Consider the following 112,576-nt stretch of genomic DNA (forward strand, 5'->3'; position numbering starts at 1 on the left):
CCGGGCGCGAACGCCGTCACCGCCAGCTCGCCGGCAGGTCGATGATGTGATTCGGGCAGTCCTCCTGGGCCGCGAGGGACATGGTGTCGCGGGCGCGTTGCGCCGACATCGTGGCGCGCAACTGCATGAACGCGTATTCGGCGGGCCCGAGCCCCTGCTCGGCGGCGGCCGGATCGTCCATCAACCGGCAGGCCTGCTGCTCCTCGGGGCTGTCGGCGCGCGCGGCACCCGCCCCGAATACCGAGCCGGCCATCAGGGCGCCGGCCGTGACTGCCGCGATCATCCTCATTGCATGCCTCCCGCCGAAGCATAAGGAGCATAAGGGGATGCGCGGCGGGTCATCCGGCCACCGCCAGCGCGTCGTGGCACACCCGGACCGGGTCGGCGACCTCGGCGATGCCGGCGGCGGCTCGTTGCGCCGCGGCCCGGTAGCGGGGCGACGCCAGCACCTCGTTGACCGCGGCCACCAGCGCGTCGGCGGTCAGCGGCCGAACCAGCCGCGCGCTGCCCTGGCGGACCATCCGGTTGGCGATCTCCCACTGGTCGCCGCCGCCGGGCACCGCGACCAGCGGCACGCCCGCCAGCAGCGTCTTGGCCACCATTCCGTGCCCGCCGCCGCAGATCACCACGTCGGCGTGCGTCAGCAATTCGGCCTGGCTGCCGAGCCCGACGACCGCCCACGGCGGCACCGTCAGCTCCGCTCCGCCCAGCCGCGAGACCACCACCCGCGCCCCCGCCGGCAGCGTGTCCCCCGGTATCAGGCGGGCCAGCGCCACCTCGGCCAGGCCTTCGGTGCCGGTCAGCGCGGTCGACGGCGCGACCACCACCACGGGCCCGGACCCCGCCGGGATTTCCAGCGCCCGGTCGGTCGGCTCGAAGTGCAGCGGGCCCACCAGCACCGCCTCCGGCGGCCAGTCCGGGCGGGGCACCTCGCAGGCGGGCAGCGTGGCGATCAGCCGTCGTAGCGGCCCGGCGTCGTCGGCCGGCAGCCCGATCTCGGTGCGCACCGCCGCGCGTTGCCGCAGACCGGCCCGCCAGGAACGCGCGGTGAGCGCGCGCATCGCCGCGTCGCGCAGCCGGCCCCGGATCCCGGTTCCCGGCGCCAGCCCGCTGCCGATCGGCGGCAGGCCTTTCGACGGCAGATACAGCGGATGCGGATTGAGTTCGATCCACGGGATCCCCAACAGCTCGGCGGCCATACCGCCGCCCGCGGTGATGACGTCGGAGACCACCAGGTCGGGCGCCAGGTCGCGCAGCGCGGGCACATTGAGCACGGCCATCCGCGCGGCGCGCCGGTGGATCCTGGCCCCGGCGTCGACGTCGTCGTCTGTGGCCACCAGCCCGTCCAGCGGGACGGCGTCGATGCCGGCGCCGCGGGCGGTGTCGATCCATTCGGCGCCGGTGAACAGCGTGGGCTCGTCGCCCGCCTCGGCGAAACGCCGGCACAGCGCGATCGCCGGGAACGAATGCCCGGGATCCGGCCCGGCGACCACGGCGACTCGCATCGGCCTTACCCTGCCACAGCGCCCGGCCGCCGCACTCGCCTACGCTGGCAAGATGACCGAGCTGACTGGGACGACCGTGGCGAACACCCGCACGGTCGAGGGATTCCTGAACGCGCTGCAGGACGCCGATTACGAGGCCGCCGACGCCGCGCTGGCCGACGACCTCGTCTACGAAAACGTCGGCCTGCCCACCATCCATGGCCGCGCCAGGGCCATGAAGCTGTTTCGCCAGATGGAGGGCCGCGCCGCCTTCGAGGTGAAGATCCACCGCATCGCGGCCGACGGCGGCGCGGTGCTCACCGAACGCACCGACGCGCTGATCTTCGGGCCCCTGCGGCTGCAGTTCTGGGTGTGCGGCGTGTTCGAGGTCCATAACGGGCGAATCACGTTGTGGCGGGACTACTTCGACTTCTTCGACATGCTCAAGGCCACCGCCCGCGGCCTGGGGGCGCTGGTGCTGCCGTCGCTGAGAGCGTCGTTCTGAGCGATGCGATGACGAACCGGGACGCCAACCGCACGCGGCCGAATTTCGTGCAGTTCGTCCGCTATTGCTGCGGTGGCCGGCTGCCGGACTCGATGCGCGACTGGGTGCGCAACGATCTGGCCGGCAAGGGTGCGAGCGCGCGGATGATGCGCCGCGTGGCGGTACCGGCGGTGGTGGTGCTGGCCCCGTTCTGGTTGATCCCGACGACGCTCGACGTGCATCTGAGCATGACGCTGCCGATTCTCATTCCGTTCGTGTACTTTTCGCACGCGCTCAACAAGGTGTGGCGCCGGCACATGCTGGCGGTGCACGATCTGGATCCCGAATTGGTCGACGAGCTGGCCCGCAAGCGCGACGCCCGCATGCATCAGTCGTACATCGAGCGCTACGGCCCGCGCCCGGAAGACTAGCTCGCGCCGCGCAGTCCGCCGAGTTCGTCGAACGCCTGCGCCCAACCGACCAGGCGGTCCGTGGCCCCGGCCAGCTCGGTGCGGTACCGCTGCGACTCGGCGAGCCCGTCACCGTTAGCCGAGGACACCAATTGCGCTGCGGCGGTGACCATTTCGTTGTATTGACGGACGCCGGCGCTCAGTTGCGCGGTGAACGCGTTGATGGTCGGCACCAGATACGACCGCGACTCTTCGCTGGCCTGAGCCGCCCGCTCCATCGACACCACCTGCGCGGCGGTGGACGCCATGGCCGCGGAGGTTTTGGTGGCGGCCGCGGTCAGGTCGCGGATCTCGGCCGTCGGCAACATCGCGCCCCGCTCCAGCACGGCCACCAACGAGAAGAATCCGCGTTCGGAGGCGCCCAGCGCGTACATCGCGGGGCGCGCCGCCGAACCCGGCGGCGGCAGCCGGCGCGCGTTCGTGGTCCGGGGCACCGGCAGCGGCTCGGACCGCAGCCAGCGGTAGCGCAGCAGCAACAGGGTGGCCGGGATGGCCATGACGACCGCGACGCCGCCGGTGATCTCCAGCAGCAACGCGAACCATCCCCAGGCGGCGAGCAGCATCGTCACCACCGCCCAGAACAGGCACCCCGCCCCGAATATCAGGCCCCACCGCAGTGCGCGGCGGCGGCGACGCAGCTGCCGCGCGCGTGGATCCGCGGCCGCGCTGATCTTGCGGGCCACCAGGTCGGAAAGGTCGGCGGCGGTGGCCAATCCGCGGTGCAGCAACGCGCGCAACAGGCCGGGGCGCGGCGCGTTCACCGCCATGACACCGGGCTACTGACCAAGTGGCTTCTCGCTGACCGCGCCGCCGGCGCTCTCCGCGGGCGCGGGGGTGGCGGGAGTGGACCCCGCCGCGGGCGTGCCCCCGGTCGGCAGCGCCTCGCCGCGCATGGACGCGCGGATCTGCTCGAGCCGGGAATGGCCGGCCATCTGCACGCCGGCCTGTTCGACCTCGAGCATCCGGCCCTGGACCGAGCCCTGCGCCAGCTCGGCGGCCCCGATCGCGTTGGCGTACCGGCGTTCGATCTTGTCGCGCACCTCGTCGAGGCTGGGGACGTTGCCCGGGGCGGCCAGATCGCTCATCGACTGCAGTGAGGCGCTGACCTGTTCCTGCATCTTGGCCTGCTCGAGCTGGCTGAGCAGTTTGGTGCGCTCGGCGATCTTCTGCTGCAGCACCATGGCGTTCTGTTCGACCGCCTTCTTGGCTTGTCCGGCCGCGTTCAGCGCCTGATCGTGCAGGGTCTTGAGGTCTTCGACGCTTTGCTCGGCGGTGACCAGCTGGGCGGCGAACGCCTCGGCGGCGTTGTTGTATTCGGTGGCCTTGGCGGCGTCCCCGGCGGCGGTGGCCTGGTCGGCCAGAGTGAGGGCCTGACGCACGTTGACCTGGAGTTTTTCCACGTCGGCCAGCTGACGGTTGAGCCGCATCTCGAGTTGGCGCTGGTTGCCGATGACCTGCGCGGCCTGCTGCGTCAGCGCCTGGTGCGTGCGTTGCGCTTCCTCGATGGCCTGCTGGATCTGGACCTTGGGGTCTGCGTGCTCGTCGATCTTCGCGTTGAATAGCGCCGTGAGGTACTTCCACGCCTTGACGAACGGATTGGCCATGAGTTAGCTCCACCTTCGCTTCTTGAGGGGCCGGATGGTTCCGGATCGACCCTGACGGGCCCTGCGCCTGACGCTCAATTTAATGGGTTGGTGCCGATCGCCCCACCCCTTGGGCGGGATCGGTCCACGGGCGCTCAGGCCAGCGCCAGCGATGCCACCGGCGGAATGACGACCTTGGTGCTGACGTCGATGCTGGTGCCCGTGGCCGCCTCGGCGGGCGCGCCGACGGCGGCGCGCTCGTGGGCCCTTTCCTGGCCGGCCATCCGTTCACCGGCGTCGGTGAGAACCGACGACAACGGGACGTCCAGCGCGTCGCAGATCGCGTTGAGCAACTCGCTCGACGGCTCCTTGCGGCCGCGTTCCACCTCGGACAGATAGCCGAGGCTCACCCGCGCCGAATCGGACACCTCACGCAGCGTCCGGCCCTGTGTCGTGCGGGTCTCGCGCAGCACATCGCCGATGACCTCGCGCACCAATGGCGGCATCCCGCCCTCCTTCGTCCAGTCGGCCCTGCGCGGCACGTACTCAGCTTGCCTCCGGCAGGTGCTCATTAAGGTGAACGCCGCCGACGGTGGTCTGGTTCCCGCTCGGCGCCCCGGAATCAACCGTTCGTGCGGCGCACTTCCCGGACGGTCGACACCACGTAGTCGATCCCGGTGATCACCGTCAGCACGATCGCCGCGCCCATCACCACGGCCGCGGCCACCCGGAACGGTCCCGGCGTTCCTGCCCAAGGCAGGACGAACAATCCGATGGCCAGCACCTGCACGACGGTCTTGAGCTTGCCGCCCCAGCTGGCCGGGATGACTCCGCGGCGGATCACGGCCAGCCGCAGCACGGTGACCCCGAATTCGCGAACCAGGATCACCACGGTGACCCACCACGGCAGCTCGCCGAGCATCGACAGCCCGATCAGCGCCGATCCCACCAGCGTCTTGTCGGCGATCGGGTCGACGAACGCGCCGAATTCGGTTGCCATACCGTAGTTGCGGGCGAGCAGCCCGTCCAGCCGATCGGTGATGCAGGCCACCGCGAAGATGAGGAAGGCCACCACCCGCAAGCCGGCCTGCTGGCCGTCGCCGGCGAACAGGGCGAGCAGGAAGACGGGGACCAGCACCAGCCGCAGCAGCGTCAGCGTATTGGCGAGATTGGCGATATTCGCGCGGCCTACCACCGGACCCGTCTGCGGCTGCCCCGACACCGCAACAGAATAACGGTTGACCAGCGCGGCCGTCCCGGATGCCGATACTGTTAGCCGTGAGCAGAAGTCCACAGGGCTACCGGCCGCTGGTTCGGCGAGCGCGAACGCCCGATGTTCCCGCCATCAAGCAACTGGTCGACACATACGCGGGAAAGATCCTGCTCGAAAAGAACCTCGTGACGCTCTACGAGTCGGTTCAGGAGTTCTGGGTGGCCGAGCACGAGGGCCGCGTGGTCGGTTGCGGGGCGCTGCACGTGCTGTGGGCCGACCTCGGCGAGGTGCGGACCGTCGCGGTCAACCCGGCGATGACCGGCCACGGCATCGGCCACGCGATCGTCGACCGGCTGCTGGAAGTCGCCCGCGAGTTGGCGCTCAAGCGGCTGTTCGTGTTGACGTTCGAGACCGACTTCTTCGCGCGGCGCGGGTTCACCGAGATCGAGGGCACGCCGGTCACCGCCGAGGTGTTCGAGGAGATGTGCCGCTCCTACGACATCGGTGTGGCCGAGTTCTTGGACCTGAGCTACGTCAAGCCGAACATCCTGGGCAACTCCCGGATGCTGCTGGTGCTGTAACACCGCGAGCAGACACAGAATCGCACTGCGCGGGCCGCCCGCGCGCGATTCTGCGTCTGCTCGCGCTAGTCGGTGTCGGGGTCGCCGCCGTCGGCGTCGGCGCCGCCCCGGATCAACGCCAGCGTTCCGGCCAGCTCGTCGGGCTTGATCAGCACCTCACGCGCCTTGGACCCCTCGGAGGGCCCGACGATGCCGCGGGTCTCCATCAGGTCCATCAGCCGGCCGGCCTTGGCGAAGCCGACGCGCAGCTTGCGCTGCAGCATCGAGGTGGAGCCGAACTGGCTGGACACCACCAGCTCGACGGCCTGCAGGAAGACGTCCATGTCGTCGCCGATGTCCGGGTCGACGTCCGTGCGTTCCCCGGTGGGCTTGGCGTTGGTGACGCCCTCGGTGTACTCGGGTTCGGCCTGGTCCTTGCAGGCGGTGACGACGGCCTGGATCTCCTCGTCGGTGATGAACGCGCCCTGCAACCGGATCGGCTTGCCCGCCCCCATCGGCAGGAACAGGCCGTCGCCCATGCCGATCAGCTTCTCCGCGCCGGCCTGGTCCAGGATCACCCGGGAATCGGTGAGCGACGACGTGGCGAACGCCAGCCGCGACGGCACGTTGGTCTTGATGAGCCCGGTGACCACGTCCACCGACGGACGTTGGGTGGCCAGCACCAGGTGAATGCCTGCGGCGCGGGCCTTTTGGGTGATCCGCACGATGGCGTCCTCGACGTCGCGGGGCGCGGTCATCATCAGGTCGGCCAGCTCGTCGACGATCGCCACCACGTACGGGTAGGGCCGGTACTCGCGCTGGCTGCCCAGTGGCGCGGTGATGGCCCCGGAGCGCACCTTCTCGTTGAAGTCGTCGATGTGGCGCACCCGCGACGCCTGCATGTCCTGGTAGCGCTGCTCCATCTCCTCGACCAGCCACGCCAGCGCGGCCGCCGCCTTCTTGGGCTGCGTGATGATCGGGGTGATCAGATGCGGAATGCCCTCGTACGGCGTGAGTTCCACCATCTTCGGGTCGATCAGGATCATCCTGACCTCTTCCGGGGTGGCCCGGGCCAGCAGCGAGATCAGCATCGAGTTGACGAAGCTGGACTTACCGGATCCGGTGGAGCCGGCGACCAGCAGGTGCGGCATCTTGGCCAGGTTGGCCGAGATGAAGTCGCCCTCGATGTCCTTGCCCAGCCCGATCACCAGCGGGTGGTGGTCGCGCCGCGTCGACGGCGCGGTGAGCACGTCGGCCAGCCGCACCATTTCCCGATCGGTGTTGGGCACCTCGATGCCCACGGCGGACTTGCCGGGAATCGGGGCCAGCATGCGCACGCTTTCGGTGGCCACCGCGTAGGCGATGTTCTTCTGCAGCGCGGTGATTTTCTCGACCTTGACGCCCGGGCCCAGCTCGACCTCGTAACGGGTGACGGTCGGTCCGCGGGTGCAACCGGTCACCGCCGCGTCCACCTTGAACTGGGTCAGCACCTCGGTGATGGCGTCGGCCATGACGTTGTTGGCGGCGCTGCGCTTCTTGGGCGGGTCCCCGGCCACCAGCAGGCTCAGCGACGGCAGCGTGTAGGGCCCCTCGACGACGCGGTCCAGCTCGATGGTGTCCTGCTTGCCCGATCGTCCGCGCTTGCGGCCCCGCGTCGCGCCGGATTCTGCGCCGGGTTGTACGGCCGGTTCGGGGACCGTGGGGATGTCGTCCTGCAGCGCGGCCTGGGCGTCGTCGTCCGGCGACCACGGCGCCGGCTGGTCGTCCGGCTCCGGGGATGCGTCCTCGTAGTAATCGTCGTGCGCGGGTTCGGCGTCGTCCTCGTCGAACTCGTCGGCGTAGTCGTAGGGCTCGTCGCCGTAGACCTCGTCGACGAACCGGGTGTGGAACAGGTTGCGCATCACCACGGGCAGCTCCCGGATGGTGGTGCCCGTCAACAGCAACAGGCCGAACATGAAGCCGATGAACAGCAGCGGCGCGGCGATCCAGGGGGTGAGCCCGTCCGAGAGCGGCCCGCCGATGGCGAAGCCGATGAATCCCGCCGCGCGCCGGCGCGGTTCCGGATCGCCCGGCGAGCCCGACCACAGGTGACGCAGGCCCAGCACCGACAGGGTGATCAGGCTGGCGCCGAGGATCAGCCTGGGGCGCACGTCGGGGTTGGGCTCGGTCCGCATCAGGGTCACCCCCACCGCGGCGGTGACGACGGGCAGCGCCAGTACGCCGGCGCCGATGAAGGTCCGCAGGACGGTGTCGACCCACGCACCGACCGGCCCGGCGGCGTGGAACCACGAGCTCGCGGCGACCACCACGGAAAAGCCCAGTAAAAGCAGGGCGATGCCGTCGCGGCGGTGGCCGGGGTCGATGTCGCGGGCCCGCCCGATCGACCGGGCGGCGCCCCCCGTCCCGCGCGCGGCCATCAGCCAGGTGGCGCGCAGGGCGCGGCCGCAGGTCAGCCCGATTCCGACCAGTGGCGAGTGATTCCGGCGCCGGACGGGCCTGCTGGGCTTCCTGCGGGGCGCCGCTGGTCGCGCGCCGCGGGACCCGCCGGCGCGCGAACGGGCCTTTGACCTGCTCGTTCGGCTTCCGGAGCGGGCGGCGGTCTTACTGGGCATGACGGCAAGGGTAGTCGCACCGACATCATCTACACCACCCGCCACACTGGTAACGGTTCGGCTTGTGCGGCATGTGGCGGATCGGGTCCCCGGGGGCGTGAGTAGGGTGACATTTCGGTGACAGAAGTCGTGCTCGTCACCCAAACCCGGAGCGCCCAGGAGGCCATCAATGCCCGTTGTCGTCGTCGCCACCATGACCGTCAAACCGGAATCGGTCGACACCGTTCGCGACATCCTCACCCGCGCGGTCGAAGAGGTGCACGACGAGCCGGGCTGTCAGCTGTATTCGCTGCATCATTCGGGCGAGACCTTCGTCTTCATCGAGCAATGGGCCGACGAGGAGGCGCTCAAGGCGCACAGCACCGCCCCGGCGATCGGCAAGATGTTCAGCGCGGCCGGGGAACACCTCGACGGCGCCCCCGACATCAAGATGTTGCAGACGATCTCGGCGGGCGATCCGGCCAAGGGACAGTTGCGTCCCTGATGGCCCCGTCGGCCGAAGGCCCGCTGAAAGGGAAGGTCGCCTTCATCACCGGCGCCGCGCGCGGCCAGGGGCGCGCGCACGCCGTGCGACTGGCCGCCGACGGCGCCGACATCATCGCCGTCGATCTGTGCGACCAGATCGCCAGCGTCCCCTACTCGCTGGCCACGCCGGAGGACCTGGCGGCCACCGTGAAGCTCGTGGAGGACACGGGCGCGCGCATCGTGGCCTCCCGTGCCGACGTCCGCGACCGCGAATCCCTGTCGGCGGCACTGCAAGCGGGTCTCGACGCGTTCGGCCGCCTCGACATCGTGGTGGCCAACGCGGGGATCGCTCCCATGCAATCCGGTGACGACGGCTGGCACGACGTCATCGACGTCAACCTCACCGGCGTGTACCACACGATCAAGGTCGCGATACCCACCATGGTCAAGCAGGGCACCGGCGGCTCGATCGTGTTGATCAGCTCCAGCGCCGGGCTGGCCGGCGTCGGCAGCCCGGACGCCGGTTCGGTGGGCTACGCAGCCGCCAAGCACGGGGTCGTCGGGTTGATGCGGATATACGCGAATCTGCTTGCCGGGCAGATGATTCGGGTCAACTCGATTCATCCGTCCGGTGTCGAGACGCCGATGATCAACAACGAGTTCACCCGGGAATGGCTGGCGAAGATGGCCGCCGCGACGGACACGCCGGGCGCCATGGGCAACGCCATGCCGGTGGAGGTGCTCGACGCCGAGGACATCGCCAACGCGGTGGCCTGGCTGGTGTCCGATCAGGCCCGCTACATCACGGGGGTCACCTTGCCGGTCGACGCGGGCTTCTTGAACAAGTAGCGGCCATGGCGCGAAATCCGGTAGCCCAGACGGCGTTCGGCCCCATGGTGTTGGCGGCCGTCGAGCAAAACGAGCCGCCCGGGCGCCGCCTGGTGGACGACGATTTCGCCGAGCTGTTCCTGCCCCGCCCGCTGCGGTGGCTGGTCGGCGCGACGCGGTACGCGCCGGTTCGTCGCCTGATGATCCGCGGCTCGGAGTTCACCGGCCCGGGGCTGTGGGCGAACCTGGCCTGCCGCAAGCGTTTTATCGCCGACAAGCTCGCCGAGTCGCTCGACGACATCGACGCCGTCGTCATCCTGGGGGCGGGGCTGGACACCCGCGCCTATCTGCTGACGCGGCGGGTCCGCATCCCGGTGTTCGAGGTCGACCTGCCGGTCAACATCGCCCGCAAGTTCAAGACGGTCCGCCGGGTGCTCGGTGAGCCGCCGCTGTCGGTGCGGTTGGTGGCGTTGAACCTCGAGCACGACGACCTGCTCACCGCGCTCGCCGAGCACGGTTATCGCACCGACTACCGGGTCTTCTTCATCTGCGAGGGCGTCACGCAGTACCTAACCGAGGCGACCGTCCGCCGCACGCTGGAGGGGCTGCGCGCGGCGGCGCCCGGCAGCCGTTTGGTGTTCACCTACGTCCGTAGGGATTTCATCGACGGCACGAACCTGTATGGCACCCGCACGCTGTACCGCAACGTCCGTCAGCGCCGGCAGCTGTGGCATTTCGGCTTGCAGCCCGACGACGTCGCCGCGTTCGTCGCCGAGTACGGCTGGCGGCTGGTGGAGCAAGCCGGGCCCGACGAACTCGCGCAGCGTTATGTCGCGCCCACCGGGCGCAAACTCAAGGCGTCGCAACTGGAGTGGTCGGCCTACGCGGAGAAGATCTAACTGGTCAGACCTCGATGACGGTCGGCACGATCATCGGCTGGCGGCGATAGGTTTCGCCCACCCACTTGCCGATGGTGCGCCGGACGCCCTGGGCGATGCGGCTCGGGTCGGTGATGTTCTCGGCCGCAAGCGCTTCCAGCTCCGCCTCGACCCTGCGCACGGCCGGCTCGAGCGCCTTGGGGTCTTCGGAGAATCCGCGCGAATGCAGGTGCGGTGGGGCCACCGGGCGCCCGGTGCCGCGCTGGACCACGACGGTCACCGCGACGAACCCCGACGACAGGATGAGGCGCTCACCCAGCGTGATGTCGCCGACGTCGCCGTTGATCAGGCCGTCGACGAACATCTTGCCGACCGGCACCGCCCCGGCTATCGCGGCCTTGCCCGCGACCAGGTCGACGCTGACCCCATTCTCGGCGAGCAGGATTGCCTCCTCCGGCACCCCGGTGCGGGCCGCCAGCTTGGAGTTGGCGCGCAGCATCCGCCACGTCCCGTGCACGGGCATGACGTGGCGGGGCCGAATCCCGTTGTACAGGAACAACAGTTCACCGGCGTAGGCGTGGCCCGAAACGTGAACGCGCGCTTGGGCGTTGGTGACGACACGGGCCCCGATCTTGGCGAGTTCGTCGATGACGCCGTAGACGGCCTCCTCGTTGCCCGGGATCAGCGACGACGCCAGCACCACGAGGTCACCCGCGGTCAGCGTGATGCTGCGGTGCTCACCGCGCGACATCCGCGACAACGCCGACATCGGCTCGCCCTGGGTGCCGGTGGTGATCAGCACCACCTGCTCGGGCGGCATCATCTCGGCGGCGCCGATGTCGATCACGTCGGAATCCGCCACCCGCAGAAAGCCGAGCTCTCGGGCGATGCCCATGTTGCGCACCATGGAGCGGCCGACGAACGACACCCGCCGGCCCAATGCCACTGCGGCGTCGATGATTTGCTGGACGCGGTCCACGTTGGAGGCGAAGCACGCCACGATGACGCGTCCGTCGGCGCCGCGGATCAGGCGGTGCAGCGTCGGACCTACTTCGCTTTCCGACGGCCCGACGCCGGGCAGCTCGGAGTTGGTCGAATCACACAGGAACAGGTCCACCCCGGCGTCACCGAGGCGGGACATGCCGGGGAGGTCGGTCGGCCGGCCGTCCAGCGGAAGCTGGTCGAGTTTGATGTCGCCGGTGTGCAAAACCGTTCCCGCGCCGGTGTGCACGGCGATCGCCAGCGCGTCGGGAATGGAGTGGTTGACGGCGAAGTATTGGCATTCGAATGCGCCGTGGGTGCTTTTCTGGCCCTCGGCCACCTCGACGAACACCGGTTTGAGGCGGTGCTCGCGGCACTTCGCGGCGACCAGCGCGAGCGTGAATCTCGAACCGACGACCGGGATGTCGGGCCGCAGCTTGAGCAGGAACGGAATGCCGCCGATGTGGTCCTCGTGGGCGTGGGTGAGCACCAGCGCCTCGATGTCGTCGAGGCGGTCTTCGATATGGCGCAAATCCGGGAGGATCAGGTCGACCCCGGGCTCGTCGTGGGTGGGGAACATCACCCCGCAGTCGATGATCAGCAGCCGGCCCAGGTGTTCGAAAACCGTCATGTTGCGGCCGATTTCGCTGATACCGCCCAGGGCTGTGACCCGCAACCCTCCGTTGGCCAATGGGCCTGGCGGGGCGAGGTCTACATCCACTTCTCGGACGCTCCTTGGGTCACCTGAGCACCGAGGCCGCACGCATGTCGGCGGCCAATGCGTCGATTTGCTCTGGCGTGGCGGGCATTTGGGGCAGCCGGGGATCGCCGACCTCGATGCCCTGCAGGCGCAGACCCGCCTTGGACAACGTCACCCCACCCAGGCGCCCCATCGCGTCGCACAGCGGGGCGAGGTTGGAGTTGATCTTGCGAGCGGTGGCGATATCACCAGAATTGAAGGCGGACAACATTTCCCGAAGTTGATTGGCCGCCACGTGGGAGATCACGCTGATGAAGCCGGTGGCGCCCATCGCCAGCCACGGCAGGTTCAGCGCATCGTCGCCGGAGTAGTAGGCCAGGCCGGTCTCGGCGATGATCTGGCCGCCGCTGTGCAGGTCGGCCTTGGCGTCTTTGATGCCGACGATATTCGGGTGCGCCGAGAGTGCGCGGATCGTCTCGGGCTGGATCGGGATCACCGAGCGGGGCGGGATGTCGTAGAGCACCACCGGCAGTTCGGTCGCGTCGGCGACGGTGGTGAAATGCGCGATCAGCCCGCTCTGGGGTGGCTTCGAGTAGTAGGGCGTGACCACCAGCAGCCCGTGCGCGCCTTCGGCCGCGCAGGCCTTGGCCAGCCGGACGCTGTGCGCGGTGTCGTAGGTGCCCGCGCCGGCGATGACGCGGGCCCGGTCGCCCACCGCCTCCAGCACGACGCGCAGCAGTTCTCGCTTCTCGTCGTCGGTGGTGGTCGGCGACTCGCCGGTGGTGCCGGAGACCACCAGTCCGTCGCAGCCGGCGTCGATCAGGTGGTTGGCCAATTGCGCGGCGGTGGCGGTGTCGAGGGAGCCGTCGGGGCGAAACGGTGTCACCATCGCGGTCAGCACGGTTCCCAACCGCGCTGGGGCGTCGAATCCGACCGTGCTCACGGTGTTCAGGTTACCTGGCGCCAGCAAGGTATTTCGCACCCGCACGAGCGCGCGTTGCCGCGACGGACGTCGGCTCAGCGGTCGCGGGAGTCACGGCCGGGCGGATGGTAGACACGTGCCCGCCTAGCAGCGACAACGCCCCACGGCCGAGTGACGGCAGTGACAGCCGGGGTCAGGCTTCGGTCGCCAACGGGCTGGTCGCGACCTCGGTCCCATCGGCCAGCGTGGAGATCTCGAAGTCGGCGAACACCGCGGGCGCCGCGCTCGCCAGTTGACGCAGGCATTCGATGGCCAGCCGCCGGATTTCCACGTCGGCGTGCTCGCTGGCGCGCATGGCGATGAAGTGCCGCCAGGCCCGGTAGTTGCCGGTGACGACGATGCGGGTTTCGGTGGCGTTGGGCAGCACGGCGCGGGCGGCCTGGCGCGCCTGCTTGCGCCGCAGGATGGCGTTCGGCTGGTCGGCGAATTTTGCCTCCAGCCTGCTCAGCAACTCGGTGTAGGTAGCGCGGCTGGCGTCGGCGGCCGCGGCCAGGATCTGCTGCAGTTCGGGATCGTCTTCCAGGCCGGGCGGCACGACGACGTGCGACTCCGTCTCCGGGACGTAGCGCTGCGACAGCTGCGAGTAGGAGAAGTGCCGGTGCCGGATCAGCTCGTGCGTGCACGAGCGCGACAGGCCGGTGATGTAGAACGACACGCTCGCGTGCTCGAGCACCGAAAAGTGTCCGACGTCGATGATGTGCTTGATGTAGCCGGCGTTGGTCGCCGTCTTGGGGTTGGGCTTCGACCAGCTCTGATAGCAGGCCCGGCCGGCGAACTCCACCAGCGCGGGGCCACCGTCGGCATCGGTGCTCCACGGCACGTCCGGGGGCGCCAAGAACTCGGTCTTGGCGATCAGTTGCACGCGCAGCGGCGCGATCTCGGCCACGGCGCTCACCTTAAGGCGTGCCGGGCGCATCGGTATCGGAGGCCGGGCATCAGCGGACCGCCCGCAGGTCGGCGGCCAGGTCTCCCCGGCTGGAAACGCTGAACCCGCCCAGGCCCAGCCAGGACGCCATGGACTCGAGTTCGCCGGCCAGCGCCGCGGCGACGCGGGCTTTGGGGGCTTCGGGTTCGGCGAACGCGCCGACGACGCGCAGCGAGTCGGCGGACCGGTCGGCCTTGAGGTCGACCCGCGCCACCAACTGCCCGTCCATCAGCAGCGGCCACACGTAGTACCCGTACTGTCGTTTGGCGGCCGGCGTGTAAATCTCTATGCGGTAATGGAATTCGAAGAGCCGCTCGACCCGCGGCCGGAAGAAGATCAGCGGGTCGAACGGGCAGAGGAGCGCGGTGCCGCGGTCGACGCGGGGCACCGTCCGGCCCGCGCGCAGGTAGGCCGGGGCGGACCAGCCGTCGGCGTCGACCCGCTCGATGTCACCGGCGGCCAACAGCTCCGCGATCGCAGGCTTGACCTGGGCCGCGGACAGCCGAAAATAGTCGCGGATGTCGGCCTCGGTGCCCACGCCCAGGGCGGTGGCCGCCCGCAGCGTCAGTTCGCGGATCGCCTCGTCGTCGTCGACCTGGCGGGCCAGCACCGCGGCCGGCAGCACCCGCTCCACCAGGTCGTAATGGCGGGCGAAGCCCACCCGGGTGGCCGTGGTGAGCACCCCGGAGGAGAACAGCGCCTCGGCCACCCACTTGGTGTCGCTGCGGCTGCCCCACCAGCTTCCGCGTGGCCCGCGCGGCTCGGCGGCCAGATGCGCTTCGATTTGGCCGGCCGTGCTGGGGCCGAGTTCGGCGACGGCGGCCACCACCTCCTCGGCCAGCCGCGGATTGGCCTTGACGATATGGGTTCCCCACCGGCCATGGGTGTACTGGCGCATCCGCCAGCGCAGCAGCGGCCAGTCCTCGACGGCCATCAGCGCGGCCTCATGCGCCCAATATTCGGCCAGCAGCCGCGACGAACGCGGGCCCCAGGCCGCGCGGTCGAGCACGTCGCGGTCGTAGGGGCCGAGCCGGCTGAACACCGGGGCGTAGTGGGCGCGCACCGCCACCGACACCGAATCCAGTTGCAGCACTTGGATCCTGGAGATCAGCCGCTTCAGATGCGCCCGGGTGATCTCGCCGCCCGGCCGGGGCTCGTTAAATCCTTGGGCCGCAACGGCAATCCGCCGGGCTTGAGCGGCGGACAGCCTGCGGGTCGACACGGCGCTGAGAATACCGCCCCGGCCGCGCCCGTCGGCGCAGGCGCAAGCTCAGCCCGCACGGACCTTGCCGTCCACCGGCGTCAGGGCGCCGTCCTCGGCCGGGTTCTTCTGTTCTTGGTAGGCCGACTCGAGCGCGGCCGGAACCCCGTCGAGGTCGCGGTAGACGCCCATCAGCTGCTCGAGGATCTCGATTCGCCGCGCGGTCGCCTCGTCGACCGCACGCCGGGCGTTGTCACGGTAGTGGTCGGCCCCCTGCTTCGCGTCCCCGAGGAGCCGCTCGCACTCCCGCTCGGCTTTTTGACGCGCCTCGTCGATCGCCGCTTGGGTCTCGGCGCGCATGCCCGCCAGTTCGGCCTCGAGCTTTTCTTTGGTCTGTTCGTACTCGGTTTCGAGCGCCTTCTGCTGCGCGGCCATGTCCGCGAGCACCTCGTCGCGCTTGCGCTCGGCGGCTTCGGCTTCGGCCTCGGCCGCCGCGATCAACGCGTCCGCCTCGGCGCGCGCCTCGGCCTGCATCTCGGCGACCTCGTCGACCGCGCGCCGCAGCATTTTCGCCATCCGCTTCTGCATGGCGTGCGGCGAGGGTGAGGTGTCGGTGAGGACGGCGACTTCCTTGCGCAGCGCGGCGGTTTGCTCGCCGGATTCCTGCAGCCGGGCCCGCAGGCTCTCGACATCGTCAAGCAGCAGCTGCTGTTTGGTGGCCAGCATCTCGATGTGGGCATCGACCGCGGCCGCGTCGTAGCCCATGAACTTTCGCGAGAACGTCTTCACGGGTTCGGTTATCACTGCCAATTCCCCCTTTTCACCAAACGGCTGGTAGAACCTGTGCGACCGACCCCCGAGTCCGAGTATGTCAGGTCAGGGCCGAGCGCGAGCGGGTGCGCAGACTCAGCGACGGTAGCTGTGGAAGCGGTACCGCAGCCCGGAGCGGCTGGCCTGCCACTCCCCCGCCTCGCCCACCCAGGTTTCGTCCAGGGCGGGCGACAGCGCGTCGTCGTCGTCGCGGCGCAGGTCGACCTCGATCTCGGTGACCTCGCAGCGAGTGGCGTACGGCAACGCGGCCAGATACACCTGCCCACCGCCGATTACCCACACCGCGGGCTCGCCCTCGGCCTGGGCGAACGCCGCGTCCAGCGAGCCGACCACCTGAGCGCCGTGGGCGGCGAAGCCGTTCTCGCGGGACAGCACGACGTTGCGCCGGCCGGGCAGCGGCCGCACCTTGGCCGGTAACGAGTCCCATGTCCGCCGGCCCATCACCACGGTGTGCCCAATGGTCACCTCTTTGAACCGGGCGAGATCTTCCGGCACGTTCCACGGGATGCCGCCATCGCGCCCGATGACGCCGGAGGTCGACTGGGCCCACACCAGGCCCACGGTGGCACGCGTCATACCGCGACGGGGGCTTTGATGGCCGGGTGCGGATCGTAATTGCGCACGACGACGTCGTCGTAGGTGTAGTCGAAGATCGAATCACGTTTGCCCAGAACGAGTTCCGGGTAAGGCCGCGGCTCGCGGCTCAGTTGCAGCCGGACCTGCTCGACGTGGTTGTCGTAGATGTGGCAGTCCCCGCCCGTCCACACGAATTCGCCGACCGACAGACCGGACTGCGCGGCCATCATGTGTGTCAGCAGCGCGTAGCTGGCGATGTTGAACGGCACGCCCAGAAACAGGTCGGCGCTGCGCTGGTAGAGCTGGCAGCTCAGCCGCCCGTCGGCCACGTAGAACTGGAAGAAGGCGTGACAGGGCGGCAACGCCATCTGCGGGATTTCGCCGACGTTCCAGGCGGACACGATGATGCGCCGCGAGTCGGGGTCGGTGCGCAGTAAATCCAGGGCCGCGCTGATCTGGTCGACGTGCTCGCCCGACGGTGTCGGCCAGGACCGCCATTGCACGCCGTAGATCGGTCCGAGATCGCCTGTGTCACTTGCCCATTCGTCCCAAATGGTGACACCGTGCTCGTGCAGCCAGGCGACGTTGGAATCGCCGCGCAGGAACCACAGCAACTCATACACCACCGACTTGAGGTGCACCTTTTTGGTGGTGAGCAGCGGGAAGCCCGCCGACAGGTCATAGCGCAGCTGCTGACCGAACAGGCTTCGGGTTCCGGTGCCGGTGCGGTCGGATTTTTCCGTTCCCGCGTCGAGCACCAGGCGGAGCAGGTCCTCGTAGGGCGTCGGGATTGGCACGCGGTCAGCTTAGCGGCGATCGCAAGCGCGGCGAAGCCGGGCGCGGCGGGTCGACGCCGATTTATCCAGCGGCGATCGCGAGCGCGGCGAAGCCGGGCGCGGCGGGTCGGCGCCGATTTATCCAGCGGCGATCGCAAGCGCGGCGAAGCCGGACGCGGCGGGTCGACGCCGATGTTTAGGCGTCTAGGCGAGCGGAGTAGAACGGGTGCCATGCCGAATATCACCGACGTGGTCACCACCCCCGATGGCACCTGCACGGTGCACCTGTTCACCCCCGACGGGCCGGAATCCCAAGTCCCGTGGCCCGGTGTGGTCATGTATCCCGACGCCGGCGGCGTGCGGGACACGTTTGAGCAGATGGCCGCCAAGCTGGCCGGATTCGGCTATGCCGTGCTGCTCCCGGACGTCTACTACCGCACCCCGGGATGGGCGCCGTTCGACATGGCGACGGTCTTCAGCGACCAGTCGGAACGGGGACGCTTGTTTTCGATGATCGGCAGCGTCACCCCGGACCGGATGGCCGCCGACGCCACCGCGTTCTTCGACTACCTGTCCGCCCGCCCCGAGGTGTCCGGCGAGCGCTTCGGCGTGTGCGGCTATTGCATGGGCGGGCGGACGTCGCTCATGGTCGCCGGCCGGGTGCCCGACCGGGTGGCCGCGGCGGCGTCGTTCCACGGGGGCGGCCTGGTAACCGATTCCGACGACAGCCCGCACCTGCTGGCCGACCGGATGACCGCGACGGTGTACGTGGGCGGCGCCCAGAACGACGCGTCGTTCACCGCCGATCACGCCGAACAGCTCGACAAGGCGCTGACGGCGGCCGGCGTCGAGCACACCATCGAGTGGTATTCGGCGGGCCACGGGTTCGCCGTCCCGGACAACGCGCCGTATGACCCCGCGGCCGCCGAGCGGCATTGGACCGCGATGACGGAGGTGTTCGCCGCGGCGTTACCGCGCTGAGGGTTGCCCGGCGCGCTGTCTAGCTTGGCGGCAGGTTCACCAACTCGGCGAGCCGGGCGCGGTGACGGTAGCCGGTGCCGAACGCCAGCTGGTCGCTCTTGGCCCGCTTGAGGTAGAGGTGCGCGGGATACTCCCAGGTCATCCCGATGCCGCCGTGCAGCTGGATGCATTCCTCGGCGGCGTGCACGGCGACATCGCCGCAGTAGGCCTGCGCGATGGCGGCCGCCGCGGCCGCGTCGTCGTCGGCGCGAGCGCAGGTGTCGGCCGCATAGCGGGCCGCGGCCGTCGCCGCCCCCACGTCGAACCACAGGTCCGCCAGCCGGTGCTTGATCGCCTGGTAGGAGCCGATGGTGCGGCCGAACTGCCGGCGTTGCCGGACGTAGTCCAGCGTGGTGTCGAAACACCATTGGGCGACTCCGAGTTGCTCGGACGCCAGCAGGGCCGCCCCGGTGAGGACGGCGTCGGCGACCGGCCCGTCGCCCGCCCCGACCCGGGACGACGGCGTTTTCGAAAACGACACGGCGGCAAGGGGTCTGGTCATATCCAGCGCGAGCAGCGGCGACACCCGCACGCCCGCTGCGGCGGGGTCGACGGTGTGCAGCTCGAGCCCGTCCGGCCCGCCGACCGGCACCACCAGCACGTCGGCCTCGCCGGCGCCGGCCACGGGCGTGACCGATCCGCTGAGGCCGTCGGGCCCGCCGCTCACCCCGGTGACCGCGTCGCCGGGCGTTGCCGTCAGCGGCACCACCAGCGCCGCCGTCAGCTCGCCCTGGGCGAGCGCCGAGACGGTCTGGGTGTCCCCGGCCCGCATGAGCGCGACCGTGGCGAGGACCGCGCTGGACAAGAACGGCACCGGTGCGACCGCGCGGCCGATCTCCTCCATGACCACCGCGGCCTCGCGGACGCCGGCGCCGGCGCCGCCGAGCGATTCGGGAACCAGCAGGCCGGCCACGCCCAGCTCGGTGGCCAGCGTCCGCCACACGCCCGAGAAGTCTTGGGATTGCGCGTCATACGCGCCGGCCACCGACTCGGGCGGGCAACGCTCGGCGAACAGCTGACGGACGCCGGCCCGCAGCGCCTCTTCGGTGTCCGAGTAGAGCAGGTCGCCGGTCGGCACGCGCTGGGGGCTCATCGGGGCAGGTTCTTCCACGCGACGTCCTTGTCGACCCGATGTTCGCCCGGCAGCCCGAGAATCCGCTCGGAGATGGTGTTGCGCAGGATTTCTGACGTGCCGCCCTCGATCGAATTGCCGCGCGCCCGCAGGTAGCGGTAGCCGGGCCCGCGGCCGACCAGGTCGACCGTCTCGGGCCTGCGCATGGTCCAGTCGTCGTAATGCAGGCCGGATTCGCCGTGCAGCTCGATCTCGAAGCCCGAAATCGCTTGCGCCAGCGTGGCGAACGCCACCTTCATGCCGGCCCCCTCCGGGCCCGGCTGACCGGTGGCGGCCTGCTGCCGCAGCCGTTCACCGGCGAGCCGAAAGACCTCCGCCTCCACCCACAACCGCATCAGCTGGTCGTGCATGGCGGGGTCGCGCAGCGCCGGCTCGTCGCGCCAGGCGTCGGCGACCTTGCCGATGTGACCGCCCTCGCACGGCAGCCCGGCGCGGGAACCGATGGCGACGCGTTCGTTGTTCAGCGTGGTGGTCGCGACCCGCCAGCCGCCGCCCTCCGGGCCCAGCCGATTCGCGTCGGGCACCCGGACGTCGGTGAGGAAGACCTCGTTGAATTCGGCCTCTCCGGTGATCTGGCGCAACGGCCGGATCTCGACACCGGGCTGCGTCATGTCGCACAGAAAGTAGGTCAGGCCGGCGTGTTTGGGCACGGCCGGATCGGTGCGGGCAACCAGGATGGCCATCTGCGCGTGCTGCGCCTGCGACGTCCACACCTTCTGCCCGTTGACAATCCAGTCGTCACCGTCGCGGACCGCCCGGGTGGACACCCCGGCGAGGTCCGATCCGGCTCCCGGCTCGCTGAACAGCTGGCAGTAGATCTGCTCGCCGGTGAACAACGGGCGCAGGAACTTTCGCTTCTGCTCGTCGGTGCCGAACGCCGCGATGGTCGGCGCGGCCATGCCCATCCCGATGTAGTTCTTCGGGGTGCCGCCCACCGGCGCGCCGGCCGCGGCCAGCCGGGCATCGACGCGCTCCTGGGCGGTGCGCGGCAGATCCAGCCCGCCGAAACCCTGCGGCAGGTGCACCCAGGCCAGGCCCGCATCGTATTGCGCGCCAAGGAATTCCCGCGGGTCGCCGGCCGTCGGATCGTGCTCGTCCAGCAGTGCCTGCACGCGCGCGTCCAGCTCGGCCGCGTCGATGGCGCTCATTGCCCGCCGCCGGGTGCGGACCGGAATCCCTGTGCGGCGCCCAGCAGCAGACCACCGTCGATGACCATGGTTTCGCCGGTGATCCAGCTCGCCGCGTCGGAAACCAGAAAGGCGACCGCCGCGGCCACGTCGATCGGTTCGCCGATGCGCCCGAGTGCGATCGACGACGCCAGCGGATCCTCGTGGTCCTTCCACAGCGCCTCGGCCAGCCTGGTGCGCACCACGCCGGGGCAGATCGCGTTGACCCGCACACGCGGCGAAAGTTCCAGCGCCAATTGCTTGGTGACGTGGATCAGCGCGGCCTTGGTGGCGTTGTACATGCCCATCGCCGGCGACTGGTGCATGCCGCCGATGGAGGCGGTGTTGACGATCGCCCCGCCATGCTCGCCCATCCACGACTTGACGACGAGCGAGGTCCACAGCAGGGGGGCCCACAGGTTGACGTCGAAGATCTTGGTGAAACGGGCGTGGTCCTGGTCGATCAGCGGACCGTAGGCGGGGTTGGTTCCGGCGTTGTTGACCAGGATGTCGACGCTGCCGAAGCGCTCGAGCGTCATGTCCACGCAGCGCCGGGCCGCCTCCTCGTCGACCGCATGCGCCGCGACGCCGACGGCCTGGGCACCGACCTGCGCGGCGGCCTCGTCGGCGGCCTCCTGCTTGCGGGCGGTCAGCACCACGTTGGCGCCCGCGGCCGCCAGCTGCTGAGCGATCGACAGGCCGATTCCGCGTGACGCGCCAGTGATGATTGCGGTACGGCCGGTCAGATCTTGTGAGGTCATGTCGTGGGCCTTCCGTTGTTTGCCACCGAATTTTATTCGCGATGTTTTGGACACGTGTGGAGGTGGTATGCCAGGCGCATGCTATCGAAATTGACACTCATGAAACCGCTGGTTGTTGCCGGGGCTGTGGCTGCGGCTATCGCCGCCGCACCCGCGGCCGTCGCTGACGTTTCCGTCGCCGGACCAGCTGCCAATTCCCCCGCTCCGACCCACGTCACCTTCAAGCAGGACCCGGGCGGCGGCGGCTGCGACGCCAACGGAAACTGCGGCTCGGGAGGCCAGTTCGAGGGTCCCGGCGGCGGGCCCGGCGGCCAGGGCTGTGTCCCGGGTGTGGGCTGCGGCTCCGGTGGCCAGTTCGCCGGCCCGGGCGGCGTGCCCGGCGGCACCGGCTGCCTGCCCGGCGTCGGCTGCGGCTCCGGCCACGGATAATCGCTCGACCCGGTCAGCCTCCCGAGAGCCTGGTGATCCAGGCCCGGGAGGCTGACGGGTCTATCACGTCGTCCAGCTCGAACGTGGTGGCCGCGCGCAACGCCTTGCCGTGCTCGTACGCGGCGGCCACGAGGCGATCGAAGAGATCTTGCCGCTCGGCGGGGTCGTCGACCGCCGCCAGCTCCTTGCTGTAGCCAAGCCGCACGGCGCCTTCCAGGCCCATGCCGCCGATCTCGCCGGTCGGCCAGGCGACGGTGAACTGGGGCGCGCGGAAGGAACCGCCGGCCATCGCCATCGCGCCAAGCCCATACCCCTTGCGCAAGATGATCATGCCCAGCGGCACCGTCAGCCGCGCGCCGAGCACGAACATCCGGCCGAAGCGGCGAACCGCCGCCTGGGTCTCCGCGTCGGGTCCCACCATGAAGCCGGGGGTGTCGCAGAGCGAAATCACCGGCAGCCCAAACGATTCGCACAGGGCGAGGAAGTCGCCGGTCTTGTCGGCCGCCTCGGCATCGATCGCGCCGCCCAGGTGATGCGTGCTGTTGGCGATCAGCCCGTACGGCACGCCTTCGACGCGCACCAGCGCGGTGACGATGCCCACACCGTAGTCGGGCCGCAGCTCCAGCACGGATCCGACGTCGACGATCGCCTCGATCGCCCGGTGGACGTCGTAGGCACGTAACCGGTTCTGCGGCACCACATGCCGGGCCAGCCGGGGATCGGGCGCCTCCCACTCGTCCAGCCTGCCCTGAAAGTAGGACAGGTACTGCTTGGCCAGCGCCACCGCGTGGGCCTCGTCGCGGGCGACCAGGCTGACCACGCCGTTGCGGCGCTGCACACCGATCGGCCCGATCGCCTCCGGTGGGTACACGCCCAGCCCGCCGCCCTCGATCATCGCCGGCCCGCCCATCCCGATGTTGGCGTCCGGTGTCGCGATGATCACATCACAGACCCCGGCCAGCGCGGCGTTGCCGGCAAAGCACCGGCCGGACACGATCGATACCAACGGCACTTCGCCGCGCAACCCGGCCAGCATCCGGAAGGTCGGCACGTCCAGCCCGGCGGCGCCGCCGACGTCGGTGTCGCCCGGCCGGCCCCCTCCGCCCTCGGCAAACAGCACCACGGGCAGTCGCTTTCGCGCCGCCAGATCAAAGGCGCGGTCGGTCTTGGCGTGGTTGCGCATGCCCTGCGTGCCGGCCAGCACGGTGTAGTCATAGGACACCACGACGGCCTCGGCGGCGGCCCGCCCGAACCGGTCCGCGCCGACGGTCGCCAGGCCGGCCACCAGGCCGTCGGCCGGGGTGTTGGCGATCAAGTCGGATTCCGAGCGGCGGCTGCGCTGCGCCGCGATGGCCAACCCGCCGTATTCGACGAAGCTGCCGGGATCGACCAGATCGGCGATGTTCTCCCGCGCGGTGCGGCGCCCCTGCCGGTGCCGCTTGGCGACCGCGGCCGGACGGCCCTCGTCCAGCGTGAGCGCGTGACGCTGCGTCACCTCGTCGAGGTCGGCGCGCGATCGGTCAAGATCTGTTGCGGCCGTGGACGATTCGCCATCGCCGCCCGCCTCGGTGCGGGTGAACACCAGCAGCGGGTCCCCGGTCCCGACGACCTGCCCGGGCGTCACCAGAATCCGAACGGTCCGCAGCGCGTCCGGCGCGGCGAGCACGTGCTGCATCTTCATCGCCTCGAGGACCACCAGTTGGCTTCCGGCGGCGTACTCGGCCCCTTCGGATGCCACCTCGACCACCGTGCCGGCCAGCTGCGCGCGCAGGGCGTCCTCGCCGGGATAGAGCTCGACCGCCGCCACCTCGGGACCGCGCTGGTGAGACGACGCGGCCGCCGCGAACTCGGGAAGCCTCTCGTCGAGGAAACCGGCGCTCACCCAACCGGATTGGATCCGGTCCGCGGTCAGCAGCTCGCGGAGAAATCCGATGTTGGTGTGGATGCCCTCGATGCCGAACTCGGACAGCGCGGCGCCGGCTTTGCGCACCGCCGCCGGCCACGACGCGCCGCGCACATGGACGATGACCTTGGCCAGCAGCGAGTCGTACTGGGGGCTCACGGCCAGCCCCGGCCGGCCATACGTGTCGACCCGCACGCCCGGGCCGCTCGGCGGGGTGAAGGCCGTCAGCGTGCCCGCCGACGGCACCACGGAAAAGTCGGGCCCGAACGTCTCCATGTTGACCCTGAGCTGAATCGCGATACCGCGCTGGGCGGCCGGCTCGCCGATGACTTCGAGCCCGTCGGAAGCGATCCCGGCCGGCAACCCCAGCCGGTAGAAGGACGCGCCGCCGGCGATCGCCAGCTGGACGGCCACCAGGTCGAGGCCGGCGGTTTCCTCGGTGACGGTGTGCTCCACCTGGATTCGCGGGTTGACTTCGAGGAAGACGAAATCCTCGCCGGTGACCAGGAATTCCACCGTGGCCAGCCCACGCATGCCCACCCGCGCGCACAACCGCACCGCCGCGTGGTGCAACGCCCGGCGCAGGGCATCCGAAAGCCCTTGGGCGGGAGCTATTTCGACCAGCTTCTGGTAGCGGCGCTGGATGCTGCAGTCGCGATCACCGACCGCCAGCGCATGCGTCTGGTGACCCGCCGGCGCGGCCACGACCTGCACCTCGATGTGGCGGGCATCGTCGAGGAGCGCCTCGGCGAACAGCGCCGGATCACCGAAACCCAGCTGCGCCTCGGCCGCACAACGCTGGTAGGCATCGTCGATCTGATCGGCGCTGTGCACCTTGCGCATTCCCCGCCCGCCGCCGCCGGCGAGGGCCTTGAGCATGATGCCGCCCTCCTGCGCGGCGAAGAATGCCTTGACGTCCTCGACGCTGCTCGCCCCCTCGGTCGCGGGCAGCACCGGCACCCCGGCGGCGATCGCGGCGCCGCGGGCGGCGGTCTTGTTGCCGAGCAACCCGAGCACCCCGGGGTCGGGGCCCACGAAGGTGAAGCCGCCGGCCGCGCACGCGTGGGCGAATTCGGCGTTCTCGCTGAGGAATCCGTAGCCGGGGTGGATGAGGTCCGCGCCGGAGCCCTTCGCCACCGCCAGCAGGGCGGACTGGTCCAGGTAGGCCTGCGGGCCGCTGCCGGGCAGCCCGATCGCTTCGTCGGCGGCGTGCACGTGCGGGCCCTGCGCGTCGTCGCCGGCATAGACCGCGATCGTTCGCATGCCCAGTTCGGTTGCGGTGCGGATGATTCGAAGTGCGATCTCGCCGCGGTTGGCGACCAGCAGGCTCGCGCTCATCGCAGCGGATCCCCCCACCGCACCTGTTCGCGGAGCCTGGTTTTGAGCAGCTTGCCACCGGCATTGCGCGGCAGCGCGGTATCGACCACCGTGACGTATTGCGGCACTTTGAAGTCGGCCAGCCGGCTGCGACAGTGGTCGAGCACGGCCGGGACGTCGATCTCGTCGCCACCGCCGAACAGCACTGCCCCCACCTTCTCCCCCATCACGTCGTCGGCGACCCCGAGCACGCAGGCGTCCGCGACGCCGGGCGCCGCCAGCAGCACGGCCTCGACCTCGACGCTGGAGACGTTCTCGCCCCCGCGGTTGATGATGTCCTTGAGCCGATCGATGAGGTGCACCCTGCCCGCGTCGTCGACGCGCACCACGTCGCCGGTGTGCAGCCAACCGTCGGCAAAGGTCGTCGCCGTGGCTTCGGGCCGGTTCCAGTAGCCGGCGGTGACGTTGGCGCCCCGGGTCACCAGCTCACCCACGCCGGGCTCGGCCCCGAACGGGATCACCCCGAGGTCCACCGACGGGACCGCATACCCGACCGAGTCGGCGTGCTCGATGGCGTCGCCGTCGGGCAGCACCGTCATCAGCGATGCCGTCTCCGTCATGCCGTAGCCGTTGAACACGGCGGCGTGGGGGAACGCGTTCTTCACCGACCGCACCAGCGACGGGGCGATCGGGGCCCCGCCGTAACCCACCCACCGGATCCCCGAAACGTCGGTTCCGGCAAACCCCTTGTGCCGCAACAACAGTGAGTAGACCGCCGGCACCGTCACCATGACCGAAACGCGCTCGGCGCCCAGCGCGGCGATCAACGCGTCGAGGTTCAGGGTGGGCATGATCAACGACGCTCCCCCGAGCCGGGCGGCGGCCAAAAGCTGTGAATTGCAACCCGTCACGTGGAACAGCGGAACCGAGATGAGCGTCCGCATTCCCTCACCGAGGTCTCGCGGCTGTTGCAGACAGCGGATCGCGTTCTCGGTGTTGGTCAAAAACGCCTCGTGGGTGGTCGGCACCCCTTTGGGGTGGCCGGTGGTGCCCGACGTGTAGAACAGGGCGGCCACGTCGGCGCGGCCGAGTTGCTCGGTGACGGACGGCGGCCCGTCGGGCAACGCGGAATCCGGCGCCAGGTCGCGCTGCGCACCCGAGTCGGCCAGGACGAAGTCGACCTCCGGTTGGGCGGAGCGCGTATTGACCGCCACCGCAACGCCGCCCGCCATCACGATGCCCCAGAACGCCAGCACCCAGTCGATCCCCGCGGGGTAGCGCACCGCGACCCGGTCGCCCCGCTTGATGCCTTCCGCCCGCAGCCCGCCGGCGACCCGCGCGGCGCGGTCCCAGAGTTGCCGGTACGTCAGCCGGCCACCGCCCAGCTCGACCACGGCCTCGCTGTCCGGACGGGTGTCGACGTGTGCGGCGAGCATGTCCAGCAGGGTGGCGGGCAGCTCGTCGTAGCGCGGAATGCCGTCGCGGCCGCGGGACACGCCGACCGTCGGGAACGGATTGTGGTCGCGCGCGATTTCGATCACTGGAGGCATACCCGGTCCTTACTATCCGGTGTCCTATCGTGATAGCGGTGACGAACGATTCCGCCATCATGCCCGAGGCGTTTTTCACTGTAGACGGCGACTCCTATGTTCCGGGCACGATGACGCAGGGGCCGTGGGGCGCGGCCATGGGCGGCCAGATCGTCGGCGGCCTGTTGGGTTGGGGCATAGAGCAATCCGGCGTCGACCCCGACCTGCAGCCCGCCCGGTTCACGGTCGACCTGTTGCGCCCGGCCCTGATGCTGCCGGTGCAGATCCGGACGTCGGTGGCGCGGGAGGGGCGGCGCATCAAGCTGGTCGACGGCGAGCTGGTCCAAAACGGCACGGTCGTCGCGCGGGCCAGCGCGCTGTTTTTGCGTCGCGGCGATCATCCGGACGGCCGGGTGTGGTCCTTTCCGGTCGAGATGCCGCCGCTTCCGACGTCGTCGGACGGCTTCCCGGAGGGCATGCCGTTTCTCATCTGGGGGTATGGCGCCACCCGCGACGGCAGCCCCGGCATCGCCGCCGGCGAGTGGGAGCAGTCCGACTCCCAGAAGTTCGCGTGGGCCAGGGTCTTTCGGCCGATGGTCCACGGCCACCCACTGACCCCGTTCACCCGCCTGGCGTTCGTCGGTGACATCACGAGTTCGCTGACCCATTGGGGCACCGGCGGATTGCGCTACATCAACGCCGACTACACCGTCACCGCGAGCCGGTTGCCCGACGGCGAATTCCTCGGCCTGGCCGCCCAGAGCCACTACGGCACGGCCGGGGTCGCCACCGGGGCGGCCACCCTGTTCGACCGGCACGGCCCGATCGGCACCAGCTCGGCGCTGGCCCTGGCGCAGCCGGCCGACGCGTTCAAGCCGACCTACGCGTAATCCATCAACTGGGCCGCGACCGTCGCGCCGAGCTCCCAGCACGCCTGCAGCTGCTCCTTGCCCGGCTTGCCCGAAACCACCACCGTCTCAGCGGCTTTGGACCAGCCCAGCCCGGTCGTGATGGTGTCGACGGCGCGCTCGGCGCCCTCGGTGCCCTCGTTGCCGTGCAGGTACAGCCCGAACGGTCGCCCGCGGGTGGAGTCGAGCAGCTGGTAGTAGGAGCAGTCAAACGCGTGCTTGAGCGCGCCGGAGATGTAGCCGAGATTGGCCGGGGTGCCCAGCAGGTAGCCGTCGGCCGCCAGCATCTCGGCCGGCGAGACCGTCAGCGCCGGGCGGCGCAGCACCTCCACGCCCTCGATCTCGGGGTCGGTCGCGCCGGAGACGACCGCCTCGAACATCTCGTGCGTGTGCGGCGACGGGGTGTGGTGCACGATCAGCAGCGTCTTACTCATGGTCGCCCTGCAGGTTCACCGCCGTCTTCATGGCTTCGCGGGCGCGGCGGCGATCCCCCGCGTAGTCGTAGGCGCGGGCCAGCCGGTACCAGCGCCGCCAGTCGTCGGGGTGGTCTTCCACTTCGGTGCGCACGGTGGCGAACAGCGCGTCGGCCGCGTCTCGCTCGATGCGGCCCGAGGGGCGGCGCGGCAGCGCGCTGGTGTCCAGTTCCATTCCGTCGGCGGCGATCAGGCGCGCGAGCCGCTGGTGCGCGAACCCGGCCCGCAGGGTCGCGACCATCGCCCACAGGCCGATGACGGGCATGACCAACACCGCCAGCCCGAGGCCGACGGCGGCGGGCCGCCCGGAGGCGATCATCGCGACGGCCACCCGCCCCAGCAGCGCGAAGTACACCAACAGCGCGACGCACATGAAGGCGACGAGCAGTTGGGTGCGCAGCGCTTTGGTCATTGCAGGTTGAGCAGGGGCTCCAGGCCCACCGTCAGTCCGGGGTGCTCGGTGATGCGCCGCACCGCCAGCAGCACGCCCGGCACGAACGAGGTCCGGTCCAAGCTGTCGTGGCGGATGCTCAGCGTCTCGCCCTCGGTGCCGAACAGGATCTCCTGGTGAGCGACCAGCCCGGCCAGGCGCACCGAGTGCACCGGGATTCCGTCCACGTCGGCACCCCGTGCGCCCGGCAGGCTGGTGCTGGTGGCATCGGGGTTGGGCGGCAAGCCTTTTCGCGACTCGGCGATCAGTTTGGCGGTGCGCGTCGCGGTGCCCGACGGGGCGTCGGCCTTGTGCGGGTGATGCAGCTCGATCACCTCGGCCGAGTCGAAGAAGGGCGCCGCCTGCCTGGCGAAGTGCATCGAGAGCACCGCCCCGATGGCGAAGTTCGGCGCGATCAGCACCGACGTTTTCGGGTTCTCGGCAAGCCAGGCCCGCACCTGCTGCAGCCGCTCGGCGGTGAAGCCCGTGGTGCCGACGACGGCATGAATCCCGTTGCCGATGAGGAACTCCAGGTTGCCCATCACCACGTCGGGGTGGGTGAAGTCGATGACCGCCTCGGTGCCGCCGTCGGTCAGCAGGTTCAACGGGTCACCGGCGTCCACCTCGGCGGACAGCGTCAGATCCTCGGCAGCCTGCACGGCGGCCACCATCGTCGATCCGACTTTTCCCTTGGCTCCCAGCACTCCCACTCGCATGGCCTTCACCCTAGACCGGAGGGAGTTGTCCACAGTTCGGCGTCTATCCACAGATACGGCGTTGTGCGTTTCGCCGGACGGTGGCCGCCGATAAAATTCGAACATGTATTCGATCGAGGGGTCGCCCGAGGTGTCCGCCGCCCTGGACGCGCTCGACGCCGCCGCCGCAGCGATCCGCGGGCTGAACTTCGACCGGTTGGACCCCGCCGTGCGGCTGCGCTTGCTCGAGCGGATGGAGGCCTCGCGCCGGCGGCAGATCGCGGTGAGCCACGACGTGATCGCCGGCCTGGTGAGGGAGGATCCCGCCGCCCTCGGTGGCCCGGTGCACAAGGTGATCGCGGACTGGTTGCGGATCAGCTGCGCCGAGGCGTCCCGTCGGCTTCACGACGCCACCCAGCTGTCGCCGCGGCTGACCCTCACCGGCCAGGAGTTGCCGCCCGAGTTGCCGGCCACCGCCGTGGCGTGGAGCGACGGCCTGCTCGACGGCCAGCACCTGCGGGTGATTCAGGCGTTTGTCCGCGATCTTCCGGCGTCCACGCCCGTGGCCAAGGTGGAAACCGCCGAACGATTCCTGGCGAATGAAGCCGCGAAAGTACGGCCCGATCAGCTGCAGAAGCTCGCACACCGGTACGCGCTGTCGATCAATCCCGACGGGAAATTCTCCGACGCCGACCGCGCGCGTCAGCGCGGCTTCACCTGGTGTGGTCAGAGCCCCGACGGGATGAGCGTCGGAAAACTGGTCGCATCCCCGGAGCTGCGTGCCAATCTCGATGCGTGGATGTCCCACTTCGCGGCGCCCGGAATGTGCAACCCGGACGATGAAACGCCTTGTGTCGGAGGCGAACCCGATGACGAGCGCGCGCGTCGAGATCCGCGCAGCCATGCCCAACGCCAGCACGACGCGCTCAACGCCCTGGTGCGCGGCCAGTTGGGCGATCCGAAACTCGGCCAGCACAACGGCTTGCCGGTGGCCGTGATCGTGGCGACTACGCTGCAGGAGCTGACGTCGGGCACCGGGCGCGCCGTGACCGGTGGCGGGACGCTGCTGCCGATGCGCGACGTGATCCGGATGGGCAGCCACGCCTACCACTATCTCGTCGTGTTCGACGAGCATTCAAGCCGCCCACTGTATCTCGGCCGGTCGCGGCGCATCGCCTCGCCGGATCAGCGCGTCGTCCTCTACGCGCACGACCGCGGCTGCACGCATCCCGGCTGCGACGCGCCCGGCTATTGGTGCGAGGTGCATCACCTGAACGAATGGGCGGCCGGCGGCACGACCGATGCCGACAACCTCACCTTCGCCTGCGCGCCGCACCACAAGCTGGTCGAAAAGGGCTGGCGGACAAGGAAGAATGCCAGCGGGGACACCGAGTGGATACCGCCGCCGCGGTTGGACCGCGGGGTCCGCACCAACGACTATCACCACCCCGAGCGCGGCATCGGCGACCGCGCCGGCCCCTGACTTCACCTACGTGACGAACCGCCCGGCGAAGCCGCGCAGCGGCAGGTCGGCGCTGGTGATCAGCCCCGGCGGCGCCGCGATCACCGACTTGATCGCGGCGAGGGCCGGCATGCCGGTGACGGTCATGCCGATCGAGGCGAAGCTGTCCGGGTTGGACAGGTCCACGCCGGGCTTGGGAAAGATCATGTGCTTGTTGTAAATGCACGGATCACCCTTGATCTGGGTGATGTAGCAGCCCTTGATGTTCCAGCTGGGGTCGGTGTGCGGGGTCATCTGCCATTCCAGGTGCGTCTCGACCCGCGGCACGCCGTCGACCATGCCCTGGTACTTGATGTAGTTGCCGCCCAGCGATCCCTTGGGCAGGGTGTACCAGCCCAGGTCGACGTCCTTGGTGCAGGCGCCCAGCTCGTAGCTGAACTTGACCTCGTCGAGCGGCAGGTCGAAGCAATCGGCCATCATGTACACGCTGTCGGCGAAGACCCGGGTGTATTTCTCGAGCTTCGCGGGGATTTCCGGATCGTCGACCGGCTGGCCGTAGCCCACCTCGATCCAGGTGTCCTTCGAGTGGTGGCACGACACGTCGACGGACTCGATGGTGGTGATGTTCTCGATGTCGGCGACGTCGGCCGAGCACACGACGCCCAGGATCTGATTGAGCCCGGGGTTCATTCCGGTGCCGTAGAACGTCGCACCGCCCTTCTCACACGCCTCGGCGAGCAGCCGGCTCACCGGTTTGCCCGACGGGTGCGGGTGATTGGTGTCGCGATGCCAGCCGGTGATCCAGTCCGCGGTGGTGACGATGTCGATGCCCGCCTCGAGCACCTGTAAGTAGAGGTCCTCGTCGGGGAACACTCCGTGGAAGGTCAGCACGTCCGGCTTGGCGGCGATGATCTCCTCGACGGTCCCGGTGAACTTCACCCCATTGGCCCCCACGCCGGCGAACTCCCCGGTGTCCTTGCCCACCTTCTCCGGCGAATAGGCATGCACGCCAATAAGTTCGAGATCGGGCTGGGCGGCGATCCTTTTGATCATCTCCGAGCCGACGTTTCCGCTTCCGACCTGAAAGACGCGGATCGGTGTTGCACTCATCTGGTTAAGCCTTCCTGCGATACGAACGCGTCGGGATAGAACTGCTTGGCCCACTGGCGAATTGCCGTGAATCCCTCGTACTCGTCGGTGGCCAGTGCGGGTGGATCCGAATACCGTTGGTGCTGCCAGATTTCGATGTCCTGGGTGAACTGGCGGATCACTTCCCGCCCGAATTCGGCCGCCTTGCGTTCGGCGCGGTCCGAGTCGTCGCCCACCGCGCGGCCGATATACACCATGAACCGGACGTCGGAGGTGCGCTCGTCCACCGGGGTGATCGCGGAGATGGTGCGGTTGTCGATCATCCCCCAGCTCTTGGTCACCGCGATTCCCAAGCCGCCGTTGATGGCCTGCACGCCGCTATTGACGTCCTCGATCTTCTGCCCGTCGTCACCCTCGAAGGTGATGGTGAAATCGACATACGACACCGGCTCGGCGAAGTCGTGGCGGGTGAACACCGGCACGATAGGGGTGTTGTGCACGTACTTGAAGTGCGCGAAGTCCACCCCGTTCTCCAGCACGTACTGCGGGTGCATCTCCAGCGTCTCGCGGTAGAGCCGCTGCTGCGGGTAGTAATCGTCGGCGCTGCTGCCGTCGTCGAAGCCGGCGAACACATCCGGCGGGTCGAAGTACGGTTCGCGGCGTTCGAGGTCGTGCCAGATGTAGACCGACGCGTTCCGTTCCACCACCGGGTAGGTGCGCATGCGCCGGCCGCGGTTGGGGCGGTCCTGGTACGGGATGCAGACGTTGCGGCCCTCTTGGCTCCACTGCCAGCCGTGGAACGGGCACTGCAGCACCTCGCCGACGACCTTGCCGCCGTATCCCAGGTGCGCGCCGAGGTGCTCGCAGTAGGCGTTCATCACCGTGAGCTGGCCCGATTCCGCGCGCCAGGCGACCATTTCCTGGTCGAAGTACTTCATCTTGTGCACGTCGCCGACGCCGATCTCGTCGGACCAGGCGACCTGGAACCAACCGGTCGGCTTCATCGACAACGGCGGCTTAGCCATCGCGTCCTGCCATATGACTGCCCTCCCTCGGGTTACGAATATAGGCCGCAACACCAAAATATCAAAGTACCCTCTATGAAACTACTCATCCCGCCCGGCCGGAGTGGATAAGATCGCCCAATGACACGCGCACGCAGCGGAGCCGGGATCGCGGGCCGCCGCCCGAACCGGCGCGGACATGCGACTCGCGAAAGCATGCTCGAGGCCGCGCTGCGCTCCCTGGCCTCCGGCGAGCCGGGCTCGGTGTCGGCCAACCGCATCGCCAAGGACATCGGCGCCACCTGGGGCGCGGTGCAGTACCAGTTCGGCGACACCGACGGGTTCTGGGCCGCGGTGCTGCACCGCACCGCCGAGCGGCGCGCCGTGACGTTCTCGACGCTGTCGGCCCCGATCTCGACGGAGGCGCCGCTGCGGGAACGCGTCGGCGCCATCATCGACACCCTCTACACCGGCCTGGCGTCGGCGGATTCGCGCGCGATCGAGAACCTGCGCGCCGCGTTGCCGCGCGATCCCGGCGAGCTCGAACGCCTGTATCCGCGCACGGCGGCCGAGCTGTTTTCCTGGGGCAAGAGCTGGCTGGAGACCTGCCAGCAGGCGTTCGCCGGTTTGGCCGTCGACCCGGACCGGGTCCGCGAGGTGGCCGCCCTGATTCCCGGCGCGATGCGCGGCCTGGTGTCGGAACGCCAGCTGGGCTCCTACGCCGACCTCGACATGGCGCGCCGGGGCCTGACCAACGCGTTGGCCGCCTACCTGGAGCCCTCCCGGCCGTAACCGGCTCAGGCGTCGATGACGACGCGCCCGCCGTCGGCCCGCGAGACGCACACCAGCATGCCGTCGTCGCCGGGCGCGGCACGCCCGCGGTGATCCACCTGTCCGGCAAGCACTTTGACCCGGCACGTGCCGCAGAATCCCTGCCGGCACGAATAGGGGGTCGTCGGGTCGCGGTCGAGCATGACGTCCAGCGCCGTGCGATTGGCCGGCACCGCGAGCACCTGGCGTGAGCGCGCGAGCTCGAGTTCGAACGGAACCCCGTCGACGATCGGCGCCGGGCTGAACCGCTCGTAATGCAATGGCGCGCCGGCATGTTGGTCGCGGGCGACCCGGACGGCTTCGAGCATGGCGCTCGGTCCGCATACGTAGACGGCGGTGGACGGGCCGGCGCCGGCCAGCAGCTCCGCCACGGTCGGGAAGCGGCCGTGCTCGTCGTCGGCCCACACCGTCACCCGTTCCGGGGCCACCGACACCACCTCGTCGAGCAGCGGCATGTATTCGCGGCTGCGCCCGGTATAGATTGCGCGCCAATCGATCCCGCGCTGTGCGGCGGCGCGGATCATCGGCAGGATGGGCGTCACCCCGATGCCGCCGATGACGAACAACACGTCGCGCTCGGCCGTGCCGAGATAGAACGCATTGCGCGGGCCTTCGAACTCACACGTGTCGCCCACGCCGAAAGCCTCGTGCATCTCGATGGATCCGCCGCCGCCGTCGGCGATCCGGCGCACCGCGATGCGGTAATCGGTGCGCCGCCCGGGAGGACCGCACAGCGAGTACTGCCGGCGCCGGCCCGAGGGCAACAGGACGTCGATGTGCCCGCCGGGCGTCCAGGAGGGAAGCAGGCCGCCGTCGGGGTCGGCCAACGTCAGCGCGACGACGTCGGGCGCGACGAGCTCGCGTTTGGTCACGACCGCGGTCAGCGTGCGCTGCACCGGCTTCACCCGCGACGGCTGCCACCGCGACACCGAGGCGAATCCCTCGAACACCGCACGGATGCCCCACAGCAGCGACCCGAAGCGGTCGTGGTCGCGCCGGCCGTACAGGTCGGCGGGCCGGCTGGCCCAGATGCTTTCCGGCACCGGTCCCCCTACGTCTGCCGAATGTCCAAGCGCGCGAACAGCCGAACCGCCCCCGGGCTGATGCGCCGCATCGCGTAGCCGATCCTGGATTCGGCGGCGATCGGCAGCACGGCCGGACCGGTCTTGATGGCCTTCACGATCGCCTTGGCGGTCGCCTCGGGGGTGAAGTTGCGGCGCCGGTAGGCGGCGTCGGCCTTGCCCCGCGCCCGCTCCTGCTGCTCGGCGCTCATCCCGGCGTAGATCGTGCTCTTGGCGATGTTGGTGTTGACGAAGCCCGGGCACACGGCGGTGACGGTGATGCCCTCGTCGGCGAAGTCGGCGCGCATTGACTCGCTGAGCGCCAGCACGGCCGCCTTGGTGGTGCTGTAGGCGACCATCGATTTCGACGGCAGGTAGGCCGCCGCCGAGGCCACGTTGATGATCGTGCCGCCCTCGCCGCGCTCGACCATCTGCGCGCCGAACGCCCGGCTGCCGGAGATGACGCCGTGAACGTTGACGCCCATGATGTCTTCCCAATTCGCGGAGCTGGTCTCCAAAAACCGGCCCGCCATTCCGATGCCGGCGTTGTTCACCAGGATGTCGACCACCCCGTGCTCGTTGCGCACTTGTGCCGCAAGCTCGTTCATCGCGTCCTCGTCGCTGACGTCGACCTGGTAGACCGCGGCTTCGGCGCACGCGGCGCGCACGGCGTCGGCGGTTTCCTTGGCGGCGGCCCGATCACGGTCGGCGAGGATGATCTTGCGGGCGCCGCACCGGGCCAGCTCCACGGCGGTGGCCCGGCCGATTCCGGCGCCGGCGCCGGTGACCAGGGCGAGCTTGCCGCGCACGTCGCGTCGTTCGCCGCGCGCCTCGGCCACGACGGGCCCACCGGCGACGGCCCGGTCGACCCATTCGGCGGTCAGCCGGGCGACGACGTCGGGGCGCGACGTCACGACCCAGTGCCCGCCCTCGATCGCGATCACCCTGGCGCCGTGGGGAATTGCTCCGGTGAAGCGCTGCAGCGCGGGTGTGACGAAGACGTCCCGCCGCGGAACCAGGGTCTGCACGGCGACCGTCGTCGTCGGGAGTTGCGGACCCGGCGCCAGCATGGGCGCGGGCATGTTCTGCCGGTACAGGTTGAGCCCGTGGACATAGTCGGTGACCGACCGCATGGTCTCGTGGCGCTGGCTGCGGGTGCTCGAGCGGCCGATGCGTTCAAGGGCCTCAATGACTTTCACGCCGATCCTCGAGCGAAACGACAGTTCGGGCACTCCCGGGCACAAGAAGAAACCGATGTAGCCCGACGAGATCAGCTGCCTGGCGACTTGGGCCACGGCCCGGGGCGTGCGCGCGGACCGCAGAAACGCCCCGGCGTACTGCAGGTGCGGGCCCGAGATCGACGTGAACGACGCCACCTTGCCCATCACCGAGTCGTCGGTGACCGCCGCCCACGCCTGGATCGAACCCCAGTCATGGCCCAGCAGGTGCACCCGCCCGACGCCCAGGCTGTCGATCACCGCGTCGATGTCGGAGACGAGTTGTGCGAAGTCGTAGCCGGAACATTGTGTGGGAGAAGAGGATTCACCGGCGCCGCGCACGTCGTAGGCGACGAAGTTGTAGGGCTTACCGGCCAACTCCCGGGCCACGCCGTCCCAGACGTGGTGGTTGTCCGGAAAACCGTGAATCGCCAGGATGGTTGGGCGCGCCGGGTCGATGTCGGTGTAGCGGTGCACGGCCAGTGTGACGCCGTCGCTGGCGGTGAGGCTCGACGTGGTGCCCATCGGTCAGTGCGACGCCCGCGCGGCGGGTGAGACGGCTAGGTAGTCGACGGCCTGCCCCAGCCCGCCGAGCTGCGAGGGGTGAAAGCCCGGCCGGTAGTAGTTCCCGATCGCTCGCACGAATCGCAGCGGCCCGGGCACCAATCCGCGGCGGGCCGCGGCGAAGTAGTCGCGCCAGCGGGGCTTGGTGCGCGGCGGCAGATAGGGATCCAGCGAGTACAGGAACCGCACCCCGCGGATCCACAACAGCAGCATGGCGGGCGACACGACCAGCTGGGCGCGGACCTGCCGCCAGTAGCCGGCCCGCAGATGCTTCATGGTGTCGAAGGCGACCGCCTTGTGCTCGACCTCCTCGGCGCCGTGCCAGCGCAGCATGTCCAGCATCACCGGATCGGTGCCGATCGCGTCGTGGGCCGGCGAGTTCAGGATCCACTCGCCGAGGATGGCGGTGTAGTGCTCGATGGCGGAGACCACAGACACCTGCTCGAGCAGCCAGCTCTGCCGGCGGCGCTCGCTCCAGTGGGGCCGCGGCCCCAGCAGCGTGTCGAACAGCCACTTGATCTGGCCGGTGTAGGGGGTCAGGTCGATGCCCCGCGCGGCGAAGTGGGCGAGCACGTCGGCGTGCGCCTGGGAATGCACCGCCTCCTGCCCGATGAACCCCTGGACGTCCAGCCGCAGCTGATCGTCTTTGATCAGCGGCAGGGCCTTCTTGAACACGTCGACGAAGAACTCCTCGCCGGCGGGCAGCAGCAAATGCAGCACGTTGAGAACGTGGGTGGAGAACGGCTCACCGGGCACGTAGTGGAACGGCAACGTCGCCCAATCGAAGTGCACGTCGCGCGCCTCGAGGACCAGCCGTTCGTGGTCGAGCGACGCGTCGTGCGGACCCGCCGCCTGGTCGTCGATGGTCAGCATTATTGCCCCCTACCTCGGCGTTTCCGACGCCGCGAGCTGCCATTATAGTTGCGCGACCAAGTATGCGGAACCACCGGTACCGGGTTTTGTCCGGCCGGTGTCTGTGGCGTCCTCAGGGCGCGACCGGGCGCAGGTCGTAGGATCCCGGATCGGTGTTGACCAGCATCGCGCGATGTTCGGCCGGCGTGAAAGGCCACACCTCGGGCACGCCGTCCTTGTTGAGGTACCAGCTGTCACAGCCGGTGGTCCACACGGTGTTCGGCATCGCGGCGCGCAGCCCCGCGTTGTAGCGCTCGGTCGCCGAGGGCGTCGGCTCGACGGTGTCGAATTCCCCTCGGCGCCAACGCTGGATCCACCCCAGGACGTGCTCGGCCTGCGATTCGGCGACGGTCGTCAGCGCCAGGTTGCCCACCGGGCTGTGCGGCCCCAGCATCATGAAGAAGTTGGGAAAGCCCGGCATCGCGACGGTCTGGTACGCCCGCGGCCCGTCGCGCCAGACGTCGTCGGCGGCGATCCCGTCGCGGCCGGTCAGCCGCATCGGCCGGAAGAAGGCGTGGGTGTCGAATCCGGTGGCGAGCACGATGATGTCCACGTCGTGCAGGACGCCGTCGTCGGTCACGATGCCGCCCCGCTCCACGTGGTCGATGCCGGCGGTGACCAGGTCGACGTCGTCGCGCTGCATCGCGCGGTAGAAGCCGCCCGACATCACCAGCCGTTTGCACATCGGCGTGTAATCGGGGGTCAGCGCCCGGCGCAGCTCGGGGTCGCGGACCTCGCGGAGGCTGGCGCGGCACAGCGCCCCCATGATCTTTCGGCGCACGCCGGGCTTGGTCAGCCCCACCGCGAAGAGGTCGAACACCTCGCTGTAGCCGCGGTACGCCATCCGGTCCAGCCACGGAAACCTGTTGCGGGTGAGGCCGGTGAACCTGGTGTAGCGGGGGTTGGGCAGCTTGAGCACCCACTGGGCCGTGCGCTGAAACAGCATGACCCTGCCCGCCACGCCGGCCAGGCCGCAGACGAGTTGCACGCCCGTCGACCCGTTGCCGACGATCGCGATCCGGAGCCCGGCCAGCTCGACGGAATGGTCCCAGCGCGCCGAGTGAAAGACGTGGCCGCCGAAGTCGTCCAGGCCGGCGATCGACGGCATCCGGGGATGATGCAACACGCCGGTGGCCGTGATCAGGAAGTCCGCCGCGCACTGTTCGCCGGCGGCGGTGCGCAATGACCAGCGGCCGTTCTCGAAACGGGCATCGGTGATTTCGGTGCCGAACCGGATGCGGTCCCGCAGGCCGAACCGGTCCGCGATATTCCGGAAGTAGTCCTGGATTTCGCCGCCGGGCGAGAACAGGTGCGTCCAGTGCGGGTTGGTGGCGAACGTGTACTGATAGACCCGTGACGGTATGTCGCAGGTCAGGCCCGGATAGGTGTTGTCCCGCCAGGTGCCGCCCACCTCGTCGGCCTTCTCGAAGATGGTCACATCGGTAATACCGCTGCGCAGCAACGCAATTGCGACGCACAACCCGGACATGCCGGCCCCGACGACGGCTACGGCGGGATCGCGTCGCGTCATGGCAGAACTCCCGCGGCTCTTGGGCTACTCGGTTTCGGCGCGCTGTTTGAGGCGCTGCAGGGTGAGCCGGATGTGCTCGGTGTTGGCGGCCGTCCGATCGCTCACGCCGGTGGCCTTGCCGGCGACCTTGCGGAACCACCCGGGCCTGCGGTCCCAGGTGCTTTCGGTGACCTCGCATCCCCCGTCGGCCGCGACGATGTCGTACTGCCAGCGCGCGATCGGAAGGATGGTGTGGGTCACGTCGAAGGCGAAGCGGCGGCCCGGTTCCGCGTCGGTGACGGTGCATTTGGTGCTCCAGCGCCGGCCGCCGTTCTCGTTGTGGCCGGTGAAGACCGCGCCGGGCCGCACGGCGTCACCCTTGCGCCATTCCATCGCCACCGCCTCCTCGGCCAGCGAAGCCAGGGTGGGCAGATCGGTGATGAGCCGGTACACCGCGTCGGGGCGGGCATCGATCTGCACGGTGGCCGAAACGCACGGGTCGGTCATCCGCCGATCATAGCCAGCACGCGATGCGATGCACATCGATTGCGGCCCCTGTGAACTTTCTTCACACTTGAGAGGGAATGCGCGAACGAGGGGCGATCATGCGAGTCGGCGTACCGACCGAGACCAAGACGAACGAGTTTCGCGTGGCCATCACCCCCGCCGGTGTCGCCGAGTTGATCCGCCGCGGCCATGACGTGCTCGTCCAGTCCGGGGCAGGCGAGGGATCCTCGATCACCGACTCCGAGTTCAAGGCGGCGGGCGCCCAACTCGCCGATACCGCCGAACAGGTTTGGGGCGACGCCGACCTGCTGCTCAAGGTGAAAGAACCCGTGCCGGGCGAGTATGAGCTGTTGCGGCGCAACCAGATTCTGTTCACCTATCTGCATCTGGCCGCGTCGCGTGCGTGCACCGACGCGTTGTTGGCGTCCGGAACGACGTCGATCGCCTACGAGACCGTCCAAACCGGCGACGGCACACTGCCGTTGCTGGCGCCGATGAGCGAGGTGGCCGGCCGGCTGTCCGCTCAGGTGGGGGCGTATCACCTGATGCGCACCCACGGCGGGCGCGGCGTGCTGATGGGCGGCGTGCCGGGCGTCAAGCCGGCCGACGTCGTGGTGATCGGGGCGGGCACGGCCGGTTACAACGCGGCCCGCGTCGCCGGCGGCATGGGGGCGATGGTCTCGGTGCTCGACGTCAACATCAACAAGCTTCGGTTGCTCGACGCCGAGTTCGGCGGACAGGTCCGCACCCGCTACTCGTCGGCCTACGACCTGGAGGGCACCGTCAAACGCGCCGACCTGGTGATCGGCGCCGTGCTGCGGCCCGGCGCGAAGGCCCCCAGCCTGGTCTCGAATTCCCTTGTCGCGCAGATGAAACCGGGCGCGGTACTGGTGGACATCTCCATCGACCAGGGTGGCTGCTTCGAGGACTCGCGGCCAACCACACACGACGACCCGACCTTCGTCGTGCACGACACGGTCTTCTACTGCGTGGCCAACATGCCCAGCGCGGTGCCCAAGACGTCGACGGTGGCGCTGACGAACGCGACGATGCCCTATGTGCTCGCGCTCGCCGACCGCGGCTGGCGCGCGGCGTGCCACTCGGATCACGCTCTGGGCAAAGGTCTTTCGACGCACGACGGCGCGTTGCTGTCCGAACAGGTGGCCACCGATCTCGGCCTGCCGTTCACCGACCCCGCCGAGGTGCTGGGTTAGCCCGTGGCCGCGAGGCCGGCGATGATGTCGGCCGCGGGGCCGGCGGTGGCGTGCTTGAATGCCGCCCCGGCCCACAGCGGTATCCCGTTCGGGTCCTCGATGGCGGCGGCGGCTTCCCGGATGGGCGATGTCATCTGGTTGACCTCGGGGTAGCCCAGCGGCGCCACGTGGTCGAGCATGCGGGTGAAGTCGTTTTCCAGGCCGCGCGCATACCGGCCCGAGAATGCCCGTGTCAAAACGGTGGTCGCGAACAGCGGGTTTTTCAGGGCGGTGCGATGCGCGGGGTTGGTGCCGGCCTCGTCGGCGAGCAGCAGCGCGGTGCCGACCTGCGCGGCCACCGCTCCCCTGCGCAGGGCGGCCCCGACCTCGTCGGCGGTGCCCAGCCCGCCCGCGGCGATGATCGGGACGTCGTGGGCGTGACGGATGCGATCGATGAGCTGGTGCAGCGACTCGTTGGCGGGTTCCATGTCGGGCGCGAACGTGCCGCGATGCCCGCCGGCGGCGGGGCCCTGGACCACCAGGCTGTCCGCGCCGGCCGCGACGGCCACCCCGGCCTCGTAGGCCGAGGTCACCGTGACCATCACCAGCAGGCCCAGCGCGCCGAGGCGCCGGATCACGTCGGGCGGCGGGACACCGAACGTGAACGACACCAGCTCGGGACGGACGTCGGCCACCACCTCGAGCTTCTGTTCCCAGCCGTCGTCGTCGCCGTAATGCGGGTGACCGACCTCCACCTGGTAGTGGTCGGCGATCTCTTCGAGTTCCGCCGCGTAGTAGTCCAGGGCCACCCAGTCGGCCACACTGGGCTGGGGCACAAACAGATTCACCCCCAGCGGGCCGGTGGTGGCCTTGCGCGCGGCGGCGATGTCGTCGGCGAACTGCTCGGCGCTGAGGTACCCGCCGGCGACGAAGCCGAGCCCGCCGGCGTTGGACACCGCCGCGGCCAACGCGGGAGTTCCGGGCCCGCCGGCCATCGGGGCACCCACGATGGGCACCACGATGTCCCAGAAGCCCAGTACCATTCGGCTAGTCCGCCGACGGCGAGCGCCGAGGGGGCGCGAGTGAGGAGGCGGACATTCGAGCTAGCCTACCATCGCCCGAAGTTGTTGGGGCAGTGACCGTTTGGCCGCATAGGGGCCGAGAACCGCGGCGCCGTAGCGCTGCCCGAGCAGCTTGCGGGCGACGGCGTTGACCTCCTCGACGGTCACCTGGTCGATTTGGCGCAGGGTGTGCTCGATGCTGCGGTGTTTGCCGTAGTTGAGCTCGCTGCGGCCCAGGCGGCTCATCCGCGAGCCGGAGTCTTCCAGGCCGAGGACCAGGCCGCCGCGCAGCGAGCCCTTGGCGATCCGGCATTCCGACTCGGTGATGCCGTCGCGGGCCACGGAGTCGAGGACCGTGCTGGTGACGGCCATGACCTCGGCGAAGCGTTCGGGCTGGCAGGCCGCGTACACGGACAGCGCGCCGCTGTCGGCGAAGATGTCCACCGTCGAGTACACCGAGTAGGCCAGCCCGCGCAGCTCCCGGACCTCTTGGAACAGCCGAGAGCTCAGGCCGCCGCCCAGCGCGGTGTTGAGCACCGACAGCGCCCAGCGGTGCTGCCAGCCGCGGCCGGGCGTGCGCACACCCAGCGACACGTGTGTCTGCTCGGCGTCCCGATTGCCCAGCGTCAACCCGGGGCGGCCGGTGACGCGCCCCGCGCCCTTGCGCGGCGCGATGGGTCCGCGGCCGCGGACCAGGCGCGGGCCGAAGTGCTTGCGCACCAGCGCGACCACCTCGCCGTGGTCGACGTTGCCGGCCACCGCCACCACCATGCGTTCGGGCGTGTAGCGCCGGACGTGAAACGAGTGCAGCTGGCTGCGCGTCATCGACGACACCGACTGCGCGGTGCCGATGACGGGCCGGCCCACCGGGTGGTCGCCGAACAGCGCGCCCAGGAACATGTCCCCGAGCGCGTCCTCGGGGTCGTCGTCGCGCATCGCGATCTCCTCGAGGACCACGTCGCGTTCCAGTTCGACATCCTCGGCGGCGCAGCGGCCGTTGAGCACCACGTCGGCGACCAGGTCAACGGCCAGCGCCAGGTCGGTGTCGAGCACATGCGCGTAGTAGCAGGTGTGCTCCTTGGCGGTGAACGCGTTCAGCTCCCCCCCGACGGCGTCCATCGCCTGGGCGATGTCCACCGCGGTACGGCTGGGGGTCGACTTGAACAGCAGGTGCTCGAGGAAGTGGGCCGCGCCGGCGACGGTGGCACCCTCGTCGCGCGAGCCGACGCCGACCCACACCCCGACCGAGGCGGACCGCACCGCGGGCAGGTACTCGGTGACCACCCGCAAGCCGCCGGGCAGCGTGGTGCGGCGCAGTGCGGCTTGCGGTTCGGTGTCCGCCGCGGCCGTGTGGTTGCCCCGCCGCAGCGCGGGGTCAGCTGCTCGCTTTGCCGAATCAGCTCGTGGCATCGGCAGGGGCGGCCGCCGGGGCATCGGCGGGGGCCGAGGCGTCGTCCTCCACCAGCACCAGCGAAATCTTGCCGCGCTTGTCGATGTCGGCGATTTCGACGCGCAGCTTGTCGCCGACGTTCACCACGTCCTCGACCTTCGCGATGCGCTTGCCCTTGCCGAGCTTGGAGATGTGCACCAGGCCGTCGCGACCGGGCAGCAGCGACACGAACGCACCGAAATCCGTTGTCTTGACCACGGTTCCGAGGAAACGTTCGCCGACCGTCGGCAGCTGCGGGTTCGCGATGGCGTTGATCCGGTCGATCGCGGCCTGCGCCGAGGGCCCGTCGGTGGCGCCGACGAACACGGTGCCGTCGTCCTCGATGGAGATCTGCGCGCCGGTCTCCTCGGTGATGCCGTTGATGACCTTGCCCTTGGGGCCGATGACCTCACCGATCTTGTCCACCGGAACCTTGATGGTGGTGACCCGCGGGGCGTACGGGCTCATCTCGTCGGGCGCGTCGATGGCCTCGGCCATGACCTCGAGGATCGTCACGCGCGCATCCTTGGCCTGGCCCAGCGCGCCCGCCAGGACCTGCGACGGGATGCCGTCGAGCTTGGTGTCCAGCTGCAGCGCGGTGACGAAGTCCTTGGTGCCGGCGCACTTGAAGTCCATGTCGCCGAACGCGTCCTCGGCGCCGAGGATGTCGGTCAGCGTGACGAACCGGCGCTCGGTGCGCCCGTCGATCTCGACGTCGTCGGAAACCAGGCCCATCGCGATGCCGGCCACCGGCGCCTTCAGCGGCACACCGGCGTTCAGCAGCGACAGGGTGGACGCACAGACCGAGCCCATCGAGGTGGAGCCGTTGGAACCCAGCGCCTCGGAGACCTGGCGGATGGCGTACGGGAACTCCTCGACGCCCGGCAGCACCGGGATCAGGGCCCGCTCGGCGAGCGCGCCATGCCCGATCTCACGCCGCTTGGGCGAACCCACGCGGCCGGTCTCGCCGGTGGAGAACGGCGGGAAGTTGTAGTGGTGCATGTAGCGTTTCGAGGTTTCCGGCCCCAACGAGTCGATCTGCTGGGCCATCTTGACCATGTCGAGCGTGGTGACCCCCAGGATCTGGGTCTCACCGCGCTGGAACAGCGCGCTGCCGTGCGCGCGGGGCACCACGGCGACCTCGGCAGACAGGGCGCGGATGTCGGTGATGCCGCGGCCGTCGATGCGGAAGTGGTCGGTGAGGATGCGCTGGCGCACCAGTTTCTTGGTCAGCGAGCGGAACGCGGCGCTGACCTCTTTCTCGCGGCCCTCGTACGTCTCGGCTAGGCGCGCGAGCACCTCGGCCTTGAGCTCGTCGGTGCGCGCGTCGCGCTCGGCCTTACCGCCGATGGTCAGCGCCTTGGCCAGCTCGTCGGTGGCCACCGAGGCGACCGAGTAGTAGACGTCTTCCTGGTAGTCCGGGAACGTCGGGAACTCGCCGACCGGCTTGGCGGCCGACCCGGCCAGCTCCTCCTGCGCGGTGCACAGGGCGGCGATGAACGGCTTGGCGGCCTCGAGTCCTTCGGCCACAACGGTTTCCGTCGGCGCCTGGGCGCCGCCCTCGACGAGCTCGATGACGTTCTCGGTGGCCTCGGCCTCGACCATCATGATCGCGACGTCACCATCCACCTTGCGGCCCGCCACCACCATGTCGAACACGGCCCGCTCGAGTTGCTCGACGGTCGGGAACGCCACCCACTGGCCGTCGATCAGCGCGACCCGCACGCCCCCGATCGGACCCGAGAACGGCAGCCCGCTCAGCTGGGTGGAGGCCGACGCGGCGTTGATCGCCAGCACGTCGTACAGGTCGTTGGGGTCCAGGCTCATGACCGTGACCACGACCTGGATCTCGTTGCGCAACCCGGAGACGAACGACGGGCGCAGCGGCCGGTCGATGAGCCGGCAGGTCAGGATCGCGTCCGTGGAGGGACGGCCCTCGCGACGGAAGAACGAACCGGGGATGCGACCGGCGGCATACATCCGCTCCTCGACGTCGACGGTCAGCGGGAAGAAGTCGAAGTGCTCCTTGGGGCTCTTGCTGGCGGTGGTCGCCGACAACAGCATGTTTTCGTCATCCAGGTACGCGACCACGGACCCGGCGGCCTGCTGGGCCAGCCGGCCGGTCTCGAAACGGATGGTGCGGGTGCCGAAGCTCCCGTTGTCGATGGTGGCGGTCGCCTCGAACACGCCCTCTTCAATTTCAGCGACAGACATGGACGTCCGTACGGCCTCTCTTATTCGGCTGTTTCGCGTAGTCACGCGCAACCTGGAGAGGGTCCGCAGGACCCGTGCGGGCCTGCGAGTCACCCTGGGAGCTAATCCCGAAGAGCCAGTCTGAATGCGGCTACGGCCATCGATCGAAGCGGCCGAGAAGCCCCAGATCCGGAGAGCCCGGCAGCCACTACCGAAGACCGCCCGATGCAGACTGGGCTGCTCCCTCGAAGGTGCGTAGTGACACGCTGGAACGGCGCACGCGGATCTGCGTGACCGCACCGTTGCTCGGGCCGAACCGGCCCAGAACGTCCTTACTCTACACGGGCGACCCCGCCCCGCCAGCATCGCGCGGGATCAGGCGGGCGTCATCGGCCCGTCGTTGAGGGCGTCAGCGACGCAGGCCGAGGCGCTCGACCAGCGAGCGGTACCGCGCCACGTCGATCTGGGCGACGTACTTGAGCAGCCGGCGCCGGCGCCCGACCAGCAGCAGCAGCCCGCGCCGCGAGTGGTGGTCGTGCTTGTGCACCTTCAGGTGCTCGGTCAGGTCGGCGATCCGCTTGGTCAGCAGCGCGACCTGGGCCTCCGGGGACCCGGTGTCGGTGTCATGCAGGCCGTAGGTGCCCAGGATTTCTTTTTTCTGCTCGGCAGTCAGCGCCACGAACTATCTCCATCAATCGGTCCGCGAAAGGTAAATGGTGCAGGCGCGGCCACCGCGAACCGCAGCACGCGCCGATGTCGTCCGGCAGTTTAGCAGCGCTGGGACCGCCGGGCACAAACGCGGCGGCTCATCAACCCGAGGACAGCAGCGCCCGCGCCCGGTCGGTGTCCTTGCCCATCGCGACGACGAGTTCGTCGATGGAGTCGAACTTGTGCTGTCCGCGGATGCGGGCGACGAAATCGAGGGCGACGTACTGTCCGTACAGGTCGGCGTCGGTGTCCAGGACGAACGCCTCGACGGTGCGGGTGCGTCCGGAGAAGGTGGGGTTGGTGCCGACGGACACCGCCGCCTGATAGCGCTCGCCGGGGACGATCTCCCCGGGGGCCCCCGCCCCGCGACCGTGGCCGAGCAGGGTGAACCACGCCGCGTACACGCCGTCGGCCGGGATGGCCGAATACATCGGCGGCGCCACGTTCGCGGTCGGGAAGCCCAGTTCGGCGCCGCGGCCGTGACCCCGCACCACCACGCCCTCGACCCGGTGCGGGCGGCCCAACGCTTCGGTGGCCGCGACCACGTCGCCGGCGTCCACGCAGGACCGGATGTAGGTGGACGAGAACGTGACGGTCTCGTTGCTGTGGTGTTCGGACAGCAGCGACATCGACTCCACGGCGAACCCGAAGCGATCGCCGGCGCGCCGCAGGGTCTCGACGTTGCCGGTCGCCTTCTTGCCGAAGGTGAAGTTCTCCCCCACGACGACCTCGACCACGTGCAGGTTCTCCACCAGCAGCTCGTGCACGTAGCGGTCCGGCGTGAGCTTCATGAAATCGGTGGTGAACGGCATCACCAGGAAGACGTCGATGCCCAGCTCCTCGACCAGCTCGGCGCGCCGCGTCAGCGTCGTCAACTGCGCCGGATGGCTGCCGGGATAGACCACTTCCATCGGGTGCGGGTCGAACGTCATCAACACCGTCGGCACGCTGCGCGCCCGCCCCGCCTTCACCGCGTGCGCGATCAGCTCCGCGTGGCCGCGATGCACGCCATCGAACACACCGATGGTGAGCACACACCTGCCCCAGTCCGTGGGAATCTCGTCTTGGCCGCGCCACCGCTGCACGACCGCAAGCCTACGGCGCCGAGTGCCCGGCCGGGAGATCCGGAGGGCGCAACACCCGCCGGGGTGGCGGGGAACACGCCGGATCCGGACGGGGTTGCCTAAACTTTGTCGTTGTGAGGGCTGACGAAGAGCGTGGCGGTCTCACCGCGGTCGGCCAGGACTACCTCAAGGCGATCTGGAATGCCCAGGAGTGGTCCCCCGACAAGGTCAGCACCAAGATGCTGGCCGAGAAGATCGGGGTGTCGGCCAGCACGGCCTCGGAGTCGATCCGCAAACTCGCCGAGCAGGGCCTCGTCGACCACGAGAAGTACGGCGCGGTGACCTTGACCGCGGCCGGGCGGCGGGCGGCGCTCGAGATGGTGCGCCGGCACCGGCTGCTGGAGACCTTCCTGGTCAACGAGCTCGGCTACGCCTGGGACGAGGTGCACGACGAGGCCGAGGTGCTCGAGCACGCGGTGTCGGATCGCCTCGTGGCCCGCATCGACGCCAAGCTGGGATTCCCGCAGCGCGACCCGCACGGCGACCCCATCCCGGCCTCCGACGGGCAGGTGCCCACCCCGCCGGCGCGCCAGCTGTGGGCGTGCGGCGACGGGGACGCCGGGACGGTGGCCCGGATCTCCGACGCCGACCCCGAGATGCTGCGCTACTTCACCGACGTCGGCATCAACCTCGACTCCCGGCTGCGGGTCCTGACCCGCCGCGAATTCGCCGGCATGATCTCGGTGGCGATCGAATCCGGCGACGGCGCCGAGACGACCGTCGACCTGGGCAGCCCGGCGGCGCGGGCGATCTGGGTGACGGCCTGAGGGTTTCGGGTTCGCGAACGTAACGTGGCTGCGATGATCGGCGACGATCTTCGCAGTGCGGTTACGCTCGCGAAGCTCAGTCGGCCAGTAATCCCTTGGCGATGTGGGTGACCTGCACCTCGTTGCTCCCGGCGTAGATCATCAGCGACTTGGCGTCGCGGGCCAGCTGCTCCACCCGGTACTCGGCCATGTAGCCGTTGCCGCCGAACAGTTGCACGGCCTCCATCGCCACCTCGGTCGCCGCCTCCGACGAGTACAGCTTGATCGCCGACGCCTCGGCCAGCGTCAGCGGTTTACCGGCCTGTTGGCGCTCGATGGTGTGAAAGACCATGTTCTGCACGTTCATTCGCGCGATTTCCATCTTGGCCAGCTTGAGTTGGATCAGCTGGAACTGCCCGATGTTCTTGCCCCACAGCGTGCGACTCTTGGCGTAATCGATGCACAGCCGGTGGCATTCGTCGATGATGCCCAAGGCCATCATCGCGATCCCGATCCGCTCGGCGGCGAAGTTGGCGCGGGCGCTGTCGCGGCCGTCGCCGTCGGTGTGCTGTTCCCTCTCGCCGAGCAGCCGGTCCGGGCTCAGCCGCACGTTGTCGAAGAACAGCTCGCCGGTCGGCGAGGACATCATGCCCATCTTCTTGAACGGCTTGCCCTGCGTCAGGCCCGGCATGCCCGCATCGAGCACGAAAACCAGCACCGACCGGTTGCGCTTGTCGACCTTCTTGTCCGGGGAGCCGTCGCCCTCGTCGAGCTTCGCGTACACGACCAGGACATCGGCGTAGGGCCCGTTGGTGATGAACGTCTTCTGCCCGTTGAGGATGTAATCCGCGCCGTCGCGTTTGACGTAGGTCTTCATGCCGCCGAACGCGTCCGAGCCCGAGTCCGGCTCGGTGATCGCCCACGCCGCAATCTTTTCCAGCGTCATCAGCTCGGGCAGCCAGCGCTCCTTCTGGGCCAGCGTGCCGCGGCTCATGATGGTCGCCGCACCCAGACCGAGGCTCACCGAGGCGGTGCTCAGCAACCCGATGCTGACCCGGGCGATCTCGGAGACCAGCACCGCGATCATCGATCCCTGGGCGCCACCGCCGAAACCGCCTGCGTCGTCCGGCTTTTCGTCGGGCTCCTCAGCCGCGGGCCTGCCGTCGAGCTTGGAACGTTCGGAGTCCAGCATCTTCTTGACCGACTCGGCGGCCATCGCGTCGAGGCCGAACTGGCTGAACAGCTTGCGCGCGATCGGATAGGGCGACATTGCGCCGCTTTCCAATTCGTCGAGGTGCGGCCGGATCTCCTTGTCGACGAACTGCCGAACGGCATCCCGGACCATCAGGTCGGTGTCGGACCACTCGATCATGATGTCCTTAGCGTTCGGCGCGCTGATAGGCGGTGACGACGGCGGCGCCGCCCAGCCCGATGTTGTGTTGCAGTGCGGCGCTGACGCCCTCGACCTGACGTTTGTCGGCCGTGCCCCGCAGCTGCCAGGTCAGTTCCGCGCACTGCGCCAGCCCGGTCGCGCCCAGCGGGTGGCCCTTGGAGATCAGGCCGCCCGAGGGGTTGACCACCCAGCGACCGCCGTAGGTGGTGTCGCCGTTGTCGATCAGCTTGGGCGCCTCGCCCGGCCCGCACAGGCCCAGGGCTTCGTAGAGCAGCAGCTCGTTGGCCGAGAAGCAGTCGTGCAGCTCGATCACCTGGAAGTCTTGCGGACCCAGCCCGGACTGGTCGTAGACCTGTTGTGCGGCTTGCACATTCATGTCATAGCCGATGAGGTTCTTGGCGCTTCCGTCGAACGTCGAGGCGAAGTCGGTGGTCATGGCCTGTCCGACGATCTCGACGGCCTGGCCCGCCAGCCCGTGGCTGTCGACGAAGCTTTCCGAGGCCAGGATCGCGGCGCCCGACCCGTCGGAGGTCGGCGAACACTGCAGCTTGGTCAGCGGGTCGGAGATCATCCGCGCCGCCAGGACGTCTTCCAGCGTGTAGGACTCCTGGAACTGGGCGAACGGGTTGTTCACGGAGTGCTTGTGATTCTTGTAGCCGATCTTGGCGAAATGCTCTGCGGTGGAGCCGTATTGCTTCATGTGCTCGCGGCCGGCGGCGCCGAACATCCACGGCGCGACGGGCATCGCGAACTCGTCGATCTCGGCCATCGCCTTGACGTGTTTGGCCATCGGCGATTCGCGGTCCTGGGCCCCGCCGCCCAGCGAACCGGGCTGCATCTTCTCGAAACCCAGAGCGATCGCGCAGTCGACGATGCCACCGCGGATCGCCTGCGCGGCCAGGAAAAGCGCCGTCGAGCCGGTGGAGCAGTTGTTGTTGACGTTGACGACCGGGATGCCGGTCATGCCGAGCTCATAGAGCGCGCGCTGCCCGGACGTCGAATCACCGGCGACGTAGCCGACGTAGCCCTGCTGCACCTCGTGGTAGGCGATGCCGGCGTCCGCCAAGGCGTTGGTTCCCGATTCGCGCGCCATGTCCGGGTAGTCCCAGCCCTCGCGGCGACCGGGCTTCTCGAATTTCGTCATCCCGACGCCGACGACATAAACCTTGTTAGAGATCTTGTTAGACATCATCGTCCCTTCCGCAGCGTGGGCCGCCTAGACCATCAGTGTGCAACGTGGCCCAACCAACCGCTCGGCCGGGACCCGCTAGAGCGTCGCCGGGCGGATCACCACCACCGACTTGGTCCGCGCACCCTCGTCGCGCAGCAGCGCCATCACCCGGCCGTCGGGGTCACACGCGGCGTAGACGCCGTCGATGCCGGCCGGCGGCAGGGACCGGCCGTTGGCGGCGGCGTCGGCCTCATCGGCGGAAAGGTCGCGGCGCGGGAAGATCAGCAGGCAGGCCTCGTCCAGGCTGTAGCTCAGCCGCGGGCGTTCCGCCAGCTCGTCGAGCGCATGCGCCTGGTCCAGCCCGAAGCGCCCGACGCGGGTGCGCCGCAACGCCGTCAGGTGGCCGCCCACCCCCAGCGCGGCGCCCAGATCGCGGGCCAGCGCTCGAATGTAGGTTCCCGACGAGCAGTCGACCTCGACGTCAACGTCGGTGACGTCCAGGCCCTGCGGTCCGGGGCGGACGCCGCGCACCTCGAACCGGTCGATGCGCACCGGGCGGGCCTCGAGCTCGACGGCCTGGCCCTCGCGGGCCAACCGGTAGGCGCGCTTGCCGCCCACCTTGATCGCGCTGACGGTCGACGGCACCTGCGCGATGTCACCGCGCAGGCCACCGACGGCGGCCTCGATCGCCTCGCTGGCCAGGTCCCCCGCCGCGACGCTGTGCAGTAATTCGCCCTTGGCGTCGTCGGTCGACGTGCTCTGGCCCAGGCGGATGGTGGCCGCGTACGACTTCGACGAAGCCGTCAGCAGGCCGAGGATCTTGGTGGCCCGCTCGACGCCGATCACCAGCACGCCGGTGGCCATCGGGTCCAAGGTCCCCGCATGCCCCACCCGGCGGGTGGAAAAGATCCGGCGGCAGCGGCCCACCACGTCGTGGCTGGTCATTCCGGCCGGCTTGTCGACGACGACGATGCCCGCACCGCTCATAACACGATGGCGGTCAACACCAGCCCGCGCTCGACCGACCAACGGCCCGCCAGCTCCGTCAACGGTGGACCGGACAGCGCCGTCGGATCGATCAGGATCCGCGACACGAACCCGCCCGTCGCCGCGCCCGGCCCGTCGGACTCGAACGTGATGTGGGCGTCCTCGAAGCCCAGCCACCTCTTGGTCAGCGGGAACCACGCCTTGTACGTTGCCTCCTTGGCGCAGAACAGGATTCGGTCCCAATGCAGTTCGCCCGACAGGTTGGCGGGGATCTCGGTGCGTTCGGCCGGCAGGCTGATCGCGTTGAGCACGCCGTCGGGCAGCACGTCGTGCGGCTCGGCGTCGATGCCCACCGAGCGCAGCGCGCCGGTGCGGCCCACCACCGCGCCGCGGTAGCCGGCGCAATGGGTGAGGCTGCCGACCACGCCGTCGGGCCAGCAGGGTTCTCCCTTCTCACCCTTGAGGATCGGCACCGGCGGCAGGCCGAGCTCGCCCAGCGCGATCCGGGCGCAGTGCCGGACGGTGATGAACTCGTTGCGCCGCTTGGCCACCGATTTCGCGATCAACGGCTCCTCTTCGGGCAGCGGGACGAGATCGGGCGGATCGGAATACGTCTCCGAGTAGGCCAGGCCATCCGTGGCCGGCAAGACGGAGGACACCAGCGTGTGCTCCCCCGTCATCGTGATTGCCGCTGCCGCAACCGTTCCCGGAACTGCGTGGCCTGCTGCCGCATCTCGGGGGTGATCTCGAAGTGGCCGCCGAAGTCGTTGAGGTCGCCCGGCGAGTACTGGGGATCCGGCAGCACCTGGCGCAGCCAGCTCGGCGGCTTGCGGCGCCGCCATTCCCGCGGATAGCCCACGGAAACCTCCTCGAAGCGCACGTCGTCGTACCAGGTGGTGCGCGGGATGTGCAGGTGACCGTAGACCGAACAGACCGCGTTGTAGCGGGTGTGCCAGTCGGCGGTCTTGGTGGTTCCGCACCACAGCGAGAACTCCGGGTAGAACAACGCGTCGCAGGGATCGCGGACCAACGGGAAATGGTTGACCAGGACGGTCGGTGTCATCCAGTCCAGCTGTTCGAGGCGGGCGCGGGTGATCTCCAGGCGCTCGCGGCACCAGGCCTCGCGGGTGGGGTACGGCTCCGAGGAGAGCAGGAACTCGTCGGTGGCCACAACGTTGCGGTCGCGCGCGATGGTCAGGCCCTCGGCTTTGCTCGTGGCCCCCTGCGGCAAGAAGCTGTAGTCGTAGAGCAGGAACATCGGCACGATCGTGGCCGGGCCGCCGCGCTCGGTCCAGACCGGGAACGGGTGCTCGGGCGTGATCACGCCCATCTCGTCGCACATGTTGACCAGGTAGTCGTAGCGCGCCTTGCCGAAGATCTGCACGGGGTCGCGGGTGGTGGTCCACAGCTCGTGGTTGCCCGGAACCCAGATCACCTTGGCGAACCGCCGTCGTAGCAGGTCGAGGGCCCAACGGATCTCGTCGGTGCGCTCGGCGACGTCGCCGGCGACGATCAGCCAGTCGTCGGGCGACGAGGGATGCAGCGATTCGGTGACCGGCTTGTTGCCGAGGTGACCGGTGTGCAGGTCGGACACCGCCCACAGCGTCGGTTGCCCACCGTTGGTCGAGTCCTGCCCCGATCTATGCCCAGCCACGAATAACCACCCTAACGACCCGAGCCGGGCGAGCCGCTTTCGCGCCCGGCGGCCGGGCGAACTAGAACAAGTTCACCTTTGCCTGTGACGTCACGCGCGCGACTTGTACACTCCCCCGAAAGGACCGCTGCGGCGTCAGGGGGGTGTCGTGTTCGCCAATGTTCGTCTGATGGGCGCGCTGGGTGCGCTGCTCACAGCGGCCATCGGGGGCACGGTGGGCCTGCTGACCGCCCCGCAGACTCCGGGCGGCGGCGATCGCCCCGTCGAACTGCGCTCGACCGCGCAACCGATGGAAACCACCATGAAGAGCCCCATCGTGGCGACCACCGACCCGCGCCCGTTCGACGCGTGCGAGGACATCCCGTTCGATGTGATCCAGCGGCTCGGGCTGGGATTCACACCGCCCGAACACGAGGACGGCCTGCGCTGCCACTTCGACGCGGGCAACTATCAGGTCGCCGTCGAGCCGATCATCTGGCGCACCTACGAGGCATCGCTGCCCGCTGACGCCGTCGAGACGACGATCGCGGGCCACCGCGCCGCCCAGTACTGGGTGCTCAAGCCGACCTATCACAACAGCTACTGGTTCTACTCCTGCATGGTCGCGTTCAAGACCAGCTACGGGGTGCTGCAGCAGGCGCTGTACTACTCCACCGTCTACTCCGACCCCGAGGTCGATTGCATGCAGACCAACCTGCAGCGCGCCAACGACCTCGCGCCGTACTACAAGTTCTAGGGTGAGCACCACCTCGATCCGACCCGCGCAGCCGGCCCTGCGCACCCTGAACCACCTCGGCGCCAAGGCCCTCGGCCGCCTGCTCGGTCTGCCCCCGGCGACCACCGACTACACCGTGGAACGCGTGCGCGTGCCGATGCGCGACGGGATCGAACTGGTGGCCGACCATTACACGCCCACCACCACCGCGGCCGTCGGCACCCTGCTGGTCCGCGGCCCCTACGGACGCGGGTTTCCGTTCACCCTGATATTCGGCGCGCTGTATGCCGCGCGCGGCTATCACGTGGTGCTGCAGAGCGTGCGCGGAACGTTCGGCTCGGGTGGGGTTTTCGAGCCGATGGCCAACGAGGTCGCCGACGGCGCCGACACCGTCGCGTGGCTGCGCGAGCAGCCGTGGTTCACCGGCCGCTTCGCCACCATCGGCATGTCGTACCTGGGATTCACCCAGTGGGCCCTGCTGCAAGATCCCCCGCCGGAACTGGCCACCGCCGTGATCGTGGTAGGCCCGCACGACTTCCACGAATCAACTTGGGGTACAGGCGCTTTCGCGGTCAATGACTTCCTGGGCTGGAGCGACATGGTGGCGCACCAGGAGGACCCGGTGCGCGCCCGCACCGCGCTGCGCCAGTTGCAGAGCCGCCGCAACGTGTCGCGGGCCGCGGCCGCGGCCCCACTGGGCGACGCCGCGCGTGCCCTGCTCGGCACGGGCGCCCCGTGGTTCGAATCCTGGGTCGAACACCGCGATCCCGGCGACCCGTTCTGGGATCCGTTGCGGTGCAACGAGGCGCTGGACCGCGTGCAGGTGCCCGTGCTGCTGGTCGGCGGCTGGCAAGACATCTTCATCAGGCAGACGCTGCGGCAGTACACGCATCTGCACGGCCGGGGAGCCGACGTCGCGCTCACCGTCGGCCCGTGGACGCACACCCAGCTGCTCACCAGCGGGCTGGCCACCGTCACGCAGGAGTCACTGGATTGGCTGGGCACCCACCTGGGCGACGCCCCCGCCGCGCGCCGGCCCAGCCCGGTCCGGGTCTACGTCACCGGCGTGGACCGGGGCCAAGCCTGGCGCAGCCTGTCCGAGTGGCCGCCCGCCACCACCGAGCGCGCGCTGTACCTGCGGCCCGGCGGCTACCTGGGCGAGACCGCGCCGGCGCTGAAAGGTCTGTCCCCGGCCACATTTCGCTACGACCCGGCCGATCCGACGCCCACCACCGGCGGCCCGCTGCTGTCCCCGAGCGGCGGTTACCGCGACGACAGCCGGCTCGCGTCGCGTGCCGATGTGCTGGCGTTCACCAGCGCAGCCCTCACCGAGGACCTGTACGCCTACGGGACCCCGGTCATCGAGCTCGCGCACGGCGCCGACAATCCGCACGTCGACCTGTTCGTGCGGGTGAGCGAGGTCGATCCCAAGGGCCGGTCGCGCAATGTCAGCGAAGCCTACCGGCGGTTGCGCACCGCGGCGAAGACGAAGTCGGAGAAGATCGTTCGCCTCGAGCTCGACGGCACGGCCCACCGCTTCCGCGCCGGCTCACGCATCCGGGTGCTGATCGCCGGCAGTTGGTCCCCGCGCTACGCGCACAACCTCGGCGGCGACGAACCGGTGCTGACCGCGCGGCACGCCACACCGGTCACTCACAGCGTGCGCTACGGACGCTCCCGGCTGGTGTTGCCCGTCGGCCCGGCCGAATTGTCAGCCAACGGCGTCGCGGACGCGGATGGCGACCGCGCCTAGCGCGCGATCGTCGTGCACCGGCGCCGCCAGCGGTGCGTGCACCGGCAGCTCCACCCAGCTCTTGCAGCCGGCGTAGTCCGGGGTGCGGGCGATGCGCACCGGCTGGGCCAACGGAATCACCGACACCACCAGCACGGCCATTTTGTGCTTGGGGCGAAAATCGAGCCGGTCGGCGCGCACCGACTCGGGCGTCCAGATGTGCAGGTCCTCGATGGAGGAAAGACCGTCCGGCCGGTTAACCGGCACCGCCGCAACCACTTTCGCGGCGGCGCGGATCACGAGCTCGTCGTCGGTGCTGTCGGCGGCGGCGGGGGCCAGGAGGTCTTGATGCTCGGCGCGCACCCGCTCGGCGTGGCTGTGCGCGACCGTCGGGAACAACAGGAATTCGCGGGCGGCCAGTTCGAATCGCTTCTCCCCGATGCCGCCCTTGCGCAGCAGCACCCGCTGGCGGCCGTCGAGCAGGGCGTGGACGGCGGCGCTCCACTCTTTGAGCGCGGGCATCGTGGTGGTCACCGTCATGTCGCGCCGGCCAGCCGGGCCACCACCTCGGGCCGGCGCAGCGGCGGAACCGTCTTGGGCGGCTGACGCCGCGGCGCCAGCCTCCCGAGCAGCCGCGTCGTCGTCTCGGTGACCTCGGCGACCGCCTCCTCGAACGCCTCGGCATTGACCGCCGAGGGGTGGGTGATGCCGCTGACCTTGCGCACGTACTGGCGGGCCGCCGCCGCGATTTCCTCGGCGGTGGCCGCCGGCTGTAGACCGCGCAGTTCGGTGATGTTCCGGCACATGACCCCAACGATAAGCGCCGCCCTGTGGTACCGCCTCTGGTCGCCACCGACGACTGGCTACGGTGGCACTCATGACCGACGAGATCCTGCTGATCGACACCGAGGAACGGGTGCGCACCCTGACCCTGAACCGACCGCAATCGCGCAACGCGCTGTCCTCGGCGTTGCGGGACCGCTTTTTCGGTGCGCTGGCCGACGCCGAAACCGACGACGACGTCGACGTCGTCATCGTCACCGGCGCCGACCCGGTGTTCTGCGCGGGACTGGATCTCAAGGAGCTGGGCGGTTCCTCGGCGCTTCCGGACATCTCGCCGCGGTGGCCGGCGATGAGCAAGCCGGTGATCGGCGCGATCAACGGCGCCGCGGTGACCGGCGGGCTGGAGCTGGCCCTGTACTGCGACATCCTGATCGCCTCGGAGAACGCCCGCTTCGCCGACACGCACGCCCGGGTGGGCCTGCTGCCCACCTGGGGGCTGAGCGTGCGGCTACCGCAAAAGGTGGGCGTCGGCCTGGCCCGGCGGATGAGCATGACCGGCGACTACCTGTCCGCCGCCGACGCGCTGCGCGCCGGCCTGGTGACCGAGGTGGTGCCCCACGAGCAACTGCTGGGTGCCGCCCGGCAGGTCGCGGCGTCGATCGTCGGGAACAACCAGGACGCGGTGCGGGCGCTGCTGGCGTCCTATCACCGCATCGACGACGCGCAGACCGGCGCCGGGCTCTGGCAGGAGGCGATGGCGGCCCGGCAATTCCGGACCAGCGGCGACGACATCGCCGCCAACCGCGAGGCCGTGCTGCAACGCGGCCGGGCCCAGGTCCGCTGACCGGGCGGTCCGTTCCGGCCGGTTGCGGCCACGCAATACGATCAGGTGATGCACGCGGTCGTCGGAATCAGCAGGGCGCTCGCCGGACTGACGGTGGCGGCATTGGCGATCGTGGTCGGTGCGCCGCCCGCGGCCGCGCAGCCACCACCGAATTTCCCCAATCTCGACGGCTTCACCGCCGTCCCGGCCGACGGCTACCAAAGCACCGGGCCCGCGGGCACCTCGCCGCGGATCAGCTTTTCGACCCCGTTCGCGGTGGTCTGTGACTTCTACGGCGGGCCGGCGCCCGCGCCGCCACCCTCGCAGGGCATCAAGTGCAAGGGCGACATGTCCGGCATGGACGACGTCCCCATCCCCGGCGGCCGCCCGCGGCCGGGCGATTGCGTGGTGGGTTCGGTCGACTTCAAGGGCCCCGGCTACCAATTGAGCCGCATGTCCTACAGCGGATGCGACGGCAACCCACCCGCGCTGCCCACGGGCGCCAAACTGTTGGCCGCGGGCCAGAAGTTGACCTACCTCAACGTCACCTGCGCGGTGGGCGCCGACAACATGGTCGCCTGCCTGGACACCACCAGCGGCGATCACGGATTCGTCGTGCAGCGCTCGGGCAGCTGGGCGTTCTAGCGACCGGCCGTCGCCCAGCGACCCGAGATCGCCCGGGCGCCAACGAAGATCAGGCGCAGCAACACGAACGTGGTCAGTCCCGACCAGATGCCCGCGAGACCCCAGTCGAACACCAGCGACAGCCAGATCAACGGCAAGAAGCCGACCAGCGCGCTGATCACGGTGGCGGTGCGCATGAACGCGGCATCCCCCGCACCCAGCAGCACGCCGTCCAGCGCGAAAACTATTCCGGCAAAGGGTAATTGAGCCACCAGGAACCACCACGGCACCCGGATCGCGGCCAGCACCGAATGGTCATCGGTGAACAGCTCGGGCAGCGCGGAAAACCCGACCGCGAACACCGCGGCCAGCAGCGCGGCGGCCGCCGTCGACCACAGCGTCACCCGCCACGCCACCGATTTGGCGTGCGCGGGGTCACCGGCGCCCAGCGCGGCGCCCACCAGCGCCTGCGCCGCTATTGCCAACGAATCCAGAACCAGCGCAAGGAATTCCCACAGCTGCAGCACCACTTGATGCGCGGCCAGCGCCGACGCGCCGAATCGGGCGGCGACCGCGCCGGCCGAGACGAAGCAGGCCTGAAAAGCCAGCGTCCGCACCACCAGGTCGCGACCCATCACGAGTTGGGCTCGCAGCACGGCGCGGTCCAGCCGCACCGGTGCCCGCTCGGCGAGCAGCGCGCGTACGAACAGCACCGCGGCCAGCCACTGGCCCGCCAGATTGGCGACGGCCGATCCGGCCAGCCCCAGGCGCGGCAACCCCAGCCAGCCGTAGACCAACAGCGGGCACAGCAGCGCCGAAAGCCCAAATCCGGCAACGACATAACGCAGCGGGCGGACGGTGTCCTGCACGCCGCGCAGCCATCCGTTCCCGGCCAGCGACACCAGAATGGCCGGGGCGCCGAAGATCGCGATCCGCAGCCACGGCAGCGCCGCTCCGGCGATCGCCTCGCCCCCCACTTTGCCGCCGGCGATGGCCGATACCAGCGGTTGCGCCGCGGCCTGCACCACGATCACGACGAGCGCGCCCAGCCCCAGCGCCAACCACGTGGCCTGCACGCCCTCGGCCACCGCCGATGCCCGGTGCCCGGCGCCGAAGTGCCGGGCCGAGCGTGCCGTCGTGCCGTAGGACAAAAAGGTCAGGTCCGAACCCACCAGGCTGAGCAGCAGCCCGCCGATGGCCAGCCCGGCCAGGCTCAGGGCGCCGAGCCGCCCGACGACCGCCGTGTCGAACAGCAGATAGAGCGGTTCGGCCGCCAGCACGCCCAGCGCGGGCAGCGCCAGGCCGGCGATCTGACGGCCCCCGGCCCCGGGTCGATCCCCGTCAATCACCCCAGCGCGGTGCGCAGCGCCGCGACGGCGTCGTCGATCGAGCCGGTGGTCGAGTAGCCGGCCGCCAGCCGGTGCCCGCCGCCGCCGAACGCGGACGCGACCGTCGCCAGGTCCACCTCGGCCTTGGCCCGCATCGACACCGACCACTGCCCCGGCGCGATCTCCTTGAAGACGGCGGCCACCTCGGCCTGCTGCGTGGTCCGCACGATGTCGACGATGCTTTCGACTTCCTCCGGGCGCGAACCGCTCCAATCCTGGTGGCAGACAACCGCGTACACCAGTCCCCGGCCGCCGGCCGCGCCCGGCAGCAACTGGGCCGACCCCAGCACGCGCGACAGCAGCGGCAGCCAGCCGAACGGATGGGTGTCCATCAGGGTCCGGCTGATCGCGGCGTTGTCCACGCCGGCGTCGACCAGCCGGGCGGCCAGGCGAAGGGCGCGCGCGCTGGCCCAGCGGAACGATCCGGTGTCGGTCGTCAGGCCGGCGTAAATGCAGTGCGCGACGTCGGGATCGATGGGCTTGCCCCACGCGTCGAGGATGTCGGCGATCATCATCGTGGTCGAATCCGCGGCCACGTCAACGAAATTGGCGGTGCCGAACACGTCGTTGGAGGCGTGGTGGTCGATCACCAACACCTCGGCGCCCGACACGGCCAGGTCGCCCAACGCGCCCAGCCGCTTGACGCTCGGAACGTCAACGGTGACAACCAGATCGACGTCGCGACGCATCTCGTCCGGGCTGACCAGCAGCTGGCGGCCCGGCAGCGACGCCAGCGATTCCGGCAGACCGGCCGGCTCGGCGAAGCTGACCTCGACCCGCTTGCCGCACTTGTCGAGCACCAAACCCAGCGCCAGCCCGGCGCCGATGGTGTCGGCGTCGGGATGTACGTGGGCGATCACCGCGACGGTGTCGGCGTCCGACAGGAGTTCGACGGCGGCCGGCGCGTCGACGCGTGCTCCCACGCCGGCCAGTTCAGTATTCGCGTTGGTCGCCGTCACCGATGCTCCCGTCGAGGCCGGGCTCGACGCCCGATCCGCTATCCCGGTATGGATCGGCCTCCCCAGCCGGCTTGGCGCCCGAACGAACCCGCGCCAGATCAGCGTCCGCGGCGCGGGCCCGCGCCAGCAACTCGTCCATCCGCTGCACGTTGTCCGACGTGGTGTCGCGGGTGAACGTGAGGGTGGGTGTGAAGCGCACGCCGGTGCCCGCCCCGACCATCGTGCGCAGCGCGCCCTTGGCCCGCTCCAGCGCGGCCGCGGCGGCGGCGTAGTCCGGCTCGTCGTCCAGCGTGCGTCCCATCACCGTGTAGAACACCGTCGCGTCATGCAGGTCGGCGGTCACCTTCGCGTCCACGATGGTGACCCCGTCGAGCCCGGGGTCCTTGATCTCGAACTCGATCGCCGAGGCGACGATCGTGTTGATCCGCTTGGCCAGGCGGCGGGCCCGGGCCGGGTCAGCCATGCCGGGTCACGACCGTTCCTTTTCCACCAGCTCGTAGGACTCGATGATGTCGCCTTCCTTGATGTCGGAATAGCCCAGCGTCATACCGCATTCGAAGCCCTCGCGGACCTCGGTCACATCATCCTTTTCGCGCCGCAGCGAGTTGATCGTGAGGTTCTCGGTGACCACCACGTTGTCGCGCAGCAACCGGGCCTTGGCGTTGCGGCGCACGATGCCGCTGCTGATCATGCAGCCCGCGATGATGCCGACCTTGGAGGACCGGAAGATCGCCCGGATCTCCGCGCGACCCAGCGTGTTCTCCTCGTAGATCGGCTTGAGCATGCCGCGCAGGGCCTTCTCGATCTCGTCGATCGCCTGGTAGATCACCGAGTAGTAGCGGATCTCCACGCCCTCGCGGTTGGCCAGCTCGGTGGCCTTGCCCTCGGCCCGCACGTTGAAGCCGATGATCACCGCGTCCGAGGCCGACGCCAGGTTGACGTTGGTCTCGGTGATGCCACCGACACCGCGGTCGATGACGCGCAGCGCCACCTCGTCGTCGATCTGGATGCCCATCAGGGCCTCTTCGAGCGCCTCGACCGTACCGGCGTTGTCGCCCTTGAGGATCAGGTTCAGCTGGCTGGTTTCCTTCAGCGCCGAGTCCAGGTCCTCCAGGCTGATCCGCTTGCGCGAGCGCGCCGCCAGCGCGTTGCGCTTGCGGGCGCTGCGCTTGTCGGCGATCTGGCGGGCGATGCGGTCCTCGTCGACGACCAGCAGGTTGTCACCGGCGCCGGGCACCGACGTGAAGCCGATGACCTGCACGGGCCGCGACGGCAGCGCCTCTTCGACGTCGTCGCCGTGCTCGTCGACCATGCGCCGCACCCGACCGTAGGCGTCGCCGGCGACGACCGAGTCGCCCACGCGCAGCGTGCCGCGCTGCACCAGGACGGTCGCGACCGGCCCGCGGCCGCGGTCCAGGTGCGCCTCGATCGCCACACCCTGGGCCTCCATGTCGGGGTTGGCCCGCAGGTCCAGGGCGGCGTCCGCGGTCAGCAGAACCGCCTCGAGCAGCGCATCGATGTTGGTGCCCTGCTTGGCGGAGATGTCGACGAACATCGTCTCGCCACCGAAATCCTCTGCCACCAAACCGTATTCGGTGAGCTGGCCGCGGATCTTGGCCGGGTCAGCGCCCTCCACGTCGATCTTGTTGACCGCCACCACAATGGGCACGTCGGCCGCCTGCGCGTGGTTGATGGCCTCCACCGTCTGCGGCATGACGCCGTCGTCGGCGGCGACCACCAGGATCGCGATGTCGGTGGCCTTGGCACCGCGCGCACGCATGGCGGTGAACGCCTCGTGACCCGGGGTGTCGATGAAGGTGATCGGCCGCTCGGCGCCGTCGTGCTCGACGGACACCTGGTAGGCACCGATGTGCTGGGTGATGCCACCCGCCTCGGCCTCACGCACGTTGGCCTTGCGGATGGTGTCCAACAGCCGGGTTTTACCGTGGTCGACGTGACCCATCACGGTCACCACCGGCGGGCGGGTCTGCAGGTCTTCCTCGCCGCCCTCGTCCTCGCCGTAGGTCAGGTCGAAGGACTCGAGCAGTTCGCGGTCCTCGTCCTCCGGGCTGACGACCTGGACGACGTAGTTCATCTCGCTGCCCAGCAACTCGAGCGTCTCGTCGCCCACCGATTGGGTGGCCGTCACCATCTCGCCGAGGTTGAACAGCGCCTGCACCAGTGAGGCCGGGTTGGCGTTGATCTTGTCGGCGAAGTCGGAGAGCGATGCGCCGCGCGCCAGCCGGATCGTCTCGCCGTTGCCGTGCGGCAACCGCACGCCGCCGACGACCGGCGCCTGCATGTTCTCGTACTCGGCGCGCTTCGCCCGCTTCGACTTGCGGCCACGCCGGGGCGCGCCACCGGGACGGCCGAACGCGCCGGCCGCACCGCCGCGCTGTCCGGGGCGGCCACCGCCACCACCGGGGCGACCGCGGAAACCGCCGCCACCGCCGGGCGGGGCGCCGACTCCACCGCCGCCACCGCCGCGGTAGTTGCCGCCGCCGCCGTCACGACCGCCGGGTCCGCCGGGCCGGCCACCGCCGGGCCGCGGGGCGCCGGGCCGCGCCGGGCGGCCCTGACCAGCGGCGCCGCCGGGCCGGGGTGGCATGTTGCCCGGGGAGGCGCCGGGCCGCGGGGCGCCCGGACGGGGCGCTCCGGGACGGGGCGCCGCCGGGCGTGGAATGGGCCGGTCGACGGGTTGCGCCGACGAGAACGGGTTGTTGCCGACGCGCGGGGCGCGGGGCTTGGGGATGGGGCCGGGGCGCGGGCCCGGCGTCATGCCGGGTTGCGGCGCCTGGCCGGGCGCGGGCGGTTTGGGCTGCCCGGGCGCCGGCGCCGACGGGCGCGCGGGGGCCGGCCCCGGTCGCGCCGGGGCGTCGGTCGGGGCGGCGCCGCCGGCCTGGGCGGCGGCGGACGGCGCCGCGCCACCGGGCTGGGCGGGCGTCGCTGTCGCCTCGCCGTTGCCGCCGGCCTTGTTGATCGCGTTGTCGAGGGCCGTGTCGAGCGACTTGTCGGGAGCCTTGGCGGCGGGCTTGGCCTCGCCTTTTGCGGCCTTCGCGGGGGCCTTCTCGGCCGCGGCCTTGCCGCCGCCGAAGGACTCGCGCAGCCGGCGAGCGACCGGCGCTTCTACCGTCGACGATGCGGATTTGACGAATTCGCCCTGATCATTCAGCCGGGCGAGGACTTCCTTGCTGGTAACACCGAGTTCCTTAGCCAACTCGTGTACGCGGGCCTTACCTGCCACTACATCTCCTGTCTATGAGGCGACAGTCGTGGGGCCGCGCCTCGGGAATTAGCTGTAACGCATGGGGATGCGAGTCATCGGGACTTCACGGTGTGCTCATGTTCTTTGCTACCTGTTCTGTTGCCGGGCGATCGGGCGCACTGACAAACTCTATGTGCTCGACCACCGCGGAGGTGTCCGGTGAACCGGTGATGCGCAGCGCTCTGGTGAAAGCCCGCCGCCGGATCGCCTGTTGCGCGCACTGCGACACGGGATGCAGCCATGCACCCCGCCCCGGCAGGCCACTGCCTGTGTCAACGATCACGGCGAATTCGCCGTTCCCGGTCGGCACAGCCACCACGCGAAGCAGTTCGACGGCCAACTCTCGCTTTCGGCACCCGATGCACGTCCGCACGGGTCCACCCGCGTGTCGGTGCGCCCTATTGGCTTCGGGAGCCGAAAGTTCGTGCTGGATCACGGCTCAGTCTAGCGTCACCGGATCGACGCGCAGAACCGCCCGAGGATGTGCGGCCGCGCCCGGCGTGCCGCTAGCGGTCGTGGGCCATTCCGTGGCTGGCGCCGCGTTCGGGCTCGCTCTCCGGATGCCCGCCGGCGCCGGCCGGCGAGTCCCCGCGGATGTCGATGCGCCAGCCGGTGAGCCGGGCGGCCAGCCGCGCGTTCTGGCCCTCCTTGCCGATGGCCAGTGACAACTGGAAGTCGGGGACGACGACCCGGGCGGCGCGGGCGGACTGGTCGATGATCGACACCGAGACCACCTTGGCCGGCGACAACGCGTTGGCGACGAAGCGGGCCGGGTCCTCGTCGTAGTCGATGATGTCGATCTTCTCGCCGGAGAGCTCGCTCATCACGTTGCGGACCCGCTGGCCCATCGGGCCGATGCAGGCGCCCTTGGCGTTCAGGCCGGGAACGTTCGACTTCACGGCGATCTTGGAGCGGTGGCCGGCCTCGCGCGCCACGGCCACGATTTCGACCGATTCGTCGGCGATCTCGGGCACCTCCAGGGAGAACAGCCTGCGAACCAGGTTGGGGTGGGTGCGCGACAGCGTGATCAGCGGCTCTCGGGCCCCGCGGGTCACCCCGATCACGTAGCACCGCACCCGGTTGCCGTGTTCGTAGCTTTCCCCGGGAACCTGTTCGGCCGCCGGGATCACGCCCTCGGACGCCTTCGTCTCGGTGCCCATCCGCACCACCACGAGGCCGCGCGCGTTGGCCCGGCTGTCACGCTGGATCACGCCCGCGACGATCTCGCCCTCCCGGGTGGAGAACTCGCCGTAGGTGCGCTCGTTTTCGGCATCGCGGAATCGCTGCAGCATCACCTGGCGCGCGGTGGTGGCGGCGATGCGCCCGAAGCCCTCGGGGGTGTCGTCCCATTCGCTGATGACGTTGTCGTCTTCGTCGGTCTCCCGGGCGATCACCCGGACGACGCCGGTCTTGCGGTCGATCTCGATCCGCGCGTCGTTTTGATGGCCCTCGGTGTGCCGATAGGCGGTCAGCAGCGCGGACTTGATGGTCTCGAGCAGCTCGTTGACCGAGATGCCCCGATCCACCTCGATCGCGTGCAGTGCGGCCATGTCGATGTTCATCTGCGCCGCTCCTCCTCATCGCTACGCTCTGCATCGTCGCCAGCGCGGTTCATCTGCGCCGCTCCTCCTCATCGCTACGCTCTGCATCGTCGCCACGCTTCGCGAGTTCCAGTTCCGCTGGGGCAGGGGGCGAAAACTCCACCTGGACAACAGCTTTGACGACATCATCGAGCGAGATTTCGCGTATCGCCCAGTCCCGGCCCGCGCGCACCACCAGCGCGACCGCGTCCTCGTTCGTCTCGCCGACGCGGCCGGTCAGCGTCGATCCGTCGGAGAGGGTGACGTCGACCTTGCGGCCGCGGGCGCGGCGGAAGTGTTTCGCGCAGGTCAGGGGGCGGTCCACGCCGGGCGAGGAGACCTCGAGCACGTAGTGGTCCCCGATGGTGTCCAGACGGTCGAGCAGCTCCGACGCCGAGTGCGACAGCGTGGCCGCCGTGTCCAGGTCGAGGCCGTCGTCGCCGTCGGCGATCACCGTGATGCGCGGCGGGTGGGTGCGGGCGTCGATGACCACGTCTTCGATCTCGTATCCGGCGCGCGCAAACTCTGCATCGAGTAGCTCGATCACCTGCGTCTGCGACGGTAGCCCGGTGGTCACGGCGAGCTCCTCATCTTGAGTTGTCCGGTCATCTGGCGGATGTCGCCGCCGCGATGGCTTCGCGTCCGGCTTCCGGTGTCCCGGCGGAGGAACATGCTGGCCGCCCTCTGCGAGAACCAGCTATCCACGATACGCCAGGAATCGCGGATGGCGGCGCGATCGCGTGCTGGCTTCGTGCCCGCTGCGGCACCGGTGGCAGGATGTCCTTGTGCCTAGCGCAGTTCCGTTCGTCAACAGGCGAGACGTCCTCTCCGGCGGCGTCGCGTTGGCCGCGCTGACGGTGGTGGCCGCGTGCGGCAAGTCCGCGCCCAAGCCCCCGCCCGTCGAACAACTGCTGGGCCCGTTGGACCAGGCGCGCCACGACAGCGCGCTGGCGAGTGCCGCCGCCTCGGCCGTCGGCAACCCTCCGCAGGTCGCCGCCGCGCTGACGGTGGTGGCGAGCCAACGCGCCGCGCACGCCCGCGCGCTGTCCACCGAGATCTCGCGGGCCGCCGGCAAGCTCGCCGCGCCGTCATCGAGCGAAACGACCAGCCCGAGTCAGGCCGAACCGGCCGGCCCCCCGCCTCCCCCGCCGCCGGTGGCCGACGTGATCAACGCGCTGCACGCCTCGGCCGGCAGTGCGGCTCGCCTGGTGGGCACCGAATCCGGTTACCGGGCGGGGCTGCTCGCGTCGATCGCCGCGTCCTGCACGGCGTCCTACACCGTGGCTCTGGTGCCGGGGGGGCCGTCGATATGACTTCGGGGAAGGACGCCGACAACGCGGCGCTGTCGGACGCGCTGGCCATCGAACACTCGACGATCTACGGCTACGGCATCGTCTCGGCGATGTCCCCCCCGAGCGTGAACGACATGGTGGTGGAGGCCCTCGAGCAGCACCGCCGACGCCGCGACGACGTCATCGCGATGCTGACCGCCCGCAAGGTCACCGCTCCGGTCGCCGCGGCCGGCTACCAGCTGCCCCTGGTGGTCGGCAGCCCGGCGGACGCGGCGCGGCTGGCCGCGCGGATGGAGAACGACGGCGCGGGCGCGTGGCGCGTCGTCGCCGAACACGCCGAGACCGCCGAGGATCGGGCGTTCGCCTCGACGGCGCTGGTTCAGAGCGCGGTCATGGCCGCCCGGTGGAACCGCGTGCTGGGCGCCTGGCCGATCACGACGAGCTTCCCGGGCGGCAACGACTAACCCGTGGCGATCGCAAGCGCGGCCGTGGCCGGGCGCAGCGGGTCGCCACCATCGGGCTATCGCAGCGCGGCCGCGATGTCGGTGGCCAGCGACGGGCCGGTCGCGAGTTCGCGGGTTTGCCCGCCGAAGCGGTCGCGCAGCTCCACCACGCCGTCCGCCCAGCCGCGTCCCACCACCACGATCCAGGGCACGCCCAGCAGCTCGGCATCCTTGAACTTCACGCCGGGCGAGGCCTGCCGGTCATCCAGCAGCACGTCGACGCCCAGCCGGTCCAGCTCGCCGGCGAGCTCGGTGGCCCCGGTGCGGGCCTGGTCGTCTTTGTTGGCGATCACCAGGTGGACGTCGAACGGGGCGACGGCCGACGGCCAGCGCAGCCCCAGCTCGTCGTGGTGCTGCTCGGCGATCACGGCCACCATCCGCGACACCCCCAGCCCGTAGGAGCCCATGGTCAGGCGCACCGGCTTGCCGTCCTCGCCGAGCACGTCGGCGGTGAAGGCGTCGGTGTATTTGCGGCCGAGCTGGAAGATGTGCGCGACCTCGATGCCGCGCGCCGACACCAGCGGGCCGGCGCCGTCCGGCGAGGGGTCGCCGTCGCGCACCTCGGCGGCCTCAATGGTGCCGTCGGCGGTGAAGTCCCGGCCGGCGACCAGCCCGACGACGTGGCGGCCGGGCTCGTCGGCCCCGGTGATCCAGCTGGTGCCGTCGACGACCCGCGGATCGACCAGGTAGCGAACGTCGTTGTCTTGCAACGCTTTTGGACCGATGTATCCCTTCACCAGGAAGGGGTGCTTGGCGAAGTCGGCGTCGTCGAGCATCGTGTATTCGGCGGGTTCGAGCGCCGCGCCCAACCGCTTGTCGTCGACCTCGCGGTCGCCGGGCAACCCGATGGCCAGCAGCTCCCAGTCCCCGCCGGGCTGGCGCACCTTGAGCAGGACGTTCTTCAACGTGTCGGCCGCGGTGACGGCTCGGCCCAGGTCGGCGGTGTTGGCCCAGTCCACCAGGGTGGCGATGGTCGGGGTGTCGCCGGTGTCGTGGACCACCGCCTCGGGCAGCCCGTCGATCGGCTGCGCCTCCGGGCGCGCGGTGACGACGGCCTCGACGTTGGCCGCGTAGCCGGACTCCAGGCACCGCACGAAGGTGTCCTCGCCGACGGGGCTTTCGGCCAGGAACTCCTCGGAGGCGCTGCCGCCCATGGCGCCGGAGACCGCGGAGACGATGACGTAGCGCACCTGCAGGCGGGCGAAGATGCGCTGATAGGCCTCGCGGTGGGCGTGGTAGGCGGCCTTGAGTCCGGCGTCGTCGATGTCGAACGAGTAGGAGTCCTTCATCAAGAACTCGCGCACGCGCAGAATGCCGGCCCGCGGCCGCGCCTCGTCGCGGTATTTGTTCTGGATCTGGTACAGCAGGACCGGAAAGTCTTTGTAGGAGCTGTATTCGCCCTTGACGGTCAGGGTGAACAGCTCTTCGTGGGTGGGGCCCAGCAGGTAGTCGTTGCCGCGGCGGTCGGCCAGCCGGAACACCGAGTCGCCGTATTCGGTCCACCGGTTCGTCGCCTCGTAGGGCGCGCGGGGCAGCAGGGCGGGAAACAGGATTTCTTGCCCCCCAATGGCATTCATCTCCTCGCGGACGATGCGCTCGATGCGGCGCAGCACCCGCAGTCCCAGCGGCAGCCAGCTGTACAGCCCGGGCGCGATGGGCCGGATGTAGCCGGCCCGGATCAGCAGCTTGTGGCTGGCGACTTCGGCATCGGCGGGATCGTCGCGCAACGTGCGCAAAAACAGCTGGGACATCCGGGTGATCACAGCGGGCCAGCCTAGCGGTGACGCAGGGCCCGGCATCCGGCAGGCCGAGACTGCAACCAGCGACGCGTTTCCCGGGGTAGGACAGCCTTGCGGCGGGTGAGGGAGCTACAGCTCCCCGGCGTCGATCGCTTCCTTGACCTCTTGCGCGTGCGCGACCTGGTCGGGCGTATAGCCGATGAGCAGCGCCGCACCGCCGACGATGACGGCCACCCCGGCCACCCACAGCAGGCCGTAGGTATAGCCGTGGTCGAGCGCCTGCAGCTGCGCGTCGGTCATGTTCTTCACCGGCCCGGTGGTGCCACCCAAATACAGTGTCCGCGAAGTGATCACGGCCTGGATGACGGCCAACACGAGCGGGCCACCCAGGCTCTGCAGCATCAGCGTGACCGCGGAGACGGGGCCGATCTGATCGAAGCCCACGCCGGCGATGGCCGACAACGTCAGCGGCACGACGGCCATGCCGATGCCGATCCCGCCGACGACGATCGGCAGCACCAGGTTCGGGAAGTAGGCGACGCCGCGGTGCATGAACGCCCAGCCGTACAGCATCGCCCAGAAGAGCAGGATGCCGCCGCCGATGGTCAAGACCCGTGGCGAGAACCGTGACACCAGCTGCGAGGAAACCCCGAGGCCGATTCCCATCGCGATGACGAACGGGATGAAACCGACGCCGGCGTGCAGCGCGCTGTAGCCGAGGATGTCCTGCACGTACAGGCCGATGCACACGGTCAGGCTGAACATCAGCCCGCCGGCCAAGAAGATTGCGGTGAAGGTGACCAGCCGGTTGCGGTCACGGAACAGATCGAACGGCACGACGGGGTTCTCCGCGGTGCGCTCCACGATGATGAAGGCCAGCGCCGCGAGCATCGCCACCACACCCGAACCGATGGTGGTGATCGACACCCACCCCTTTTCCGGCCCCATCGAGAAGGCGAACACCGCGGCGGTGCACGTCAGGGTGGCCAGCATGGCGCCGGTGGCGTCCAGCTTCATCCGCTCGCGGTTGGTCTCGCGCAGCGCGGTGCGCGCCAGGTAGATCATCACCAGGCCGATCGGCACGTTCACCAGGAACGCCAGCCGCCACGACACCTCGGTCAGCGCTCCCCCGACCACGAGGCCCATCACCGAGCCGACAGCCGTCATCGCGGCGAAGACCGCGGTCGCGAAGTTGCGCGCCGGCCCTTTGGGGAAGGTGGTCGCCACCAGCGCCAGGCCCGTCGGCGAGGCGATCGCCGACCCGACACCCTGCGACAGCCGGGCGATGACCATGGTCGCTTCGTCCCAGGCGACCGCGCACAGCACGGAGGAGATGGTGAACAGGGCGACACCGACGATGAAGGTGCGCTTGCGCCCGATGGTGTCGCCGAGTCGGCCGCCGAGCAGCATCAGCCCGCCGAAGGTCAGCACATAGGCCGTGATCACCCAGCTGCGTCCGGCGTCGGACAGGCTGAGCTCGTTTTGGATCTTCGGGAGCGCGACGATCGCGACGGTGCTGTCCATCGTCGCGAGCAGCTGCATACCGCCGATGGCGACGACGGCCGCGATGAAGCGTCGCGACGGCAGCCACGCCGGGTAGTACTTGCTGATGCGAGTGGAGGCGGTCTCCGCCGGGGGCTTTGAGGCGGTCTCCGCCGGTTGCACCGGGGCCGGACGATCGGGGCGTGCAGACGTCCAGTTTTGGACAGCGCGCTCTGAGTCGTTGAGAGCCGTCATAAAGGGTTACCTTACAGTAATCTTAAGAACCGTTTAAAGCCCGAACGCCGCCACGGCGCCGATCACGATGATCGCGGGAGGTCGAATACCCTCGGCGCGAATCTTTTCGGGCGTGTCGGCCAGCGTCGCCCGCAAAGTCTGTTGAGCGGCCGTCGTTCCATGCTGAACGACTAGCACGGGTGTATCCGCAGGTCGCCCGCCCTTCAAGAGCGCTTCGGCGAAAAGTTCGATGCGCTCGACGGCCATCAGCAAAACAATCGTGCCCGAGAGTGCGGCCAGCGCATCCCAATTCACTAACGATTCGGGATGCCCGGGTGGGAGATGGCCGCTGACCACCACGAATTCGTGATTGATCGCCCGGTGAGTGACGGGGACACCCGCCAATGCGGGCACTCCTATGGCGCTCGTCACACCCGGCACCACGGTGACCGGGATCCCGGCGTCGGCGCACGCGAGCACCTCCTCGTAGCCGCGGGCGAACACGAACGGGTCCCCACCTTTGAGGCGCACCACGAAGCTTCCGGCCCGGGCGCGTTCGATCATCACGTCGTTGATGGCGTCCTGGGCCATCGCCCGCCCGTACGGGATCTTGGCGGCGTCGATCACTTCCACGTGCGGAGGCAGCTCGGCGAGCAGTTCCGGCGGGGCGAGGCGATCGGCGACCACGACGTCGGCCTGGGCGAGCAGCCGCCGGCCGCGCACGGTGATCAGTTCGGGGTCGCCGGGACCGCCGCCGATCAGCGCCACGCTGCCCGTGACGGCGTCGGAGCTCACCGGGCCCTCGGGGGTGATGGCGCCGGTCTGCAGCGCCTCCCGGATGGCCGAGCGGATCGCCGCCGAGCGTCGGTGCTCGCCGCCGGCCAGGACACCGACGGACAACCCCGCATAGCTGAAAGTCGCTGGGGTGACCGCGGTCCCCTCGACGGCGACGTCCGCCCGCACGCAGAAGATCTGGCGGCTGTCGGCCTCGGCGACCACGGCCTCGTTCACGCGCGGGTCGTCGGTGGCCGCGATCGCGTACCAGGCTCCCTCGAGGTCGCCGTTGCGGTATTCGCGCAACGCCAGGGTGATTCCGGTCATCGCCTCGACCGACCGGGTGGCGCTGCGGGAGATGACGTGGACGTCGGCGCCGCTGGCGATGAGCAACGGCAGCCGGCGCTGGGCGACGGTGCCGCCGCCGACGACGACGACCTTCTTGCCGGCCAGCCGCAGCCCAACGAGGTAGGCGCTCTCAGTCACGCGGCAAGCCTAGTGGTTGGTGGCCCTGGCACCGCGCGCGTAACCGGGCGGCGATTTTTGCCGCACTTTTTCGCCGTGGGGTTACGCCCGCGAACCGGCCCGCCGGGCGGCGGCGTGTGCGACGAAGCGCGCCACCGCCTCCGGCGCGGCGGCCGGATGGGTGTGCAGGTACGACGCGTGCACGCCGGCGTGCACGACGCCGTCGCGCACGGCCCCGCCCGCAGGGTCGGCGTCATGGGACCGGTACATCCATGCCGGCTGATAGCTGTCGCTGAATGTGACTGTGGTGCGGTGGAATTCGTGCCCGACGGCCCGCTGGCCCGCGGTGTACAGCGGGGAGTCCGCCACGGCGACGGCATCGCGGTAGGCCAGCGTCAGGTGCGGAGTGAAGCGGGCCTGCCCGGCGAGCACGCCGCACATCGGGTGGCCGTCGAGCTCGGCGGCCAGGTAGATCAGCCCGGCGCACTCAGCGTGGACGGGTGCCCCCGCGGCGGCCAGCTCCCTGATCTGCCGGCGCACGACCTCGTTGGCCGAGAGTTCGGCGGTGAACTGTTCGGGAAAACCGCCGGGCAACAACACCGCATCGCTGCCGTCGGGCAACGCGTCACCGAGCGGATCGAAGTCGACGACGTCCGCGCCGGCGGCCGCCAGCAGCTCCGCGTGCTCGGCGTAGCCGAAGCTGAAGGCCTTCCCGGCCGCCACGGCGACGGTGGCACGCTCGCCGCCCCGCCGCGCCGCCTCCCCCACCGCGGCCGCCGGATCCCACGGTCGCTGCGCCGCCGGGGCTCGCGCGACCGCGATCACGGCCGCCAGGTCGACGTGGCGGGCGACCAGGGCGGTCATCGCGTCTACCGCGTGGCGGGCCCGGCGCCCGTACTCCACGGCGGTGACCAACCCCAAATACCTGGTGGGCAGCTCCAATTCGGCAGCGCGCCCGATGGCGCCCAGCACCGGGACACCGGCCTGCTCGCATGCCTGCCGCAGCACCTGCTCGTGCCGGGGCGAGCCGACCCGGTTCAGGATCACGCCGGCGACCCGGGTGGCGGTGTCGAACGTCGAAAAGCCATGCAGCAGTGCGGCGATGCTCTGGCTTTGACCGCGCGCGTCGATGACCAGGACGACGGGCGCGCCCAGCAGGCCGGCAACGTGGGCGGTCGATCCCGCGGCGGGGGTGGTGGCGGAAAGCCCGATCCGCCCGTCGAACAGCCCCATCACGCCTTCGATCACGGCGATGTCCGCGCCGGCGGCACCATGGGCGTACAGCGGGCCGACGAGGCCCTCCCCGACCAGTACCGGGTCGAGGTTGCGGCCCGGCCGGCCGGCGGCGAGGCCGTGATAGCCGGGGTCGATGAAGTCCGGGCCCACCTTGAACGGCGCGACGGTGTGGCCCGCCTGTCGCAGGGCGCCGATCAAACCCGTTGCCACGGTGGTCTTTCCGCTGCCGGAGGCGGGAGCGGCGATGACCACGGCGGGAGCACTCACCACTCGATGCCCTTCTGCCCCTTGCGCCCGGCGTCCATCGGATGCTTGACCTTGGTCATCTCGGTGACCAGGTCGGCCGCGTCGATCAACCGCTGCGGGGCATCGCGTCCGGTGATCACGACATGCTGATGACCGGGCCGGGCCGACAGCACCTCGACCACCTCGTCGACGTCCACCCAGCCCCACTTCAGCGGATAGGTGAACTCGTCCAGCACGTAGAAGTCGTGACGCTGGGCGGCCAGCCGGCGCGCGACCTCGACCCAGCCGTCGGCCGCGGCCGCCGCGTGGTCGATGTCGCTGCCCGCCTTGCGCGTCCAGGACCAGCCCGCACCCATCTTGTGCCACTCGACGGGTGCGCCGACCTGGTGTTGCTCGTGCATGTCGCCGAGCGCGGCGAAAGCCGCCTCCTCGCCCACCTTCCACTTGGCGCTCTTGACGAACTGGAACACCGCGACGGAAAGCCCGGCGTTCCAGGCCCGCAACGCCATACCGAACGCCGCCGTCGACTTTCCCTTGCCGGCGCCGGTGTGCACCGCCAGCACCGGCGTGCGTCGTCGCGACCGGGTGGTCAGGCCGTCATCGGGGACTTGGAGCGGAACTCCTTGCGGCATAACGGGTTACCTTTCTCATGCCACGTCGCGCACCGCACGCGTCAACGAATCCGCGTGCAACTGCTCCAGCCGGACGGCCGGGGCGCCGAGCTGGCGGGCCAGCTGCTCGGCCAAGCCGAGCCGCACGAACGACGTCTCGCAATCGACGACCACCGCCGCGGCGCCTTCGGCGACCAGCCGGGCCGCCGCGGATCGGGTGCGGCCCAACGGATCGGGCCCGGCGGTGGCCCGGCCGTCGGTGAGCACCACCACCAGCGCGCGGCGGGCCCGGTCACGCGCCTTCTCCCGCACGATCAGCTCGCGCGCGGCCAGCAGGCCTTCAGCCAGCGGGGTCTTGCCGCCGGTGTCGAACCGGGCCAGGCGGCGGCCGGCGATGTGCGCCGAGGTGGTGGGCGGCAACAGCAACCGCGCCTCCTGGTGCCGGAAGGTGATCACGGCGACCTTGTCGCGGCGCTGATAGGCGTCGCGCAGCAGCGACAGCGTGGCGCCGCTGACCGCCGCCATGCGGTCGCGTGCGGCCATCGAGCCCGAGGCGTCCACGACGAAGATCACCAGGTTGCCTTCGCGTCCCTCGCGCACGGCGCGCCGCAGGTCGTCGGGCCGTGGCCGCAGCGGGCCCGCTCCGGCGCGCTCGGCGGCCGAGAGCAGCGTGGCGAACAGGTGCAGGCCGTGCCCGCCGCAACTGGTGTCGTCCTCGTCGGTGGCGGCGACGACGCTGCCGCTGGCGTTGCGCGCGCGTGATCGCCGCCCGGGTGCGCCCTCCCCGACACCCGGAACGCGCAGCGCGCGGGTGCGGAAGGTTTTCGACGGCGGCGCGCTGGGCTTGGTCTTCGGCGGCGCCGCCGTAGGGCTCTCCCCCGAGTCCCGTTGTGGCCCATCGGGTTCGGCGTCCGCCGATTGACCCCCGCCGGGCGGGTCGGGCTCGGGGTCCGGGTCGGTGCCGGCCTGCGCCAGGGCTTCGTCCAGCTGGTCGCGGTCGATACCCGGATCGTCGAAGGGATCGCGGCGGCGCCGATGCGGCAGCGCCAGCTCGGCGGCGACCCGGATGTCCTGTTCCTCGACGGTGGGCGCCCCGCGCCAGGCGGCGTGCGCGACGGCGGTGCGGGCCACCACCAGGTCAGCGCGCATGCCGTCGACGTCGAACGCCGCGCACAGCGCCGCGATACGCCGTAACTCGTTGTTGGGCAACACCACATCGTCGACGAGCGCGCGGGCCTCGGCGATGCGCCGGGCCAGCTCGGCATCGGCGGCGGCGTAGCGCTCGGCGAAACCGTCCGGGTCGGCCTCGTAAGCCATTCGCTGCCGGATGACCTGCACGCGGACGTCGACGTCGCGGGAGGCGTGCACGTCGACGGTGAGCCCGAACCGGTCCAACAGTTGCGGACGCAGTTCGCCCTCTTCGGGATTCATGGTGCCGATCAACACGAATCGCGCCTCATGCGAATGCGAGATGCCGTCGCGTTCGATGTGTACCCGCCCCATCGCCGCGGCGTCGAGCAGCACATCGACCAGATGATCGTGCAGCAGGTTGACCTCGTCGACGTAGAGCACGCCGCCGTGCGCGCGGGCCAGCAGGCCCGGCGAAAACGCGTGCTCGCCGTCGCGCAGCACGCGCTGCAGATCCAGCGAGCCGATCACCCTGTCTTCGGTTGCCCCGAGCGGCATTTCGACCAGGCCGGAATCGCTGCCGGTCGCCGCGGACAGCAACGCCGCCAGGCCGCGCACGGCCGTCGACTTGGCGGTGCCCTTTTCGCCGCGGATGAGCGCGCCGCCGATCTCGGGGCGCACGGCGCACAACAGCAGGGCAAGCCGCAGCTGGTCGTGCCCGACGATGGCGCTGAACGGGTAGGGCCTCACGGCTTGGCCGCCGGACCGGAGGCGGGCCGCAGCATGGGCACGTGGGGGACGCCGTCGTCGAGGAAATCGTCGCCGTCGCGCACAAATCCGTGCTGGGCGTACATGTCGGCCAAATAGGTCTGGGCGTTGATCCGGCATGGGTAGTCACCCACCTCGGCCAGGGCCGCGCGCAACAGCCGGGTGGTGTGGCCCTGCCCGCGGGCGCTGCGCTTGGTGCACAGCCGCCCGATGCGGAACGCCTTCTCGCCTCCGGCGTGCTCCTCCATCAGGCGCAGCGTACAGATCACCTCGCCGTCGGCCCTCTCCAGCCAGAAGTGGCGGGTTTCGGCGAGGAGGTCACGGCCGTCCAATTCCGGATACGGGATCGCCTGCTCGACGACGAACACCTCCACCCTCAACTTGAGTAGCTCGTAAAGTGTCTGGGCATCAAGGTCTTTGGCCCAGATCCGCCGCAACGCTTCAGTCATTGACATCCAACCCCAATACCTTTGTCCCCCACGAAAAAACCTCGTCGTAGAGCGCCGGCTCATCCGACAGCGACGCGCCCAGCGACGGAACCATCTCCTTGAGCGCGGGCAGCCACGACTGAAAGCGGTTGGCAAAGCACCGCTGCAACACGTCGAGCATGATCGGCACCGCGGTCGACGCCCCGGGCGAGCCGCCGAGCAGACCCGCGATGGTGCCGTCGGCGGCACCGACCACCGTGGTGTCGAAGTCGAGCACGCCGCCCTTGCGCTTGTCGCGCCGGATCACCTGCACGCGCTGACCGGCCACCGTCAGCTCCCAGTCGGAATCCGCTGCGGTGGGCGCGAATTCGCGCAGCATGCGCAGCCGGTCCGGTTCGGAGAGTCGCAGTTGGCCGAGCAGGTACCGAACGAGCGTCAGCTGGCTGGCGCCGACACCGAGCAATGAGGCCAGGTTGTGGGGCTTCACCGAGCGGGGCAGGTCGGTGAAGTGCCCGTGTTTCAAGAACTTCGGTGACCAGCCGGCGTACGGGCCGAACACCAGCCACGGCTTGCCGTTGACGTAGCGCAGGTCCAGATGCAGCGCCCCCAGGGGCGGGGCCCCGGGTGCGGGCGCCCCGTACACCTTGGCCCGGTGCGCGGTGGTGAGCGCCGGGTTGTCGGCGCGCAGGAATTGGCCGCCGATCGGGAATCCCGCGAAGCCCTTGACCTCGCCGATGCCGGACTTCTGCAGCAGCGGCAGTGCGTCACCGCCGGCCCCGACGAAGACGAATTTGGCGTGTTGGCGGCGCTTTTCGCCGGTGCGACGATTGCGGATGGACAGCGTCCAGCCGCCGTCGGACGCGCGGGTCAGGTTGCGGACCTCGTGGCCGAACAGGGCCGTCGCGCCGCCCCGGACACAGAACCCGACCAGCTGGCGCGACAGCGCACCGAAATCGACATCGGTGCCGTGAGCGGCCCAGTTCAGCCCGGTCGGCGTGGAGAAGTCGCGTTTGGCGGCCATGAACGGCAGCCGGCGGGCGAACTCACCGGTGTCCTCGATCAATTCGATGCCGGCGAACAGCGGGTTGGCGGCCAGAGCGTCCCGGCGTCGCCGCAGATAGTCGACGCCCTGCGCCCCACGCACGAAACTCGCGTGCGGGATCCGGGTCAGGAAGCGCCGATCGGTCAGGATGCCGTTCTCGACGGCGTAAGCCCAGAACTGGCGGGTCACCTGGAACTGCTCGTTGATGCGCACCGCTTTGCCGATGTCGATCGAGCCGTCGGGGCGCTGCGGGGTGTAGTTCAGCTCGCACAGCGCCGAATGCCCGGTGCCGGCGTTGTTCCAGGGGCTGCTGCTTTCGGCCGCGACGGCGTCGAGACGCTCGACGAAGGTCAGCGACCACTCCGGTTGCAGCCGGCGCAGCAACGCGCCCAGCGTCGCGCTCATGATGCCCGCGCCCACCAGCACGACGTCCGTCCGCGCGGTTGTGGCTAGCGATGACACCGGCTTGCTGGTCCTTCCCTCGATTGGGCCGATCCCCAGGTTATCCCGAGGCAAAGTGGCCGCGGACGACGTGCGGCTCCCCGTGCCCAGCAAAAGCTAAGCTTGCCTCGTGACTGGCTGGGTGCCCGATGTCCTACCCGGATATTGGCAGCGCACCATCGCGCTCGGCTGCGATCCCGCCGGTGAGGGCGACATCGTCGCGACCCTGATCCGGCGCGGGCCGGCACAGGCGGACGGCCAGACGGGCCCGGCGATGCGCGCGGTGCTGGCGGTGCACGGCTACACCGATTACTTCTTCCACACCGAGCTGGCCGACCACTTCGCCGCCCGCGGCTTCGCCTTCTACGCGCTGGACCTTCACAAGTGCGGCCGGTCGCGGCGCGACGGCCAGACACCGCACTTCGTCACCGACCTCGCCAACTATGACGCCGAACTCGAGCACGCCCTGGGAGCCGTGAGCGCGCAGGCCCGCGAAGTGTTGGTGTACGGGCATTCCGCGGGCGGGCTCATCGTGTCCTTGTGGCTGGACCGGTTGCGCCGCCACAACCCGGCCGCGCACGCCAACATTGGCGGACTGGTGCTCAACAGCCCGTTCTTGGAGTTGCCCGGCCCGGCCATTCTGCGGCGTTCGGCGACCCTCGCCCTGATCGCGGGTCTGTCGCGGGTGCGGTCCAAGGCGGTGGCCCGGCCACCGGGCGAGGGCGGCTACGGCACCACGTTGCACCGCGACTACGGCGGGCAATTCGACTACAACCTGCAGTGGAAACCCGTGGGCGGCTTCCCGATCACGTTCGGTTGGCTCAACGCCGTCCGCCGCGGTCAGGCGCGGCTGCACCGCGGCCTCGACGTCGGCGTGCCGAACCTGATTCTGCGCTCGGACCACAGCGTGCCGGAAACCGCGGACCCGGCGTCCATGCGGTGCGGCGACGCCGTTCTCGACGTGACCCAGATCGCCAGGTGGGCAGGCTGTATCGGGAACCGCAGCACCATCGTTCCGGTGGTCGATGCCAAACACGACGTGTTCTTGTCGCTGGAGGGACCGCGCGACGTCGCCTACCGGGAACTGGATCTCTGGCTGGACGAGTTCCTGCCCACCAGCAACAACGACGCCCCGGTGTCGTTCGGAAGGGGGTGACGGTGGAGACCTACGACATCGCGATCATCGGAACCGGTTCGGGCAACAGCATTCTCGATGACCGCTTCGCCGACAAACGGGTGGCGATCTGCGAGCAGGGCACCTTCGGCGGCACCTGCCTGAACGTCGGGTGCATCCCGACCAAGATGTTCGTCTACGCCGCCGAAATCGCCCAGACGATTCGGGAGGCGGCGCGCTTCGGCATCGACGCGCGCATCGAGCGGGTGCGCTGGGACGACATCGTCTCGCGCGTCTTCGGGCGCATCGATCCGATCGGGGTCAGCGGTGAGGATTATCGGAATTCCGCGCCCAATATCGACGTGTACAAACAGCACACCCGGTTCGGCCCGGTCCAGGCCGACGGGCGCTACCTGTTGCGCACCGACGCCGGCGACGAGTTCACGGCCGACCAGGTGGTGATCGCGGCCGGCGCGCGGGCCGTGGTGCCGCCGGCGATCCTCGAGTGCGGCGCGACGTACCACACCAGCGACACGATCATGCGAATCCCCGCACTGCCGGAGCATCTGTTGATCGTGGGGGGCGGTTTCGTCGCGGCCGAATTCGCCCACATCTTTTCCTCGCTGGGCTCGCGCGTCACCCTGGTGGTCCGGGGCTCCACATTGCTGCGGCATCTCGACGACGTCATCGGCGAGCGCTTCACCCGCATCGCTGCGAGCAAATGGGAGCTGCACACCCACCGCAACGTCGTGGGCGCCGAAAACCACGGTTCGGGCGTCGCGGTGCAACTCGACGACGGTCGCACCGTGCGCGCCGACGCGCTGCTGGTGGCGACCGGCCGGGTGTCCAACGCCGATCAGCTTGACCTCGAGCAGGCCGGCGTAGCCGTCGAGGACGGCCTGGTGGCCGTGGATCAGTACCAGCGGACCACGGCGCGTGGGGTTTTCGCGCTCGGCGACGTCTCGTCGCCTTATGAGCTCAAGCACGTGGCCAACCACGAGGCGCGCGTCGTGCAGCACAACCTGTTCTGCGACTGGGACGATACCGTAGCGATGGCCGTCACCGACCATCGCTACGTGCCCGCGGCGGTGTTCACCGATCCGCAGGTCGCCTCGGTGGGGCTGACCGAAAACGAGGCCCTCGCAAAAGGTTTCAAGGTCTCGGTGAAGATCCAGGACTACGGCGACGTCGCCTACGGCTGGGCGTCGGAGGACACCACCGGGATCGTCAAGCTCGTCGCCGAGCGCGGCACCGGGCGCCTGCTGGGCGCGCACATCATGGGCCATCAGGCCTCGTCGATCATCCAGCCGTTGATCCAGGCGATGAGCTTCGGGTTGACCGCGCCGCAGATGGCCCGCGGGCAGTACTGGATCCACCCGGCGCTGCCCGAGGTGGTGGAGAACGCGCTCCTGGGTCTGCACTGACCTCAGCGGCGGCGCGCCCGGGCGGGGGGTTCGTCGTTCTGGCACTGGGGACACACGCCGTGCAGCGTCAGTCCCGCCGCCTCCGACAGCGCGAAGGAACTGCCCGCGATCGCATGCTCGAGCGCCAGGCTCAGCCGGCGGGCGGGCACCTCGATGATCGTGCCGCACTTCGTACATACCGCGTGGTGGTGCGGCGCGGTGGCCAGCCCGTAGGTCGTGACACCCCCGTCGACGGTCAGCGCGTGCAGCACCCCCTGATCGACCAGGGTGGTCACCGTGCGGTAGACGGTGGCCACGTCGGGCGCCTGGGCTCCCGGGGGCAGACATTCACGCATGCGCCGGTCGATCTCGGCCACCGACAGGTGTCCGTTGACCGGTTCGAGCACCGCCAGCACCTGGATCCGCGACGCCATCCGCCGCAGCCCGCGGGCGCGCAGCAGATCGCCGATCCGCTCGGTGACCGAGGCATCGAGTAATGGCGGCTTGGGCGTCACCGGTTCAGTGTCACGCCGCGGCGCCGGGATCGCCAGCCTTCGACGCGATCGAGGGCCACGATTCTGCGATTCACTTGCAACTGGCGCGGCGCGGTACTTACAGTCGTGCCGGTTGTTCTCTGCCCGACACCGCACGGATGCGCCGGAAGGACCCCAGTGGCCAGCACGGAGATCGACTGGCGGCCGTCACGGACCACCAGGCTGCTCGGCTCGCTGACCCGCGCGGAGTGGTGGCGCCTGGCCTCGATGCTGGCGGTCATCCTCGCGCTGCACCTGCTCGGCTGGCTCACCCTGGTGCTCTTGGTGGCTCCGGCCCAATACAGCTTGGGCGGCAAAGCTTTTGGCGTCGGCATCGGATTGACGGCCTATACCCTGGGCATGCGGCACGCCTTCGACGCCGACCACATCGCCGCCATCGACAACACCACCCGCAAGCTGATGAACGATGGGCAGCGTCCGCTGGGCGTCGGCTTCTTCTTTTCGCTGGGCCACTCCACGGTGGTGTTCGGGCTGGCGCTGTTGCTGGCGTGCGGGGTGAAGACGGTCGTCGGGCCGGTCGAGGACGACTCCTCGACGCTGCACCACTACACCGGGTTGATCGGCACCAGCGTCTCCGGCGTGTTCCTGTACGCCATCGCCCTTCTCAACGTCATCGTCCTGGTCGGCATCCTGCGCGTCTTCGCGCGGTTGCGCCGCGGCGAATACGATCCCGACACCGACGGGGCCGAACTCGAGCGGCAATTGCAGAGCCGCGGACTGATGAACCGGCTCCTCGGCCGGTTCACCAAGTCGATCACCAAGTCGTGGCACTGCTATCCGATCGGGTTGCTGTTCGGGCTGGGTTTCGACACCGCCACCGAGATCGCGCTGCTGGTGCTGGCCGGCACCAGCGCCGCGGCCGGGCTGCCGTGGTACGCCATCGTGTGCCTGCCGGTGCTGTTCACCGCGGGCATGTGCCTGCTGGACACCATCGACGGCTCGTTCATGAATTTCGCCTACGGGTGGGCCTTTTCCAATCCGGTGCGCAAGATCTACTACAACATCACCATCACCGCGCTGTCGGTGGCGGTCGCCCTGCTGATCGGGAGCGTCGAACTGCTCGTCCTGTTCGCCGACCAATTCGGTTGGCGGGGCGCGTTCTGGAACTGGATCGGCGGGCTCGACCTCAACACGGTGGGCTACATCGTCGTCGGCATGTTCGTCGTCACCTGGGCGGTGGCCCTGCTCGTCTGGCGCTACGGCCGCATCGAAGAGAAGTGGGGCCCCGCCGATCTGGGGGCCGAGTCCGCGACCTAGCGGGTCACCGGGCACGGGCGTGCGCGGCGCGAAGCGTTGACAACGCCCGGCAGCGGGAGTAGACCCAAAAAACAGCGCCGCGCAAGTGGGCCGACGGTCGACTCCGGCGGCGCAGGAGCCCCGGCCCGGCTCCGGAAAGCTGCAGCATGCCAACGGAAGCAGCAGTCAAGACAGCACAACCGTTGACCCATGCTCTGCGCGGCAAGGCCTCGGGCGCCGCGTCGCGTCTGCACGGAACCGTGATTCGAAGTTTGAGGGGTATCACGGAACGCACCGTCGACACACAACCGCCGTGGCGCCATCACGGCAACCAACTCACCATCCGAACGCGCCGCGCCCGGTAGGTCAGCTACCGGGTCGGCGCGCTCCCTTTCGCACGCACCGACGAATGCCCGTCAGCGCGACCCGAAGAGACTGGAATGGAAGGCAAGTCCCTGGACAGACCGCAAGCGCCGACACAGTCACCCGTCGGGGGTGACGCCATGGCGGATCGCCCGGTGCAGCCGACGGAAACTTCAGCAAGACAAGCGCAGTGGCGCGAGGTGGACGATCCCGGCCGGCCGACCCGGGTGCCGGCATGACAGCGCGCATCCTGGTAGCCGGGATCGGCAACATCTTCCTGGGGGACGACGGGTTCGGCTCGGAAGTGGTCCGCAATGCCGAACTGCCGCAGGATGATCCGACAGTCCAGGTCATCGACTACGGAATCAGAGGGATGCACCTGGCCTATGACCTGCTCGAGGAGTGGGACACGCTGGTCCTCGTCGACGCCGTACCCAGCCGCGGCCATCCCGGCACGTTGCACGTCTTTCAGGCCGATCACGAATCACCTTCGCGGACAGTCGGTCTGGATGGTCACAGCATGGATCCGGCCGCGGTCTTCGCCAGCCTGCGGGCGCTGGGCGGCCGTCCGCCCTACACCGTGGTCGTCGGGTGCGAGGCGGGCAGCGTCGACGAGGGCATCGGGCTGACCGAACCCGTCGCCAAGGCCGTCCCCCGGGCGGCGCGGGCGGTCGAAGAGATCGTCGCGGCGTTGCACGGATCGCCATTGTTCGCGGCCGAAGACAGGTGCTGAATCATGTGTCTGGGCATACCGCCGGATCTGGTTCAGCACCACGACGCCCACGTGGTGTCGCTGCTGGCCGAACACGGGCGCATCGGCGAACCCATCGTCGGGGTCTTTTTCGACGGCACCGGTTACGGCTGCGACGAAATGATCTGGGGCGGTGAGATTTTGACGCTGGACGCCCGGAGCCACCGTTTCGTCCGGGCCGGCCACCTGTTGCCGGTGCCGCTGCCGGGCGGCGATGCAGCGGTGCGCAATCCGTGGCGGATGGCGCTGTCCCAGCTCTGGGCGGCCGACATCGACTGGACTCCGGATCTGGCGCCCGTCGCCGCCGCGACCGATGACGAACTGCGCCTGGTTCGTTCGCAACTGGAGACCGGGACGGGCTGTGTGCCCTGCTCGAGCATGGGACGGCTGTTCGACGCGGTCGCCTCCCTGCTCGGGGTGCGGCACCGTATCGACTACGAGGGGCAAGCCGCCATCGAGCTCGAGGCGCTGGCGGAGTCGGCCGACCACGATCCCGGGCGGCCACGTCCGTCGTTGCCGCTGGCGGTGCGCTCTGACGGGGTGATCGATCCGGTGCCGATGGTGCAGACGATGGTCGCGGCGCTGTATGCCGGGACGCCGCGCGCGGTGCTGGCCGCGGCCTTCCACCACGCCGTCGCGGACGCGGTCGCCGACGTGGTCGCGCGGGTGGCCGGCACGACCCGGTTGGTGGGCCTCACCGGCGGGGTGTTCCAGAATGTTCTGCCGACGTGTGCCTGCCGTGATGTATTGCAGCGCAATGGTTTTGAGGTTCTCGCCCATCACAGTGTGCCGCCGAACGAGGGCGGACCCGCGCTGGGCCGGGCCGCGGTCTCGGTGCTGACGGCGCGGGAGGAGGCGACGCGATGACGACCACCGCCGCCAGCTGTGCGCGCTGGCTGACAGCACGAACCGGCAATTGCCGGTGACCGACCATCGACTGGCGCGCGTCTAGCTTCGACGTCAGACTGGCCCGGTGTCCGGTTCCCTGCGCGACGTGCTGCCCGCCGCGGCCGCCCTGCTCGGCGTTCCGGGCGCGGTCGACACGCTGGCGGTGACCGACCGGGCCGGCTCCGATCGGATCGACCGGGTGCTCGTCGTGCTGGTGGACGGGTTGGGCTGGCACCTGCTTCCGCGGCTGGCCGGCGGCGCGCCGCTGCTGGCCTCCGCGCTGGCCGGCGCCACCGGCCGGCTGACCCAGCTGGAGTGCACCTTCCCGTCGACCACGCCGACCAGCCTGGTGTCCCTGGGCACCGGCGCGGCGCCCGGCGAGCACGGCGTGCTGGGCTTCACCCTGCGGGTGCCGGGCACCGAGACGGTGCTCAACCACGTCCGGTGGCGCGACGACCCGTCCCCGACCGTCTGGCAGCCGGTGCCGACCTGGTTCCAGCGGCTCAAAGAGGCCGGCGTCAGCGCCCGCGCGGTGCTGCCGGCGCCGTTCCTCGGCAGCGGGCTGACCGAGGCCGCCTACCGCGGTGCGGAATTTCGCCCCGCCGGCCCCGCCGACGACTACGCGCGGCTGGTGATCGACGACCTGCTTTCGGCGCCCGGGCTGGTCTACGGCTACACCGCCGAGCTCGACACCGCGGCGCACGTCTTCGGCGTCAGCTCCGAGCAGTGGCATGCGGCGGCGGCCAGCGTCGACGCGCTCCTCTCGCGCCTGCTCGAGGCGCTGCCGCCGAACGCGGCGCTGCTGGTGACCGCCGACCACGGGGGCCTCAACGTCCCGCCGGAGGCCCGTATCGACCTGGACGCCGATCCGCGGTTGGTTCAGGGCGTCCGGGTGGTCGCCGGCGAGCCTCGGGTCCGCTACCTGCATACCGAACCGGGCGCCGGGCCCGATGTGCAGGCCGCATGGGCCGAGGTCCTGGGCGCCCGGGCCACCGTGTACAGCCGCGAGCAGGCGGTGAACACCGGGATGTTCGGGCCGGTCGCCGCGGCGCACCTGGAGCGGCTCGGCGACGTGGTGGTCGTCTGCTCGGGCGACACGGCGGTGCTGGCCAGCGCGCACGAGCCCCCAGAAGCGTCCCGCCTGATCGGTTTCCACGGCGGAGCCAGCCCGGCCGAGATGGCGATCCCGCTCATCGTTTTCCGCCCCTAGCTGCACCGACCGTGGATTCGGACCGACTTCACAGCTCGTTCCGACCGGTTTACCACGATTGACGTTGTACATTCGGCCCACTGTGTTGTTCCGGGGCGGCGGTGAAACTCGGCGGTGGCAGCTCGCCACCGCGATCGTCGCAGCGCTGGGTGTGTTCGTCGCCCTGATCGCGGGTTCGTCGCTGCGGCCCCAGTTCGCCGCGGCGACCCTGCCGGAGCCGGCCGCCTGGTCCGGCGCCACCCCGGGGGCCGGCGCGCACGCGCTCCCGCGGGGCCGCGACGCGGCCGTCGCCCGCCCGGCGCTGGCCGCGGCGCAGTCGCCGGCGCCGGCCAACAACACCACCAAGAAGCCGTTCCACAGCATGTGGATGACGAAGGAACGGCCCCAGTCCTGGAACCGTTGGTCAGCCCACTCGGCCCTGTCGCCGGCGCCGACGATGTTCGGCCCGGCGCGGGTCCCGCCCGACGACACCCAATCCCGTTCTCCCGCAACCATTCCCGCCGACCGAGATACCTTGACCCGGCTCTGCATCGCCCGCGTCTGATCGCCGCACGCCGCGCATTCGCGCGAAAGGGCTTGTCACCCCCGTGCCTATCTCGTGAAGGACGCCCCCATGTTTTCGAGCACCAACCACACCGCCCTCCCCCGGCGGAGGCTGTGATGGATTTCGCGACGCTCCCGCCGGAGATCAACTCCGGGCTGATGTATTCGGGTCCCGGCGCGGGGTCGATGGTCGCGGCCGCCGCGGCGTGGGACAAACTCGCCGCGTGGCTGTGCACCGCGGCGGCCGACTACCGGGCGGTGACCGCGAAGCTGGCGGCGCAATGGGAGGGCACGCCCTCGGCGCTGCGCGACGCCGCCGCGCTCTACACCGACTGGCTGGACGCCAACGCCGCACGAAGCCAGGAGGCGGCCGTCCAGCTCGGTGCGGCGGCCGGGGCGCACGAGGCGGCGTTCGCGGCGACGGTGCCCCCACCGGCGATCGCCGGCAACCGCACGCGCCGCACGGCGCTGGTGTCGGCGAACTGTCTGGGCCAGCACAGCGCGGCGATCGCGGACGTCGACACCGAATACGACGCCATGTGGGCGCGCAACGCCGGTGCCATGTACGCCTACGCCTGCGCCGCCGCCAACGCGGTGACGATGACCCCGTTCGCCCCGCCGCCCGCCGATGCCGGTGCACCCGCAGACACCTGGCCGTTGAAGGCGGCGCCCGAGGTCGTATCGGCCGCCCGCCAAGTGATGTCGGCCATTCCGGGTGCCCTCAAGCACCTGTCGTCGGCAACGCAGACCACGTTCGAGGCGTCCCTTGCCTCGGTGACACCGTCGCTGTCGAAGCTCAATTCGCTGACCGCGCCGTCGGATTTCGCGATCGGCCACCTGAATTCGATGAACAAGGCGGCGGCGCTGCGAACACTTTTCCCCAAACCGGCCGCCGCCAACGGGGTCAGCGCGCGCCTCGGCCGCGGGATATCGCTCGGCGCGCTGTCGGTGCCGCGCACCTGGGCCACGGCCGCACCCGACGCCCAGGCGTTGCGCGGGGACCGGCGGGCGAACACGCGCGCGTGGTCACGGCCGGTGCGGCATCCGGCCGGCGAATACGGCGGCTAGAGCGGGGTCACGTAGGCCGAGCTGATGCCGCCGTCGACCAGGAACGTCGACGCCGTGATGAACGACGCGTCGTCGCTCGCCAAAAACGCGACCGCGGCAGCGATTTCGCCGGGGTCGGCGAAGCGGCCCACCGGCACGTGCACCAGCCGGCGCGCGGCCCGTTCGGGGTCCTTGGCGAAAAGCTCTTGCAGCAGTGGGGTGTTGACCGGCCCCGGGCACAGGGCGTTCACCCGGATGCCCTGCCGGGCGAACTGCACCCCCAGTTCCCGCGACATGGCCAGCACGCCGCCCTTGGAGGCGGTGTAGGAGATTTGCGACGTCGCCGACCCCAGGACGGCGACGAACGACGCCGTGTTGATGATCGAGCCCCGCCGCGCGGGGACCATGTGCCGCAACGCCGCCCGGCAGCAGAGGTACACCGACTTCAGGTTGACGTCCTGGACGCGTTGCCAGGCGGGCAGTTCGGTGTTCTCGATGAGGTCGTCATCGGGCGGCGAGATGCCGGCGTTGTTGAACGCGATGTCGACGCGGCCGTAGGCCTGGGCCGCGGTATCGAACAACGCGTTGACCGCGTCCTCGTCGGCGACGTCGGTGGGCACGAACAGGCCGGACAGCTCGTCGGCCGCGGCGGCGCCCGCGTCGCCGTCGACGTCGGCGACCACGATGGTGGCGCCTTCGGCACGCATGCGCCGCGCCGACGCCAACCCGATGCCGCCGCCGGCGCCGGTGACGACGGCGACCCGGCCCGCCAACCGTTGGGTGAGATCGACCGCCACCGCCTAATCCTCTCCGATCGCGATGAAGACGTTCTTGGTCTCGGTGAATCCCAACGGCGCATCCGGGCCCAGCTCGCGGCCCAGGCCCGACTGCTTGAACCCACCGAACGGGGTGTTGTACCGGACCGATGAGTGCGAATTCACCGACAGATTGCCGGATTCGACCGCGCGAGACACGCGCAGGGCACGCGACAGATCGCGCGTCCAGATCGATCCGGACAGGCCGTAGGCGGTGTCGTTGGCCAGCGCGACGGCGTCCTGCTCGTCGTCGAAGGCCAGCACGGTGACCACCGGGCCGAAGATCTCCTCGGTGACGCTGCGGTCGGTGCGCTGCGGGGTCAGAACCGTTGGCGGGAACCAGAATCCGCGCCCGCTCGGCGCGGTGCCGCGAAACGCGACCGGCGCGCCGTCGGGCACGTAGGAGGCCACCTTGGCGCGGTGCGCGGCCGACACCAGCGGGCCCATCTCGGTGTCCCGGGACGCGGGATCGCCGACGACGACGCCCTTGACCGCGGGTTCGAGCAGCTCCATGAAGCGGTCATACACGCTGCGCTGCACCAGGATCCGGCTGCGGGCGCAGCAGTCCTGCCCGGCATTGTCGAAGACGCCGGCCGGCGCGGTGGCGGCGGCCCGCTCCAGATCGCAGTCGGCGAACACGATGTTGGCGCTCTTGCCGCCCAGCTCCAGGGTCACCCGCTTCACCCGGGCGGCCGCGCCGGCCAGCACCCTTTTGCCGACTTCGGTCGAGCCGGTGAACACGATCTTGGCGATGTCGGGGTGCGTGACGAACCGCTCCCCGACCACCGCGCCCGGCCCGGGCAACACCTGGAGCAGGCCTTCGTCCAGGCCGGCCTCCGCCGCCAGCTCGCCGAGCCGGATCGTGGTCAGCGGCGTCGCCTCGGCGGGCTTGATCAGCACGGCGTTGCCGGCGGCCAGGGCCGGCGCGAAGCCCCAGGAGGCGATGGGCATCGGGAAGTTCCACGGGGTGATCACCCCGACCACACCCAGCGGCTCGTTGAAGGTGACGTCCAGGCCGCCGGCCACCGGAATTTGCTTGCCGGACAATCGTTCCGGGCTGGCGGCGTAGTAGGTCAGCACGTCGCGGACGTGGCCGGCCTCCCACTCGGCCGAGGCGACGGGATGCCCCGCGTTGGCGACCTCGAGGGCCGCCAGCTCGTCGACATGGGTGTCGACGGCGGCGGCGAAAGCCCTTAGGCCGGCCGCCCGTTCGGCCGGTGACCGCCGCGCCCACCGCCGCTGCGCCGCCCGGGCCCGGGCCACCGCGTCGTCGACGGCCGCGGCGTCGACGTGCTCGACCGAGCGCAGCACTTCCTCGGTCGCCGGGTTGATCAGTTGGGTGGCGCTCATGTCAGCACCCCGCATACGACCGGGCCGCGTCCACGATCGCGGCGAACAACCGCAGATCCTCCAGGGACTGTTCCGGATGCCATTGCACGGCAAGCACAAACCGGTCCCCGGGGAGCTCCAGGGCCTCGACGACGCCGTCGGCATCGGTCGCGCTGACCACCAGCCCGTCCCCGACGCGGTCGATGGCCTGGTGGTGATAGCACGGGGCGTCGGCGCTCTCCCCCACCAGCGCGGCCAGCCGGGTGCCCGCCACGGTGCGCACCGGCAACCGGGTGAACACCCCGTCGCCGGCGCGGTGCCCGCAGTGCCCGAGCACGTCGGGCAGGTGCTGGTGCAGCGTGCCGCCGAGCGCGACGTTGAGCACCTGTGCGCCGCGGCAGATCCCGAGCACCGGCAGCCCCCGGTCCAGCGCGCCGCGCAGCAGCGCGAACTCCCAGGCGTCGCGGTCGGTGCGGGGTTCGTCGGTCGCCGGATGCGGTTGCTGGCCGTAGCTGGCGGGGTCGAGGTCATAGCCGCCGGTGATCACCAGCGCGTGCAGGCCGTCGAGCACCGCGCCGACGATCTCGGCGTCCACCGGTTGCGGGGGCAGCAGCACGGCGATCCCGCCGGCCTGGATGACGCCCTCGAAGTAGTCGGTCGGCAGGTATCCGGCCGGGATGTCCCAGATCCCGGTCTGCACCCGCTCCAGGTACGTGGTCAGGCCCACCACCGGGCGGCTTGGTGCCTGTGGCGATCGCAAGCGCGGCGCAGCCGGGCGCAGCGGGTCGCCACCATCCAGCTCAGAGCCGTTCAAAACCACGCGTCCTTTCCCAGTCGGTGACCGCCGCGTTGAAGGCCGCCAGCTCCACGCGGGCGTTGTTCAGGTAGTGGGCGACCACGTCGTCGCCGAACACCTCCCGCGCGAGGGTCGAGCGCTCGAAGGCCGAGGCCGCCTCGGCCAGGGTGGCGGGCAGCCGCTCGACGCCGGGGGCGTGATAGGCGTTCCCCGCGTAAGGCTCCGGTGGCTCGAGGCCCCGTTCGACACCGTACAGCCCGCCGGCGACGATCGCCGCCACCGCCAGATACGGGTTGACGTCGCCGCCGGGCACCCGGCACTCGACCCGTGTGTTGGGCCCGTGGCCGACCACCCGCAGTGCGCAGGTGCGGTTGTCCAGCCCCCAGGCCAGCGCGGTGGGCGCGAAGCTGCCGTCGGCGAATCGCTTGTAGGAGTTGATGTTCGGCGCATAGAACAGGGTGAAGTCGCGCAGGGTGGCCAGCAGGCCGGCCAGGAAGCTGCCGAATGTCGACGACATGCCGTGCGGGCGGCCGGGGTCGGCGAACACCGCGCTACCCTGCGGGTCGCGCAGCGAGAGGTGTACGTGGCAGCTGTTGCCTTCTCGCTCATCGTATTTCGCCATGAAGGTCAGGCTTTTGCCGTGCTGATCGGCGATCTCCTTGGCCCCGTTCTTGTAGATGACGTGGTTGTCGCAGGTGACCAGCGCCTCGTCGTAGCGGAATCCGATCTCCTGCTGCCCCCTGTTGCATTCGCCTTTGACGGCCTCGAATTGCAGTCCCGCGCCGGCCATCCCGCGCCGGATGTCGCGCAGCAGCGGCTCCATGCGCGACGACGCCGCGATCGCATAGTCGATGTTGTAGTCGCTGGCCGGGGTCAGCCCGCGGTATCCGCTGGCCCACGCCTGGCGATACGGCTCGTCGAACACCATGAATTCCAGCTCGGTCGCGGCGTCGGCGATCAGCCCGCGCTGGGCCAGCCGGTCGAGTTGGCGGCGCAGGATGGCCCGCGGCGACACGGCGACCGGGCTGCCGTCCGCCCAGCCCACGTCGGCGATCACCAACGCGGTCCCGGGCAGCCAGGGAATGCGCCGCAGGGTGGACAGGTCAGGCGTCAGCACCGCGTCGCCGTATCCGGTGTCCCAGCTCGACATCGCGTAGCCACCGACGGTGTTCATGTCGACGTCGACCGCCAGCAGATAGCCGCAGCACTCGGCGCCGTGGGCGGCCACCTCGTCGACGAACAGGTGCGCGTCCACCCGCTTGCCGACCAGGCGTCCCTGCATGTCGGCGAATGCCACGATGACCGTGTCCACCGCGCCGCCGGCCACCAGTTGCTGCAGGGCGGTCAGCGAGAGCATCGCGGCGTTCGGGCCGGTCACGGCGTCATCTTCGGAGGCCATGACCGCTAGTCAACCAGGCGCTACCAGGTGCTGGTGCGCAAAATGATCTCGGCGGCCAATTGCGCCGTCGACTCCTGCACGGTGCGCCGTCCCAGGTGCACCACCCGGTAGTCGGCGTAGACGTACTGCTGGCTGGCCTGGGCCACCGACCGGGCGGCCGGCGAGCTGACCAACACGGTGGTGCCGATCTCGACCGGCGGGCAATGTCCGTCGCGGATGGCGCCGTCGCGGTCGCCGGCGCGCGGATGCCCGCGATCGATCACCACCAGTCCCACGAACCGGCCCAGCCGGGTCGCCGTCAGTTCCCAGGCGAGGTCGCCGCCGGCGCGGTCGCCCATGACGACGGCCCAGCCGATTCCCAGCGCGTCGAGAATGCCGATCACCGACTTGGGGGTCAGCCGCGGGTCGAAACCGACGACGACCGTCCGCAGCGATGCGGTGTGCAGGCGCTCGCAGACCGCGTCATACGCGGCGGGGGCGCGCTCCTCGTCGCCCAATATGACGACGACGACGCCCGTCTCCGGTCCGGCCACAACGACCGGGACCGGGAACCCCTCCAGGGTGGTCATCATCGAGGACACCCAAGCACGCTACAGCCAAACGGCATGGGTGCGCGACGATTCTGGGGCATGTGATACAGGGACACAGTTTCCACCGGCATCGTATGACGGCGTTACGGCCACGGCGTCAACGGCGATGTTCACTTCGCGACGTCGACGAAAGTCCTACGGGCGCAACCGACTTACGAGACAGGGCCGCGTCGGTGGCGGCCCGTGCAGCAGCCCGAGGACGGCGTCGACGTCGAGGTGGGCGGCCAGCAGGTCGGCGGCGAGATCGAGTTGGGCGTCGCGTCGCGCCGCGACGTTGGTGCCGTCGTCGACGACGAAGCCGCGCCGGCCGGCGGCGTCGGCGACCCGGGTGAGCCAGGCGCGCCGGAAGTCGTCGTTGTCGAGCAGGCCGTGCCAATGCGTCCCAAAGACCGCGCCGCGCACCACACCTTGCGGTCGCGGCTCGGCGCCCGCGTCGAACCACGTTTGCTCGGCGCAGCGGGCGATCCGCCCGTGGTGGATCTCGTACCCGCTCAAGGGACCGTCGATCCCACGTTGCCAGCGGCGCAAGGTCTTGGCCGGATCGAAGGCGATGTCGGCGTCCAGCAGGCCCAGCCCCGGCACGTCGCCCGCCCCGGACTCCACCGGGTCGTCGATGCGACGGCACAGCATCTGAAATCCCCCGCAGATCCCCAGCACCGGCTTGCCGGCCCGCGCGTGCGCCATGACTGCCTCGGCCAGGCCGCGCTCGCGCAGCCAGGACAGGTCGGCGACGGTGGCCTTGCTGCCGGGGACGACGATCAGGTCGGCGTCGGCCGCGTCGGCGGGGTCGGCGGCCCAGCGCACCAACACCCCCGGTTCGCACGCCAGCGCCTCGACGTCGGTGGAGTTGGAAATCCGGGGCAGCCGGACCGCCGCCACCCGCAACCACTCGTCACCGCGCGGCGGGGCGGGCGCGCCGATGACGCGGTGCGCGACCACCGACAGGGAGTCCTCGGCGTCGAGCCACAGCTCGTCGGCGTACGGCAGCACCCCGTAGGTGGGCCGGCCCGTCATGGCCTGCAGCTGGCGCAATCCCGGCTCCAGCAGCGCGGGATCGCCCCGGAATTTGTTGACGATGAAACCGGAGATCAGCGCCTGGTCGTCGGGCTCGAGCACCGCGACCGTGCCGAACAGGTGCGCGAGCAGGCCGCCGCGGTCGATGTCGCCGACCAGGACCACCGGCAGGTTGGCCTCCCGGGCCAATCCCATGTTGGCCAAATCCGTGGCGCGCAGGTTGATTTCGGCGGGAGAGCCCGCACCCTCGCAGATCACTGCGTCGAATTCGTCGCGCAGGCACGTCAATTCGTCGAGCACGACGGCGGCGAGCTGATCGCGGTGTCGCACATAGCTTTTCGCGCTGACCGAGTCGGCGACCCGGCCCTTGATCACGAGCTGCGAGGTGCGGTCGCTGCCCGGTTTGAGCAGGATCGGGTTGAACCGCACGCTGGGTTCCAGACCGGCCGCGCGGGCCTGAATCGCCTGGGCGCGGCCGATTTCGCCGCCTTCGACGGTGACCACGGAGTTGTTGGACATGTTCTGCGCCTTGAACGGGGCGACCCGAATTCCGCGGCGGGCCAGTAGCCGGCACAGGGCGGCGACCACCACCGATTTGCCGGCGTCGGAGCTGGTGCCGGCGACCAGCAGCGCCCCGCTCACCTCGTCGTGGCGAGCAGTGGGAGCCTCACGGCAGCGTGAGGATTTCGGCGCCGGTGTCGGTGACCAGCAGGGTGTGCTCGAACTGCGCGGTCCACTTGCGGTCCTTGGTGACCACCGTCCAGCCGTCGTCCCAGATCTCGTAGTCCAGGCCGCCGAGGTTGATCATCGGCTCGATGGTGAACGTCATGCCCGGCTGCATGATCGTCGACACGGATGGCTGGTCGTAGTGCAGGACGACCAGGCCGTTGTGAAACGTGGTGCCGATGCCGTGACCGGTGAAGTCGCGAACCACGTTGTAGCCGAACCGATTCGCGTACGACTCGATGACGCGGCCGACGACCGACAGGGCACGCCCGGGCTTCACGGCGTTGATGGCGCGCATCGTCGCCTCCCGGGTTCGCTCCACCAGCAGCCGGTGTTCTTCCGAGACATCGCCGGCCAGGAACGTGGCGTTGGTGTCGCCGTGCACCCCGTCGATGTAGGCGGTGACGTCGATGTTGACGATGTCGCCGTCGGCGATCACCGTCGAGTCGGGGATGCCGTGGCAGATGACCTCGTTGAGCGACGTGCAGCACGACTTCGGAAAGCCCTTGTAGCCCAGCGTCGACGGGTAGGCGCCGTGGTCGACCATGTATTCGTGGGCGATCCGGTCAAGCTGGTCGGTGGTCACGCCCGGCGCGACCGCCTTGCCGGCCTCCACCAGCGCGCGCGCCGCGATGCGGCCGGCGACCCGCATCTTCTCGATCACCTCGGGCGTCTGCACCCACGGTTCGCTGCCCTCCTGGACCGTCGGCTTCCAGGCGTACTCGGGGCGCGGGATGCTGCCGGGCACCGGCAGAGTCGGGGACAACTCTCCGGGGGAAAGCGCGGTGCGAGCGGGCATGCGACCAGCTTAACCGGGCCCCCCGGGCCGATCAGAGTCGCTGGCGGCGCAGCAGCGAGCGGCGCGGGCCCCGGATGATCACCGAGCCGCACACCACCCGCCCGGTCAGCACGACGTGCGGCCTGCCCTCGCCGGGCGGGTCTTTGCGGCGATCGCTGGCGCTGCCGACGTAGACCTCGACGTCGTCGATCGACGCGCTGGTGCCATCGGGCAATCGGATCTCCACCGAGCCGAACCGCATGTCCAGTTCGATGACCACCACCGGCCCGGCGAACCGGGCCTTGGTGAGGTCGAGTTCCACCGAGCCCAGCCGGCGCACCAGCGCCAGGCGGGTGGGCACCGTCCATTCGCCGTGCCGCTTGAGCGAGCCCGCCCAGCCGCGCAGTTCCACCCTGTCGGCCGCCGAGGTGACGATGGCGCCCGGCCCCGGCAGATCGCCGACCAGACCGTCCAGCTCGCCGCGCGTGCGCGCGTAGGACACCTGCGACGAGCGCTGCTCGAATTCGTCGATGTCGATCAGCCCGAGCGCGACCGCGTTGTGCAGCCGCCGCATCGTGCCGTTGCGGTCGGCGTCGGAGACGCGCAGCGCCACCATGTCGCCGCCGGTATCGGTCATGCTCGCAATTTACCGTCGATGCGGCCCGGGCGGTCTGGGCGCTAGGCCAGAAAGTCTGGCGGCAGCGACTCGAGCATCACCTTGGTCATCCGGACGGCGTACTCCGAGCTGCCACCCCCGACGATCAGCGCGGCGAACGCGAGATCGCCGCGGTAGCCGGCGAACCAGGAATGCGACCCGCCGGGGAACTCGGCCTCACCGGTCTTCCCGTACACCTCGCCGCAGCCGGCGATCTCCTTGGCGGTCCCGTTGGTCACCACCAGCCGCATCATGGGCCGCAACGCGTCCACCATCTTCGGGCTGATCGGCGTGGTATCGCCCTGGACGGCCGTCTGGCGGCCCGCGATCAGTTGCGGCACGGGCGTCTTGCCGGCGGCGACCGTCGCCGCCACCAGGGCCATGCCGAACGGACTGGCCAGCACCTTGCCCTGGCCGAAGCCGTCCTCGGTGCGCTCGGCGAGGTCCACCGTCGGCGGGACCGAGCCGGTCACCGTGGTGATGCCGTCGATCTGATAGTCCAGCCCGATCCCGTAGCGGGAGGCCGCCTGGGTCAGGCCGCGCGGGGGCATCTTGCTGCTGAGCTCGGCGAAGGTGGTGTTGCACGAGCTGGCGAACGCCCGCGACATCGGCACCACCCCGAGGTCGAAGCCCCCGTAGTTGGGGACGGTGCGGTGCCCGATGTCGAGATGGCCCGGGCAGCCCAGCATGGTGTTGGGGGTGGCCATGTCGCGTTCGACCGCCGCGCCGGCGGTGACCATCTTGAACGTCGACCCGGGCGGGAACAGCCCGGTGGTGGCCGGTAGGCCGTCGGCGTCGGCGCCCGCGTTCTGGGCGATCGCGAGGATCTCTCCGGTCGACGGCTTGATCACCACGATCATCGCCTTGCCGCCGCGGGTGTCCACGGCATGCTGGGCGGCGTTTTGCACGGCCCGGTCCATGGTGAGCGACACCGACGGGGCCGGTGACCCCTCGACCTCGTGCAGCACTTCGACCTCGACGCCGTTCTGGTTGACGCTCACCACCCGCCAGCCGGCCTCGCCGTCGAGCTGGTCCTCGACGGCCTTCTTCACCGCGGAGACGACCGCGGGCGCGAAATGCGGGTCGGTGGGCAACATTTCGGGCTGGGGCGTGACCACGATGCCGGGCAGCCGGCCGATCGCCGGGAACACCTTGTCGTTGTCGTCGGGGTGCAGCGTGACGCCCAGGTCGACCGGGTGGGGCGTCGAACTGGCCTGCTCGGCGAGCAGCTGCGGGTCATTGAGCGCATCGTTGAAGGGGTGCAGCACGTCGACCACCGCGTGCGCCGTGCCGAACAGCGCGGGCCCAGCCTGGGTGGCGTCCAGCGTGTAGTGGTACAGGTAGCCCGGCACCAACACGTCGCTGCCACCGAGTTCGTTGACCGAGGCGCGGCGCGGCCGATCCGCGCGCAGCGCGAACGTCTGGTGCTCACCCAATTTCGCGTGCAGCGCGGTGGTGGTCCAGCGCACCCGCCAGCGACCCTCGTCGCGCGCCATCCTCAGCTGCCCGTCGTAGCTCCACACCCGGTTTTTGGGCAGGTGCCAGGCGAAGCGATAGCCGACCGTGCCGGTGTCCTCGGCGTACTTGGCGTTGAGGACCTGCGCGTCGAGGTGGGTCGCCTGCAGGCCGGACCAGGCCGCGTTGAGCGCTTCGCGGGCGTCGTTGGGGCTGTCGCTGAGCTGTGCGGCCGTCGCGGTGTCGCCGACGGCCAGGGCGCGGAAGAACTGCTCCGCGACCGGACCCGGGCCGTCGGGCCGCGGCGTGCACCCGGACAGCGCGACGACCGCGACGAGCAGCAGACCTGAAACGGATGAGGCCGCTGTTGTTCTAGTTACCATCGGTGCTGATGTTATGAGCTGCGGCCTGAACCGCGGCGCCGCCACACCGAGACCGAACCGTTATGCGTGGTCGCGGTAGCTCGCCCCGACGCCGAGGGCCCGGGCAGCCGGGCGTTCGCCGGCCGCGCCCGTCCAGCCGGGGAGCGCAGCTAGTCGAGCAACACCGTCGCGAAGGTGCCGATCTCGGCGAAGCCCACCCGGGCATAGGCGGCGCGCGCCACCGCGTTGAAGTCGTTGACGTAGAGGCTGGCGGTCCGCCCACTGCCGACGATCACCGCGGCGACCGTGGCGGTGCCGGCGGTGCCCAATCCCAGGCCGCGCCACTCCGGGTGCACCCACACCCCCTGGATTTGCCCCACCCCCGGCGACTGCGAGCCCACCTCGGCCTTGAAGACGACCTGGCCGTGCTCGAACCGCGCCCAGGCGCGGCCGGCCGTGATGAGGCTGGCCACGCGTCGCCGGTAGCCGCGACCGCCATCCCCGATCCGCGGGTCGACGCCCACCTCGCCGATGAACATGTCGACGGCCGCCACCAGGTAGGCGTCCAGCTCCTCCGGCCGGACCTGGCGCACCGCCGTGTCGATCTCGCAGCTCGGGTGGGTGGACAACGCCAGCAGCGGCTGGCGGTCGCGCACATCGCGGGCCGGTCCCCACGCCGCCTCGAGGCGCTCCCACATCGGCATCACCAGGCCGGCCCTGCCGACCAGCGACGAGCAGCGCCGCGTCCCGCGCATGGCCTCGTCGGCGAACGCGCTCAGATCGGCCCGCGCGCCGCGCAGCGGGATCAGGTTGGCGCCGGCGAAGCACAGCGATTCGTCGGCGCCCCGCAGCGTCCACAGTTCCCCGCCAATGGAATTGGGGTCGATGCCGTGGTCCGCCACGCGGGCCGCGACCATGCACGACGCGACGGGATCGTCCTCGAGCACCCGCCACACCGCGGCCGCATCACGCACCACGGACACCCGTCGCTCGCCAACTAGGCGGAAGAGGGGCGGAGCCGACATGTGGCGAACTCTCTGTGGTGCGAACTCAGGGCTGGGGCGCTGGCCTTTATCAGCTTACGGTCACAACCGGCGAACCGCTCGATGTTGTGTCCGGTCCGTGACCGCCGCCCATTTCGGCGGCGATGCGCATCGCCTCCTCGATCAACGTCTCGACGATCTGCGCTTCGGGCACGGTCTTGATCACCTCGCCGCGAACGAAGATCTGCCCCTTGCCATTTCCCGATGCGACGCCGAGGTCGGCCTCGCGGGCCTCCCCCGGGCCGTTGACGACGCAGCCCATCACGGCGACGCGCAGCGGGACGTCGAGGCCGTCGAGACCCGCCGAGACGGCGTTGGCCAGGGTGTAGACGTCGACCTGCGCGCGACCGCACGACGGGCAGGACACGATCTCGAGCCCGCGCGGGCGCAGGTTCAGCGACTCGAGGATCTGGATGCCGACCTTGACCTCTTCGACCGGCGGCGCCGACAGCGACACCCGGATGGTGTCGCCGATCCCGCGCGACAGCAGCGCGCCGAAGGCGACGGCCGACTTGATGGTGCCCTGGAAGGCGGGGCCGGCCTCGGTGACGCCGAGGTGCAACGGATAGTCGCACCGCTCGGCCAGTTGCTCGTAGGCGGCGACCATCACCACCGGGTCGTTGTGCTTGACGCTGATCTTGATGTCGCCGAAGCCGTGTTCCTCGAACAGCGAGGCCTCCCACAGCGCGGACTCGACCAGCGCCTCGGGGGTGGCCTTGCCGTACTTCTCCAGGAACCGCTTGTCCAGCGAGCCCGCGTTGACGCCGATGCGGATCGGGATGCCGGCCGCCCCGGCGGCCTTGGCGACCTCGCCGACGCGGCCGTCGAATTCCTTGATGTTGCCCGGGTTCACCCGCACCGCGGCGCATCCGGCGTCGATGGCGGCGAAGATGTACTTCGGCTGGAAGTGGATGTCGGCGATCACCGGGATCTGGCTGTGCCGGGCGATCTCGGCCAGCGCGTCGGCGTCCTCCTGACGCGGGCAGGCCACGCGGACGATGTCACAGCCGGCGGCGGTCAGCTCGGCGATCTGCTGCAGCGTGGTGTTGACGTCATGCGTCTTGGTGGTGCACATCGACTGCACCGAAATCGGGTGGTCGCTGCCGACCCCGACGTCGCGGACCATCAGTTGGCGCGTGCGACGCCGGGGTGCAAGCGTGGGCGCCGGAGCGTCCGGCATGCCCAGGCCAATGGTCATTTGCGCCGCTCCTCCTCATCGCTTCGCTCTGCATCGTCGCCAGCGCGGCTCACTGTTGATTCCTTCGGTTGGTTATCGAACCCGCGCGTGTCACTGGAAGAGCCTGATCGGATTGACCAGGTCGGCGGTCACGGTCAGCAGCATGTAGCCGACCACGAACACCAGCACGACGTACGTCGCGGGCATGAGTTTGAGGTAGTTCACCGGCGCGGCCGCGACCATGCCCCGGGCCGACCGGATCAGGTTGCGGACCTTTTCGAACATCGCGATGGCGATGTGCCCGCCGTCGAAGGGCAGCAGCGGCACCAGGTTGATCGCGCCCAGGATGAGGTTCAGCTGGGCCAGGAAGAACCAGAACGCCACCCACAGTCCGTGGTCGACGGTGTCGCCGCCGATGATGCTGGCTCCCACCACGCTCATCGGCGTCTGCGGGTCGCGCTGGCCGCCGCCGATCGCGTGCACCAGCGCCCCCACCTTCGTGGGAATCGTGACGAGCGCCTTGCCCACCTCGACGGTCAGGTCCCCGGCGAAGGCGAGACTGCCCGGGATCGCGGACAGCACCCCGTAGTGCGTCGGGCCGGTCCGCACGGCGCCGACGCCGATGGCGCCGACGGTCGACGCTTGCGGTTGGCCGCCCTGCCCGTCGGGCCCGTTGGTGAGGTAGCGCTGCGTGGGCGTGACGTTGACATAGGTGGTGATGGCCGTGCCGTCCCGCTCGGCGACGATCGGGGTGTTGCCGTGCACCTTGCGGATGGCCGCGGCCATCTCCTCGAAGGTCGACACCGGGGTGTCCCCCACCTTGACGATCACGTCGCCGGGGCGAATTCCGGCGAGTGCCGCCGGCCCGGGCCCAGTGCAGTCCGCGATCTTGCCGGGAGCCACTTCCGGTGCCACACAAGCGGTTTCACCGACCACCGCCTTGGTCGGGGGGTGCAGGTCGGGCAGACCCCAGACCAGCGCGATGCCGTAGAGCAGCACCAGGCAGATGACGAAGTTCGCGGCGGGCCCGGCGAAAAGCACCGCGACCCGCTTCCAGACCGCCTGCTTGAACATGGCGCGGTCGGTCTCGTCGGGCGCCAGCTCCTCCACCGAGGTCATGCCGGCGATGTCGCAGAAGCCGCCCAGCGGCACGGCCTTGAGGCCGTATTCGGTTTCACCGCGCCGGGTCGACCACAGCGTGGGGCCGAAACCGACGAAATAGCGGCGCACCTTCATGCCGGTGGCGCGCGCAACCCACATATGGCCGCACTCGTGCAGGGCCACCGAGATCAGGATGGCCAGTGCGAACAGCACAATGCCGATGACGAACATCATTAGGCTGCGAGGACCTTTCTCACACCGCTCCGGAGGCTTTGACCGACAATTTGGCGGGCTGCGCTTGTGCGACGGCACGCTGCGCCCGCTCCCGTGCCCAGCGCTGCGCGTCGAGTACCTCATCCACGTTAGCCGGTGATACGGCCCATTGGTCGGCGGCGTGCAGCACGTCGGCGATGGTTTTGACGATGGCACCGAACCCGATGCGGCCCGCCAGGAACGCCTCGGCCGCCTCCTCGTTGGCGGCGTTGTAGACGGCGGTCATGCAGCCGCCGGTCTGCCCGGCGTGGCGGGCCAACTCGACGGCGGGGAAGACATCGTTGTCCAGCGGCTCGAATTCCCAGCTAGACGCCGTGCTGAAGTCGCAGCAGGCGGCCGCCCCCGGCACCCGGTGCGGCCAGCCCAGGGCCAGCGAAATCGGCAGCTTCATGTCCGGCGGGCTGGCCTGGGCGATGGTCGAGCCGTCGACGAAGGTGACCATCGAATGAACGATCGACTGGGGGTGCACGACCACGTCGATGCGGTCGTAGGGAACGCCGAACAGCAGGTGGGTTTCGATCAGCTCCAGCCCCTTGTTGACCAGCGAGGCCGAGTTCAGCGTGTTCATCGGGCCCATCGACCACGTCGGGTGGGCGCCGGCCTGCTCGGGGGTGACGTCCTCGAGCTGGGCGGCGGTCCAGCCGCGGAAGGGGCCGCCGGAGGCGGTCAGCACCAGCTTGGCGACCTCATCGGCGGCTCCGCCGCGCAGGCATTGCGCCAGCGCGGAGTGTTCGGAGTCGACCGGCACGATCTGTCCGGGGCCGGCGGCCTTGAGCACCAGCGGGCCGCCGGCGATCAGCGATTCCTTGTTGGCCAGCGCCAGCCGGGCGCCCGACTCCAGCGCGGCCAGCGTGGGCCGCAGGCCCAGCGCCCCCACCAGCGCGTTGAGGACGACGTCGGCTTCGGTCTCCTGGACCAGCCGGGTCACCGCGCCGGGCCCGGAAAACGGGATGTCGCCGGCCCGCTGCGCCGCGCGTTCGTCCGCGACCGCGACGTTGGTCACACCGGTGGCGACGCGCTGGCGCAACAGCGTGTCCAGGTTCGCGCCGCCCGCGGCCAGGCCGACCACTTCGAAGCGATCCGGATTGGCCGCGATGACGTCCAGCGCCTGCGTGCCGATCGAGCCGGTGCTACCCAGCACCAGCACGCGCAGGCGGCCCGGGGTTTGCCCGTCGGTCGTCGGGTTGGTCACCCATTCATTGTGCCGCCCGGCACCGACGCGGGCCACGATGCGCCCGCCCGCCCGGCCGGCGGTTGTGCCAGAATCTGGGTTCAGCAAGCCGATCCGATCCGAAAGGGATTCGCCGTGGCCAGTACCGAGGTCGAACACTTCACCGGCGTCGACTCCGTCGAGGTGCCGTCGGCGGCGTGGGGTTGGAGCCGGATCAATCACCGGACCTGGCACATCGTCGGCCTGTGCATCTTCGGGCTGTTGCTGGCGATGCTGCGCGGCAACCACGTCGGCCACATCGAGGACTGGTTCCTGATCGGCTTCGCGACCCTGGTTCTGGTCGCCCTGATCCGCGACCTGTGGGGCCGCCGACGCGGCTGGATCCGCTAACCCGTCGAAGGTCGACTTGTGCAGCGAAATCGCGGTGTTTCGCCACAACGAGTCCACGTTGGGCGCTGAGAGCGGGCCACCGGCGCGCCCAGCGCGCTACCTGTTTTCGGCGGCCAGCTGCCCGCACGCGGCGCTGATCTCGCGGCCGCGCGTGTCGCGCACAGTGCAGGAGACGCCCTTGGCGCGTACGCGCCGCACGAATTCGCGCTCGACCGCCTTCGGGCTCGCATCCCACTCGCTGCCCGGCGTCGGGTTGAGGGGGATCAGGTTCACGTGCACCAACGGCCCCAGCGCGCGGTGCAGCCGCTGCCCCAGCAGATCCGCCCGCCACGGCTGGTCGTTGACGTCGCGGATCAACGCGTACTCCACCGACACCCGTCGGCCGGTGACGTCGGCGTAATAGCGTGCGGCGTCAAGCGCCTCGGCGATCTTCCACCGATTGTTGACCGGCACCAGCGTGTCGCGCAGGTCGTCGTCGGGCGCGTGCAGCGACAGCGCCAGCGTCACCGCGAGGGCTTCGTCGGCGAGTTTGCGGATCGCGGGCGCCAGGCCGACCGTCGACACCGTCACCGACCGGGCCGAAATGCCGAAGCCGTGGGGCGGCGCGGCGATGATGCGCCGCACGGCGGCCACCACCCGGGCGTAGTTGGCCAACGGCTCCCCCATGCCCATGAAGACGACGTTGGACAGCCGATCACCGAAGTCGTCGCGCAAGGCGGCGGCGCCGGCGCGCACCTGCTCGAGGATCTCGGCCGTCGACAGGTTGCGGCTCAACCCGCCCTGCCCCGTCGCGCAGAACGGACACGCCATGCCGCAGCCGGCCTGCGACGAGATGCACACCGTGTTGCGTTGCGGATAGCGCATCAGCACCGACTCCACCGTGACCCCATCGAGGGCGCGCCACAACGTCTTTCGCGTCTGGCCGGCATCGCAGGCGACCTCGGAGGCCGCCGTCAGCAGGATCGGGAACATCGTGTCGGCGATCGCGTCGCGCAGGCCCGCCGGAAGGTCGGTCATCTGCCGCGGGTCGGCGATCAGCCGGCCGTAGTACTGATGCGCCAACTGCTTGGCGCGAAAAGCGGGCAGGCCCAGCTCGGCGACGGCCGACGCGCGGCCATCCGCATCGAGATCGGCCAGGTGCCGCGGCGGCTTGCCGGGACGCGGCTCGGAGAACACCAACTGTTGAACCATGACCTGTCCAGTATCCGGCACGCCGCGGCCGGCCTACGGAACGAGTGTCAACACCGTCCAGGCCGCGACCGCCGACGGCAGGACGCCGTCGAGCCGGTCCATCAGTCCGCCGTGGCCGGGCAGCAGCCGGCCCATGTCCTTGATGCCGAGATCACGCTTGACCTGTGACTCCACCAGATCGCCGAGCGTGCAGGTCAGGACCAGGATCACCCCCAGCAGCGCGCCGATCCACGGTGGTTTGTCGGCCAGAAAGGTCGCGGTCAACGTGGCCGCGGTGACGCCCAGGACGAGCGAACCGGCGAACCCTTCCCAGGACTTCTTCGGGCTGATCGCCGGGACCATCGGGTGCTTGCCGAACAGCACGCCGACGGCGTAGCCGCCGACGTCCGACGCGACCACCGTGATCATCAGGCAGAACACCCGCCCCGCCCCGTCGTGCGGGTAGACGAGCAGCACCCCGAACGATGCGAACAACGGCACCCAGGCGGCCAGGAAAACGGTGGCGGACGCGTCGCGCAGGTAGTTCGCCGACGCCGAGCCGTCGAACGGCTCGGGCCGCTTGCGGTTGTCCTGCATGAACAGCCGCCACACGTTGCAGACCACCACGGTGACGCCGAACCCGGCAAGCGCGCCCGCGGCGTGGAACGGCCAGGTCAGCCAGACCGTGAGCTGGCCTCCGGCCAGCAGCGGAATGACCGGAATGACATATCCCGCTTCGCGCAGCCGGCGAACCACCTCGTGCGTGGCCACCACGATGGCGAGCGCGACGATGGCCACCCAGAAGCGGGGAGCGAACACCAGCGTGACGACCAGGACGCCGCCGATGCCGGCGCCCACCGCGATCGCGGCGCGCAGGTCGCGTCCGGCCCGCGAGGTCTTTTTGGCGGGGTGCCCGGTCGTCTTCTTGGCCGCGGCCGCCGGCTGGTCGGGCGGTGTGCCTGCGCCGGGTTCTGGGGTAGCCACGGGCCTGAATCAACTTAGCTGCCGAGCGGTCGCTAGACCTCCAGCAGCTCGCCTTCTTTGTGCTTGACCAACTCTTCGATCTGGGTGGTGTACTGATGCGTGGCCTTGTCCAGGTCCTTTTCGGCCCGGCCGACCTCGTCCTCGCCGGCCTCGCCGTCCTTGCGGATGCGGTGCAGCTCCTCCATCGCTTTGCGGCGGATGTTGCGCACCGAGACCTTGGCGTCCTCCCCCTTGCTCTTGGCCTGTTTGACCAGCTCCCGGCGGCGTTCCTCGGTGAGCTGCGGGACCGCCACCCGGATCAGGGTGCCGTCGTTGGTGGGGTTCACGCCCAGATCGGAGTTGCGGATCGCCGTCTCGATCGCGCCCACCTGGCTGGCCTCGTAGGGCTTGATCACCACCAGCCGCGCCTCGGGGACGTTGATGCTGGCCAGTTGCGTGATGGGGGTGGCGGAGCCGTAGTAGTCGATCACAATCCGCGAGAACATGCCCGGGTTGGCGCGCCCGGTGCGGATGGTCGACAAGTCGTCACGGGCAACCGCGACGGCCTTCTCCATTTTCTCTTCGGCGTCGAAGAGAGCCTCGTCAATCATTAGCGCCACTCCTCCTCAGGTGGTGACCAGAGTCCCGATCTTCTCACCAGCGACCGCCCGGGCGATATTGCCATTGGTCAGCAGGTTGAACACCAGGATCGGCATGCCATTGTCCATGCACAGGCTGAAGGCGGTTGCATCGGCCACTCGTAGCCCGCGGTCGATGACCTCGCGATGACTGATCGCGGTGATCAATTCGGCCTCGGGATACTGCCGCGGGTCCGCGGAGAAGACGCCGTCGACGGCCTTGGCCATCAACACCACCTCGGCGCCGATCTCCAACGCCCGCTGCGCGGCGGTGGTGTCGGTGGAGAAGTACGGCAGGCCCATGCCGGCGCCGAAGATCACCACCCGTCCCTTTTCCAGGTGGCGTACCGCGCGCAAGGGCAGGTAGGGCTCGGCGACCTGGCCCATGGTGATCGCGGTCTGGACGCGGGTGACGATGCCTTCCTTCTCCAAGAAGTCTTGCAGCGCGAGGCTGTTCATGACGGTGCCCAGCATGCCCATGTAGTCCGAACGGGTGCGTTCCATGCCGCGCTGCTGCAGTTGCGCGCCCCGGAAGAAGTTGCCGCCGCCGATCACGACGGCGACTTGGACACCGCCACGGACCACCTCGGCGATCTGCTGCGCCACCTGCGCCACGACGTCGGGATCCAAACCCACCTGGCCGCCGCCGAACATTTCGCCGCCAAGCTTGAGCAGCACTCGCGAATACCTGGCCCGGGTCAGCGGCTGGCCGGAAGCCAATCCGTTCGTCGGCTCCTGCCTCGGAGCCGCCGGGCCGGCGACGTGGGGCTCCCTGGACTCCGTCATCAGACTCCTCGCATGAGAGTGCCATCCCGGGCGATCTCATCCGGAACGGCATTTCACATCCTGCCTCATCGCAGCACAATGCGGCATCGGCGGGGTGCATTATGCGCACAGTTGGCGTGCCGGAGCGATTTTCGAGTCTGCCGGTACCGGATTGGCTGGCGTCCCGCGCGGCGTTTGAGCCATGGACGGCAGGGGAACCCGCTACAACGCGGTGACACATGCGGTCTTGAGCAAAAAGGGCCGGCTTCACCGTATGACCGGGTCGATCGCTCGCGATCGTCGTTGAGCGTGGATCGCTCACAGTACGCCAACGAGGAGGAACGGATCCATGGCGGAAGAGAACAAGTCAGGACCCGCGGAAGCGGTGAAGGGCGTCGTCGAGGACGTCAAAGGTAAGGCCAAGGAGGCCGTAGGCGCGGTGGCCGGTCGCGATGACCTCACCCGTGAGGGCCAGGCGCAGCAAGACAAAGCCGAAGCGCAGCGCGACGCGGCGAAGAAGGAAGCCGAGGCCGAAGCCGCACGCGGCGGCGCCGAGGCGGCCGAGCAACGCCAGAAGTCCAACCAGTAAACCTGCTGGGAAAGATGGGTCCGGTCCGTGAAAACGGGCCGGGCCCATCGACTTTCTTGGCACCAACGGCCTGAGTTTGCATAGCTTTGCATAATTTTCGGCGGAGCGGGTACACACGCCTAGCGCTGCCAGACATCTCGCGCGAGGCGCCTACGGACCGGGGGGAACGCAGGGACCTCACGAGGTTTGGAGATGTCGTTGGACATGTCGATGGACATTGTGGTGCTCACCGACGAGGCCGATTTCGAATCGGCCTTACCGGATCTGGCAACGGTCGCGCTTCCGGCGCGCGCGGCGTTGACCGCCCACACCGACGGTCATTGCGCCACTGCCGACGTGGCGATCATCGACGCGCGCAGCAACGTGGCTGCGGCTCAGGCGGTTAGCCGTCGACTGGCGGCCCGCAATCCCGCAACCGCGGTGGTGGCCCTGGTCGCGTCGGCGGATTGCGCCGCGGTCGACGGCGACGGCAATTTCGACGACGTGATGCTGCCCGGCACCGGCGCGGACGAGCTACGGGCGCGGTTGCGGCTGGCGGTCGGCCGCCGTCGCGGCACCGCCGACGGCACGCTGAAATTCGGCGATCTTCGCCTGCATCCGGCCAGCTTCACCGCGTCGCTGGACGGCCACGACCTCGCCCTGACACTGACCGAGTTCAAATTGCTGAATTTCCTTGTGCTGCATGCCGGTCAGGCATTCACCCGCACCCGGCTGATGCAGGAGGCGTTGGGTTATGACAGCAGCAGCCGGGCCCGTACCGTCGACGTCCACATTCGGCGACTGCGCGCCAAACTCGGAGCCCGGCACGAATCCATGGTCGACACCGTCCGCGGGGTCGGTTACCGAGCGGCGACGCCCCCGCAACCGGAGTGGATCGTCGGCGATCCAGCGCTGACGCCCCCGCGCTGATACCCGCGGCCGCAACAGCTTTCGCGGTACGTCACCCGAAGAACGGGAAGGCGCGCTTGCGCGCGAGCGCATCCATGCCTTCCTGGATGGAATCCTGCACCTCGTGGTATTTGCGGTCGATGTATTCCTCGTCGTCCACCCGCGCGGGATCGTGGTCGAGTTCCACCGCGGGCATGAAGCGCGTCCTGATCTTGGCCGGTAGCGGCAGCTGGGGAAGCGCCGCCGGCGCGATCCCCCACGGCAACGAGATCGCGAGAGGAAATACCTTGAGCCGCAGTAAACGGTCCAGTTGCAAGGCTTTTGACAGCCGGTCGCCGCGGATCAGCACGGGCATCGCATCGGCCCCGCCGACGGTCGCGATGGGCACGATCGGCACCCCGGCCCGGATCGCCATCTTGACGAAGCCCGTCCGGCCCGCGAGGTTGGCGCGATCGCGCTCGGTCCACGGGCGCAGCGAATCCACTTCCCCACCGGGCCACAGCGCGACGTCACGCCCTTCGGCCAAGGCGGTGGCGATGGCGTCCGGGGCGGCTGGGAGGACCCCCATCGACCGGAAGTAGCGCCCGAACAACGGGATTGCCATCAACGCGTCATGGGCGGTGCCATGCAGGGTGCGGTCCTGGCCGAACCGTCGCCACCATTGCAGACCGACCGTCCAGGCGTCCCACACGAACGGGGCCCCGGAGTGGATCCCGACCAGCAGCGCCGGCGGTGATTCCGGAATGTTCTCCCACCCGTCGATCTCCATCCGAAACCAGTAGTCCACCAGCACATTCCACAGATATTTCTGTCGCTGCAGGGTGGCCTCGTCCTGGCCGGAGAGATCCCAGCGGCCGGCGCGCTCGGCGACCCAGCCGCTGAGCCCCCCGTGGTGTTCGCTGCGCCGCTCTTCCATCGCCGCGCGCGTTTGCTCGGCGTTGCGTTGCGCTTGTTTGCGCACGCTCGCCGGTCTGTGGTCCGGGTTACTCATGGATGCCGGATACCCGGTTCGGGCGCGCGCGATTCCCCCAGCCGAAAAACTCCCCGCACCGTTTCGGGCGCGGGGAGTTTTTACGGCCGGATCAGGCGATCAGGCGCTGGGCGCCGGCGCCGGGGCCGGCGGCGCACCGGGTGCCGGGCTGTTCGGCGCGCCGGGCGCCGGGCTGTTGATCGTCCCGGACGCCGAGCCGCCCTCCATGTTCGACGTCCAGATCAGAACGTCTTGCATTCCGTCGTTGTAGACGACGCCGTTGGGGGGTGCGCCGGTCACGTCGAAATACAGCGTGCCGGTGGACTCACTGCCCTGCGGGATCGGCGCGGGGCTGAGCCCGTTCGGCGTCCCGACCTTGTCGATCACCCGGTAGTTCTGCCCATTGGGTCCGCGGGCGATGAAGTCGTTGACCATCGGGGTCACCAGGCCGGCCTCCGACCGGGCACTGATGTCCGCCTGGTAGAGCGTGCCTTTGGGCGTGTAGCCCGGGATGGTGACATTGCTCGGCTGCAGGTTGCTCACGGTGTAATTGGTGATCAGGGCGCCGTCCACGAGCTGTTCGCTGGTGCCGAATCCCTGAATATTGGGCGGCGGCGAAGCCAGAGCCGGCGCCGCGGCGAAAACGCCCGCGGCCGCAATCCCGGCGGCGGCAAGTGTCTTAATGGCCGTCTTGGTGACCTTCATTCTTCATTCCTTTCGTCGCACACAATCGCCCCCCGTCAAGGGCATGCAGATATACGCAGCGAAATAGCCATCCGGCTACGGCTTTAAACATGTGTATTCCGCCGCATGCCAATACCCGGTCAGTTAGCTGCCGAAATAGGTTGTTTTCGCGGACAACACCTTTGGCAACAGGCATAACACCTGCATCATCCCTAACAGCGCTGCCCGCCGATTAGGCCGTGCGCCGCCGGGTAGTCGATGCGCTAAGGCGTTCCCGGCGCAGCGGGCAACGCTGGCCGAGATATCCGCGAAGGGGGCGATGAGGTGCAACGTGGTAACTCCAAGCACAGCTCACGGGAAGACGACGAACTCAAGCACGAATTGGAAGGCACGGTTCGCGGCAATCGTTCCAGCCGCAGCGAGGAGTGGCGGGACCCGGAGCCGCCGGCCGACGACGATCCGGACGTCCCGACCGCCGGCCCGACCCGCCGCGAATCGTAAAAGCGGAATCCGTCACGGCGCGGGCGCGCGTTTGCCCGCCGGCTTCTGAATGGCAAGGCGAACTTTCGAGCCAGGCAAAGGAAATCACATGGGTTTTACCCCGCAACAACAATCCGTCCCGGGCGTGCAGTCCCAGATGGATCCAATTCCCGATTGTGGTGAAAACACTTACCAGGGCTCGGGAAAACTCCTCGGCAAAAAGGCGATCATCACCGGCGGCGACAGCGGCATCGGGCGCGCCGTCGCCATCGCCTTCGCGCGGGAGGGCGCCGACGTGCTGATCGCGTACCTCAACGAGGACGACGACGCGCGCGACGTGGCCCGCTACGTCACCAACGCCGGACGCAAATGCGTGCTGGTGCCCGGTGACCTCTCCGATGCCGCCCACTGCCGCGCCGTCGTGGATCGGGCGGTGCAGGAATTGGGCGGCGTCGACATCCTGGTCAACAACGCCGCGTATCAGATGATGCGCAAAAGCCTCGACGAGATCAGCGACGAGGAGTGGGATTACACCTTCCGGCTCAACGTGGGCGCGTATTTCTACCTCGCCAAGGCGGCCCTGCCGTACATGAACGCCGGCTCGTCGATCATCGGCAGCTCATCGGTCAACTCCGATAGCCCCAATCCGACCCTGGCGCCCTACGCGGCGACCAAGGCGGCGATCGCCAATTTCTCCGCCAGCCTGGCGCAGTTGTTGGGCGAGAAGGGAATTCGCGTCAACAGCGTGGCTCCCGGCCCGATCTGGACACCGCTGATCCCGGCCACGATGCCACCGGACAGCGTGGAGTCCTTCGGCGACAACGTGCCCCTGGGGCGAGCCGGCCAGCCCGCCGAACTCGCGCCGATCTACGTGCTGCTGGCCTCCGATGACGCGAGCTACATCTCGGGGGCGCGGGTGGCCGTCACGGGCGGTCGACCGATTTTGTAGGCGGCGATCCTCGCGCGTCATCGGGCAGGTGTAACGAGGCGCTCACCGGGGTACAGCCCGGACGGGCGAACGGGAAAGGATGGCACCGATCGTGGCCATCGGAAACGGTCAGCGGCGAAAGCTGCGACGGCGGTGGTCTGTCGCCGCGGCCGCCGGAATCATGGCGGTGGCAGGATGTTCCGCGCCCGGATCGTCACTGGAAAGCGCGCCGGCGGTCAGTATGGCGGCCGTCGGCGCCGCCATGCATGACCCGGTGTGGTCGTATCACGACAACGACCTGCTGGGCCTGACCGACGATCACCGCCTGGCCGCGGTCACCTACGCCGGCCCGGGCACCGCCCACACCCGGCTGTCGGCCCCGATGGGGTCTGGGCGCAACCTGCAGATCAGCCAGAAGGACGACCGCCACGTCTTCGTGCCGCAGCCGGAGCGCGGCAAGGTCGCCGTCGTCGACATCGCGACCCTGCAACCGGTCGCCGAATTCGACGCCGGCCCCGCACCGTCCTACCTCGCCGAAGACGCCGGCATGCGGGTGCTGCTGGCGCTGGCCGCGGACGGCTCGTCGGTGACGCCGGTGGACCAGTACGGCTTCCGCAAGCTCCCGACGGCGACCTACACCGGCCAGGCCGCCGACACCATCGACGGGTCCAACCGCGGGCGGGAAATCGAGTACCACCTCTACGGAGCTTCGGGGATCCGCTATTACAAGGGGCCCACGTCGCCACCCGAAAAGCGCGGCTCGCTGCCGATGGCCGTCGCCGTGTGGGCCGGCGACGGCACTCAGGTCACGCGCAGCTATGTGGCCGGCCGCGACGACAAGGTGCTGTACGCGGTCGACTCGCGTCGCGGCGGAGACGGGCTCGAAGTCCTTGCCCGAACCGAGCTCTCGTCGCCGATTCGCTATGTGGGCACCGACGACACCCGCATCTACGCGGCCACCGACCGCGACGTGGCGGTGCTGGAAACGGCGAGCTTCACCGGCTTTCCGAACGGGACCATCCGGGTGATCCGCACGATCGACTACCGGGCGGGGCTGCCGTCGGGCCCGATCGCCTCGGCGCCGCTGTCCGGGATGGCGATCGGTCCCAAGCGGGTGTATCTGACCCTGCGCGGCCAGCCCTACGTGATCAGCGTGGCGAAGCCACGCCTGTGAGGGGAGGGCCGATGAGCACCACAGCGCACAAACCCGAGCCGGTGGGTGTCGATGACGATCTCGAGCTGCTCGCCGAGCAGGTCGCGGCGCTCAGAGAGCTCGCGCGGCTCGACGACGTTCCCGAAGGGCAGGCCTACGACTTCGGAATCCGTTGGGGGGCAGCGCTCGCCGGGAGGTTCCGGCGGTTGGTGCACTACAGCTGCCTGGGCGTGCTCGACGACGCCGACGAACGACGGTTCCAATCCCTGTGTGACGACCTGCGTTCGGTGTCGGATTCGATCGAGAGATTCGATCTCGCCCGGCCCCGCTTCACCGATACCCCGAGCCACCCCAGGTTGCGCTAGCTTGTCTCGCCCTGGCGCGGCTCGCGATGTCCTCGATCTCGGAGATCTCTCGGTAGTCGGAGAGAAACTCGTTGGCCGGCAACACGATTCCGGTGCGCGGCGCGGGACATTCGGCGTTGCGGCAGGTCAATGCCACCATGAAGGCGTCGTCATCCTCGTCGAGGAACAGAAACCCGAGGTACAGCGCGCGCCCGACGGCGAAATCCTTGGCGCCGCACCCGGCACAGTGCCCACCCTTGACGGCTACCAGATCTGAAACCCGTTCGCGCTCAACGCTTTGCAGGTCGATCAGCTCGGGCCGCACGCCGTCGGTGCGGGTCATGTCGGTCATATCAGATCTCCACGTCCTTGTCGTAGTGGACGTTGTCCTCGCGCCACCCGCCCAGACCGTGGCCGATGCCGGAATAGTCGTCGATGAATTCGATCTGGTTGATCCACTTCGCCATCTTGAAGCCGACCTGGGTCTCCACCCGCAACCGCAGCGGCGCGCCGTGCTTGATGGGCAGTGGCATTCCGTTCATCTCGTAGGCGAGCAATGTCTGTGGTTTGTAGGCGAGTTCGAGATCGATCACCTCGTAGAACTGGCCCTCCCCTTCCGCGCTGGGCTCGTCGCGGCCCGTGTCCTGCATGGTCAGAAAGCAGATGTATTTCGCCTGCGGGAGGGGACGAACATGGTCGGCGAGTTGGGCGAGCGGAACACCGCTCCACTGGCCGATGCTGGTCCAACCCTGCACGCAGTTGTGCATCACGCGTTGCGATTGCTGGTCGGCCAGGCCGCGCAACGCGTCCAGGTCCAGCGTCACCGGGTTTTCCACCAGGCCGCCCACCCGCACGCGCCAGTCGACGAAGTTGTGCACGGCCATCACCTTGTACTCAGCGCTCGTCGGCGGCTTGCCGTTGACCCGGTGTTCCTTGGAGGTCATCCGCTCGGGGTAGTTCTGCTTCGAATTCAGCGGCCGCAACAGGATTTTGCGGACGCGCGTGACGACGGCGCCGAGCACGCGGCGGACCTGAACGGGCCGCCGCAGACTCCACACCGTCGCCGCGACGTGGACGGCGACGATGGCCGCGATGATCACCAGCGAAAGCGCTGTGGCCCAACCGATGTTGCGCACGGAACCGAAGATCATCGACGCCGTGAGCTGGCCCCAACTCCAGAAGAAGATCATCGACAGGTGGATGACGATGAAGACCACAAAGGCGATCAGCCCGAGGAAATGCAGGCTCCGCGCCCATTGCCGGCCGCCCCACATGCGCACATACCAGGGAAATGCGGCCTCGATGGCCGGTGACTGGGCGGCGCCGGTCAGGATCTGGAACGGCGCCAGCACGAAGATGACACCCGCGTAGGTCAGCTTCTGGATGGCATCCAGGGGTTCACCCGGCAGCAGCGGCGGCAAATTGAAACTCATGT

The 112,576-nt window shown here is 69.6% G+C and carries 111 protein-coding genes and 1 pseudogene (1 of these 112 running past the window's edge); 34 read left to right on the top strand and 78 right to left on the bottom strand.

Annotation, left to right across the window (positions count from 1 at the left end):
* Window positions 1-16 precede the first annotated feature (16 nt).
* Window positions 17-289, bottom strand: a complete 273-nt coding sequence (locus AC0KTM_RS16435; protein WP_472416135.1) for a hypothetical protein — start codon at window positions 287-289, stop codon at window positions 17-19.
* Between the two features lie 49 nt (window positions 290-338).
* Complete coding sequence (locus AC0KTM_RS16440; protein ID WP_472416137.1) at window positions 339-1,505, bottom strand: glycosyltransferase; 1,167 nt, start codon at window positions 1,503-1,505, stop codon at window positions 339-341.
* A gap of 52 nt (window positions 1,506-1,557) precedes the next feature.
* Here AC0KTM_RS16440 and AC0KTM_RS16445 point away from each other — a divergent pair, with 52 nt between their 5' ends.
* Window positions 1,558-1,989: a limonene-1,2-epoxide hydrolase family protein gene (locus tag AC0KTM_RS16445; protein WP_472416139.1), complete on the top strand. Its 432-nt coding sequence runs from the start codon at window positions 1,558-1,560 to the stop codon at window positions 1,987-1,989.
* 8 nt (window positions 1,990-1,997) lie between these two features.
* The gene (locus AC0KTM_RS16450; protein WP_238956398.1) at window positions 1,998-2,399 is read left to right on the top strand and encodes a DUF5313 domain-containing protein; all 402 of its coding nucleotides are present in this window, start codon (window positions 1,998-2,000) and stop codon (window positions 2,397-2,399) included.
* On the opposite strand, the gene pspM is transcribed toward AC0KTM_RS16450, so the two are convergent.
* The 4 genes from pspM to pgsA form a co-directional block, all read right to left on the bottom strand.
* Window positions 2,396-3,205 (bottom strand): phage shock envelope stress response protein PspM, encoded by an 810-nt coding sequence (gene pspM, locus AC0KTM_RS16455; RefSeq protein ID WP_238956399.1) that lies wholly within the window; start codon window positions 3,203-3,205, stop codon window positions 2,396-2,398. The two genes, AC0KTM_RS16450 and pspM, sit on opposite strands and share 4 nt — an antisense overlap.
* 9 nt (window positions 3,206-3,214) lie before the next feature.
* A complete protein-coding gene (gene pspA / locus AC0KTM_RS16460) occupies window positions 3,215-4,042 on the bottom strand; it encodes a phage shock protein PspA (RefSeq protein ID WP_225327652.1) in 828 nt (275 codons plus the stop codon).
* Between the two features lie 134 nt (window positions 4,043-4,176).
* On the bottom strand, window positions 4,177-4,527 hold the full coding sequence (gene clgR / locus AC0KTM_RS16465) for a transcriptional regulator ClgR (protein ID WP_225327705.1): 351 nt from the start codon (window positions 4,525-4,527) through the stop codon (window positions 4,177-4,179).
* Between the two features lie 116 nt (window positions 4,528-4,643).
* Window positions 4,644-5,243, bottom strand: a complete 600-nt coding sequence (gene pgsA / locus AC0KTM_RS16470; protein ID WP_225327651.1) for a CDP-diacylglycerol--glycerol-3-phosphate 3-phosphatidyltransferase — start codon at window positions 5,241-5,243, stop codon at window positions 4,644-4,646.
* A gap of 38 nt (window positions 5,244-5,281) precedes the next feature.
* On the opposite strand from pgsA, the gene AC0KTM_RS16475 reads away from it, so the two are divergent.
* The gene (locus AC0KTM_RS16475) at window positions 5,282-5,815 is read left to right on the top strand and encodes an amino-acid N-acetyltransferase (protein WP_472416141.1); all 534 of its coding nucleotides are present in this window, start codon (window positions 5,282-5,284) and stop codon (window positions 5,813-5,815) included.
* A gap of 65 nt (window positions 5,816-5,880) precedes the next feature.
* Here AC0KTM_RS16475 and AC0KTM_RS16480 read toward each other — a convergent pair whose 3' ends face one another.
* Entirely contained in the window at window positions 5,881-8,406 is a 2,526-nt protein-coding gene (locus AC0KTM_RS16480) for an FtsK/SpoIIIE family DNA translocase (protein WP_472416143.1), read from the bottom strand.
* Window positions 8,407-8,575: 169 nt separating this feature from the next.
* On the opposite strand from AC0KTM_RS16480, the gene AC0KTM_RS16485 reads away from it, so the two are divergent.
* From AC0KTM_RS16485 to AC0KTM_RS16495, 3 genes are read left to right on the top strand one after another with little or no spacing between them, the layout of a single operon-like run.
* Window positions 8,576-8,890: a putative quinol monooxygenase gene (locus tag AC0KTM_RS16485; protein ID WP_008258613.1), complete on the top strand. Its 315-nt coding sequence runs from the start codon at window positions 8,576-8,578 to the stop codon at window positions 8,888-8,890.
* A complete protein-coding gene (locus AC0KTM_RS16490; protein WP_472416145.1) occupies window positions 8,890-9,720 on the top strand; it encodes a mycofactocin-coupled SDR family oxidoreductase in 831 nt (276 codons plus the stop codon). The genes AC0KTM_RS16485 and AC0KTM_RS16490 overlap by 1 nt, the downstream gene beginning before the upstream one ends.
* Window positions 9,721-9,725: 5 nt before the next feature.
* A complete protein-coding gene (locus AC0KTM_RS16495; protein WP_238956402.1) occupies window positions 9,726-10,598 on the top strand; it encodes an SAM-dependent methyltransferase in 873 nt (290 codons plus the stop codon).
* A 4-nt stretch (window positions 10,599-10,602) separates the two neighbouring features.
* On the opposite strand, the gene AC0KTM_RS16500 is transcribed toward AC0KTM_RS16495, so the two are convergent.
* The 7 genes from AC0KTM_RS16500 to AC0KTM_RS16530 form a co-directional block, all read right to left on the bottom strand.
* The gene (locus tag AC0KTM_RS16500) at window positions 10,603-12,279 is read right to left on the bottom strand and encodes a ribonuclease J (protein ID WP_472416147.1); all 1,677 of its coding nucleotides are present in this window, start codon (window positions 12,277-12,279) and stop codon (window positions 10,603-10,605) included.
* A gap of 19 nt (window positions 12,280-12,298) precedes the next feature.
* A complete protein-coding gene (dapA, locus tag AC0KTM_RS16505; protein WP_238956404.1) occupies window positions 12,299-13,201 on the bottom strand; it encodes a 4-hydroxy-tetrahydrodipicolinate synthase in 903 nt (300 codons plus the stop codon).
* Between the two features lie 172 nt (window positions 13,202-13,373).
* Window positions 13,374-14,126 carry an FAD-dependent thymidylate synthase gene (gene thyX, locus AC0KTM_RS16510; protein WP_238956405.1) on the bottom strand — a complete coding sequence of 251 codons (753 nt, stop codon included), beginning with the start codon at window positions 14,124-14,126 and terminating at the stop codon, window positions 13,374-13,376.
* Between the two features lie 49 nt (window positions 14,127-14,175).
* A complete protein-coding gene (locus tag AC0KTM_RS16515) occupies window positions 14,176-15,387 on the bottom strand; it encodes a winged helix-turn-helix domain-containing protein (RefSeq protein WP_472416149.1) in 1,212 nt (403 codons plus the stop codon).
* 48 nt (window positions 15,388-15,435) lie between these two features.
* The gene (locus AC0KTM_RS16520; protein ID WP_238956407.1) at window positions 15,436-16,170 is read right to left on the bottom strand and encodes a cell division protein DivIVA; all 735 of its coding nucleotides are present in this window, start codon (window positions 16,168-16,170) and stop codon (window positions 15,436-15,438) included.
* Between the two features lie 102 nt (window positions 16,171-16,272).
* On the bottom strand, window positions 16,273-16,773 hold the full coding sequence (locus tag AC0KTM_RS16525; RefSeq protein ID WP_238956408.1) for a dihydrofolate reductase: 501 nt from the start codon (window positions 16,771-16,773) through the stop codon (window positions 16,273-16,275).
* Window positions 16,770-17,570, bottom strand: coding sequence for a thymidylate synthase (locus AC0KTM_RS16530; RefSeq protein WP_238956409.1), 801 nt, complete (start codon window positions 17,568-17,570; stop codon window positions 16,770-16,772). The genes AC0KTM_RS16525 and AC0KTM_RS16530 overlap by 4 nt, the downstream gene beginning before the upstream one ends.
* Before the next feature lie 210 nt (window positions 17,571-17,780).
* On the opposite strand from AC0KTM_RS16530, the gene AC0KTM_RS16535 reads away from it, so the two are divergent.
* On the top strand, window positions 17,781-18,530 hold the full coding sequence (locus tag AC0KTM_RS16535; RefSeq protein WP_238956410.1) for a dienelactone hydrolase family protein: 750 nt from the start codon (window positions 17,781-17,783) through the stop codon (window positions 18,528-18,530).
* Between the two features lie 19 nt (window positions 18,531-18,549).
* On the opposite strand, the gene AC0KTM_RS16540 is transcribed toward AC0KTM_RS16535, so the two are convergent.
* From AC0KTM_RS16540 to AC0KTM_RS16550, 3 genes are read right to left on the bottom strand one after another with little or no spacing between them, the layout of a single operon-like run.
* Window positions 18,550-19,647: an acyl-CoA dehydrogenase family protein gene (locus tag AC0KTM_RS16540; RefSeq protein ID WP_238957338.1), complete on the bottom strand. Its 1,098-nt coding sequence runs from the start codon at window positions 19,645-19,647 to the stop codon at window positions 18,550-18,552.
* Window positions 19,648-19,658: 11 nt separating this feature from the next.
* A complete protein-coding gene (locus AC0KTM_RS16545) occupies window positions 19,659-20,849 on the bottom strand; it encodes an acyl-CoA dehydrogenase family protein (protein ID WP_472416151.1) in 1,191 nt (396 codons plus the stop codon).
* Window positions 20,846-21,628, bottom strand: coding sequence for an SDR family oxidoreductase (locus AC0KTM_RS16550; protein ID WP_472416153.1), 783 nt, complete (start codon window positions 21,626-21,628; stop codon window positions 20,846-20,848). Before AC0KTM_RS16550 ends, AC0KTM_RS16545 begins: the two co-directional genes overlap by 4 nt.
* A 99-nt stretch (window positions 21,629-21,727) precedes the next feature.
* On the opposite strand from AC0KTM_RS16550, the gene AC0KTM_RS16555 reads away from it, so the two are divergent.
* Window positions 21,728-22,057, top strand: a complete 330-nt coding sequence (locus AC0KTM_RS16555; protein WP_225327636.1) for a PE-PGRS family protein — start codon at window positions 21,728-21,730, stop codon at window positions 22,055-22,057.
* 13 nt (window positions 22,058-22,070) lie between these two features.
* Here AC0KTM_RS16555 and AC0KTM_RS16560 read toward each other — a convergent pair whose 3' ends face one another.
* Together AC0KTM_RS16560 and AC0KTM_RS16565 are read right to left on the bottom strand one after the other, a co-directional pair.
* Window positions 22,071-25,298, bottom strand: coding sequence for an acetyl-CoA carboxylase family protein (locus tag AC0KTM_RS16560; protein WP_472416155.1), 3,228 nt, complete (start codon window positions 25,296-25,298; stop codon window positions 22,071-22,073).
* On the bottom strand, window positions 25,295-26,827 hold the full coding sequence (locus tag AC0KTM_RS16565; protein WP_472416157.1) for a class I adenylate-forming enzyme family protein: 1,533 nt from the start codon (window positions 26,825-26,827) through the stop codon (window positions 25,295-25,297). The genes AC0KTM_RS16560 and AC0KTM_RS16565 overlap by 4 nt, the downstream gene beginning before the upstream one ends.
* A 59-nt stretch (window positions 26,828-26,886) precedes the next feature.
* Here AC0KTM_RS16565 and AC0KTM_RS16570 point away from each other — a divergent pair, with 59 nt between their 5' ends.
* Complete coding sequence (locus AC0KTM_RS16570; protein ID WP_238957339.1) at window positions 26,887-27,696, top strand: thioesterase family protein; 810 nt, start codon at window positions 26,887-26,889, stop codon at window positions 27,694-27,696.
* Here the strand turns inward: AC0KTM_RS16570 and AC0KTM_RS16575 are convergent.
* From AC0KTM_RS16575 to dapB, 3 genes are read right to left on the bottom strand one after another with little or no spacing between them, the layout of a single operon-like run.
* Window positions 27,687-28,148: a flavodoxin family protein gene (locus tag AC0KTM_RS16575; protein ID WP_008258632.1), complete on the bottom strand. Its 462-nt coding sequence runs from the start codon at window positions 28,146-28,148 to the stop codon at window positions 27,687-27,689. The genes AC0KTM_RS16570 and AC0KTM_RS16575 overlap by 10 nt on opposite strands.
* Window positions 28,141-28,599: a tetratricopeptide repeat protein gene (locus AC0KTM_RS16580; RefSeq protein WP_472416159.1), complete on the bottom strand. Its 459-nt coding sequence runs from the start codon at window positions 28,597-28,599 to the stop codon at window positions 28,141-28,143. Before AC0KTM_RS16580 ends, AC0KTM_RS16575 begins: the two co-directional genes overlap by 8 nt.
* Entirely contained in the window at window positions 28,596-29,333 is a 738-nt protein-coding gene (dapB, locus tag AC0KTM_RS16585; protein WP_472416161.1) for a 4-hydroxy-tetrahydrodipicolinate reductase, read from the bottom strand. Before dapB ends, AC0KTM_RS16580 begins: the two co-directional genes overlap by 4 nt.
* A gap of 103 nt (window positions 29,334-29,436) precedes the next feature.
* Here dapB and AC0KTM_RS16590 point away from each other — a divergent pair, with 103 nt between their 5' ends.
* Complete coding sequence (locus tag AC0KTM_RS16590) at window positions 29,437-30,795, top strand: HNH endonuclease signature motif containing protein (protein WP_472416163.1); 1,359 nt, start codon at window positions 29,437-29,439, stop codon at window positions 30,793-30,795.
* A 6-nt stretch (window positions 30,796-30,801) separates the two neighbouring features.
* Here the strand turns inward: AC0KTM_RS16590 and AC0KTM_RS16595 are convergent, their stop codons facing one another.
* Together AC0KTM_RS16595 and AC0KTM_RS16600 are read right to left on the bottom strand one after the other, a co-directional pair.
* On the bottom strand, window positions 30,802-31,884 hold the full coding sequence (locus AC0KTM_RS16595; protein ID WP_472416165.1) for an NAD(P)H-dependent amine dehydrogenase family protein: 1,083 nt from the start codon (window positions 31,882-31,884) through the stop codon (window positions 30,802-30,804).
* A complete protein-coding gene (locus AC0KTM_RS16600) occupies window positions 31,881-32,888 on the bottom strand; it encodes a Rieske 2Fe-2S domain-containing protein (RefSeq protein ID WP_225327630.1) in 1,008 nt (335 codons plus the stop codon). Before AC0KTM_RS16600 ends, AC0KTM_RS16595 begins: the two co-directional genes overlap by 4 nt.
* Window positions 32,889-33,083: 195 nt before the next feature.
* Here AC0KTM_RS16600 and AC0KTM_RS16605 point away from each other — a divergent pair, with 195 nt between their 5' ends.
* Window positions 33,084-33,659, top strand: a complete 576-nt coding sequence (locus tag AC0KTM_RS16605) for a TetR/AcrR family transcriptional regulator (protein WP_425326357.1) — start codon at window positions 33,084-33,086, stop codon at window positions 33,657-33,659.
* Between the two features lie 5 nt (window positions 33,660-33,664).
* Here the strand turns inward: AC0KTM_RS16605 and AC0KTM_RS16610 are convergent, their stop codons facing one another.
* The 5 genes from AC0KTM_RS16610 to AC0KTM_RS16630 all read right to left on the bottom strand — a co-directional run bounded on the left by AC0KTM_RS16610 (window position 33,665) and on the right by AC0KTM_RS16630 (window position 39,469).
* Window positions 33,665-34,741: a PDR/VanB family oxidoreductase gene (locus AC0KTM_RS16610; RefSeq protein ID WP_472416167.1), complete on the bottom strand. Its 1,077-nt coding sequence runs from the start codon at window positions 34,739-34,741 to the stop codon at window positions 33,665-33,667.
* A gap of 8 nt (window positions 34,742-34,749) precedes the next feature.
* On the bottom strand, window positions 34,750-36,501 hold the full coding sequence (locus AC0KTM_RS16615) for an SDR family oxidoreductase (protein WP_472416169.1): 1,752 nt from the start codon (window positions 36,499-36,501) through the stop codon (window positions 34,750-34,752).
* 3 nt (window positions 36,502-36,504) lie between these two features.
* Window positions 36,505-37,413 carry a metal-dependent hydrolase gene (locus AC0KTM_RS16620; protein ID WP_225327626.1) on the bottom strand — a complete coding sequence of 303 codons (909 nt, stop codon included), beginning with the start codon at window positions 37,411-37,413 and terminating at the stop codon, window positions 36,505-36,507.
* A 112-nt stretch (window positions 37,414-37,525) separates the two neighbouring features.
* Window positions 37,526-38,983 carry a flavin-containing monooxygenase gene (locus tag AC0KTM_RS16625; protein ID WP_472416171.1) on the bottom strand — a complete coding sequence of 486 codons (1,458 nt, stop codon included), beginning with the start codon at window positions 38,981-38,983 and terminating at the stop codon, window positions 37,526-37,528.
* A 24-nt stretch (window positions 38,984-39,007) separates the two neighbouring features.
* Window positions 39,008-39,469, bottom strand: a complete 462-nt coding sequence (locus tag AC0KTM_RS16630; protein ID WP_238956424.1) for an SRPBCC family protein — start codon at window positions 39,467-39,469, stop codon at window positions 39,008-39,010.
* A 98-nt stretch (window positions 39,470-39,567) separates the two neighbouring features.
* Between AC0KTM_RS16630 and ald the strand changes: the two genes are divergently transcribed.
* Entirely contained in the window at window positions 39,568-40,683 is a 1,116-nt protein-coding gene (gene ald / locus AC0KTM_RS16635) for an alanine dehydrogenase (protein ID WP_472416174.1), read from the top strand.
* Here the strand turns inward: ald and AC0KTM_RS16640 are convergent.
* The 5 genes from AC0KTM_RS16640 to AC0KTM_RS16660 form a co-directional block, all read right to left on the bottom strand.
* The gene (locus tag AC0KTM_RS16640) at window positions 40,680-41,705 is read right to left on the bottom strand and encodes a nitronate monooxygenase (protein WP_472416176.1); all 1,026 of its coding nucleotides are present in this window, start codon (window positions 41,703-41,705) and stop codon (window positions 40,680-40,682) included. The genes ald and AC0KTM_RS16640 overlap by 4 nt on opposite strands.
* Window positions 41,706-41,765: 60 nt before the next feature.
* Window positions 41,766-43,133: a M16 family metallopeptidase gene (locus tag AC0KTM_RS16645; RefSeq protein WP_472416178.1), complete on the bottom strand. Its 1,368-nt coding sequence runs from the start codon at window positions 43,131-43,133 to the stop codon at window positions 41,766-41,768.
* Window positions 43,120-45,366, bottom strand: coding sequence for a polyribonucleotide nucleotidyltransferase (locus AC0KTM_RS16650; protein ID WP_225327620.1), 2,247 nt, complete (start codon window positions 45,364-45,366; stop codon window positions 43,120-43,122). The genes AC0KTM_RS16645 and AC0KTM_RS16650 overlap by 14 nt, the downstream gene beginning before the upstream one ends.
* A gap of 388 nt (window positions 45,367-45,754) precedes the next feature.
* A complete protein-coding gene (gene rpsO / locus AC0KTM_RS16655) occupies window positions 45,755-46,024 on the bottom strand; it encodes a 30S ribosomal protein S15 (protein WP_066950523.1) in 270 nt (89 codons plus the stop codon).
* Window positions 46,025-46,154: 130 nt separating this feature from the next.
* Window positions 46,155-47,138, bottom strand: a complete 984-nt coding sequence (locus AC0KTM_RS16660; protein WP_225327619.1) for a bifunctional riboflavin kinase/FAD synthetase — start codon at window positions 47,136-47,138, stop codon at window positions 46,155-46,157.
* A 113-nt stretch (window positions 47,139-47,251) separates the two neighbouring features.
* Here AC0KTM_RS16660 and mntR point away from each other — a divergent pair, with 113 nt between their 5' ends.
* Entirely contained in the window at window positions 47,252-47,944 is a 693-nt protein-coding gene (gene mntR, locus AC0KTM_RS16665) for a manganese-binding transcriptional regulator MntR (RefSeq protein ID WP_238956428.1), read from the top strand.
* Window positions 47,945-48,020: 76 nt separating this feature from the next.
* Here the strand turns inward: mntR and AC0KTM_RS16670 are convergent, their stop codons facing one another.
* The 5 genes from AC0KTM_RS16670 to AC0KTM_RS16690 all read right to left on the bottom strand — a co-directional run bounded on the left by AC0KTM_RS16670 (window position 48,021) and on the right by AC0KTM_RS16690 (window position 53,128).
* The gene (locus tag AC0KTM_RS16670; RefSeq protein WP_472416180.1) at window positions 48,021-49,295 is read right to left on the bottom strand and encodes an acyl-CoA dehydrogenase family protein; all 1,275 of its coding nucleotides are present in this window, start codon (window positions 49,293-49,295) and stop codon (window positions 48,021-48,023) included.
* 7 nt (window positions 49,296-49,302) lie between these two features.
* Window positions 49,303-50,505: a lipid-transfer protein gene (locus AC0KTM_RS16675; RefSeq protein WP_238956430.1), complete on the bottom strand. Its 1,203-nt coding sequence runs from the start codon at window positions 50,503-50,505 to the stop codon at window positions 49,303-49,305.
* A gap of 78 nt (window positions 50,506-50,583) precedes the next feature.
* On the bottom strand, window positions 50,584-51,474 hold the full coding sequence (gene truB, locus AC0KTM_RS16680; RefSeq protein WP_472416182.1) for a tRNA pseudouridine(55) synthase TruB: 891 nt from the start codon (window positions 51,472-51,474) through the stop codon (window positions 50,584-50,586).
* Window positions 51,471-52,154: a 4'-phosphopantetheinyl transferase PptT gene (gene pptT, locus AC0KTM_RS16685; RefSeq protein ID WP_238956432.1), complete on the bottom strand. Its 684-nt coding sequence runs from the start codon at window positions 52,152-52,154 to the stop codon at window positions 51,471-51,473. The genes truB and pptT overlap by 4 nt, the downstream gene beginning before the upstream one ends.
* Window positions 52,151-53,128 (bottom strand): metallophosphoesterase family protein, encoded by a 978-nt coding sequence (locus AC0KTM_RS16690; RefSeq protein WP_238956433.1) that lies wholly within the window; start codon window positions 53,126-53,128, stop codon window positions 52,151-52,153. Before AC0KTM_RS16690 ends, pptT begins: the two co-directional genes overlap by 4 nt.
* Before the next feature lie 148 nt (window positions 53,129-53,276).
* On the opposite strand from AC0KTM_RS16690, the gene AC0KTM_RS16695 reads away from it, so the two are divergent.
* On the top strand, window positions 53,277-53,864 hold the full coding sequence (locus AC0KTM_RS16695) for a DUF3558 domain-containing protein (protein WP_225327612.1): 588 nt from the start codon (window positions 53,277-53,279) through the stop codon (window positions 53,862-53,864).
* A 1-nt stretch (window position 53,865) separates the two neighbouring features.
* Window positions 53,866-55,596 (top strand): CocE/NonD family hydrolase, encoded by a 1,731-nt coding sequence (locus tag AC0KTM_RS16700; RefSeq protein ID WP_238956434.1) that lies wholly within the window; start codon window positions 53,866-53,868, stop codon window positions 55,594-55,596.
* Here AC0KTM_RS16700 and AC0KTM_RS16705 read toward each other — a convergent pair.
* Together AC0KTM_RS16705 and AC0KTM_RS16710 are read right to left on the bottom strand one after the other, a co-directional pair.
* The gene (locus AC0KTM_RS16705; protein WP_238956435.1) at window positions 55,555-56,115 is read right to left on the bottom strand and encodes a DUF1802 family protein; all 561 of its coding nucleotides are present in this window, start codon (window positions 56,113-56,115) and stop codon (window positions 55,555-55,557) included. The two genes, AC0KTM_RS16700 and AC0KTM_RS16705, sit on opposite strands and share 42 nt — an antisense overlap.
* Window positions 56,112-56,381, bottom strand: coding sequence for a DUF2277 family protein (locus AC0KTM_RS16710; RefSeq protein ID WP_225327609.1), 270 nt, complete (start codon window positions 56,379-56,381; stop codon window positions 56,112-56,114). The genes AC0KTM_RS16705 and AC0KTM_RS16710 overlap by 4 nt, the downstream gene beginning before the upstream one ends.
* 71 nt (window positions 56,382-56,452) lie before the next feature.
* Here AC0KTM_RS16710 and AC0KTM_RS16715 point away from each other — a divergent pair, with 71 nt between their 5' ends.
* Complete coding sequence (locus AC0KTM_RS16715; RefSeq protein ID WP_225327608.1) at window positions 56,453-57,202, top strand: enoyl-CoA hydratase; 750 nt, start codon at window positions 56,453-56,455, stop codon at window positions 57,200-57,202.
* A gap of 48 nt (window positions 57,203-57,250) precedes the next feature.
* Entirely contained in the window at window positions 57,251-57,826 is a 576-nt protein-coding gene (locus AC0KTM_RS16720) for a hypothetical protein (protein WP_472416184.1), read from the top strand.
* On the opposite strand, the gene AC0KTM_RS16725 is transcribed toward AC0KTM_RS16720, so the two are convergent.
* From AC0KTM_RS16725 to rimP, 7 genes are all read right to left on the bottom strand, one after another.
* A complete protein-coding gene (locus tag AC0KTM_RS16725) occupies window positions 57,823-59,151 on the bottom strand; it encodes an MATE family efflux transporter (protein WP_472417494.1) in 1,329 nt (442 codons plus the stop codon). The two genes, AC0KTM_RS16720 and AC0KTM_RS16725, sit on opposite strands and share 4 nt — an antisense overlap.
* Window positions 59,151-60,152, bottom strand: coding sequence for a DHH family phosphoesterase (locus AC0KTM_RS16730; protein ID WP_472416186.1), 1,002 nt, complete (start codon window positions 60,150-60,152; stop codon window positions 59,151-59,153). The genes AC0KTM_RS16725 and AC0KTM_RS16730 overlap by 1 nt, the downstream gene beginning before the upstream one ends.
* Window positions 60,127-60,615, bottom strand: coding sequence for a 30S ribosome-binding factor RbfA (gene rbfA, locus AC0KTM_RS16735; protein WP_225327605.1), 489 nt, complete (start codon window positions 60,613-60,615; stop codon window positions 60,127-60,129). Before rbfA ends, AC0KTM_RS16730 begins: the two co-directional genes overlap by 26 nt.
* Before the next feature lie 6 nt (window positions 60,616-60,621).
* Window positions 60,622-63,396, bottom strand: a complete 2,775-nt coding sequence (gene infB, locus AC0KTM_RS16740) for a translation initiation factor IF-2 (RefSeq protein WP_472416188.1) — start codon at window positions 63,394-63,396, stop codon at window positions 60,622-60,624.
* An 85-nt stretch (window positions 63,397-63,481) separates the two neighbouring features.
* Window positions 63,482-63,757, bottom strand: a complete 276-nt coding sequence (locus tag AC0KTM_RS16745) for a YlxR family protein (protein WP_255641943.1) — start codon at window positions 63,755-63,757, stop codon at window positions 63,482-63,484.
* Window positions 63,758-63,923: 166 nt separating this feature from the next.
* Window positions 63,924-64,979 carry a transcription termination factor NusA gene (gene nusA / locus AC0KTM_RS16750; protein WP_225330160.1) on the bottom strand — a complete coding sequence of 352 codons (1,056 nt, stop codon included), beginning with the start codon at window positions 64,977-64,979 and terminating at the stop codon, window positions 63,924-63,926.
* Between the two features lie 49 nt (window positions 64,980-65,028).
* Window positions 65,029-65,574, bottom strand: a complete 546-nt coding sequence (rimP, locus tag AC0KTM_RS16755) for a ribosome maturation factor RimP (protein WP_472416190.1) — start codon at window positions 65,572-65,574, stop codon at window positions 65,029-65,031.
* A gap of 208 nt (window positions 65,575-65,782) precedes the next feature.
* On the opposite strand from rimP, the gene AC0KTM_RS16760 reads away from it, so the two are divergent.
* Complete coding sequence (locus tag AC0KTM_RS16760) at window positions 65,783-66,310, top strand: hypothetical protein (RefSeq protein WP_472416192.1); 528 nt, start codon at window positions 65,783-65,785, stop codon at window positions 66,308-66,310.
* Complete coding sequence (locus AC0KTM_RS16765; protein WP_225330157.1) at window positions 66,307-66,753, top strand: ferritin-like domain-containing protein; 447 nt, start codon at window positions 66,307-66,309, stop codon at window positions 66,751-66,753. Before AC0KTM_RS16760 ends, AC0KTM_RS16765 begins: the two co-directional genes overlap by 4 nt.
* 56 nt (window positions 66,754-66,809) lie before the next feature.
* On the opposite strand, the gene AC0KTM_RS16770 is transcribed toward AC0KTM_RS16765, so the two are convergent.
* From AC0KTM_RS16770 to mqo, 8 genes are all read right to left on the bottom strand, one after another.
* Window positions 66,810-68,555: a proline--tRNA ligase gene (locus tag AC0KTM_RS16770; RefSeq protein WP_472416194.1), complete on the bottom strand. Its 1,746-nt coding sequence runs from the start codon at window positions 68,553-68,555 to the stop codon at window positions 66,810-66,812.
* A 105-nt stretch (window positions 68,556-68,660) separates the two neighbouring features.
* Window positions 68,661-70,268 (bottom strand): MFS transporter, encoded by a 1,608-nt coding sequence (locus AC0KTM_RS16775; RefSeq protein WP_225330155.1) that lies wholly within the window; start codon window positions 70,266-70,268, stop codon window positions 68,661-68,663.
* 33 nt (window positions 70,269-70,301) lie between these two features.
* On the bottom strand, window positions 70,302-71,507 hold the full coding sequence (gene cobA, locus AC0KTM_RS16780; RefSeq protein ID WP_472416196.1) for a uroporphyrinogen-III C-methyltransferase: 1,206 nt from the start codon (window positions 71,505-71,507) through the stop codon (window positions 70,302-70,304).
* 81 nt (window positions 71,508-71,588) lie between these two features.
* Window positions 71,589-72,989, bottom strand: a complete 1,401-nt coding sequence (locus AC0KTM_RS16785; RefSeq protein ID WP_472416198.1) for a cobyrinate a,c-diamide synthase — start codon at window positions 72,987-72,989, stop codon at window positions 71,589-71,591.
* Window positions 72,986-73,600: a cob(I)yrinic acid a,c-diamide adenosyltransferase gene (gene cobO / locus AC0KTM_RS16790; RefSeq protein ID WP_472416200.1), complete on the bottom strand. Its 615-nt coding sequence runs from the start codon at window positions 73,598-73,600 to the stop codon at window positions 72,986-72,988. Before cobO ends, AC0KTM_RS16785 begins: the two co-directional genes overlap by 4 nt.
* A 15-nt stretch (window positions 73,601-73,615) precedes the next feature.
* Window positions 73,616-75,457, bottom strand: a complete 1,842-nt coding sequence (locus AC0KTM_RS16795; RefSeq protein WP_472416202.1) for a magnesium chelatase subunit D family protein — start codon at window positions 75,455-75,457, stop codon at window positions 73,616-73,618.
* Entirely contained in the window at window positions 75,454-75,924 is a 471-nt protein-coding gene (locus AC0KTM_RS16800; RefSeq protein ID WP_225330151.1) for a GNAT family N-acetyltransferase, read from the bottom strand. Before AC0KTM_RS16800 ends, AC0KTM_RS16795 begins: the two co-directional genes overlap by 4 nt.
* The gene (gene mqo, locus AC0KTM_RS16805) at window positions 75,917-77,350 is read right to left on the bottom strand and encodes a malate dehydrogenase (quinone) (RefSeq protein ID WP_255641950.1); all 1,434 of its coding nucleotides are present in this window, start codon (window positions 77,348-77,350) and stop codon (window positions 75,917-75,919) included. The genes AC0KTM_RS16800 and mqo overlap by 8 nt, the downstream gene beginning before the upstream one ends.
* Window positions 77,351-77,516: 166 nt before the next feature.
* On the opposite strand from mqo, the gene AC0KTM_RS16810 reads away from it, so the two are divergent.
* Entirely contained in the window at window positions 77,517-78,542 is a 1,026-nt protein-coding gene (locus tag AC0KTM_RS16810) for an alpha/beta hydrolase (RefSeq protein ID WP_225330149.1), read from the top strand.
* Between the two features lie 2 nt (window positions 78,543-78,544).
* Window positions 78,545-79,924 (top strand): mycothione reductase, encoded by a 1,380-nt coding sequence (gene mtr / locus AC0KTM_RS16815; RefSeq protein WP_225330148.1) that lies wholly within the window; start codon window positions 78,545-78,547, stop codon window positions 79,922-79,924.
* Between the two features lie 2 nt (window positions 79,925-79,926).
* On the opposite strand, the gene AC0KTM_RS16820 is transcribed toward mtr, so the two are convergent.
* A complete protein-coding gene (locus AC0KTM_RS16820; protein WP_225330147.1) occupies window positions 79,927-80,418 on the bottom strand; it encodes a Fur family transcriptional regulator in 492 nt (163 codons plus the stop codon).
* Between the two features lie 156 nt (window positions 80,419-80,574).
* On the opposite strand from AC0KTM_RS16820, the gene nicT reads away from it, so the two are divergent.
* The 6 genes and pseudogenes from nicT (at window position 80,575) to AC0KTM_RS16850 (ending at window position 86,516) form a co-directional block, all read left to right on the top strand.
* On the top strand, window positions 80,575-81,714 hold the full coding sequence (gene nicT, locus AC0KTM_RS16825; RefSeq protein WP_225330146.1) for a Nickel transporter NicT: 1,140 nt from the start codon (window positions 80,575-80,577) through the stop codon (window positions 81,712-81,714).
* 577 nt (window positions 81,715-82,291) lie between these two features.
* Window positions 82,292-82,789: a hydrogenase maturation protease gene (locus AC0KTM_RS16830; RefSeq protein ID WP_225330145.1), complete on the top strand. Its 498-nt coding sequence runs from the start codon at window positions 82,292-82,294 to the stop codon at window positions 82,787-82,789.
* An 18-nt stretch (window positions 82,790-82,807) separates the two neighbouring features.
* Window positions 82,808-83,674, top strand: a pseudogene (locus AC0KTM_RS16835) (Kae1-like domain-containing protein); the annotation flags it as partial.
* 106 nt (window positions 83,675-83,780) lie between these two features.
* Window positions 83,781-84,905 carry an alkaline phosphatase family protein gene (locus AC0KTM_RS16840; protein WP_472416205.1) on the top strand — a complete coding sequence of 375 codons (1,125 nt, stop codon included), beginning with the start codon at window positions 83,781-83,783 and terminating at the stop codon, window positions 84,903-84,905.
* A gap of 82 nt (window positions 84,906-84,987) precedes the next feature.
* On the top strand, window positions 84,988-85,449 hold the full coding sequence (locus AC0KTM_RS16845; RefSeq protein ID WP_225341282.1) for a hypothetical protein: 462 nt from the start codon (window positions 84,988-84,990) through the stop codon (window positions 85,447-85,449).
* Between the two features lie 116 nt (window positions 85,450-85,565).
* A complete protein-coding gene (locus tag AC0KTM_RS16850; RefSeq protein WP_238956453.1) occupies window positions 85,566-86,516 on the top strand; it encodes a PPE family protein in 951 nt (316 codons plus the stop codon).
* Here AC0KTM_RS16850 and AC0KTM_RS16855 read toward each other — a convergent pair.
* The 13 genes from AC0KTM_RS16855 to dxr form a co-directional block, all read right to left on the bottom strand.
* Complete coding sequence (locus tag AC0KTM_RS16855) at window positions 86,513-87,292, bottom strand: 3-oxoacyl-ACP reductase (RefSeq protein WP_238956454.1); 780 nt, start codon at window positions 87,290-87,292, stop codon at window positions 86,513-86,515. The two genes, AC0KTM_RS16850 and AC0KTM_RS16855, sit on opposite strands and share 4 nt — an antisense overlap.
* Window positions 87,293-87,295: 3 nt before the next feature.
* On the bottom strand, window positions 87,296-88,660 hold the full coding sequence (locus AC0KTM_RS16860; protein WP_238956455.1) for an aldehyde dehydrogenase family protein: 1,365 nt from the start codon (window positions 88,658-88,660) through the stop codon (window positions 87,296-87,298).
* A 1-nt stretch (window position 88,661) separates the two neighbouring features.
* The gene (locus AC0KTM_RS16865; RefSeq protein WP_238956456.1) at window positions 88,662-89,459 is read right to left on the bottom strand and encodes a gamma-glutamyl-gamma-aminobutyrate hydrolase family protein; all 798 of its coding nucleotides are present in this window, start codon (window positions 89,457-89,459) and stop codon (window positions 88,662-88,664) included.
* The gene (locus tag AC0KTM_RS16870) at window positions 89,440-90,834 is read right to left on the bottom strand and encodes a glutamine synthetase family protein (RefSeq protein ID WP_275254179.1); all 1,395 of its coding nucleotides are present in this window, start codon (window positions 90,832-90,834) and stop codon (window positions 89,440-89,442) included. The genes AC0KTM_RS16865 and AC0KTM_RS16870 overlap by 20 nt, the downstream gene beginning before the upstream one ends.
* Before the next feature lie 20 nt (window positions 90,835-90,854).
* Window positions 90,855-91,406 carry an alpha/beta hydrolase gene (locus AC0KTM_RS16875; protein WP_225328598.1) on the bottom strand — a complete coding sequence of 184 codons (552 nt, stop codon included), beginning with the start codon at window positions 91,404-91,406 and terminating at the stop codon, window positions 90,855-90,857.
* 153 nt (window positions 91,407-91,559) lie between these two features.
* Window positions 91,560-93,080: a cobyric acid synthase gene (locus tag AC0KTM_RS16880; RefSeq protein WP_238956457.1), complete on the bottom strand. Its 1,521-nt coding sequence runs from the start codon at window positions 93,078-93,080 to the stop codon at window positions 91,560-91,562.
* Window positions 93,081-93,105: 25 nt separating this feature from the next.
* Window positions 93,106-93,963: a type I methionyl aminopeptidase gene (gene map, locus AC0KTM_RS16885; RefSeq protein WP_238956458.1), complete on the bottom strand. Its 858-nt coding sequence runs from the start codon at window positions 93,961-93,963 to the stop codon at window positions 93,106-93,108.
* 31 nt (window positions 93,964-93,994) lie between these two features.
* Window positions 93,995-94,579, bottom strand: coding sequence for a DUF1707 SHOCT-like domain-containing protein (locus AC0KTM_RS16890; protein WP_472416207.1), 585 nt, complete (start codon window positions 94,577-94,579; stop codon window positions 93,995-93,997).
* A 41-nt stretch (window positions 94,580-94,620) separates the two neighbouring features.
* A complete protein-coding gene (locus AC0KTM_RS16895; RefSeq protein WP_238956459.1) occupies window positions 94,621-96,435 on the bottom strand; it encodes a penicillin-binding transpeptidase domain-containing protein in 1,815 nt (604 codons plus the stop codon).
* Window positions 96,436-96,584: 149 nt separating this feature from the next.
* Window positions 96,585-97,439: a GNAT family N-acetyltransferase gene (locus AC0KTM_RS16900; protein WP_238956460.1), complete on the bottom strand. Its 855-nt coding sequence runs from the start codon at window positions 97,437-97,439 to the stop codon at window positions 96,585-96,587.
* A 49-nt stretch (window positions 97,440-97,488) separates the two neighbouring features.
* A complete protein-coding gene (gene ispG, locus AC0KTM_RS16905; RefSeq protein ID WP_225328547.1) occupies window positions 97,489-98,655 on the bottom strand; it encodes a flavodoxin-dependent (E)-4-hydroxy-3-methylbut-2-enyl-diphosphate synthase in 1,167 nt (388 codons plus the stop codon).
* A gap of 90 nt (window positions 98,656-98,745) precedes the next feature.
* Window positions 98,746-99,969: a M50 family metallopeptidase gene (locus tag AC0KTM_RS16910; protein ID WP_238956461.1), complete on the bottom strand. Its 1,224-nt coding sequence runs from the start codon at window positions 99,967-99,969 to the stop codon at window positions 98,746-98,748.
* 19 nt (window positions 99,970-99,988) lie between these two features.
* The gene (gene dxr, locus AC0KTM_RS16915) at window positions 99,989-101,200 is read right to left on the bottom strand and encodes a 1-deoxy-D-xylulose-5-phosphate reductoisomerase (protein WP_238956462.1); all 1,212 of its coding nucleotides are present in this window, start codon (window positions 101,198-101,200) and stop codon (window positions 99,989-99,991) included.
* 114 nt (window positions 101,201-101,314) lie between these two features.
* Here dxr and AC0KTM_RS16920 point away from each other — a divergent pair, with 114 nt between their 5' ends.
* Window positions 101,315-101,569, top strand: a complete 255-nt coding sequence (locus AC0KTM_RS16920; RefSeq protein ID WP_225328550.1) for a DUF2631 domain-containing protein — start codon at window positions 101,315-101,317, stop codon at window positions 101,567-101,569.
* 96 nt (window positions 101,570-101,665) lie between these two features.
* Here the strand turns inward: AC0KTM_RS16920 and rlmN are convergent, their stop codons facing one another.
* Genes rlmN through pyrH form a run of 4 tightly spaced genes read right to left on the bottom strand, consistent with a single transcriptional unit; the run spans window position 101,666 to window position 105,126 of the window.
* Window positions 101,666-102,760 carry a dual-specificity RNA methyltransferase RlmN gene (gene rlmN / locus AC0KTM_RS16925; protein ID WP_225328551.1) on the bottom strand — a complete coding sequence of 365 codons (1,095 nt, stop codon included), beginning with the start codon at window positions 102,758-102,760 and terminating at the stop codon, window positions 101,666-101,668.
* Window positions 102,761-102,793: 33 nt separating this feature from the next.
* Window positions 102,794-103,723, bottom strand: coding sequence for a phosphatidate cytidylyltransferase (locus tag AC0KTM_RS16930; RefSeq protein ID WP_225328552.1), 930 nt, complete (start codon window positions 103,721-103,723; stop codon window positions 102,794-102,796).
* A gap of 32 nt (window positions 103,724-103,755) precedes the next feature.
* Window positions 103,756-104,313 (bottom strand): ribosome recycling factor, encoded by a 558-nt coding sequence (frr, locus tag AC0KTM_RS16935; RefSeq protein WP_238956463.1) that lies wholly within the window; start codon window positions 104,311-104,313, stop codon window positions 103,756-103,758.
* Between the two features lie 15 nt (window positions 104,314-104,328).
* On the bottom strand, window positions 104,329-105,126 hold the full coding sequence (gene pyrH / locus AC0KTM_RS16940; protein WP_293044851.1) for a UMP kinase: 798 nt from the start codon (window positions 105,124-105,126) through the stop codon (window positions 104,329-104,331).
* A gap of 328 nt (window positions 105,127-105,454) precedes the next feature.
* Between pyrH and mbp1 the strand changes: the two genes are divergently transcribed.
* Both mbp1 and AC0KTM_RS16950 read left to right on the top strand, forming a co-directional pair.
* Window positions 105,455-105,694 (top strand): microaggregate-binding protein 1, encoded by a 240-nt coding sequence (mbp1, locus tag AC0KTM_RS16945; RefSeq protein WP_225328554.1) that lies wholly within the window; start codon window positions 105,455-105,457, stop codon window positions 105,692-105,694.
* Window positions 105,695-105,898: 204 nt separating this feature from the next.
* A complete protein-coding gene (locus AC0KTM_RS16950) occupies window positions 105,899-106,603 on the top strand; it encodes a winged helix-turn-helix domain-containing protein (RefSeq protein WP_472417496.1) in 705 nt (234 codons plus the stop codon).
* Between the two features lie 31 nt (window positions 106,604-106,634).
* Here the strand turns inward: AC0KTM_RS16950 and AC0KTM_RS16955 are convergent, their stop codons facing one another.
* Together AC0KTM_RS16955 and AC0KTM_RS16960 are read right to left on the bottom strand one after the other, a co-directional pair.
* Complete coding sequence (locus AC0KTM_RS16955; RefSeq protein WP_472416209.1) at window positions 106,635-107,573, bottom strand: lysophospholipid acyltransferase family protein; 939 nt, start codon at window positions 107,571-107,573, stop codon at window positions 106,635-106,637.
* 99 nt (window positions 107,574-107,672) lie between these two features.
* Entirely contained in the window at window positions 107,673-108,257 is a 585-nt protein-coding gene (locus tag AC0KTM_RS16960) for an MPT63 family protein (RefSeq protein ID WP_238956465.1), read from the bottom strand.
* 303 nt (window positions 108,258-108,560) lie between these two features.
* Between AC0KTM_RS16960 and AC0KTM_RS16965 the strand changes: the two genes are divergently transcribed.
* From AC0KTM_RS16965 to AC0KTM_RS16980, 4 genes are all read left to right on the top strand, one after another.
* Window positions 108,561-108,737 (top strand): hypothetical protein, encoded by a 177-nt coding sequence (locus AC0KTM_RS16965; protein WP_020188525.1) that lies wholly within the window; start codon window positions 108,561-108,563, stop codon window positions 108,735-108,737.
* Window positions 108,738-108,825: 88 nt separating this feature from the next.
* Window positions 108,826-109,665, top strand: a complete 840-nt coding sequence (locus AC0KTM_RS16970; RefSeq protein ID WP_225328557.1) for an SDR family oxidoreductase — start codon at window positions 108,826-108,828, stop codon at window positions 109,663-109,665.
* Between the two features lie 79 nt (window positions 109,666-109,744).
* The gene (locus AC0KTM_RS16975; protein ID WP_238956466.1) at window positions 109,745-110,818 is read left to right on the top strand and encodes a YncE family protein; all 1,074 of its coding nucleotides are present in this window, start codon (window positions 109,745-109,747) and stop codon (window positions 110,816-110,818) included.
* A gap of 11 nt (window positions 110,819-110,829) precedes the next feature.
* Window positions 110,830-111,162, top strand: coding sequence for a hypothetical protein (locus AC0KTM_RS16980; protein ID WP_238956467.1), 333 nt, complete (start codon window positions 110,830-110,832; stop codon window positions 111,160-111,162).
* Here AC0KTM_RS16980 and AC0KTM_RS16985 read toward each other — a convergent pair.
* Window positions 111,128-111,493 (bottom strand): hypothetical protein, encoded by a 366-nt coding sequence (locus tag AC0KTM_RS16985; RefSeq protein ID WP_472416211.1) that lies wholly within the window; start codon window positions 111,491-111,493, stop codon window positions 111,128-111,130. The genes AC0KTM_RS16980 and AC0KTM_RS16985 overlap by 35 nt on opposite strands.
* A 1-nt stretch (window position 111,494) precedes the next feature.
* Window positions 111,495-112,576, bottom strand: partial view of a molybdopterin-dependent oxidoreductase gene (locus tag AC0KTM_RS16990; protein ID WP_238956469.1) — the 3' portion only. 409 nt of this gene lie beyond the right edge of the window; only the last 1,082 of its 1,491 coding nucleotides appear in the window; its start codon lies beyond the right edge, outside the window; the stop codon is at window positions 111,495-111,497.

The sequence above is a fragment of the Mycobacterium sp. NTMscope_Eco_3 genome (assembly GCF_976985685.1).

Bases quoted from the DNA above. Each gene is read 5' to 3' on its own strand.
- AC0KTM_RS16435 (WP_472416135.1), bottom strand. From the start codon at position 289: ATGAGGATGATCGCGGCAGTCACGGCCGGCGCCCTGATGGCCGGCTCG.
- AC0KTM_RS16440 (WP_472416137.1), bottom strand. From the start codon at position 1,505: ATGCGAGTCGCCGTGGTCGCCGGGCCGGATCCCGGGCATTCGTTCCCG.
- AC0KTM_RS16445 (WP_472416139.1), top strand. From the start codon at position 1,558: ATGACCGAGCTGACTGGGACGACCGTGGCGAACACCCGCACGGTCGAG.
- AC0KTM_RS16450 (WP_238956398.1), top strand. From the start codon at position 1,998: ATGACGAACCGGGACGCCAACCGCACGCGGCCGAATTTCGTGCAGTTC.
- pspM (WP_238956399.1), bottom strand. From the start codon at position 3,205: ATGGCGGTGAACGCGCCGCGCCCCGGCCTGTTGCGCGCGTTGCTGCAC.
- pspA (WP_225327652.1), bottom strand. From the start codon at position 4,042: ATGGCCAATCCGTTCGTCAAGGCGTGGAAGTACCTCACGGCGCTATTC.
- clgR (WP_225327705.1), bottom strand. From the start codon at position 4,527: ATGCCGCCATTGGTGCGCGAGGTCATCGGCGATGTGCTGCGCGAGACC.
- AC0KTM_RS16475 (WP_472416141.1), top strand. From the start codon at position 5,282: ATGCCGATACTGTTAGCCGTGAGCAGAAGTCCACAGGGCTACCGGCCG.
- AC0KTM_RS16480 (WP_472416143.1), bottom strand. From the start codon at position 8,406: ATGCCCAGTAAGACCGCCGCCCGCTCCGGAAGCCGAACGAGCAGGTCA.
- AC0KTM_RS16485 (WP_008258613.1), top strand. From the start codon at position 8,576: ATGCCCGTTGTCGTCGTCGCCACCATGACCGTCAAACCGGAATCGGTC.
- AC0KTM_RS16490 (WP_472416145.1), top strand. From the start codon at position 8,890: ATGGCCCCGTCGGCCGAAGGCCCGCTGAAAGGGAAGGTCGCCTTCATC.
- AC0KTM_RS16495 (WP_238956402.1), top strand. From the start codon at position 9,726: ATGGCGCGAAATCCGGTAGCCCAGACGGCGTTCGGCCCCATGGTGTTG.
- AC0KTM_RS16525 (WP_238956408.1), bottom strand. From the start codon at position 16,773: ATGACGCGTGCCACCGTGGGCCTGGTGTGGGCCCAGTCGACCTCCGGC.
- AC0KTM_RS16535 (WP_238956410.1), top strand. From the start codon at position 17,781: ATGCCGAATATCACCGACGTGGTCACCACCCCCGATGGCACCTGCACG.
- AC0KTM_RS16545 (WP_472416151.1), bottom strand. From the start codon at position 20,849: ATGAGCGCCATCGACGCGGCCGAGCTGGACGCGCGCGTGCAGGCACTG.
- AC0KTM_RS16550 (WP_472416153.1), bottom strand. From the start codon at position 21,628: ATGACCTCACAAGATCTGACCGGCCGTACCGCAATCATCACTGGCGCG.
- AC0KTM_RS16555 (WP_225327636.1), top strand. From the start codon at position 21,728: ATGAAACCGCTGGTTGTTGCCGGGGCTGTGGCTGCGGCTATCGCCGCC.
- AC0KTM_RS16560 (WP_472416155.1), bottom strand. From the start codon at position 25,298: ATGAGCGCGAGCCTGCTGGTCGCCAACCGCGGCGAGATCGCACTTCGA.
- AC0KTM_RS16565 (WP_472416157.1), bottom strand. From the start codon at position 26,827: ATGCCTCCAGTGATCGAAATCGCGCGCGACCACAATCCGTTCCCGACG.
- AC0KTM_RS16570 (WP_238957339.1), top strand. From the start codon at position 26,887: ATGCCCGAGGCGTTTTTCACTGTAGACGGCGACTCCTATGTTCCGGGC.
- AC0KTM_RS16575 (WP_008258632.1), bottom strand. From the start codon at position 28,148: ATGAGTAAGACGCTGCTGATCGTGCACCACACCCCGTCGCCGCACACG.
- AC0KTM_RS16580 (WP_472416159.1), bottom strand. From the start codon at position 28,599: ATGACCAAAGCGCTGCGCACCCAACTGCTCGTCGCCTTCATGTGCGTC.
- dapB (WP_472416161.1), bottom strand. From the start codon at position 29,333: ATGCGAGTGGGAGTGCTGGGAGCCAAGGGAAAAGTCGGATCGACGATG.
- AC0KTM_RS16590 (WP_472416163.1), top strand. From the start codon at position 29,437: ATGTATTCGATCGAGGGGTCGCCCGAGGTGTCCGCCGCCCTGGACGCG.
- AC0KTM_RS16595 (WP_472416165.1), bottom strand. From the start codon at position 31,884: ATGAGTGCAACACCGATCCGCGTCTTTCAGGTCGGAAGCGGAAACGTC.
- AC0KTM_RS16600 (WP_225327630.1), bottom strand. From the start codon at position 32,888: ATGGCTAAGCCGCCGTTGTCGATGAAGCCGACCGGTTGGTTCCAGGTC.
- AC0KTM_RS16605 (WP_425326357.1), top strand. From the start codon at position 33,084: ATGCTCGAGGCCGCGCTGCGCTCCCTGGCCTCCGGCGAGCCGGGCTCG.
- AC0KTM_RS16615 (WP_472416169.1), bottom strand. From the start codon at position 36,501: ATGGGCACCACGTCGAGCCTCACCGCCAGCGACGGCGTCACACTGGCC.
- AC0KTM_RS16620 (WP_225327626.1), bottom strand. From the start codon at position 37,413: ATGCTGACCATCGACGACCAGGCGGCGGGTCCGCACGACGCGTCGCTC.
- AC0KTM_RS16625 (WP_472416171.1), bottom strand. From the start codon at position 38,983: ATGACGCGACGCGATCCCGCCGTAGCCGTCGTCGGGGCCGGCATGTCC.
- AC0KTM_RS16630 (WP_238956424.1), bottom strand. From the start codon at position 39,469: ATGACCGACCCGTGCGTTTCGGCCACCGTGCAGATCGATGCCCGCCCC.
- ald (WP_472416174.1), top strand. From the start codon at position 39,568: ATGCGAGTCGGCGTACCGACCGAGACCAAGACGAACGAGTTTCGCGTG.
- AC0KTM_RS16640 (WP_472416176.1), bottom strand. From the start codon at position 41,705: ATGGTACTGGGCTTCTGGGACATCGTGGTGCCCATCGTGGGTGCCCCG.
- AC0KTM_RS16645 (WP_472416178.1), bottom strand. From the start codon at position 43,133: ATGCCACGAGCTGATTCGGCAAAGCGAGCAGCTGACCCCGCGCTGCGG.
- AC0KTM_RS16650 (WP_225327620.1), bottom strand. From the start codon at position 45,366: ATGTCTGTCGCTGAAATTGAAGAGGGCGTGTTCGAGGCGACCGCCACC.
- AC0KTM_RS16670 (WP_472416180.1), bottom strand. From the start codon at position 49,295: ATGATCGAGTGGTCCGACACCGACCTGATGGTCCGGGATGCCGTTCGG.
- AC0KTM_RS16675 (WP_238956430.1), bottom strand. From the start codon at position 50,505: ATGTCTAACAAGATCTCTAACAAGGTTTATGTCGTCGGCGTCGGGATG.
- truB (WP_472416182.1), bottom strand. From the start codon at position 51,474: ATGAGCGGTGCGGGCATCGTCGTCGTCGACAAGCCGGCCGGAATGACC.
- pptT (WP_238956432.1), bottom strand. From the start codon at position 52,154: ATGACGGGGGAGCACACGCTGGTGTCCTCCGTCTTGCCGGCCACGGAT.
- AC0KTM_RS16705 (WP_238956435.1), bottom strand. From the start codon at position 56,115: ATGACGGTGACCACCACGATGCCCGCGCTCAAAGAGTGGAGCGCCGCC.
- AC0KTM_RS16710 (WP_225327609.1), bottom strand. From the start codon at position 56,381: ATGTGCCGGAACATCACCGAACTGCGCGGTCTACAGCCGGCGGCCACC.
- AC0KTM_RS16715 (WP_225327608.1), top strand. From the start codon at position 56,453: ATGACCGACGAGATCCTGCTGATCGACACCGAGGAACGGGTGCGCACC.
- AC0KTM_RS16720 (WP_472416184.1), top strand. From the start codon at position 57,251: ATGCACGCGGTCGTCGGAATCAGCAGGGCGCTCGCCGGACTGACGGTG.
- rbfA (WP_225327605.1), bottom strand. From the start codon at position 60,615: ATGGCTGACCCGGCCCGGGCCCGCCGCCTGGCCAAGCGGATCAACACG.
- nusA (WP_225330160.1), bottom strand. From the start codon at position 64,979: ATGAACATCGACATGGCCGCACTGCACGCGATCGAGGTGGATCGGGGC.
- AC0KTM_RS16765 (WP_225330157.1), top strand. From the start codon at position 66,307: ATGACTTCGGGGAAGGACGCCGACAACGCGGCGCTGTCGGACGCGCTG.
- AC0KTM_RS16775 (WP_225330155.1), bottom strand. From the start codon at position 70,268: ATGACGGCTCTCAACGACTCAGAGCGCGCTGTCCAAAACTGGACGTCT.
- cobO (WP_472416200.1), bottom strand. From the start codon at position 73,600: ATGCCGCAAGGAGTTCCGCTCCAAGTCCCCGATGACGGCCTGACCACC.
- AC0KTM_RS16800 (WP_225330151.1), bottom strand. From the start codon at position 75,924: ATGACTGAAGCGTTGCGGCGGATCTGGGCCAAAGACCTTGATGCCCAG.
- mqo (WP_255641950.1), bottom strand. From the start codon at position 77,350: ATGAGCGCGACGCTGGGCGCGTTGCTGCGCCGGCTGCAACCGGAGTGG.
- AC0KTM_RS16830 (WP_225330145.1), top strand. From the start codon at position 82,292: ATGACAGCGCGCATCCTGGTAGCCGGGATCGGCAACATCTTCCTGGGG.
- AC0KTM_RS16850 (WP_238956453.1), top strand. From the start codon at position 85,566: ATGGATTTCGCGACGCTCCCGCCGGAGATCAACTCCGGGCTGATGTAT.
- AC0KTM_RS16860 (WP_238956455.1), bottom strand. From the start codon at position 88,660: ATGAGCGCCACCCAACTGATCAACCCGGCGACCGAGGAAGTGCTGCGC.
- AC0KTM_RS16870 (WP_275254179.1), bottom strand. From the start codon at position 90,834: ATGGCCTCCGAAGATGACGCCGTGACCGGCCCGAACGCCGCGATGCTC.
- AC0KTM_RS16875 (WP_225328598.1), bottom strand. From the start codon at position 91,406: ATGATGACCACCCTGGAGGGGTTCCCGGTCCCGGTCGTTGTGGCCGGA.
- map (WP_238956458.1), bottom strand. From the start codon at position 93,963: ATGCCCGCTCGCACCGCGCTTTCCCCCGGAGAGTTGTCCCCGACTCTG.
- AC0KTM_RS16890 (WP_472416207.1), bottom strand. From the start codon at position 94,579: ATGACCGATACCGGCGGCGACATGGTGGCGCTGCGCGTCTCCGACGCC.
- AC0KTM_RS16895 (WP_238956459.1), bottom strand. From the start codon at position 96,435: ATGGTAACTAGAACAACAGCGGCCTCATCCGTTTCAGGTCTGCTGCTC.
- AC0KTM_RS16900 (WP_238956460.1), bottom strand. From the start codon at position 97,439: ATGTCGGCTCCGCCCCTCTTCCGCCTAGTTGGCGAGCGACGGGTGTCC.
- ispG (WP_225328547.1), bottom strand. From the start codon at position 98,655: ATGACCATTGGCCTGGGCATGCCGGACGCTCCGGCGCCCACGCTTGCA.
- AC0KTM_RS16910 (WP_238956461.1), bottom strand. From the start codon at position 99,969: ATGATGTTCGTCATCGGCATTGTGCTGTTCGCACTGGCCATCCTGATC.
- rlmN (WP_225328551.1), bottom strand. From the start codon at position 102,760: ATGGTTCAACAGTTGGTGTTCTCCGAGCCGCGTCCCGGCAAGCCGCCG.
- frr (WP_238956463.1), bottom strand. From the start codon at position 104,313: ATGATTGACGAGGCTCTCTTCGACGCCGAAGAGAAAATGGAGAAGGCC.
- pyrH (WP_293044851.1), bottom strand. From the start codon at position 105,126: ATGACGGAGTCCAGGGAGCCCCACGTCGCCGGCCCGGCGGCTCCGAGG.
- mbp1 (WP_225328554.1), top strand. From the start codon at position 105,455: ATGGCGGAAGAGAACAAGTCAGGACCCGCGGAAGCGGTGAAGGGCGTC.
- AC0KTM_RS16950 (WP_472417496.1), top strand. From the start codon at position 105,899: ATGTCGATGGACATTGTGGTGCTCACCGACGAGGCCGATTTCGAATCG.
- AC0KTM_RS16955 (WP_472416209.1), bottom strand. From the start codon at position 107,573: ATGAGTAACCCGGACCACAGACCGGCGAGCGTGCGCAAACAAGCGCAA.
- AC0KTM_RS16960 (WP_238956465.1), bottom strand. From the start codon at position 108,257: ATGAAGGTCACCAAGACGGCCATTAAGACACTTGCCGCCGCCGGGATT.
- AC0KTM_RS16970 (WP_225328557.1), top strand. From the start codon at position 108,826: ATGGGTTTTACCCCGCAACAACAATCCGTCCCGGGCGTGCAGTCCCAG.
- AC0KTM_RS16975 (WP_238956466.1), top strand. From the start codon at position 109,745: ATGGCACCGATCGTGGCCATCGGAAACGGTCAGCGGCGAAAGCTGCGA.
- AC0KTM_RS16980 (WP_238956467.1), top strand. From the start codon at position 110,830: ATGAGCACCACAGCGCACAAACCCGAGCCGGTGGGTGTCGATGACGAT.
- AC0KTM_RS16985 (WP_472416211.1), bottom strand. From the start codon at position 111,493: ATGACCGACATGACCCGCACCGACGGCGTGCGGCCCGAGCTGATCGAC.